General features: G+C 27.4%; 113 protein-coding genes (2 of these 113 only partly in view). 64 read left to right on the forward strand and 49 right to left on the reverse strand.

Going from position 1 to position 115,343, the window contains the following annotated elements; translation table 11 throughout:
- The 3 genes in view from BCB68_RS08825 to BCB68_RS08835 are tightly spaced (at most 26 nt apart) and all read left to right on the forward strand, a layout consistent with a single transcriptional unit that may run on beyond the window.
- A protein-coding gene (locus BCB68_RS08825; RefSeq protein ID WP_094080435.1) for a pyridoxal phosphate-dependent aminotransferase crosses the window boundary here: on the forward strand, nucleotides 1–326 show its 3' end. 889 nt of this gene lie to the left of the window's left edge; 326 of the gene's 1,215 nt are visible here — the last part of the coding sequence; its start codon lies off the left edge, out of view; its stop codon occupies nucleotides 324–326.
- A 26-nt stretch (nucleotides 327–352) separates the two neighbouring features.
- On the forward strand, nucleotides 353–1,552 hold the full coding sequence (locus tag BCB68_RS08830) for an ATP-grasp domain-containing protein (protein ID WP_094080436.1): 1,200 nt from the start codon (nucleotides 353–355) through the stop codon (nucleotides 1,550–1,552).
- Between the two features lie 9 nt (nucleotides 1,553–1,561).
- Complete coding sequence (locus tag BCB68_RS08835; protein WP_094080437.1) at nucleotides 1,562–2,296, forward strand: esterase family protein; 735 nt, start codon at nucleotides 1,562–1,564, stop codon at nucleotides 2,294–2,296.
- Nucleotides 2,297–2,366: 70 nt separating this feature from the next.
- Here BCB68_RS08835 and BCB68_RS08840 read toward each other — a convergent pair whose 3' ends face one another.
- Nucleotides 2,367–2,672, reverse strand: a complete 306-nt coding sequence (locus BCB68_RS08840) for a YciI family protein (protein WP_094080438.1) — start codon at nucleotides 2,670–2,672, stop codon at nucleotides 2,367–2,369.
- A 661-nt stretch (nucleotides 2,673–3,333) separates the two neighbouring features.
- Between BCB68_RS08840 and BCB68_RS08850 the strand changes: the two genes are divergently transcribed.
- Together BCB68_RS08850 and BCB68_RS08855 are read left to right on the forward strand one after the other, a co-directional pair.
- Entirely contained in the window at nucleotides 3,334–5,295 is a 1,962-nt protein-coding gene (locus BCB68_RS08850) for a tetratricopeptide repeat protein (RefSeq protein ID WP_094080440.1), read from the forward strand.
- A gap of 14 nt (nucleotides 5,296–5,309) precedes the next feature.
- Nucleotides 5,310–5,963, forward strand: coding sequence for a hypothetical protein (locus BCB68_RS08855; RefSeq protein ID WP_094080441.1), 654 nt, complete (start codon nucleotides 5,310–5,312; stop codon nucleotides 5,961–5,963).
- Between the two features lie 507 nt (nucleotides 5,964–6,470).
- Here BCB68_RS08855 and BCB68_RS08860 read toward each other — a convergent pair.
- The gene (locus tag BCB68_RS08860; protein WP_094080442.1) at nucleotides 6,471–7,823 is read right to left on the reverse strand and encodes an MATE family efflux transporter; all 1,353 of its coding nucleotides are present in this window, start codon (nucleotides 7,821–7,823) and stop codon (nucleotides 6,471–6,473) included.
- Between the two features lie 265 nt (nucleotides 7,824–8,088).
- Here BCB68_RS08860 and BCB68_RS08865 point away from each other — a divergent pair, with 265 nt between their 5' ends.
- From BCB68_RS08865 to BCB68_RS09050, 38 genes are all read left to right on the forward strand, one after another.
- Complete coding sequence (locus BCB68_RS08865) at nucleotides 8,089–8,742, forward strand: hypothetical protein (protein ID WP_237048617.1); 654 nt, start codon at nucleotides 8,089–8,091, stop codon at nucleotides 8,740–8,742.
- A 215-nt stretch (nucleotides 8,743–8,957) separates the two neighbouring features.
- A complete protein-coding gene (locus BCB68_RS08870; protein ID WP_094080444.1) occupies nucleotides 8,958–9,881 on the forward strand; it encodes a deoxyribonuclease IV in 924 nt (307 codons plus the stop codon).
- Nucleotides 9,882–10,080: 199 nt separating this feature from the next.
- The gene (locus BCB68_RS08875) at nucleotides 10,081–10,611 is read left to right on the forward strand and encodes an immunity protein YezG family protein (protein ID WP_094080445.1); all 531 of its coding nucleotides are present in this window, start codon (nucleotides 10,081–10,083) and stop codon (nucleotides 10,609–10,611) included.
- 38 nt (nucleotides 10,612–10,649) lie between these two features.
- Nucleotides 10,650–11,690, forward strand: coding sequence for a transposase (locus BCB68_RS08880; protein WP_237048618.1), 1,041 nt, complete (start codon nucleotides 10,650–10,652; stop codon nucleotides 11,688–11,690).
- A 157-nt stretch (nucleotides 11,691–11,847) separates the two neighbouring features.
- Nucleotides 11,848–12,522, forward strand: a complete 675-nt coding sequence (locus tag BCB68_RS08885; RefSeq protein WP_094080447.1) for an NAD(P)H-dependent oxidoreductase — start codon at nucleotides 11,848–11,850, stop codon at nucleotides 12,520–12,522.
- A 102-nt stretch (nucleotides 12,523–12,624) separates the two neighbouring features.
- On the forward strand, nucleotides 12,625–13,299 hold the full coding sequence (locus BCB68_RS08890) for an NAD(P)H-dependent oxidoreductase (RefSeq protein ID WP_094080448.1): 675 nt from the start codon (nucleotides 12,625–12,627) through the stop codon (nucleotides 13,297–13,299).
- A gap of 148 nt (nucleotides 13,300–13,447) precedes the next feature.
- Nucleotides 13,448–13,864 (forward strand): YjdF family protein, encoded by a 417-nt coding sequence (locus BCB68_RS08895; RefSeq protein WP_094080449.1) that lies wholly within the window; start codon nucleotides 13,448–13,450, stop codon nucleotides 13,862–13,864.
- A gap of 61 nt (nucleotides 13,865–13,925) precedes the next feature.
- On the forward strand, nucleotides 13,926–14,099 hold the full coding sequence (locus tag BCB68_RS08900; RefSeq protein WP_018498727.1) for a hypothetical protein: 174 nt from the start codon (nucleotides 13,926–13,928) through the stop codon (nucleotides 14,097–14,099).
- A complete protein-coding gene (locus tag BCB68_RS08905) occupies nucleotides 14,099–14,701 on the forward strand; it encodes a zeta toxin family protein (protein ID WP_094080450.1) in 603 nt (200 codons plus the stop codon). The genes BCB68_RS08900 and BCB68_RS08905 overlap by 1 nt, the downstream gene beginning before the upstream one ends.
- Nucleotides 14,698–14,988, forward strand: a complete 291-nt coding sequence (locus BCB68_RS08910) for a hypothetical protein (protein ID WP_094080451.1) — start codon at nucleotides 14,698–14,700, stop codon at nucleotides 14,986–14,988. Before BCB68_RS08905 ends, BCB68_RS08910 begins: the two co-directional genes overlap by 4 nt.
- 1 nt (nucleotide 14,989) lies before the next feature.
- Nucleotides 14,990–15,553: a hypothetical protein gene (locus tag BCB68_RS08915; RefSeq protein WP_094080452.1), complete on the forward strand. Its 564-nt coding sequence runs from the start codon at nucleotides 14,990–14,992 to the stop codon at nucleotides 15,551–15,553.
- A gap of 483 nt (nucleotides 15,554–16,036) precedes the next feature.
- Complete coding sequence (locus BCB68_RS08920; protein WP_094080453.1) at nucleotides 16,037–17,701, forward strand: AAA family ATPase; 1,665 nt, start codon at nucleotides 16,037–16,039, stop codon at nucleotides 17,699–17,701.
- 444 nt (nucleotides 17,702–18,145) lie between these two features.
- Complete coding sequence (locus BCB68_RS08925; protein ID WP_094080454.1) at nucleotides 18,146–18,583, forward strand: hypothetical protein; 438 nt, start codon at nucleotides 18,146–18,148, stop codon at nucleotides 18,581–18,583.
- A gap of 156 nt (nucleotides 18,584–18,739) precedes the next feature.
- The gene (locus BCB68_RS08930; protein ID WP_094080455.1) at nucleotides 18,740–19,723 is read left to right on the forward strand and encodes a hypothetical protein; all 984 of its coding nucleotides are present in this window, start codon (nucleotides 18,740–18,742) and stop codon (nucleotides 19,721–19,723) included.
- Between the two features lie 321 nt (nucleotides 19,724–20,044).
- The gene (locus tag BCB68_RS08935) at nucleotides 20,045–20,455 is read left to right on the forward strand and encodes a hypothetical protein (RefSeq protein ID WP_157697381.1); all 411 of its coding nucleotides are present in this window, start codon (nucleotides 20,045–20,047) and stop codon (nucleotides 20,453–20,455) included.
- Between the two features lie 282 nt (nucleotides 20,456–20,737).
- Nucleotides 20,738–22,258 carry a glutamate--tRNA ligase gene (gene gltX / locus BCB68_RS08940; RefSeq protein WP_094080457.1) on the forward strand — a complete coding sequence of 507 codons (1,521 nt, stop codon included), beginning with the start codon at nucleotides 20,738–20,740 and terminating at the stop codon, nucleotides 22,256–22,258.
- Between the two features lie 186 nt (nucleotides 22,259–22,444).
- On the forward strand, nucleotides 22,445–22,939 hold the full coding sequence (locus BCB68_RS08945; protein WP_094080458.1) for a hypothetical protein: 495 nt from the start codon (nucleotides 22,445–22,447) through the stop codon (nucleotides 22,937–22,939).
- Between the two features lie 147 nt (nucleotides 22,940–23,086).
- Entirely contained in the window at nucleotides 23,087–25,795 is a 2,709-nt protein-coding gene (locus BCB68_RS08950; RefSeq protein WP_094080459.1) for a PEP/pyruvate-binding domain-containing protein, read from the forward strand.
- A gap of 7 nt (nucleotides 25,796–25,802) precedes the next feature.
- Nucleotides 25,803–26,942 (forward strand): DUF3419 family protein, encoded by a 1,140-nt coding sequence (locus BCB68_RS08955; RefSeq protein WP_094080460.1) that lies wholly within the window; start codon nucleotides 25,803–25,805, stop codon nucleotides 26,940–26,942.
- Nucleotides 26,939–28,288, forward strand: coding sequence for a diacylglycerol/polyprenol kinase family protein (locus BCB68_RS08960; protein WP_237048619.1), 1,350 nt, complete (start codon nucleotides 26,939–26,941; stop codon nucleotides 28,286–28,288). The genes BCB68_RS08955 and BCB68_RS08960 overlap by 4 nt, the downstream gene beginning before the upstream one ends.
- A 37-nt stretch (nucleotides 28,289–28,325) precedes the next feature.
- Nucleotides 28,326–29,339 carry a GNAT family N-acetyltransferase gene (locus BCB68_RS08965; RefSeq protein WP_094080461.1) on the forward strand — a complete coding sequence of 338 codons (1,014 nt, stop codon included), beginning with the start codon at nucleotides 28,326–28,328 and terminating at the stop codon, nucleotides 29,337–29,339.
- A gap of 76 nt (nucleotides 29,340–29,415) precedes the next feature.
- The gene (locus tag BCB68_RS08970) at nucleotides 29,416–30,987 is read left to right on the forward strand and encodes an AMP-binding protein (RefSeq protein ID WP_237048620.1); all 1,572 of its coding nucleotides are present in this window, start codon (nucleotides 29,416–29,418) and stop codon (nucleotides 30,985–30,987) included.
- A gap of 70 nt (nucleotides 30,988–31,057) precedes the next feature.
- Nucleotides 31,058–32,062: a UbiA family prenyltransferase gene (locus BCB68_RS08975; protein WP_094080463.1), complete on the forward strand. Its 1,005-nt coding sequence runs from the start codon at nucleotides 31,058–31,060 to the stop codon at nucleotides 32,060–32,062.
- Between the two features lie 139 nt (nucleotides 32,063–32,201).
- Complete coding sequence (locus tag BCB68_RS08980; RefSeq protein ID WP_172826471.1) at nucleotides 32,202–33,056, forward strand: histidinol-phosphatase; 855 nt, start codon at nucleotides 32,202–32,204, stop codon at nucleotides 33,054–33,056.
- 129 nt (nucleotides 33,057–33,185) lie between these two features.
- On the forward strand, nucleotides 33,186–33,944 hold the full coding sequence (locus BCB68_RS08985; RefSeq protein ID WP_094080464.1) for an SDR family NAD(P)-dependent oxidoreductase: 759 nt from the start codon (nucleotides 33,186–33,188) through the stop codon (nucleotides 33,942–33,944).
- 109 nt (nucleotides 33,945–34,053) lie between these two features.
- Complete coding sequence (locus BCB68_RS08990) at nucleotides 34,054–35,586, forward strand: NAD(P)H-hydrate dehydratase (RefSeq protein WP_094080465.1); 1,533 nt, start codon at nucleotides 34,054–34,056, stop codon at nucleotides 35,584–35,586.
- 26 nt (nucleotides 35,587–35,612) lie between these two features.
- Nucleotides 35,613–36,464: a hypothetical protein gene (locus BCB68_RS08995; RefSeq protein WP_094080466.1), complete on the forward strand. Its 852-nt coding sequence runs from the start codon at nucleotides 35,613–35,615 to the stop codon at nucleotides 36,462–36,464.
- Between the two features lie 110 nt (nucleotides 36,465–36,574).
- A complete protein-coding gene (locus BCB68_RS09000; RefSeq protein WP_094080467.1) occupies nucleotides 36,575–37,600 on the forward strand; it encodes a bifunctional riboflavin kinase/FAD synthetase in 1,026 nt (341 codons plus the stop codon).
- 47 nt (nucleotides 37,601–37,647) lie between these two features.
- Nucleotides 37,648–38,358 carry a segregation and condensation protein A gene (locus BCB68_RS09005; RefSeq protein WP_172826472.1) on the forward strand — a complete coding sequence of 237 codons (711 nt, stop codon included), beginning with the start codon at nucleotides 37,648–37,650 and terminating at the stop codon, nucleotides 38,356–38,358.
- 98 nt (nucleotides 38,359–38,456) lie between these two features.
- Nucleotides 38,457–39,959, forward strand: a complete 1,503-nt coding sequence (murJ, locus tag BCB68_RS09010) for a murein biosynthesis integral membrane protein MurJ (RefSeq protein ID WP_094080468.1) — start codon at nucleotides 38,457–38,459, stop codon at nucleotides 39,957–39,959.
- Nucleotides 39,960–39,963: 4 nt separating this feature from the next.
- Nucleotides 39,964–40,332 carry a PBECR3 domain-containing polyvalent protein gene (locus tag BCB68_RS09015; RefSeq protein ID WP_094080469.1) on the forward strand — a complete coding sequence of 123 codons (369 nt, stop codon included), beginning with the start codon at nucleotides 39,964–39,966 and terminating at the stop codon, nucleotides 40,330–40,332.
- 78 nt (nucleotides 40,333–40,410) lie between these two features.
- Nucleotides 40,411–40,791: a large-conductance mechanosensitive channel protein MscL gene (gene mscL, locus BCB68_RS09020; RefSeq protein WP_172826473.1), complete on the forward strand. Its 381-nt coding sequence runs from the start codon at nucleotides 40,411–40,413 to the stop codon at nucleotides 40,789–40,791.
- A 54-nt stretch (nucleotides 40,792–40,845) separates the two neighbouring features.
- Nucleotides 40,846–41,055 (forward strand): DUF7336 domain-containing protein, encoded by a 210-nt coding sequence (locus tag BCB68_RS09025; RefSeq protein ID WP_094080471.1) that lies wholly within the window; start codon nucleotides 40,846–40,848, stop codon nucleotides 41,053–41,055.
- Nucleotides 41,056–41,410: 355 nt separating this feature from the next.
- Nucleotides 41,411–41,647: a hypothetical protein gene (locus BCB68_RS09030; protein WP_094080472.1), complete on the forward strand. Its 237-nt coding sequence runs from the start codon at nucleotides 41,411–41,413 to the stop codon at nucleotides 41,645–41,647.
- A 12-nt stretch (nucleotides 41,648–41,659) separates the two neighbouring features.
- Nucleotides 41,660–42,541 (forward strand): hypothetical protein, encoded by an 882-nt coding sequence (locus tag BCB68_RS09035; protein ID WP_094080473.1) that lies wholly within the window; start codon nucleotides 41,660–41,662, stop codon nucleotides 42,539–42,541.
- Nucleotides 42,542–42,757: 216 nt separating this feature from the next.
- Nucleotides 42,758–44,554 carry a translation elongation factor 4 gene (gene lepA / locus BCB68_RS09040; RefSeq protein ID WP_094080474.1) on the forward strand — a complete coding sequence of 599 codons (1,797 nt, stop codon included), beginning with the start codon at nucleotides 42,758–42,760 and terminating at the stop codon, nucleotides 44,552–44,554.
- A 63-nt stretch (nucleotides 44,555–44,617) separates the two neighbouring features.
- Nucleotides 44,618–45,235: a 3'-5' exonuclease gene (locus BCB68_RS09045; protein ID WP_094080475.1), complete on the forward strand. Its 618-nt coding sequence runs from the start codon at nucleotides 44,618–44,620 to the stop codon at nucleotides 45,233–45,235.
- A 28-nt stretch (nucleotides 45,236–45,263) separates the two neighbouring features.
- Nucleotides 45,264–48,341: a DUF3427 domain-containing protein gene (locus BCB68_RS09050; RefSeq protein ID WP_094080476.1), complete on the forward strand. Its 3,078-nt coding sequence runs from the start codon at nucleotides 45,264–45,266 to the stop codon at nucleotides 48,339–48,341.
- Between the two features lie 105 nt (nucleotides 48,342–48,446).
- Here BCB68_RS09050 and BCB68_RS09055 read toward each other — a convergent pair whose 3' ends face one another.
- Nucleotides 48,447–49,403 (reverse strand): hypothetical protein, encoded by a 957-nt coding sequence (locus tag BCB68_RS09055; RefSeq protein WP_237048621.1) that lies wholly within the window; start codon nucleotides 49,401–49,403, stop codon nucleotides 48,447–48,449.
- Between the two features lie 313 nt (nucleotides 49,404–49,716).
- Between BCB68_RS09055 and BCB68_RS09060 the strand changes: the two genes are divergently transcribed.
- The 7 genes from BCB68_RS09060 to BCB68_RS09090 all read left to right on the forward strand — a co-directional run bounded on the left by BCB68_RS09060 (nucleotide 49,717) and on the right by BCB68_RS09090 (nucleotide 57,267).
- Nucleotides 49,717–50,802 (forward strand): tyrosine-type recombinase/integrase, encoded by a 1,086-nt coding sequence (locus tag BCB68_RS09060; protein ID WP_094080477.1) that lies wholly within the window; start codon nucleotides 49,717–49,719, stop codon nucleotides 50,800–50,802.
- Between the two features lie 498 nt (nucleotides 50,803–51,300).
- Nucleotides 51,301–52,896: a phosphoenolpyruvate carboxykinase (ATP) gene (gene pckA / locus BCB68_RS09065; protein ID WP_094080478.1), complete on the forward strand. Its 1,596-nt coding sequence runs from the start codon at nucleotides 51,301–51,303 to the stop codon at nucleotides 52,894–52,896.
- A 131-nt stretch (nucleotides 52,897–53,027) separates the two neighbouring features.
- Nucleotides 53,028–54,422: an oxaloacetate decarboxylase subunit alpha gene (locus tag BCB68_RS09070; RefSeq protein ID WP_094080479.1), complete on the forward strand. Its 1,395-nt coding sequence runs from the start codon at nucleotides 53,028–53,030 to the stop codon at nucleotides 54,420–54,422.
- Between the two features lie 53 nt (nucleotides 54,423–54,475).
- Nucleotides 54,476–54,826, forward strand: coding sequence for an OadG family protein (locus BCB68_RS09075; RefSeq protein ID WP_094080480.1), 351 nt, complete (start codon nucleotides 54,476–54,478; stop codon nucleotides 54,824–54,826).
- 28 nt (nucleotides 54,827–54,854) lie between these two features.
- Nucleotides 54,855–55,235 (forward strand): biotin/lipoyl-containing protein, encoded by a 381-nt coding sequence (locus BCB68_RS09080; protein WP_094080481.1) that lies wholly within the window; start codon nucleotides 54,855–54,857, stop codon nucleotides 55,233–55,235.
- Between the two features lie 97 nt (nucleotides 55,236–55,332).
- Nucleotides 55,333–56,451: a sodium ion-translocating decarboxylase subunit beta gene (locus tag BCB68_RS09085; protein ID WP_094080482.1), complete on the forward strand. Its 1,119-nt coding sequence runs from the start codon at nucleotides 55,333–55,335 to the stop codon at nucleotides 56,449–56,451.
- 60 nt (nucleotides 56,452–56,511) lie between these two features.
- Entirely contained in the window at nucleotides 56,512–57,267 is a 756-nt protein-coding gene (locus BCB68_RS09090; RefSeq protein ID WP_237048622.1) for a biotin--[acetyl-CoA-carboxylase] ligase, read from the forward strand.
- A gap of 54 nt (nucleotides 57,268–57,321) precedes the next feature.
- Here BCB68_RS09090 and hisIE read toward each other — a convergent pair whose 3' ends face one another.
- From hisIE to hisB (BCB68_RS09140), 10 genes are all read right to left on the reverse strand, one after another.
- On the reverse strand, nucleotides 57,322–57,978 hold the full coding sequence (gene hisIE, locus BCB68_RS09095) for a bifunctional phosphoribosyl-AMP cyclohydrolase/phosphoribosyl-ATP diphosphatase HisIE (RefSeq protein ID WP_094080484.1): 657 nt from the start codon (nucleotides 57,976–57,978) through the stop codon (nucleotides 57,322–57,324).
- A 94-nt stretch (nucleotides 57,979–58,072) separates the two neighbouring features.
- Nucleotides 58,073–58,393: a nucleotidyltransferase family protein gene (locus BCB68_RS09100; protein WP_237048623.1), complete on the reverse strand. Its 321-nt coding sequence runs from the start codon at nucleotides 58,391–58,393 to the stop codon at nucleotides 58,073–58,075.
- 48 nt (nucleotides 58,394–58,441) lie between these two features.
- Nucleotides 58,442–59,197 (reverse strand): imidazole glycerol phosphate synthase subunit HisF, encoded by a 756-nt coding sequence (gene hisF, locus BCB68_RS09105; RefSeq protein ID WP_094080486.1) that lies wholly within the window; start codon nucleotides 59,195–59,197, stop codon nucleotides 58,442–58,444.
- Between the two features lie 72 nt (nucleotides 59,198–59,269).
- Nucleotides 59,270–59,986 (reverse strand): 1-(5-phosphoribosyl)-5-[(5-phosphoribosylamino)methylideneamino]imidazole-4-carboxamide isomerase, encoded by a 717-nt coding sequence (gene hisA / locus BCB68_RS09110; RefSeq protein ID WP_094080487.1) that lies wholly within the window; start codon nucleotides 59,984–59,986, stop codon nucleotides 59,270–59,272.
- Nucleotides 59,987–60,125: 139 nt separating this feature from the next.
- Nucleotides 60,126–60,980 (reverse strand): hypothetical protein, encoded by an 855-nt coding sequence (locus BCB68_RS09115; protein ID WP_094080488.1) that lies wholly within the window; start codon nucleotides 60,978–60,980, stop codon nucleotides 60,126–60,128.
- Nucleotides 60,981–61,054: 74 nt separating this feature from the next.
- On the reverse strand, nucleotides 61,055–61,690 hold the full coding sequence (gene hisH / locus BCB68_RS09120) for an imidazole glycerol phosphate synthase subunit HisH (protein ID WP_094080489.1): 636 nt from the start codon (nucleotides 61,688–61,690) through the stop codon (nucleotides 61,055–61,057).
- A gap of 304 nt (nucleotides 61,691–61,994) precedes the next feature.
- Nucleotides 61,995–63,644 (reverse strand): AAA family ATPase, encoded by a 1,650-nt coding sequence (locus BCB68_RS09125; protein ID WP_094080490.1) that lies wholly within the window; start codon nucleotides 63,642–63,644, stop codon nucleotides 61,995–61,997.
- A 67-nt stretch (nucleotides 63,645–63,711) separates the two neighbouring features.
- Nucleotides 63,712–66,036, reverse strand: coding sequence for a phospholipase D-like domain-containing protein (locus tag BCB68_RS09130; protein ID WP_094080491.1), 2,325 nt, complete (start codon nucleotides 66,034–66,036; stop codon nucleotides 63,712–63,714).
- Nucleotides 66,037–66,075: 39 nt separating this feature from the next.
- On the reverse strand, nucleotides 66,076–66,762 hold the full coding sequence (locus BCB68_RS09135; protein WP_094080492.1) for a DNA alkylation repair protein: 687 nt from the start codon (nucleotides 66,760–66,762) through the stop codon (nucleotides 66,076–66,078).
- A 368-nt stretch (nucleotides 66,763–67,130) separates the two neighbouring features.
- Nucleotides 67,131–67,721, reverse strand: a complete 591-nt coding sequence (hisB, locus tag BCB68_RS09140) for an imidazoleglycerol-phosphate dehydratase HisB (RefSeq protein WP_094080493.1) — start codon at nucleotides 67,719–67,721, stop codon at nucleotides 67,131–67,133.
- Nucleotides 67,722–67,883: 162 nt separating this feature from the next.
- On the opposite strand from hisB (BCB68_RS09140), the gene BCB68_RS09145 reads away from it, so the two are divergent.
- Nucleotides 67,884–68,279 carry a hypothetical protein gene (locus BCB68_RS09145; RefSeq protein ID WP_094080494.1) on the forward strand — a complete coding sequence of 132 codons (396 nt, stop codon included), beginning with the start codon at nucleotides 67,884–67,886 and terminating at the stop codon, nucleotides 68,277–68,279.
- Between the two features lie 165 nt (nucleotides 68,280–68,444).
- Here BCB68_RS09145 and hisC (BCB68_RS09150) read toward each other — a convergent pair whose 3' ends face one another.
- The 10 genes from hisC (BCB68_RS09150) to BCB68_RS09195 form a co-directional block, all read right to left on the reverse strand.
- Nucleotides 68,445–69,521, reverse strand: coding sequence for a histidinol-phosphate transaminase (hisC, locus tag BCB68_RS09150; protein WP_094080495.1), 1,077 nt, complete (start codon nucleotides 69,519–69,521; stop codon nucleotides 68,445–68,447).
- A 19-nt stretch (nucleotides 69,522–69,540) separates the two neighbouring features.
- Nucleotides 69,541–70,233, reverse strand: a complete 693-nt coding sequence (locus BCB68_RS09155; protein ID WP_094080496.1) for a hypothetical protein — start codon at nucleotides 70,231–70,233, stop codon at nucleotides 69,541–69,543.
- A gap of 242 nt (nucleotides 70,234–70,475) precedes the next feature.
- Nucleotides 70,476–71,066: an imidazoleglycerol-phosphate dehydratase HisB gene (gene hisB, locus BCB68_RS09160; protein WP_094080821.1), complete on the reverse strand. Its 591-nt coding sequence runs from the start codon at nucleotides 71,064–71,066 to the stop codon at nucleotides 70,476–70,478.
- Nucleotides 71,067–71,285: 219 nt separating this feature from the next.
- A complete protein-coding gene (locus tag BCB68_RS09165) occupies nucleotides 71,286–71,483 on the reverse strand; it encodes a hypothetical protein (RefSeq protein ID WP_094080497.1) in 198 nt (65 codons plus the stop codon).
- A 144-nt stretch (nucleotides 71,484–71,627) separates the two neighbouring features.
- Nucleotides 71,628–72,701, reverse strand: a complete 1,074-nt coding sequence (gene hisC / locus BCB68_RS09170; protein ID WP_094080498.1) for a histidinol-phosphate transaminase — start codon at nucleotides 72,699–72,701, stop codon at nucleotides 71,628–71,630.
- A gap of 64 nt (nucleotides 72,702–72,765) precedes the next feature.
- Nucleotides 72,766–73,494, reverse strand: a complete 729-nt coding sequence (locus BCB68_RS09175; RefSeq protein ID WP_094080499.1) for a hypothetical protein — start codon at nucleotides 73,492–73,494, stop codon at nucleotides 72,766–72,768.
- 169 nt (nucleotides 73,495–73,663) lie between these two features.
- Nucleotides 73,664–74,944 carry a histidinol dehydrogenase gene (hisD, locus tag BCB68_RS09180; RefSeq protein WP_094080500.1) on the reverse strand — a complete coding sequence of 427 codons (1,281 nt, stop codon included), beginning with the start codon at nucleotides 74,942–74,944 and terminating at the stop codon, nucleotides 73,664–73,666.
- A gap of 31 nt (nucleotides 74,945–74,975) precedes the next feature.
- The gene (gene hisG / locus BCB68_RS09185) at nucleotides 74,976–75,611 is read right to left on the reverse strand and encodes an ATP phosphoribosyltransferase (protein WP_094080501.1); all 636 of its coding nucleotides are present in this window, start codon (nucleotides 75,609–75,611) and stop codon (nucleotides 74,976–74,978) included.
- A 34-nt stretch (nucleotides 75,612–75,645) separates the two neighbouring features.
- The gene (locus BCB68_RS09190; RefSeq protein ID WP_094080502.1) at nucleotides 75,646–76,776 is read right to left on the reverse strand and encodes an ATP phosphoribosyltransferase regulatory subunit; all 1,131 of its coding nucleotides are present in this window, start codon (nucleotides 76,774–76,776) and stop codon (nucleotides 75,646–75,648) included.
- A 204-nt stretch (nucleotides 76,777–76,980) separates the two neighbouring features.
- Nucleotides 76,981–77,889, reverse strand: coding sequence for a cell division protein FtsZ (locus BCB68_RS09195; RefSeq protein ID WP_094080503.1), 909 nt, complete (start codon nucleotides 77,887–77,889; stop codon nucleotides 76,981–76,983).
- A 234-nt stretch (nucleotides 77,890–78,123) separates the two neighbouring features.
- Between BCB68_RS09195 and BCB68_RS09200 the strand changes: the two genes are divergently transcribed.
- The 5 genes from BCB68_RS09200 (at nucleotide 78,124) to BCB68_RS09220 (ending at nucleotide 81,568) form a co-directional block, all read left to right on the forward strand.
- Entirely contained in the window at nucleotides 78,124–78,903 is a 780-nt protein-coding gene (locus BCB68_RS09200; protein WP_094080504.1) for a hypothetical protein, read from the forward strand.
- Between the two features lie 80 nt (nucleotides 78,904–78,983).
- Nucleotides 78,984–79,895, forward strand: a complete 912-nt coding sequence (locus tag BCB68_RS09205; RefSeq protein WP_094080505.1) for a toxin-antitoxin system YwqK family antitoxin — start codon at nucleotides 78,984–78,986, stop codon at nucleotides 79,893–79,895.
- 103 nt (nucleotides 79,896–79,998) lie between these two features.
- Nucleotides 79,999–80,349 (forward strand): pheromone cAD1 o protein, encoded by a 351-nt coding sequence (locus BCB68_RS09210; RefSeq protein WP_094080506.1) that lies wholly within the window; start codon nucleotides 79,999–80,001, stop codon nucleotides 80,347–80,349.
- A gap of 34 nt (nucleotides 80,350–80,383) precedes the next feature.
- A complete protein-coding gene (locus tag BCB68_RS09215) occupies nucleotides 80,384–81,289 on the forward strand; it encodes a tRNA 2-thiocytidine biosynthesis TtcA family protein (RefSeq protein WP_094080507.1) in 906 nt (301 codons plus the stop codon).
- Between the two features lie 18 nt (nucleotides 81,290–81,307).
- Nucleotides 81,308–81,568 (forward strand): DUF4911 domain-containing protein, encoded by a 261-nt coding sequence (locus tag BCB68_RS09220; RefSeq protein WP_018449800.1) that lies wholly within the window; start codon nucleotides 81,308–81,310, stop codon nucleotides 81,566–81,568.
- Nucleotides 81,569–81,629: 61 nt separating this feature from the next.
- Here BCB68_RS09220 and BCB68_RS09225 read toward each other — a convergent pair whose 3' ends face one another.
- The 10 genes from BCB68_RS09225 to infC form a co-directional block, all read right to left on the reverse strand.
- Entirely contained in the window at nucleotides 81,630–81,833 is a 204-nt protein-coding gene (locus BCB68_RS09225; protein WP_060918677.1) for a twin-arginine translocase TatA/TatE family subunit, read from the reverse strand.
- A 2-nt stretch (nucleotides 81,834–81,835) separates the two neighbouring features.
- The gene (gene tatC, locus BCB68_RS09230) at nucleotides 81,836–82,549 is read right to left on the reverse strand and encodes a twin-arginine translocase subunit TatC (RefSeq protein WP_094080508.1); all 714 of its coding nucleotides are present in this window, start codon (nucleotides 82,547–82,549) and stop codon (nucleotides 81,836–81,838) included.
- 35 nt (nucleotides 82,550–82,584) lie between these two features.
- Nucleotides 82,585–84,285, reverse strand: a complete 1,701-nt coding sequence (locus tag BCB68_RS09235) for an FTR1 family iron permease (RefSeq protein WP_094080509.1) — start codon at nucleotides 84,283–84,285, stop codon at nucleotides 82,585–82,587.
- A complete protein-coding gene (efeB, locus tag BCB68_RS09240; RefSeq protein WP_094080510.1) occupies nucleotides 84,263–85,462 on the reverse strand; it encodes an iron uptake transporter deferrochelatase/peroxidase subunit in 1,200 nt (399 codons plus the stop codon). The genes BCB68_RS09235 and efeB overlap by 23 nt, the downstream gene beginning before the upstream one ends.
- Before the next feature lie 127 nt (nucleotides 85,463–85,589).
- Nucleotides 85,590–86,471 carry an iron uptake system protein EfeO gene (gene efeO, locus BCB68_RS09245; RefSeq protein WP_094080511.1) on the reverse strand — a complete coding sequence of 294 codons (882 nt, stop codon included), beginning with the start codon at nucleotides 86,469–86,471 and terminating at the stop codon, nucleotides 85,590–85,592.
- Between the two features lie 173 nt (nucleotides 86,472–86,644).
- Nucleotides 86,645–87,463, reverse strand: a complete 819-nt coding sequence (gene rsmA / locus BCB68_RS09250) for a 16S rRNA (adenine(1518)-N(6)/adenine(1519)-N(6))-dimethyltransferase RsmA (protein ID WP_094080512.1) — start codon at nucleotides 87,461–87,463, stop codon at nucleotides 86,645–86,647.
- A 15-nt stretch (nucleotides 87,464–87,478) separates the two neighbouring features.
- On the reverse strand, nucleotides 87,479–88,033 hold the full coding sequence (gene hpt, locus BCB68_RS09255; RefSeq protein ID WP_094080513.1) for a hypoxanthine phosphoribosyltransferase: 555 nt from the start codon (nucleotides 88,031–88,033) through the stop codon (nucleotides 87,479–87,481).
- A gap of 127 nt (nucleotides 88,034–88,160) precedes the next feature.
- Complete coding sequence (gene rplT, locus BCB68_RS09260) at nucleotides 88,161–88,505, reverse strand: 50S ribosomal protein L20 (RefSeq protein ID WP_094080514.1); 345 nt, start codon at nucleotides 88,503–88,505, stop codon at nucleotides 88,161–88,163.
- A 67-nt stretch (nucleotides 88,506–88,572) separates the two neighbouring features.
- A complete protein-coding gene (gene rpmI / locus BCB68_RS09265) occupies nucleotides 88,573–88,779 on the reverse strand; it encodes a 50S ribosomal protein L35 (RefSeq protein ID WP_094080515.1) in 207 nt (68 codons plus the stop codon).
- A 45-nt stretch (nucleotides 88,780–88,824) separates the two neighbouring features.
- Complete coding sequence (gene infC, locus BCB68_RS09270) at nucleotides 88,825–89,316, reverse strand: translation initiation factor IF-3 (RefSeq protein WP_157697382.1); 492 nt, start codon at nucleotides 89,314–89,316, stop codon at nucleotides 88,825–88,827.
- Nucleotides 89,317–89,745: 429 nt separating this feature from the next.
- Here infC and BCB68_RS09275 point away from each other — a divergent pair, with 429 nt between their 5' ends.
- The 3 genes from BCB68_RS09275 to htpX all read left to right on the forward strand — a co-directional run bounded on the left by BCB68_RS09275 (nucleotide 89,746) and on the right by htpX (nucleotide 92,416).
- Nucleotides 89,746–90,501, forward strand: a complete 756-nt coding sequence (locus BCB68_RS09275; RefSeq protein ID WP_094080517.1) for a tRNA threonylcarbamoyladenosine dehydratase — start codon at nucleotides 89,746–89,748, stop codon at nucleotides 90,499–90,501.
- Between the two features lie 29 nt (nucleotides 90,502–90,530).
- The gene (locus tag BCB68_RS09280; protein WP_237048624.1) at nucleotides 90,531–91,412 is read left to right on the forward strand and encodes a hypothetical protein; all 882 of its coding nucleotides are present in this window, start codon (nucleotides 90,531–90,533) and stop codon (nucleotides 91,410–91,412) included.
- Nucleotides 91,413–91,555: 143 nt separating this feature from the next.
- Nucleotides 91,556–92,416 carry a zinc metalloprotease HtpX gene (gene htpX / locus BCB68_RS09285; protein ID WP_094080519.1) on the forward strand — a complete coding sequence of 287 codons (861 nt, stop codon included), beginning with the start codon at nucleotides 91,556–91,558 and terminating at the stop codon, nucleotides 92,414–92,416.
- 493 nt (nucleotides 92,417–92,909) lie between these two features.
- On the opposite strand, the gene BCB68_RS09295 is transcribed toward htpX, so the two are convergent.
- From BCB68_RS09295 to BCB68_RS09310, 4 genes are all read right to left on the reverse strand, one after another.
- Nucleotides 92,910–93,128, reverse strand: coding sequence for a DUF1858 domain-containing protein (locus tag BCB68_RS09295; RefSeq protein WP_094080521.1), 219 nt, complete (start codon nucleotides 93,126–93,128; stop codon nucleotides 92,910–92,912).
- 208 nt (nucleotides 93,129–93,336) lie between these two features.
- Nucleotides 93,337–93,975, reverse strand: coding sequence for a superoxide dismutase (locus BCB68_RS09300; RefSeq protein ID WP_094080522.1), 639 nt, complete (start codon nucleotides 93,973–93,975; stop codon nucleotides 93,337–93,339).
- A gap of 128 nt (nucleotides 93,976–94,103) precedes the next feature.
- A complete protein-coding gene (locus BCB68_RS09305; RefSeq protein WP_094080523.1) occupies nucleotides 94,104–94,781 on the reverse strand; it encodes a response regulator transcription factor in 678 nt (225 codons plus the stop codon).
- A 40-nt stretch (nucleotides 94,782–94,821) separates the two neighbouring features.
- Complete coding sequence (locus tag BCB68_RS09310; protein WP_094080524.1) at nucleotides 94,822–95,622, reverse strand: Mrp/NBP35 family ATP-binding protein; 801 nt, start codon at nucleotides 95,620–95,622, stop codon at nucleotides 94,822–94,824.
- Between the two features lie 207 nt (nucleotides 95,623–95,829).
- Between BCB68_RS09310 and BCB68_RS09315 the strand changes: the two genes are divergently transcribed.
- Nucleotides 95,830–96,408, forward strand: coding sequence for a YiiX/YebB-like N1pC/P60 family cysteine hydrolase (locus BCB68_RS09315; protein WP_094080525.1), 579 nt, complete (start codon nucleotides 95,830–95,832; stop codon nucleotides 96,406–96,408).
- Between the two features lie 106 nt (nucleotides 96,409–96,514).
- Here BCB68_RS09315 and metA read toward each other — a convergent pair whose 3' ends face one another.
- The 11 genes from metA to lpxC all read right to left on the reverse strand — a co-directional run bounded on the left by metA (nucleotide 96,515) and on the right by lpxC (nucleotide 107,056).
- Nucleotides 96,515–97,438, reverse strand: a complete 924-nt coding sequence (gene metA, locus BCB68_RS09320) for a homoserine O-acetyltransferase MetA (RefSeq protein WP_094080526.1) — start codon at nucleotides 97,436–97,438, stop codon at nucleotides 96,515–96,517.
- Between the two features lie 46 nt (nucleotides 97,439–97,484).
- Nucleotides 97,485–98,612: a DNA polymerase III subunit beta gene (gene dnaN / locus BCB68_RS09325; RefSeq protein ID WP_094080527.1), complete on the reverse strand. Its 1,128-nt coding sequence runs from the start codon at nucleotides 98,610–98,612 to the stop codon at nucleotides 97,485–97,487.
- An 18-nt stretch (nucleotides 98,613–98,630) separates the two neighbouring features.
- Entirely contained in the window at nucleotides 98,631–99,455 is an 825-nt protein-coding gene (locus BCB68_RS09330; protein WP_094080528.1) for a sigma-70 family RNA polymerase sigma factor, read from the reverse strand.
- Between the two features lie 30 nt (nucleotides 99,456–99,485).
- Entirely contained in the window at nucleotides 99,486–100,520 is a 1,035-nt protein-coding gene (locus BCB68_RS09335) for an NAD(P)H-dependent glycerol-3-phosphate dehydrogenase (protein WP_094080529.1), read from the reverse strand.
- A gap of 9 nt (nucleotides 100,521–100,529) precedes the next feature.
- Nucleotides 100,530–101,162 (reverse strand): glycerol-3-phosphate 1-O-acyltransferase PlsY, encoded by a 633-nt coding sequence (plsY, locus tag BCB68_RS09340; protein ID WP_094080530.1) that lies wholly within the window; start codon nucleotides 101,160–101,162, stop codon nucleotides 100,530–100,532.
- A 19-nt stretch (nucleotides 101,163–101,181) separates the two neighbouring features.
- Nucleotides 101,182–102,618: an MATE family efflux transporter gene (locus BCB68_RS09345; protein ID WP_094080531.1), complete on the reverse strand. Its 1,437-nt coding sequence runs from the start codon at nucleotides 102,616–102,618 to the stop codon at nucleotides 101,182–101,184.
- Nucleotides 102,619–102,669: 51 nt separating this feature from the next.
- A complete protein-coding gene (gene lpxB / locus BCB68_RS09350; RefSeq protein ID WP_094080532.1) occupies nucleotides 102,670–103,806 on the reverse strand; it encodes a lipid-A-disaccharide synthase in 1,137 nt (378 codons plus the stop codon).
- A gap of 63 nt (nucleotides 103,807–103,869) precedes the next feature.
- Complete coding sequence (locus BCB68_RS09355) at nucleotides 103,870–104,673, reverse strand: LpxI family protein (protein WP_094080533.1); 804 nt, start codon at nucleotides 104,671–104,673, stop codon at nucleotides 103,870–103,872.
- A 188-nt stretch (nucleotides 104,674–104,861) separates the two neighbouring features.
- A complete protein-coding gene (gene lpxA / locus BCB68_RS09360) occupies nucleotides 104,862–105,641 on the reverse strand; it encodes an acyl-ACP--UDP-N-acetylglucosamine O-acyltransferase (protein WP_094080534.1) in 780 nt (259 codons plus the stop codon).
- A gap of 29 nt (nucleotides 105,642–105,670) precedes the next feature.
- Nucleotides 105,671–106,096: a 3-hydroxyacyl-ACP dehydratase FabZ gene (gene fabZ / locus BCB68_RS09365; RefSeq protein ID WP_094080535.1), complete on the reverse strand. Its 426-nt coding sequence runs from the start codon at nucleotides 106,094–106,096 to the stop codon at nucleotides 105,671–105,673.
- A gap of 114 nt (nucleotides 106,097–106,210) precedes the next feature.
- Nucleotides 106,211–107,056, reverse strand: a complete 846-nt coding sequence (gene lpxC / locus BCB68_RS09370) for a UDP-3-O-acyl-N-acetylglucosamine deacetylase (RefSeq protein WP_094080536.1) — start codon at nucleotides 107,054–107,056, stop codon at nucleotides 106,211–106,213.
- Nucleotides 107,057–107,313: 257 nt separating this feature from the next.
- On the opposite strand from lpxC, the gene BCB68_RS09375 reads away from it, so the two are divergent.
- From BCB68_RS09375 to BCB68_RS09390, 4 genes are all read left to right on the forward strand, one after another.
- Nucleotides 107,314–108,654: an FAD-dependent oxidoreductase gene (locus tag BCB68_RS09375; protein WP_094080537.1), complete on the forward strand. Its 1,341-nt coding sequence runs from the start codon at nucleotides 107,314–107,316 to the stop codon at nucleotides 108,652–108,654.
- 302 nt (nucleotides 108,655–108,956) lie between these two features.
- Entirely contained in the window at nucleotides 108,957–110,336 is a 1,380-nt protein-coding gene (gene argH, locus BCB68_RS09380; RefSeq protein WP_094080538.1) for an argininosuccinate lyase, read from the forward strand.
- A 140-nt stretch (nucleotides 110,337–110,476) separates the two neighbouring features.
- Nucleotides 110,477–111,859 (forward strand): hemolysin family protein, encoded by a 1,383-nt coding sequence (locus BCB68_RS09385; protein ID WP_094080539.1) that lies wholly within the window; start codon nucleotides 110,477–110,479, stop codon nucleotides 111,857–111,859.
- A complete protein-coding gene (locus tag BCB68_RS09390) occupies nucleotides 111,852–113,240 on the forward strand; it encodes an NCS2 family permease (RefSeq protein ID WP_094080540.1) in 1,389 nt (462 codons plus the stop codon). The genes BCB68_RS09385 and BCB68_RS09390 overlap by 8 nt, the downstream gene beginning before the upstream one ends.
- A 61-nt stretch (nucleotides 113,241–113,301) precedes the next feature.
- Here BCB68_RS09390 and BCB68_RS09395 read toward each other — a convergent pair whose 3' ends face one another.
- Nucleotides 113,302–115,343, reverse strand: partial view of a transglycosylase domain-containing protein gene (locus BCB68_RS09395; RefSeq protein WP_094080541.1) — the 3' portion only. 10 nt of this gene lie beyond the right edge of the window; only the last 2,042 of its 2,052 coding nucleotides appear in the window; its start codon lies beyond the right edge, outside the window; it ends in the stop codon at nucleotides 113,302–113,304.

Consider the following 115,343-nt stretch of genomic DNA (forward strand, 5'->3'; position numbering starts at 1 on the left):
TGGAATATAAAGTTAGAAGAGATATGATTTTTAAAAATATAACAAAAATTCCAGGAGTTATTACCTATAAGCCTAGCAGTGCCCTGTATTTGGTTGCGGAATTACCTGTGGATGATATTGAAAAATTTGTAATTTGGCTGCTTACAGAATTTAGATATAAAAATCAGACATTGTCATTTGCACCAGGGCCTGGATTTTATACGACACCTGGAAAAGGGACTAAAGAAGCTAGATTTTCATTTTGTACACATAACTTGATTGAAATTGAAAATGGAATGAAAGTTTTAAAACATGCCTTGGAAGAATATAATAAAAACAATAAATAAATTATTTTTAAGGAGATGAGTAAAATATGAATTTTGTTTATATTTCACCACAATTTCCAAAGACAAACTGGGAATTTTGTGACAGATTAAAAAAAAATGGAGTAACTGTTTTAGGAATAGCAGATGCCGAATATGATAGTTTAGATGTCAAATTAAAAGATGCTCTGACTGAGTATTACAAAGTGTCGTCTTTAGAAAATTATGATGAAGTTTTAAAAGCTGTGGGATTTTTTACACATAAATATGGGAAAATAGACTGGATTGAATCAAATAATGAATATTGGTTAGTTAATGATTCAAGACTTCGTACAGATTTTAATGTTACGACAGGAATCCAATTTAATAAAATTTCAGGAATAAAAGAAAAATCAAAAATGAAAAAGTCTTATAAAAAAGCTGGAATTCCAACAGCAGATTATTCAATGGTAACAACTTTGGCAAAAGCTAAAAAATTTATTGAAAAAGTAGGTTATCCTGTTATTGTAAAACCTGACAACGGTGTTGGAGCAAGTGACACTCATAAAATTTCAAATGAAGAAGAATTAAAAACTTTTTTTAAAACATTAAATAAAGACGTAAAATATATAATGGAAGAATATATTGATGGAGATTTGGTTTCCTATGATGCGATTATAAATTCAAAAGGAGAGCCACTTTTTGAAACAGGGATTTTTGAACCAACAATTATGGATGTGGTAAATGAAGGATTAGACGTTTATTATTATGTTGAAAAAGAAATGCCACAAAAGCTTCTTGAAATTGGAAGAGTTGCAGTAAAAGGATTTGGAGTAAAAAGTAGATTTATTCACTTGGAATTTTTCAAATTGAGAAAAGATAAAGAAGGGTTGGGTAAAAAAGGTGATTATATCGGACTTGAAACAAATATGCGTCCTGCAGGTGGATATACACCAGATATGTACAATTATGCAAACAATACGGATGTCTATCAAATTTGGGCTGATATGGTAGCTTTTGATGAAATAAGAAATGCCAATTTAAACGAAAATCTTGAAAAAAATTATTGTTTTTATGCAAGTAGAAGAGATAACAACGAATATGTTTACTCACATGAACAAATAAAAGAAAAATATGCAAATGAAATTATGATGGATGAAAGAATGCCGGATATTTTCGCTGGAGCGATGGGAAATTATATGTATACCGCAAAATTTAAAACGGAAGAAGAAATGAACGAATTCAAAAAAATGGTTCACGAGAAAAAATAAGGAGAGAATATGCAAATAGAATATATAAGAGAGTATAGTCCCATACTTGATAGAGAAGTGGAGTTTAAAAGATATGGTTATTCTGGAAAGCCAGTGTTGGTATTTCCTTCACAAGATGGAAATTGCAATCAATATGAAGAATTTGGAATGATTGATGTTTTGTCGGATTTTATTGAACAGGGGAAGATTCAAGTTTTTTGTGTGGGAAGTGTTGATCTTGAAAGCTGGTCAGATTTAAATGGAAATCCTAGATATAGAATCGAAATGCAGGAGAGATGGTTTGAGCACATTTGCTATGAAATGGTTCCTAGAATCCAATATATTTCTTGGAGAAGCGATATAATTGTTACAGGATGCAGTATGGGTGGATCTCACGCTGGAATTTTATTTTTCCGTAGACCAGACTTGTTTGATACATTAATTTCTTTAAGTGGACAATTTGATGCGAGAATGTTTTTTGGTAACTATATGGATGACTTGGTTTACAACAATTCGGTGGTTGACTTTTTAAAAGATATGCCTTGGAATCACCCTTATTTGGATTTGTATAGACAAAAGAATATAATTATTTGTATTGGACAAGGGGCATGGGAAGGAGAACTTCTTCCAAGTAATAGAGAACTTGATAGAATTTTATGTGAAAAACAAGTTCCTGCTTGGTTTGATTACTGGGGATTTGATGTCGCTCACGACTGGCCTTGGTGGCGAATCCAGATAAGATATTTTATGGAACATATTTTATAAATTAATAAAAAAACATATATTATTAAATTAGTTTAACTAATAAAATTTTATATGTTTTTTTTAAAAATTTTTATTTTTTTAATTTTTCCAAAATATCTTTTAGTCCATTTGCAAAAGACGCTGGATTAAATTCAGTTATCGCATATTCTGCCAAGCCATTCATATAATATGGATCGTTCTCAAAAATTTCTTCCAATTCTTTTTTTGTAACATTATGAGCAATAATAACAGCTCCGTCAATAGGATTTTTTCTTCCTACAACTAAAAATTTTCCAGAAAGAATAAAATTTTTAACATATGCCAAGTGTTCCTCTCTTTTTTTGTCAACTTCGTCTAGATTCTTTTTGTAAGTTGAAATAATCGCAAACATACTCATTTTTAATAAGATTCCTTTCTTTTTTGTATATTTTAGCATAAATTTTAAATTAATAAAAGATAAAAAATAAAAAATAAAGTTTTTTAATTAATTATAAAGATGTTATAAAATTTATTATTTCATATATATATGAATGAAATCAAATATATTTAAACTAAATTTTATCCTATTAGTTCTTTTCGGCTTCTTAAATTTTTTCTTAATATAATTTCGTCTATTATTACGAAGATGAAAGAGAAACTTGTGATACAAAATTATCTTTTGGAAAGCAGTATAAATATAAAATTTTTAAAAAGTGAAGAAAAAAATTTGTGGATATAAAATTGATAATGGGTATGCTGAAGATGGCTATTTCCAAAGCAGGAACACTGAATTTGAGCCTTAGATTATTTCCAAGAAAGAAATTATTGGAATTGAAGGTCAGAAGATTAAAAAAAATTGTTATTCAAAATTTTCAAACATATGATAGCAAAAGATTTCTTTTTATGGTATACTGTTATATGAAGTGCTAAGTGTTCATTTGGAAAACAAAATAAAAGTAAATTTGCTTAAATTTTTTAATAAAATAAATGGAAATTTTAAACCACCTATTATAATAGTTGACTATAAATAATTGTCAATTGTAAAATTTTAGAAGTTCGAAGTTAGGAGGAAAAAATGTATGGGAATTTTTGATTTTTTTAATAAACCTGAGGAAAAAAAACATAATTCCGAAGAGAAAAAAAAAGAAACCGAAACTAATAAAAAAAAATTTGTTGATGAATTCAAAATAGTCAAAGATGCTAGTGAATTAGAAGAAGTTTCCTGTTATGACAATTTTGGAAAAGAAATAAAAATGAAAAAAAAAGAATGGATACAAAAAAAATTAGAGCCTGCAATAAAGAAGAACTGGAATAATGTAGAAAATTTACATCCAGTAATTATAGATGCTTTCTCAAAAAATTTATACAACGAAGTCAAAGAAGCTGTTTTCAGGTTCTATGCCAAAGACCATAATTTTGAGAGAAAATTAAATTTGCTGGGAACGTTTTATATTAAGACAGGTACTCCAGAACAAGCAACAGAACTTTATGAGAGAAATTTAAACAGCGAAAATATGACGGAGTCACTTTGTATTTCTTATGCAGAAGCGTTGGAAATGGAAGAAAAGTATTCAGAAGCTGAAAAAAAGTATTTGGATGCATTAGAAAAAAATCCAAATTCTTCAGTAGCATTTAAAAGATATTTTGATATTGTGAAAAAGAGAAGCAATTTGGAATATGAAAGTAAATTGGAAAAATTATCTTCAATAAAGGGAAATTGGCGTGCAAAAGTTATGGAAGCTGTAGTTTTTTTTAAGCATGGAAATAGGGAAATGGGCAATTTTTATTTGATGTCGGCATTAAAAGAATCTAGTTATAATTCTGAAGTAATGAGTCTTACTTCGAGTATCTATATTTTAAATCAGATGTATGAGGAATTTGAGAAATATGTCTTGCCATATTATACTCCTGAAAAACACGGAGTTCAGACGACTTTAAATGTATTGGAATACTATTATTCAAAAAGAAAATATAACGAAGGACTGGAACTTTGTAAGTTTGTGTCAAAATATCCTTGGATTGAATATTATAGGAAATTTATGAAATTGGAAGAAAAATTTTTAAAGTTGAAAATAAAAAAGACAGAGAGTAGAAATAAAAATGAAAAAAATAAGTTGCTTCCAAAAAATAAATTTTTTTCAACAAATAAACCAATTTGGTACTATGAGTTTAATAAACCAGAATTTTTGTTAAATCAAACTAAAAGAGTGAAACCTAATATTTTGATTTTACCATTGACTTCGATTGGAGAAAAATCTGAAGTTGCAGAGAACTTGGCGATTTCTTTGCCACTTTATTTAAATGAAAATTTGCACTATAAAACAAATCTAAATTATCAGGTAGCAATTGTTTATCGAGGTGAAAATTTATTTGTTCCAAAATCAAAATATAGTGTTGATTATATGAAAAAAATAAGGGAATCAAATACAAATTTAAATTATATCTTGTCGGGAAATATTTTAAAAACTAAAAATGTTGAAAGATATGAAATAGAAATTTATCTGTATGATGTTTTTAATGAGCAAAAATTAATGCTTGTAAGTAGAGCATATGATGAACAAAATCTTTTTCAGGTACAAAATGATTTGCTGAAAAAAATAAATAATTTTTTTGATAGAAATATTGCGATAAAATATGAGAAAGATATGGGGAATTTAGTTTTATTTTCTCAGAAATTAAAATTTTTATTGGAGCCGAAAGAGTACAAGAAACATCATTCCTGGCGATATAAGAAACTTCTTTCAGACCAGATTGATGTAGTTTTGGAAGATAGAAAAAATGACTTGAAAAAAATAAATTTACTAGCTTTGCTGTATGAAGTTAAAAGAACAAACAGTCAATTATTAAAAGAACAAAAACCTTTGATTTACAGTATGAATATTGAAGGAATATTTGAAACTCAGACATTAAAAGTTTTAGCACCGATTATTTTTAATATTTTTGATGATGAAGAGAATTTTTTAGCCAATTTAGAAGCGCTAAATATTACAGATTCAACTTATGTTGAATGGGTAAAAAGATTTATTGAAAATGAAAGTTAGTTTGGGAGAATTTTATGAAAACTAAAAAAATAGAAGAAAAAATAATAAAAAAATTTAACAAAAATCCGTCAGAAATAAGAAAATTTGTAAATTTATTTAGAAATTTAGTGGGAATACTTATATCTTTTCGTTTTATAACTTTAAATTTAGATTTTTATAGCACTATTTTTAAAGAATTTTCCAATAATAGAATTCATTATATAACCAGTCATTTGGTTTCTACAAGTTTTCTTTTTTGGATTTTTCTTTTTTGGACAATTTTTTTTGTTTACAAAAAAGGAAATAAAGAAAATTTAAGTTTTAATATCACATTTTTAATTTTTATTGCAATTTCAATGTCTGTAGATATTTCAAGAGTTTTTTTGGAAAGTTCGCCATATTTCAATGATTTGGTAACTTCCTCACAAGAGTTGGCAATGCGGATAGGATTAATAAGAGTAGCGTATATATTTTTTTCAATTTCTTTAATCTTTTGCATGTGTAATACAAAAAATTTTTTTTTAATAGCAATTTCAATATTAACTTTTGCAAATTCAGTAATGATTTGGTTGGATTTTGATACAAATATCACAGCAATTTTAAGAGTGATAGTAGGAATTATGTGCATTTTATTTTATGTATATGAAATAGTGACTTCAAATTTTATGAAAAAAGAATCTAATAATTAAAGATTAAAATAAAGTAATTTTTAAACTCCAGTAATTATTTATAGTAAAAATTAAACTATAAATAGTTATTAGAGTTTTTTTTATTTATTCAAATTTTTTAGTTTTAATAATAAAATATCTCTATTCAAAAAATATTATCGGACGTTATTCATTATAAAAAAATATTAAACACTTTATTCATATAATCCAAATAGTCAATAGTCGATAATAAAAAAAGAGACTAATGTCTCTTTTAAAATTTAAAACTATAAGATAATTTGACGCTTCTAACTTATTTTTACTATCGTTTCAAAGTAGAGCAGCATAGCCATTCAAAATTGTATTCTTTCGTTATCATACATTTCTGTTATGTCTTTTTTTATCGTAGGATTTTTTCTATGTGTTCTTTTGCCATTTATATTTAATATTCTTTTTTACTATTTTAAATATGGTTTCCTCATATATATCTTTGATTTTTTTTATTTCTATAGTAAATTTAGAAGCAAATAAACATTTTATAAATTTAATCTAAACATTTTTATTTGACCAATTTATTTTTAAAACTAAAATAAAAAATAAAATGCCAGCACACATATTTGAAAATAAATTTCCCCAAAAAACAGAGTAAACTCCTAAAAATGACTTTGTAAAAAGAATGAATAAATATCTAAAGAACCAAATTCTTAATACAGACATAAACATTGGAACCTTTGTTCGACCAAGAGCAATGAAAACTCCTTGACAAACGCAGAAAATTCCGAAACTTATCACGGAATAAGTATAAATATTTAAAGCTTTGTTCGCAATTTCCAAAACAGCTTTTTCCCTTGTAAAAGATAAAGTTAATACTTCATCTAAAGGAAGAATTAAAGCAATTATTAAAATTGCTATAACTATGCTTGTTGCTATTCCGCAGTAAAAAATCTTTTTAGACTTTTTAATATTTCCGATTCCCATGTTCATACTTACCATACTTGTAACGGTTATTCCAATGGAAGCTGGTAAAATGAAACAAATTGAATTTATATTTGATGCGATCCCTTGAGCATTTAAGGATATTGCGCCATATTTTTCCACTTCTGTATTTATTAAGAAAAAGCCTAATTGAATTAACATATAACTTATCATTGATGGAAAACCTATTCGGAGTAATTTTTTCACGATAGGAGGAATAAATTTATATTTTTTTATTTCTAGACGCATATCATCTTTTTTTATAAACAAATCATGATACATCCAAATTGTTACGACAACATATGAGCAAAATGTTGCAATTACTGCTCCAAATATTTTTAATTTAAAAAAATATAAAAAAACTGTATTGAAAATAATTTTTAAAATAAGCAGGATAAAAATTCTTATTAATGGAACTTCTGGTCGTCCAATGGAATTTTTTGCCGCATTATAAATCGAAGCTAGAAAATTGAATGGAATGACCAATGAATAAAGCGAGATATAAATAAATACATTATTTTTTATCTCTGGGGTTGTATATTCAGCTATAAAAAAAGCTAAAATTACGCAGACTGGGATTAATCCTAAACCGATAAAAAAGCTAAATACAAAAATTTGTAAAGTTGTTTCTTTTACAGCACGAATAATTCCACGACCATAGAGTTTTCCAATCATTGCCATTGCAGCGGCACCAAGTCCCTGCGAGAGAGCTATCATTGTGTTTAAAATTGGTTGACTAAATGAAACTGAACTTGCGACAAGTACACCACCTAAATTATTTAAGAAAAGTCCGTCTGAAAGCGGGATTAACGCTTGAATTATTCCAACCATGAGAGTTGGGACGGATAAAAATAAAAGTGTTGTTAAAATATTTCCATTTAAAATCATTTCACGGCGTTCTTCTGCCGATTGCTTTGAAAATAACATATAAATCTCTCCTTTTCTATAAAATAAATTTTTTTATATTTTTAAAATAATATTTTTCAGGTTGCTAAACTATATGATAACATTTAAAAGAAAAAAAATCAAATATTTATTTTTATGATTTTTATGTTACAAAATAGCAGAACAAAATTATTTTTTTAATAAAATAAATATGTTTGCATATCTTAAAATCGTTTGATATAATATTAATATAAATATTTAAAAAATTTTTAAAAACTAATTATATGTTAGAAACAAAGAAAGGAATTTGAAGAGATTGAAAAATTTTACATTTGATAATACAAAAAAATTAACAAAAAATAAAAAATATACTCAAGCTGAATTATTTAAAATGGTTTCAGAAAATGAAGATTTGAGAGAAAAAACAGAAACATTATTTGCATTGGACTTTAAAGATTTAACATTGGTAAAGGATGAATATCCAGATTATGAATTTAATATTGATGGAAAAGTTTTTGCCGAAGATGGTGGAGCTGGAGTTTATATTTTGCTGGAAGATGGCAGCATTGGCTATGTCTGTTTTGATTTTCCGCTTGAATGCGGGAGAATTGCTGAAAATTTGGCGGAATGGTTTGAACTACTTTTAAATTGTGCTAATTTTTGGTGGAATTATGCGAATAGGGAATATTTGGAAAATTTTGAAATGCTGGAAAAGAAAGTGGAAAAAACTGAATCAGAAAGGCGAGAAAATTTTGAAGATACTTATGGGGACGATATGCCATCTTATCTTGAATTGCAAAAGGAATTGTCAGAAAAACTGGATATAAAAATATATGATAATATTGCAAAAGATGTTTTACAAAGATTTTTTAAAATGGCGGAAAGAAAGCCTAAATTTATAACAAAGTATGTTCCAGATGATGAAATTGCGAAAGACTTAATAAAAGAATTAGGAAGATAATCTATAAGAATTAAATAGATTTAGAAAAAAATATAATTATAATATGGAAAAATATTTAGAAAAAAATAAATAGTCGAAAAATTTTTGGAATTAAGAAAAAAGAGAACTATTTGAATTATTAATTTTGTAAAATTATAAACAATATGATTGATAAGATAGTTATAAATTGTAACTAACTAGAATAAATATAAAGCATAGAGAGGGAAAAATAAAAAATGTTAAAAAAAGAAATTTTTAAAATAGGTTCGCATGTGGGAATGAGTGGGAAAAATATGTTTCTGGGTTCTGTGAAAGAAGCTATTTCTTATGGCTCAAATACATTTATGATTTATACTGGAGCTCCACAAAATACCCGAAGAAAGCCAATTGAAGAATTGAATATTGAGGCTGGGCTTAAACTCATGGGAGAAAATGGGATTGATATAGATGACATCGTTGTTCACGCTCCGTATATTATAAATCTTGGGAATGCTGTAAAGCCTGAAACTTTTGAGATTGCTGTGCAGTTTTTGAGAACGGAGATTGAAAGGACAGATGCGATTGGAGCAAAGAGAATTGTGCTTCATCCTGGAGCTCATGTTGGGGAAAGTGCGTCGACAGGGATTGATAAGATTATTGAAGGATTAAATGAAGTTTTGACAAAAGAACAGAAAACGACTGTGGCACTTGAGACGATGGCTGGAAAAGGTACGGAAATTGGGAGAAGTTTTGAAGAAATTGCAAAAATCATTGATGGTGTAAAATTAAAGGATAAACTGACAGTTTGTTTTGATACTTGCCATGTTCACGATGCTGGATATGATATTGTGAATGATTTTGAAGGAGTTATTGAACAGTTTGACAAAATTGTTGGAATTGACAGAATTTCAGTTATTCACTTGAATGATAGTAAAAATGTGTGTGGTGCACATAAAGATAGACACGAAAATTTGGGATTTGGAAACATTGGCTTTGAAGTGTTAAATAAAATTGCACATTTTGAAAAATTTTCTCATTTACCTAAGATTTTGGAAACACCTTATGTGGCTTTGAGCGATGATAAAAAGGCTAAAAAAGTTCCGCCGTATAAATTTGAGATTGAGATGTTGAGAAACGGGAAGTTTGATGAAGACGTGATGGAGAAAATAAAAAATCAGTAAAATCTTTTTTAGATAGTTGTGTAGGCAAAATTTTTAAAAATCAAGCAGGAATAGAATTTACGGTAGCAAGGAATTAAGACTTTCACTAGAAAATGTAAAATAAAGTAAGAAAATTAAATGTAAAAAATGCTCTGTTTATTAGAATTTTTATACCTTTGGAAATAACTATACGATAAAAAATAAGGAGATTTGTGGAACATTGAAAAAATTACAAGAAGATTTTTTTAAAAAATTAAATAGTATAATAAAAGATATGGCATATCAACTAGAATATGGAATATCAGATGAATGGGAAAAAATGTACTTTCGTGCAGATATGGATGATAATTTTGGTGGAAAAGTAAATTTTTACTTTAATACGACTGAAAACAAAGAATATAAGTGTTGTACAGAGATTCCTAAAATGTATAATGTACCCGAAAAAGAATATTATGAATATTTTGGAAAGGTGTATGAATCATTAATATTCTTGAAAGAGTTATTTTTAGAATATAAACGGACAACTTGGAAGGCGATAACTATAATTGTAGATAAAAAAATGACAATAAAAACAGATTATGATTATACGGATTGGTTAAGCAGCCCTTATGATTCAGATTTATTGCTAGAATATTTTTTTAAGTATAAATATTTGGGGGAAATGCCTAAAACTGAAAATCGGGAAAAGTTGTTTAAAAAAATTGAAAAATATCAGAAACGAGTAGTTACATGCGTTTCGAATAAAAAATAGTATATTTAACAAAAAGACAGCAAGAAGTCCAGGAATTATTGATAAACAAGACTTTTGGATGTGTCCGTTTTGTTTACAATACAATTTTGTACACTGCGAATAAAATTTATGAAGAAACTGGAAAAAATAAAATAATTACACCTGCCAGTTTGAAGAATGAAAATCAATTTTTGAAAGAAGTAGACAGCTTGGCACTTGCAAATGCTCAATTGAATGTAAAACGATCGTTTACAAATTTTTTTCAGAAGAGAGCGAAGTTTCCAAAGTTCAAATCTAAAAAGACTAGTGTTAAAAGTTATACGACAAATTGTGTGAACAATTCGATACGAATTGAAGAAAATAAATATTTGATTTTGCCAAAACTGAAAAAAGTAAAATTGAAATATCATAGAGAAATACCAAAGAATTATAGAATAAAGTCGGTAACATTGACAAACAGTAATGGAAATTACTATGTTTCTGTTTTGACGGAATTTGAAAAAGAAATTCAAAAGGTAGCTAGTAAAGATAAAGTGATTGGACTTGATTTTTCAATGTCTGAATTATTTGTCAGTTCTGAAAACCAAAGGGCTGATTATCCAAGATATTTTAGGATGTTGGAGAAAAAATTGAAAGAATTACAAAAATCATTATCGAGAAAAGTGAAATTTTCTAAAAATTGGTATAAACAAAAAATGAAAATATCAAAATTACATGAGTATATCAAGAATTGTCGAAGAGATTTTTTACATAAATTATCGAAAAAATTGTCTGAAATATATAATGCTGTGGTTGTTGAGGATTTGAATATGAAAGGGATGATCCGGTCATTAAATTTTGGTAAAAGTATAGGAGATAATGGATGGGGAATGTTTTTGAGAATGCTTGAGTATAAACTGATGTTTTTAGGGAAACAATTTTTGAAGATAGATAAATGGTTTCCATCGTCGAAAACTTGTAGTAGATGTGGAAATGTTAAAGAGGAACTGAAATTATCAGAAAGAAGTTATAAATGTGAGTGCTGTGGAATTGAGATTGATAGAGATTATAATGCGGCACTGAATATAAGAGATATTGGAAAAGAAATGTTGAAATATTAGGAAATAAAGAAACAGGGCAGGGACTGCCTGAAGAGCTTGGTAAATATATTTGGCTAACAAAAGCAGATACTTCCCAAGAAGCTCCCGCTTCTAAAGGCGGGAGTAGTTCACTAAAGCAAGATGAAACTACAAAAAATAATAGAAAGAAGTGATAAAAATGACAAAAAATAAAGAATTGACAAAAAAGGAAATGCTTGAAATATTTAACAGAAGATATGCGTGCAAAAAATACGATAAGACAAAAGTTGTTTCAGACGAAGATTTTATGGCAATTATTGAGGCAGGGAGACTTTCTCCTAGTTCTTTTGGGCTTGAGCCTTGGAAATTTATTCTTGTGAAAAATGAGGAAATGCTGAATGACATGAGAGAGTTTGCTTGGGGAGCAATTAACAGCTTGAATGGGGCGAGCCATATTGTTATGGTGCTGGCTAGAAAAGGTGTTACTGGTGATAGCGATTATTTTGAAAGAATTGGGAAGGAAATAAAAAATATTTCTGATGAAAATTTGAAGATCAGAAAAGAATTTTTTATAAAATTTCAAAAAGAGCATTTTAAGTTGCTGGAAAGTGAAAGAGCATTATTTGACTGGGCTTCAAAACAGACTTACATTGCAATGGTAAATATGATGAATATGGCTGCGGCTCTTGGGATTGACAGCTGTACGATTGAAGGATTTAATAAAGAAATCGCTGAAAAATACTTCTCTGAAAAAGGTGTCTTTGATTTGAAGGAATATGGAATTTCATATTTTGTAAGTTTTGGATATAGGGATGAAGATATTACTCCAAAAACTAGAAGAAAACTTTCGGAAGTTTATGAGGTTGTTGAGTAATAATTTATAAATTTTTTAGAGAAGAAATATTAAAAATAATGTAAATCTGAAATTTTGAGATATATTTTAACAATTAGATATAAAAAGAAAGAAGTGGTAAAAATGTCAAAAGATACAGAATTAAAAAGAAAAGAAATTATAGAAGTATTTAATAGAAGATATGCATGTAAAAAGTTTAGTACAAAAAAGAGAGTGTCCGATGAAGATTTGAAAACAATTTTAGAAAGTGCAAGATTATCACCAAGTTCGTTTGGGCTTGAACCTTGGAAATTTTTATTGTTAAGAAATGAAAAGATGAGAGAAGATTTTAAGGAGTTCTCAACTGGAGCTATAAATAGCTTGAATGGAGCAACAGAAATTGTGATAATTTTGGCTAAAAAGGGAATTACTGCGGATAGTGAATTTTTCAGACATAGCTATAAAGATGTAAAAAAATTGCCAGATGATGTTTTTGAAATTAAGAAAAATAGTTTTTCAATGTTGCAGGAAAAAAATATGAAATTATTGGAAAACGAAAGAACTCTTTTCGACTGGGCTTCAAAGCAAACTTACATTGCACTTGGAAATATGATGACTGTTGCAGCTTATTTGGGAATTGACAGCTGTGCAATTGAAGGATTTAATAAAGAAAAAGTCGAAAAATATTTGTCAGATATGGAACTTCTTGACTTAAGTGAATACGGAGTTTCTGTGATGGTAAGTTTTGGGTACAGGGATGAAGAACAGCCTGAAAAGATAAGACGAGAGTTAAAAGATGTTCTAGAAATAATTGAATAAAAATTATAAAAAATATTAAAAAATGAATAAATATAAATAAAGATAAAAACACAGTTCTGGTTGGTAGTCCAGACGCAGTAATGTAAGTAACCTGCCTCCTTAGGTTGTCCATTCTTTATTATAAATTTTTTTAGGGAGGCTGAAATTTATGAAAAAGATTTCAGGAAAATTGACAGTTTTTTTTGAAAATCCGTTTTGGGTAGGAATTTTTGAAAATTTTGAAAATAATAATTTGTCAGTTTGTAAAGTAACTTTTGGTTCAGAACCTAAAGAATATGAAATTTATGATTTTATATTAAAAAAGTTCTATAATCTTCGATTTAGTAATGAAATGAAGTCAAATTTTGGGGAGAAAGCAAAAAATCCAAAACGGAGACAACGAGAAATAAAAAAAGAACTCCAAAGTAAAAAATTTTTGAAAAAATCAGAAGAAATTCTAAAATTACAATACGAAGAGAAAAAAAAGGAACGAAAAGTAAAAACAAAACAAGAAAAAGAATTTGAAAAACAGAGAAAATTTTTATTGAAACAGGAGAAAAAGAAACAGAAACATAAAGGAAAATAAAAAATTATTATTTAATTAGTCAAAAATATTGAGAATAATAAAAAAATATTGGGAGGAAAAAGTGGATTTAAAAAAAGAGAATTTAAAAGAATTTATATTGAAATTGAATCAAAAAGATATTAATGAATTAATGGCAAATTCTGAAAAAGAAGAAGATATAATTTTTTATAATAAATTGTTTAATTTGATTTTGGAAACAAAGCAAGACGAATTGATAAAAAAAGGTGTGTTTTAATGAAAAAAGTTTTATATATTTTTGCGGGAGTAAATGGAGCAGGAAAATCAACTCTGTATAATTCTGAAAATTTAGACAATAATATAAAATACAGTACAAGAATTAATACAGATGAAATTGTTAGAAAAATCGGAGATTGGAAGAATAATTCTGATCAAATAAAAGCAGCAAAAATGGCGATAAATATAAGAAATGACTGCTTAAAACATGGAAAATCATTTAATGAGGAAACAACTTTAACTGGGAAAACTATTTTAAAAACTATTGACAAGGCAAAAAAATTAGGTTATGAGTTACAATTATTCTATGTTGGAGTTAATAGTCCTGAAATAGCAAAAAAAAGAATAAAAAATAGAGTTGAAAAAGGTGGTCATAATATAGCTGATGAAATAGTTGAAAAAAGATATTATGAGTCTTTAGAAAATTTAAAACAAGTGATTTTAAAATTTGATGAAATCTATTTTTATGATAATTCTGAAAAATATAAAAATATTTTTTCAGTTATGAATAATAAGATTTTTTATAAGGATAAAAACTTTAATTGGTCAAAAGAAGCTATAGAAATGATTGAAAATAGAGAGAAAAATATGAAAATGCTTTGAGAGAACAAAAAAGATTAATTGATCAAAGAAAGGAAAATGTAAAGGATATGCTTATGAATGTTCCAAGAGTAAATCCAGATTATGGAAAAGATATGGATAAGGATTTGTTTAATGCAAGGGATAATGCCTTAACAGAACAGTTGAACAAAGATTTTCCAAGAAATAATCCATATAGGAATATCAATCCTGATGAAGGTTTAAATATGCCAAAACCTCAAATAAATAGAGAAAAATCTCAAAATATAAATGAACAGTTAAAGAAATTGAGAGAAAGAGTAGGTAATTAAGATGAAAATATTAAGATTGTTGATATTATGTTTATTAAGTATTTTCTGTTTAAATTCCTGTCTTGCAACAGCTGCAATCATAGGTTCAATGCAGGGGGATGGTTTATTACCTCCTCCTAAACCTGAAAGTCCTTATTATTATGGTAATAATAAGAAATTAAATACCTTGCTTCTTACTGAAAATAAAAAAAAGATAGAGATTGGAAATAGTAATGTACAAATTTCTATACCTAAAGGATTATGGTTAAAGAACAGTGATAGCAGTCTTATTAATGAAACATTGAGTAAAAAAAAATCATTTGAATTATCTGGTTATTATCTAGGAAAATCAATTATATTGCCAATCAATATTTATAATGAAAATTTTGAAGAATTTGCAAAAAAAGAGAATTTAGTTAAAATAAATGAAAATACATACTCTAACAAATTTGAAGACAAGAGTAAGAAAATTAAATTGTATCAAATTATAAAAAAAATTGATGATAATGCTTTTGCCGTTATAAATTTTGATGACGTGAATGATAAATCTAAAAATTTCTTTTTAGAGTTGATGAAAGATTGGTAAAAAGTTTTAGATAAAAAATTGAAATAAAAAAATTATTATTAGGAATAATGATTACAATGTGTTGCTTAAATGTAATTGTTAAAAATAATGAAGTAATTAAGTTAAAAAGACAGGGATTATTTTTTTGTATCACATATAATTTGGATATTTAAAACAACTTTTCACCCAATAAATTTTATAAGTAAAAAAAGATGAAACAATATTGATAAGAGTGTCCAGAATTTTGTATAAACACAAAATATAATATATGGTAGAGTGTGTAAAAATTTTTGTACAAATTCAGAATCGAAGTCAAGGCAGTCTCTTTTAGATTTCCATCAATACTCTCCAGTCCATACTCCCAAATTAATTCTCAAAATATTTCAAATCCTCAAATTTAAAAAGAAAGCGTCACAGTGAGTTCAAACGACTTTATTTTAAATATCAAGTTATGGTATAATTAATATATTGAAATTCAAAGAAAATAAAAGAGGGAGTGATTTTATGAGAAAAAAAGCTGTTCCTGTGGGGATTGAAGATTTTAAAGAGTTGATACAAGATGAATATTATTATGCAGATAAAACTTTATTAATAGACGAAATGTTAATGAATAAATCGAAAGTTACATTATTTACAAGACCACGAAGATTTGGAAAAACATTGAATATGTCGATGTTAAGATATTTTTTTGATGTAAAAGATAAAGAAGAAAATAAAAAGCTTTTTGAAAATTTAAAAATATATGATAGTGAATACATGGTTGAACAAGGGAAATATCCTGTAATTTTCATTTCAATGAAAGATTTGAAAGGAAATAGCTGGGAAGAAAATTTTATATTGATAAAAAAACATATAAAAAACTTATACATGGAATTTTATGATTTAAAGGATAAATTGAATCCTATTTTTAAAAATGATTTTGAAAAGATAGTTATGGAAAAAGAAGATGCTGACTGGATTTATTCTCTTAAAAACTTATCAAATTATTTGTATGAATATTATGGAAAAAGTGTAATAATTTTAATAGATGAATACGATGCTCCAATAATAAATGCTTTTGATAAAGGATATTACAATGAAGCAATAAATTTTTTTCAAACATTTTACAGCTCAGCGTTAAAGACTAATAATTCCTTGAAATATGGTGTTTTAACAGGGATAACAAGGATTATAAAGGAAGGAATATTCTCTGGTTTAAATAATTTAAAAGTAGATACAATATTGAATAAAAAATATTCAGAATATTTTGGACTTCTTGAAGGTGAGGTAATTGAAATGCTTGATTACTTTGGAATGAAATACAAAATTGAAGAAGTTAAAGAATGGTATAATGGATATTTATTTGGAGAAAGTGAAGTGTACAATCCGTGGTCTATTGTAAATTATATTGACAATGGAGAAATCAAGGCATATTGGGCAAATGTTTCGGGGAATACGCTTCTAGAGAATATGCTTGATCATGCTGGGGAAAGTGTTTATGATGACTTAAAACGGTTTACTGATGGAGAAAGTATTGAAAAATATATTTCGGATGGAACTACGATAAATAGTCTTTTAAGTAACGACGATGAGATATGGCAATTACTCTTATATAGTGGGTACTTAACAAAAGATGAAAAGCAGAAGGAAATAGATGTAACTTCAGAATATACAGATGTTTACAACTTGAGAATTCCAAATAAGGAAATACGGAAATATTTTGGGAATATGTTCTTGAACAGATTTTTTGGAACAGAAGTGAAAACAAATATTTTGATAAAAGCGCTTGAAAATGGAGATATTAAGAAATTTGAAAAGACATTGGGAGAAATAATGATAAATATGCTGAGTCATTTTGACTTGGACAAGGAAATGGAAAAGATTTATCAGGTGTTTATGATAGGGCTTGTTGGATTTTTAATGGGGAAATATGAGATTATTTCAAATGATGAAAGCGTATATGGAAGATATGACCTTGCGATGATTCCAATAAAAAGTAATGAGAAGGCGTATCTTATGGAATTTAAAATATCGAAGACAAAAAAGGGGATGGAAGAGAGGGCACAGAAGGCGTTGAAGCAGATTGATGAGAAGAAATATGATACTAAACTAAAGGCAAGAGGGATAAAGAATATTTTGAAGATTGGGATTGCGTTTTATGGGAAAGAAGTGAAGGTTGTCTATAAATAGAGGTTTAAAGCAAGGACAACGATGAAACCGTCAAATGATAATGCAATAATGACTTGCAACAATGTGAACAATGTTACTTATCAAGGAACACAGGCTCAAGGTGGAACAATGTTGCCAATATTCAAAAAGAAGCCGTAGAACTAAAAAACAGTTATAGTTCTAAAAATTCTAGTCTTGGAATGAAATTAAGTGCTGGAATAGGTTCAAAAGGTAGTGTAAAATCAAACGGAATAAGTGGAAATGTCTCTCAGAGCAACGGAAATCTTAATACAGAAAACACTAACTATCAAAATGGAAATTTTTATGAAGTACATACATGACAATACAGGTTCGATGACGCTTACTGGATTTAATCAGGAAGGCAGAAAAGTAACTGGAAACATCGAAAAATTAGTTGTAGAAAGTAAGCGAAGAATTTAAATTATACAATGAGGAAAGTCAATAATGAATAAAAGTTATATAGGAACATATGGAGTATTAAAAAATAACTCTCCTTCTCCAGACAAGACTATACATTCTAATGATATTTTTAAATATGAAAATTTTAATAAAAATTTTGGTTATCCACTGTCAATTTTATGGGGAACGATATTAGAATGTAAAACTGAAGAAATAGATTATGTAGGTATAAAAATGCTTGGAAGTAAAAATCAAGAAGTAATTAGAATAAGAAAGGAATTTTATGAAATAATAAAATGTCCACGATTTAATATAGGTGACAAAGTTAAATTAATTAAATATCCTGATAAAAAAGCAACTGTTAAAAAAATTTGTTGGCATAATAAAGATAAAAGAATTTATTATCTTCTTAATGTCAAAAATGATAAGAGAAAAAGTACAAGCAGATATTACGAGGATGAAAATAAGTTTGAAAAAATATAAGTAAAATAAGGGATAGTCCAAAATTTTGTGTAAACTAATAGAAAATCTAGTAAATTCAGCACTTCGCTATTCTATTTACACAAAAATTTTTATACTCTCAATATGAAAAAATGGAATCTTCTTATAAATAGAGGTTTAAGTAAAGGTGGAAAATAAATGGAGATAAAAAAAATAAAAGAAAATTTTTTTGAAAATTTAAAAATGAATAAATATGATTTGTTAGTAAATGTAATTAATGAAATAGGTAATTTTCCATATATAATGTCAGATATATATTTGAATAATGAAAAAATAAGAAGTGGAGAATATCAAGGATTAGGTATAAATATCGGGTGGAATGATGAAGATGAGACAGCATTGTATATTTTTGAATATGAAAATGAAATAGAAGATATAGAAAGGATATATTATACTTATGAAGAGATGTTATGTTATCTTTTAATGTATCACTTGCAACATATGAATGAATATTCTGATATGATAGCTTTTGTAGAACAGGAGTTTTTAAATTATATTAATCATGTAGATGAATCAAAAAAATATAAAATAAATATGGATTTAAATAGTATATTTGAAAGAGACAGGTTAAGAAATTTTTTAATCAATTATACTAAAAAAGAAAATCAATATAATATTGGAGTTATAAATTTCTATGAGAAATATATAAAATATTCAGACATAAACATATTAAAGAGATTTCTATCATATTTACTAGGAAAAGATATATTAAAAGAGTTTTTGTCTAATCCCCAAAAAAAATTTGGAATAAATCTAAAAAATTATTTTATTGATGACGGTTATAATGAAATTTATAAATTGATTATAGATAAATTAAGTATAAGTATTGAATATTACTGTAGAGGAATGGAATCTAATGGTAATTTGTTAGTTGGAGAACATGGAATATTTTATGGAGATAGAAAAAGTTCTGATAAGTATATCAGTGATTTCATAACAAAGGAAGAAGCAGAAATATTAATTTCAAAAAAATATAAAAATGAAAGAGAAAAGGAAAATATAGAAATAATTTCTAAAAAAGACTTTTTGAAAGAACTCGAGATTATTGTTAATGCTTATAAAAATATTTATAATGATAACGAAGTTCAAGAAATGTTTGAAAACTTTAAAGAAAATTTTTAAATGAGAGAACGTTCATAATAAGGAAAAAAATAAAAGAAGTAGAAAAAACAATGCATTTATACTAAGATGAATTAATGGAAGAACTGTCAGAAAAAGTTTAAAATTCAAATAGAAGGAGAAATTGAGATGTGTAAGAAAAAAATATTACTTTGTATTTTAATAATAATCTTTATAGTATTCTATATAAAATTTAAATTTTTTCCTTTTTTTATCGCTATTTTTATAATATATATAATGAATGATGGTTTTTATTTGAAAAATTTAGATTTCAAAATAATTAATTTAAAAGAAATATTTCTTTTAAAAAATTTAGAAAAAATAATGATTCTTATATTTTATTTATTTATTGGGATATATTTTCTTTATTATACTTCAGTAGTGTTATCATACTATAAAGAAGTTTCTATTTTTAGGAATAAAATAAAAAATTCAAAAATTTATTACTCAGAAAATGGCAAGAAAATTGTATATTCTAAAGATTTAAAAAATATTTTCCTAAAGGAGTTAAATTTTTCAAATATTTTTAAAAAAACCTATCCTTATGATATTTCTTTTGATGAAAAATATTATTTTTACAATGATAAAAATGAAAAAATTGTATTCTATAATAATAATTGTGAAAGCTGGGATACAATTTTTAAGTTTCGTGGTTATCAAGATCATGTAAATATTAAAGTAAGAGATCATAATATATGTCAAAAAATTATTAAAGAAATAAGTGATAGTAAATGAGATATCCATAGACTGTATTTTTTTCTTCTAAATTAAATTGCTTTTCAAATTCAAAGTATCGTTTTTTAAAGTTAGTTCTTCTAAAAAATTAATTATTGGATAGAACTTATTTTTATATATTCTATAAAGATAAGATTAATGATTAAATTTTTTAGATTTTAAATTACTTTATACATAAAAACCCAATAAATTTGGAATTTACACAATAGTTGTTGCACAATAACTTATTTTATTATATAATATAAAAAGAATAACAAAATAGATAGGAGAAAAAAGAAAAAAATGTCAAATAGTGATAACAAAAGAGTGAGAGTTAGGATAGCACCGTCTCCGACTGGAGATCCACATGTGGGAACTGCTTACATTGGGCTTTTTAATTATGTATTTGCAAAACATAATGGTGGAGATTTTTTATTGAGAATTGAAGATACGGATAGAACAAGATTTTCTGAAGATTCGGAACAACAAATTTTTGATGCGATGAAGTGGCTTGGGCTTAATTATGATGAAGGTCCAGATGTTGGTGGGGATAGAGGTCCTTATAGACAATCAGAAAGATTTGAAATATATAAAGAATATGCTGAAAAATTGGTGGAAAAAGGTGAAGCGTATTACTGTTTCTGTACACCAGATAGATTGCAAAAATTGAGAGAAAGACAAGTGGCGATGAAACAAGCACCTGGATATGACGGTCATTGTAGAAACTTGTCGAAAGAAGAAGTTGAAGCAAAATTAGCGGCTGGTGAACCTTATGTTATTAGACTTAAAATGCCTTATGAAGGAGAAACTATTGTAAATGATGGTTTAAGAGGAGAAATTAGATTTGAGAATAGTAAAATTGATGACCAAGTATTGTTAAAATCTGATGGATTCCCTACTTATCATTTGGCAAATATTGTGGATGACCATTTGATGGGAATTACACATGTTATAAGAGCAGAAGAATGGATTTCATCTACGCCTAAACATATTCAATTGTACAAAGCGTTTGGTTGGGATGAGCCAAAATGGTATCACATGCCACTTTTGAGAAATGCGGATAAAACTAAAATTTCTAAAAGAAAAAATCCAGTTTCATTGAACTATTACAGAGAAGAAGGTTATTTGAAGGAAGGACTTTTAAATTTCTTGGCTTTAATGGGATGGAGCTTTGGAGAAAATAAAGAAATTTTTACAATTGAAGAAATGATTGAAAACTTTTCATTTGATAAAATCTCGCTTGGAGGGCCTGTGTTTGACTTGGTTAAATTAGGTTGGGTAAATAATCATCATATGAGATTGAAAGATTTAGATGAATTGACCAAATTAGCAATTCCGTATTTTGTGAAAGCTGGATATTATGCTGATGAAAACTTATCAGACGAAGATTATAAAAAACTGAGAAGAATCGTGGAAATTACGAGAGAAGGTTCACATACATTAAAAGAGTTGCCAATGAATTCTTCAATTTATTTTGAAGATGAATTCGAGCTTCCAGTTATTGAAGAAGGAATGAATAGTAAAGCTAGAAAATCGGTAAAAAAATTGAGAGATTCACTAGAAACTGAAACTGGGAAAAAAGCAATTAATTTGTTTATTGAAAAAATTGATGCTTTAAATGAAGAAATTTCAGAAGATGAAGCAAAACAAGTTTTACATGAATTACAAGATGAAATTGGAGAAGGACCTGGAGCTGTGTTAATGCCGCTTAGAGCAGTTGTTACGGGAAAAGCTAGAGGGGCTGATTTATATACAGTAATTGCAGCAATTGGGAAAGAGAGAACTTTGAAGAGAGTGCAAAATACTTTAGAAAAAATTAAATAGTTTTTTGGAAAATTATTAAAATTAGAAAAATTTAGAATATAAAAAAAGGAATTTGAGATATTGGTCTTGGATTTCTTTTTTTATTTTAGAACAATTGAAAAGATTATGTTTTATTTGGATTTTTACTTTTTATGCGGTATACTTATGTTGAATTAATTTTAAAAATTATTTATTAGGAGTGATAAAATGAAAAAATTCTTATTATTTATGATGATGTTATTTTCAGTGACTGTATTTGCAGAAAGTGTTAATGCAAAAGTTACAAATAAAATCAATTTTGGGATTTCTCCAAAAGAATTGAAAAATATTATAAAAAGTGAGCCGTTGTCAGATTCGCACGATGATGGAAATTATGCTGTCTACTATTATGAAAATATAGAAGATTCATTAGGCATAAAAAGGCAATTAAATAGCTTTGCTTTTTCTGAAAATAAATTATTTTCAGCAGTTTTTGATTCGGTTACGACGGATGAGGAACATATGAAAATAATCGAAGATTATAAAAAGAATGCGAGTAAAGTTTTAAAAGAGAAATTGAATGTAAAAGAGTACAAAGGAGCATTAATATTGTATAATTCAAAAAAAATAATTGAGATATATAGAATGTTAGATCATACTTTTATAAGTGTTTATCTCTACGCTCCTGAAAACTTAAAAGATATTTTGAAGAATTATGAATAAATTTTTTCAAGTTTGTTATAAAATAAAAAACTGTATTTGAATTAATTTTCATTTACAGTTTTTTTATGCAAATTTTAGAATTAAAATAGTTTTTTTTAATTTTGTATGATATAATAATAATAAAATAAATTTAGAAAGGAAGTTAAGATGTCATATATTTATGATGTTTTTCAAAATTATAATAGTGAAAATTTGAAAATAGGGAAAAAGGCTGAAAATTTAGTGAAATTGACAAAGAATGGCTTTAATGTTCCATATTTTTTGGTTATAACGAATGAATATTTTAAAAAAGTAATTTTAAAAGAAATAAGAAAAAAAATTGATGTAGAAAATTGGAATGATATTTTTGAAAGTAATGAAACTCAAAATATAGAAATTATAAGGAATATTATAGAAAATCATACAATTCAAAATAATTTTATCGAAGAATTACAAAAATTTTTAAAAGATGATAAATATTACGCAGTTCGTTCATCATCAATTGAGGAAGATAGTGAGAATTTTTCATTTGCAGGTCAATTTGAAACATTTTTATACATAAAAAAAGAAGAAATGCTGAATAAAATAAAGAAAGTTTGGATTTCTTCATTTTCAAATCATGTAATGAAATATAGAAAAGAAGGTAATATTAATAATGAAATAAATGTTCCAGCAGTAATTATTCAGGAAATGGTAAATTCTGAAAAATCTGGCGTAGCTTTTAGTGCAAATCCAATTAATAATAATAAAAATGAAGTTGTGTTATCTTGTGTTTTCGGATTGGGGACCAGCATCGTTGACGGTGATGAAGATGGAGATTTGTATATTGTGAATAAAAACCTTGAGTTAGTGAGTAAAGAGATTAAAATAAAAACATTGAAGCAAAGTTTAGATTTTGAGAAAAAAAGTATAAAGAGAGAAAAAATTCATGAGGAAAAAGAAGTTTTGAATGAAAAGGAGATACGAGAACTTGTTCAAAATATTATAAATATTGAAAAAGTGTATGGTGTTCCACAAGATATAGAGTGGGCTTTTGAAAATAAAAAATTGTATATTTTACAAGCAAGACCGATTACAACTTTTGAGAACAGAACTGAAAAGAAAAAGAATAGTGAAAAACTAATTGAAGAAAATATTATTATTTGGGATAATAGCAATATTGTGGAAAGTTATCCCGAAATTACTTTACCCTTGACTTTTAGTTTTATAAAAAATGCGTATGCAGGAGTATATAAGCAATTTTCCAAAGTTGTCGGAATTTCAAAAAAGATAATGGATAGCTATGAGCCGATTTATGCAAATATGTTAGGAATTTTAAATGGAAGAGTTTATTATAACCTTATAAATTGGTATAAACTTTTACTTTTATTGCCTAATTCCAAAAGAAATAGCGGTTTTATGGAGCAGATGATGGGAGTAAAACAAAAGCTTTCTGGAATAAATTTAGAAGAAAATTTTTTGGAAGCAACTAAAAATATGAATTTTTTTGAAAAAAAAGTCATAGGATTAAAAAAGGCGAGAGCTGGATTCTCAATTTTTTTTAATATGTTTTCCATCGAGAAAAAAGCGAAGAGATTTTGTCAGATTATAGATCAAACATTGAGTTCAAAAGAATATAATCTATCTAGGATGGATATTACTGAATTACAAAAATACTATATTTTGCTTGAAAATAAATTTTTGAAAAATTGGAAAACACCTTTAATAAATGATTTTTTGGTCATGATATGGTTTGGTATTTCAAAAAAAATAATAAAAAAATTTATAAAAAATGATGCTGAAGAAATTCACAATATACTTATTGCACAAAAAGGTGAAAATATGATAAGTGTTGAACCATCTAAATACATGGAAAAATTAAGCGAAATCATTAAAAAAGATACTTCATTACAAGAAGAAATAAAAAATATTATAAAAAATAAAACTGATATTATTACAAGTAACTTGGAATTTAATAAATTGCTGAATGAATATTTGGAAAAATTTGGAGATAGAACAGTTCATGAATTAAAACTGGAATCTCTGACTTTGCGAGAAAATCCAATATATTTATTTAGAATGTTATATTCTCTTGCGTTAAAAAAAGAAAAAAATACACATGAAAAAAGAGATATTTCTTTGGAGCAAAAAAAAATTTATGAAAATCTTAAAATTGGGATAGTAAAAAAAATGATATTGAAAAAATCAATTTCAAATGCTAAAAAATTTATTAAAATAAGAGAAAATTTGAGATATGAAAGAACGAAAGCTTACGGAATTATAAGAAAAGTATTCAGGCAAATAGGAATTCATATGAAAGACAGCAATATTATTGAAAATGAGAGAGATATATTTTATTTAACTATAAACGAAATTTTTGGATTGATTGATGCGTCTGCTATTGATACGAATTTAAAAGAAATAGTAAAAATTAGAAAGAGAAAATATGAGCATTATAAAATAATCCCTGCACTTCCTGACAGATTTTTGACTAAAGGGTTTATTTCTGAAGAATTTTATTATGAGAATTTGATAACGGAAACAAATAAAAATAAAAATTTTAATGAACTAACGGGAACTGCTTGTAGCAAAGGAATTGTTAAAGGAATTGTTAAAGTGGTTTTAAATCCTATGGAAACTGAAGTTGAAGAAGGAGATATAGTGATAACAAAATCTACTGATCCAAGCTGGGTAATGGTATTTCCTTTATTAAAGGGACTTATTGTGGAAAAGGGAAGCTTACTTTCCCACAGTGCAATTATTTCAAGGGAAATGAATATACCCGCCATCGTTGGAGTTCAAAATGCAACAACTATTTTAAAAACAGGAGATTATGTAGAATTTGATGGTAGTACAGGAATTATAAAAAAAATTGATTCGAAATTGGAAAAGGAGTAATTTTTTTATGAAAAGTGAAGTTAAAGAGAATAAGGTTGATTTTTCAATAATAAGATATTCACAATGTTGGGAAGATACTGAAATATTATTGGAAGCGCTGGATATAAATGAAAATGATATTTGTCTTGGAATTGCTTCCGCTGGAGATAATATATTTTCAATGCTTTCCAAAAATCCTAAAAAAGTGATTGCGATTGATTTAAGTCTTCCACAATTATATCTTTTGGAATTAAAAAGAGAGATAATAAGAAAATTTGATTATCAAGAAATGATTTTGTTTTTTGGAGTTATATCAAAAGATAACAATAAAAATACAAAAAAAATTAGAAAAGAAATGTATGAAGAAATAAGAAAAAATCTTCAAGAAAAAACTAAAGAGTATTGGGACTATAATATTGAAATTATTGGAAGAGGAATTAATCATACAGGGAAATTAGAGAAGTTTTTTAGAATTTTTAATCATAAAATTCTGCCATTCATTCATAGTAAAAAAACAATAAATAAGTTTTTTGAAAAAAAGTCATTGGAAGAAAGAAAAAAATTTTATGATAAAAAATGGGAAAATTTTAGATGGAAATTAACTTTTAGAATATTTTTTTCAAATTTAGTTATTGGAAAACTTGGAAGAGATAAAGAGTTTTTTAAATATGTGGAAAAGGATATTGCAACAACAATGTTATCACAAATAAAATATGCTTCTACTGAATTGGATCCACACGAAAATCCGTACATAAATTATTTTTTAACTCAAAATTATCGTTTAGATTCATTACCATATTTTTTAACTGAAGAAAATTTTGGAAAAATAAAATCAAATTTGAATAAATTGGAAATAGTTTGTGATACACTTGAAGAATATTTAGAAAAAATTGATTTTAAAATAGATAAATTTAATTTGAGCGATATTTTTGAATATATGTCTGTTGAAAACTATGCGAAATTAATGGAAATAATTTATAAAAACTGTTCAGATAATGCCTTATTAGCATATTGGAATTTAGTTGTGAAGAGAAATTCTGAAATGGAGGAGTTGAAAAATCAATTTTCAAAGAGATTCAAGAGATTGAAAGAAATAGATCAAGAACTTCATAAAAGAGATAAAACATTTTTTTATACAGATTTTGTTATTGAAAGGGTGATAAAATGAAAATAATGCCTTATGAAATATTTCTAATTATGGCAATTATAGTAATGTTTCTCGTTTTCTTTTTTGTTTTAAACAAACTTGAGAAAGCAAAAAAATTTGATTCAGAATTAAATAGAAAGATTTTACATATAGGAACAGGAATTTGCGGAGTTTCACTTCCCTTTTTATTTAAAACTAAAATTTCTGTAATAATTTTAGTGCTATGTTTTTTTGCTATTATAGCAATAGTGAGAAATCTTAAAAACACAGGAGCAAAAGATGTCCTTGAAACAAAAAGCAGAAAAACATGGGGAGATGTTTATTTCGTATCAACTCTCGCTTTTTTGTGGATATTTTCTAGTGATGATAAAATAATGTATTGTTTACCAATTGTAATTTTAATGTTTTCGGATGCTTTTGCAGCGCTGATAGGTAAATTTTATGGAAAGTATAAATATGATACAGGTTTTGGAACAAAATCTTTAGAAGGGTCAATAATCTTTTTTCTATCAACATATATTTTATGCAGCAATTTTTTTCTTCTTTTTAGTGACATAAAAAATATGAATATTGTATTAATTTCGCTGCTTATTAGTACTTTAACGATGATTATAGAAGCAATTTCATGGAACGGCTTAGATAACTTTTTTATTCCGCTGTATGTCTACCTTTTTTTGAGATTAAACCTTCAGAAAGATACAGTTGATTTGGTAAATCGCTTAATTTTAATATTAGGATTGTTAACAATAGTTTACCTTAACAGAAAAAAAACTACACTGACAAATGTCGCTCAAGTTGGAAGTCTCTTTTTTATGTATGTCGTTACTGTATTAGGAGGATTTTCTTTTCTTTTACCACCTTTAATGTTATATGTAAGTTATTACCATTACACCCCAAAAGTTAAAAGACAGGAAAAAGATTCTTTAAAAGGTCTTCTCACTATTGGATTCCTGGCATTTTTTTGGATTATTGTTGGAATTCTCTTAGAGAGAAAATCAATTTTGAATATTTATATTTATATTTTTTCATTATATTTTGGAATTATAAATATAATAAGATACAATGCTTCACATTTGACGGAATTAACTGGAAATAAATTAAATAAAAAGCTTATTTTTATCAGTATAATAAAGGCATTGCTATTTTTTATAATAAATTATGCGATTTTATTAAAATCTATAGATTTAAAAATAATTTTAGAAAATATTGTATTTTTAATTGCAGGAATATTATTGTATACAATTTTTATTGATAAAATACCAAAAAATTTTTTTAAAAATAGTCATGGTGGAGAAAAAAAAGTATTTTTTACAACAATAATAGTTTTTATTTGCAGTCTATTACTCTTGATAATAGAATATATTTAGATCAATAAAGTAATTTTTATAAAAAGGAGTGATAATTTTGAAAATAGAAAGATATAATTTCTTAAAAAAGAATGAAATACTTAAAATTATCGAAAACAATGAATTTTTAGAATCAGAAAAAGAAAAAATATTGATGGAAAGACCTTCTGAAATTGTCAGATTCTATGATGAAAACAAAAATATTATTTCAAGTATGTACCTTTGGAATGATGTGCCAGATTATAAAAGCAAAAAAACCTTATATATTGGAAATATAAAAACTTTTCAATTACAAAAAAATTTGAATAAGATAGACATTCTTTTTAAAAAATTATTTGAAATTTTAAAAGGAGAAGGATTTCAGATAATAATAGGCCCTTTAAATGGCACTACTTGGAATAGATATAGATATGTTGTAGAAAAAGGAGATAGAGAACCTTTTTTTATGGAACCGTGGAATGAAGATGAAGAAGTAAAATTCATAGAATATATAGGATTTTCTCCATTTAAATATTATTTTTCTTCAATTATGGAAAATACTGAAAATAGAAAAACTTTGAAGGAAAAAATAGAGAAAATAAAAAAATTTCCATTTTATAAAAAAATTTCTATAAAAAATGCAGATACTAAAAACTTTGAAAAACTCTTTAGTAAAATATATGATATTTCCATAGAATCATTTAAAAATAATTTTTTATACACAAAACTCGAAAAAAATATTTTTATGAAAATGTATTCAAAATATAAAAAAAAATTTTTATCAAATTTTTTCAAACTTCTATATTTTGAAAAAAGATTAATTGGTTTTGCATTCGCCTTTCCTGATTATTTAGAGATAGAAAGAGCAGGTAAAACTGAAACTATAATTTTTAAAACAGGAGGAGTCATACCAGAATTTAATGGAAAAGGATTGGGATATATATTATTAGATGCGATAATTGATGAAGTTGAAAAGTCAAAATACAATAAACTTATTTTAGCTTTGACCTTTAAATCAAATGTTTCCAAAAATATGGCAGAACATGTAGCAAAGCCTTTTAGGAAATACGCATTATTTATAAAGGAATTATAAATAAAAATTAAGAAAGGAGCTGTATAGAAAAATTATATAAATCTATATAATTTTTATACAAAATAGACAAAATAGTATGAAGATAGATAATATGACAATTATTGACAAAATAAGGGAAGTTAAAAGTAAATTTCCCAATAAAACAGCAATAATTGACTTAAAAAATAACACAGAAGCAACTTTCTCACAAATTGACACTCAGTCGGAAGCTGTCTATAATTATTTAAAAAAAAATAATTTTTCTAAAGGAGATAAAGTTGTTCTTTTTGTTCCGATTAGCTTAAAATTTTATATAATTTTAATTGGAATATTAAAAATGGGAATGCAAGTTGTATTTATTGACCCTTATGCAAAAATAAACCATATAAATAAATGTTGTGAAATGATTTCTCCAAATGCGATAATAGGTTCAAAAAAAGTATTATTTTTAGGAAATTTTTTAAAAGAAATTAGAAAAATTCCAATTAAGATTGATTACAAAAATATTTTAAAAGATTCTAAATATCACGAAATTTCAGATGATTACGAAATCTCAAAAGATACACCAGCATTAATCAGTTTTACAAGCGGAAGTACAGGATTTCCCAAAATAATAATGAGAACACACGGATTTTTGCTAGGTCAGCACAATGTTCTGGATAAAAATATTCAGTTTTCAGAAAATACACAGGCGTATTCTTCATTTCCTATGTTTTTATTATCGCATATATGTACAGGAACTACCACTTTGATACCAGATATAAATTTTGGGAAGCCAATAAAAACTGATGTTAAAAGTGTTGTTAAACAGATAGAATCTAAAAATATTGAGAACATAATTTTACCGCCATCAATTTTAGAAAATATTGTAAGATTTTCTAAAAAGAATAATATTAAACTTGATTGCGTTCAAAGAGTTTTTACTGGAGGAGCACCTGTTTTTCCAAAGCTGATGTATAATTTATTAGAAATTTTTCCAAAAAGTAAAGTTCGTGCATTATACGGAGCCTCAGAAGTAGAACCAATCTCAATATTTAATTTTGAAACTATTACAAAAAAACAAATAGAGTCTATGAAAAATGGAGCTGGGCTATTTGTCGGAAAAAAAGTTGATCAAATTGATTTGAAAATAGAAAGATTAGAATTGGAAGAGAATTTAAAACTAAATGAAAAAAATTTAAAGAAATATTCCAAAAGTGATTTTGAAAAAATACAGCAAATATTGAAAAAATCAGCAGGAGAAATACTTGTCAAAGGAGAAAATGTCTTAAAAAACTATCTTAATGTGAAAAGTGATCCAAATAAAGAATGGCACGAAACAGGGGATATGGGATATATTAATGAAAATAATGAATTATTTCTTTTAGGCAGAGCAAAGGGAAGAGTGAAGATAAAAAATAGCATTTATTATCCACTTTCGATTGAAACAGCTTTTTCTTTTTGCAAAGAAGTAAAAAAATGTGCTTTAATATCTAAAAATGAAGAGCTGTATATGATTATAGAAAAAGAAGATGATTACACGAGAACTATCTTGGAAAATAAAGAAATAAAAAAATTGTGCGAAAAATTTAATATTTCTCAAGTGATTGAAAAGAAAATTCCTTTAGATAAAAGGCACAATAGTAAAATAGACTACAATAAATTAGAAAAGCTAATAGAAAAATTATAAATTTTTTAAGCTAAAAAATTATGAGTTTAATTTTAAAAATATCTATGAAAGGTAAAAACTGGTGAAAATTATGGATAAAAAACTACCAAGAAAATCCAAAAGTAAAATTAAAAATTTTAAAATATATCTAGATGAAAGATTTCCATTAGTGAAAAACGGAATTTTTATTTTAGTTTTTACATTATCAGCATTCTTTTTCAGTAGAGTTTCAAATAAAGATTTTAAAATGTTTATTTTCAGTAGCGCTGAAATTTTTAATAATGTAATTCTGCTTTTTATTATAATGTTTTGCTTTTTTTTTCAGTTAAGAATATTAGACGAATTTAAAGATTTTGAGGAAGATTCAAAATATCGTTCATATAGACCAGTTCCAAGAGGAATCATAAGTTTAGAAGAGCTAAAAAAGATAGGAATAGGGACGGTGATAATACAAGTATTACTGATTTTACTTATTGATGTGAGATTAATCTTTTTTGCGCTATTAATTTGGGGATATATGTTTTTGATGACAAAAGAATTTTTTGTAAAAGAATGGATTACAAAAAAAATTTTTCTATATGCGTTATCGCACATTGTTGTAATGCTCTTATTTGTATTATTCGTTATTTCTACTGAAAAATATTCTTTTTCTGTTCAAAGGCAAGCACATTCGTCAGCGATTTTTTCACTATTTTTCGTGAGCTATATAAATGGAATTATTTTAGAAATAGGGAGAAAAACTAGAAAATCATCAGAAGAAGAATATGGAGTCGAAACTTACAGTAAAATATTAGGAAGAGAGAGGGCGGTTCTAACATTAATAATTTTATTCGCAATAGAAATTATATTTATTTATTTAGGATTACATGAGAATTATTATGCGGGATTAAATAATGCTTTTGGAAAAAAATATTTTTTTACAGGAATAATTTTATTATTGTTAATATTTTGTGTATCAATTTTTCAATTAAGGAAATTTATAAAAGAAGATTTAACAGGAAAAATTGTAGAAAACATATCGGGAATATGGATTATGTTTTCATACCTTTGCATGGGATTCCTGCAATACATTATATTTTTTAATTTTTTGAAATAAAAGTAATTGTAAAACTTTGTAAAAGAACAATAAAAAATTTTTAAATAGAGAAATTTATTTTTATTTTGAACGACTACTTTTAGTATGATATAATAAAAATAAAATATAATAAAGTTTTGAAAGAAAGGATTTGATAGCGATGAAAAATCAAAAAAAAATATCATTTCCATCAAACTTGCACGGGCACACAACTTATTGTGATGGGAAGAATAGAGCTGAAGAATATATTTTGGCGGCGATTGAGAAAAATTTTGTGAGTGTTGGATTATCAGGACATTCTTATGTTTATTTTGATAAAGAGCCGAATATGTCTTTGGAAGGAACTCTTAAATATATTGAAGAACTGAAAATTTTGAAAGAGAAATATAAAGATAAAATTCAAGTTTATATTGGAATTGAAGCAGATTTTTATTCTGGATTTAATCCAAAACTGGATAAAAATTTAGGACTTGATTATAGAATAGGTTCAGTTCACTATGTAAAAGATAAAGTAAAAGATAAATATTACTGCGTTGATAATACTCCAGAAATTTTGGCTTATGCGATTGAAAATTATGACAATGGCGATGAAAAATCTTTAATTTGTGCTTATTATGACAATATAATCGAAATGATTCATACTCAAAAGCCAGATATTTTGGGGCATCTGGATTTGGTGAGAAAATTTAATGGTGACGGAAAATACTTTGATGAAAATTCAGAATGGTATAATAAAAAAGTTGACGAAGTGTTAGGTGAAATTTCAAAAACTGATGCAATTGTGGAAATAAATACGGGAGGAATTTCAAGAGGATGGACAAAAACTCCGTATCCAAGTGCTTTCATATTAAAGAAGATTTTATCAAAAAATATTCCGATTACGCTTTCTTCAGATGCACATTCTGTGGAAAATATTGATTATTATTTTAAAGAGAGCGTGGAACTTGTAAAAGAAATTGGATTTAAAAGTCTTAAGATTATGAAAAACGCGAAATTTGAAGATTTTGAAATTTAGATTTAGTTTCTAAATAAAAATTAGATATTTGAAAATAATTTTTATAAAAATCAATTGAATTTTTTTTACTATAAAATATACAAAAATTTTTATAAATAATAAAAAAATTTAATTTAGAAGGAGAAAAAAATGTCAAGAAATGTATTTATAACAGGAGCGTCAAGCGGAATTGGGAAGGCGATTGCTTATGCATTTGGGAAAAATGGCGATGATTTGATTTTGTGTGCGAGAAGAATTGGAAAGTTGGAAGAAATTAAAGCTGATATTGAAAGAAGATTTGGAGTAAATGTCTATATCTTTGAGTTAGATGTGACGAAATATGAAAAAGTTTCAAAAACGGTAAAAAATATTTTGAGAAAAGTTTCTAAAATAGATATTTTGATAAATAATGCGGGATTAGCTTTGGGACTTGAAAAATTTCAAGAGTATAGCATTATGGATATGGAAATAATGATAGATACTAATGTAAAAGGTCTTCTGTACGTGAGTCGTGAAATTATACCGAACATGGTTGAAAATAATGAAGGGCATATAATTAATATGGGGTCGACAGCTGGAATTTATGCTTATGCAGGAGCAGCAGTTTATTGTGCAACAAAAGCGGCGGTAAAATTTTTAAGCGATGGAATTAGAATTGATACAATTGACAAAAATATTAAAGTTAGTACATTGCAGCCAGGAATTGTGGAAACTGATTTTAGTGAAGTTAGATTTCATGGGGATAAGGAACGGGCAAAAGATGTTTATTCAGGAATTGAAGCATTAAAACCTGAAGATATTGCAAATATGGCATTATATGTCGCAAATCAGCCAAAACATGTTCAAATTTCAGATGTGACAATAATGGCAACACAACAAGCTACGGGATTTATGGTTCATAAAAAATAATTTTTGAATATGATTTTTATATTTAAAAGAAATTGTATAAAAAATTTTTTTTAATTAAAAACTAAAAAAAAGAAAAAAAATAAAGAAAAGAAAGGAACAAAATATTAAAATGTTAATTGGAAATAATGAAACAACTAAATTAATCGATTGTTACGCAATAGATAATTTAAAAATTCCAAGTATTGTTTTAATGGAAAATGCGGCAATTGATTTTGTCAATGAAATTGATGAAAAACTTGATAACTTTTTGATTGTCTGTGGAAAAGGAAATAACGGTGGCGATGGATATGCGATTGCACGGCAGCTTTGGTCAAAAGGTAAAAAAGTGAAAATATTTGGAATTTCTTTTGAAAATTTAAGTTGCGACTGCAAAATTAATTATGATATTTGTAAAAATATTGAAATTGAGATGTCAGACAATATAGAAAAATTAAAAACTTGGATTTTACAAAGTGAGTGCATTATCGAAGGGATTTTTGGAACAGGGCTTAATTCAGAAGTTAAAGGAGTTTACAAAAAAATTATAGAAATTGTAAATGAGCATTCAAATCAAAAAGAAGTTTATTCCATCGACATTCCTTCAGGCATAAGCGGAAATGACGGCGAGATTATGGGGACTTGCATAAAAGCAGATAAAACAATTTCATTTGTAACTTATAAAAAGGCTTTTTTGAACACAAAAAATTCAAAATATTTTGGAAAAATTGTAATAAAAAATATTGGATTAAATCAAAACTTTTTTAAAAATCTTGTAAATGAATATTACTTGACAAAATCAGATATAAAAAATTTGCATAAAGTTCGAAATGTAAATTCTCATAAGGGGGATTTCGGAAAAGTATTAATTTATGCAGGAAGCAAAGAATTTTCTGGTGCAAGTGTCCTAGCTTCAAATTCTTGCGTTCGAGCGGGAGCTGGGCTTGTGACTCTTTTGACATCGGAAAATATTTTAAAAAATAATATTTTATCTGAAGTTATGCTTTTAAATATAAATAATTCAAGAACAATTCCTAAAAGTGATTTTAAAAATGAATTACAAAAAATAGAAAATAATATTTTAAATTCAGATGTGATTGCAATAGGCCCTGGAATTGGCAAAAATGAAAAGTCATTAACAATTTTAGAAAAGTTATTAAATTATGAAAAAAATAATAAAAATAAAACGATAAATTTGGTGCTGGATGCGGATGCGCTAAATTTAATTTCAGAAAATCCTAAATTATTTAAAAAAATAGAAAATCGTGCGATTCTAACTCCACATATTGTAGAATTTTCAAGACTTTCAAGATTATTGCCAGAAGACATTCTTTTAGATAAATTTACAAAAGCAAAAGAATTTGCAAAAAAATATAAAGTAATTTTACTTCTAAAAGGAAAAAATACGATAATCACCGATGGAAACAAACTTTTTGTAAATAGCACAGGAAATTCGCACATGGCAAATGGCGGAATGGGAGATTGTCTTACTGGAATTATAACTTCACTTGTCGCACAAAATTATAATTTAATTGAAAGTGCTTGTATTGGAGCTTTTTTGCACGGATATATTGGAGATGAGCTTACAAAAAAACAATATATTGTAAATGCAAGTCATGTTACTGAAAATATTTCCAAATATATGAAAGAAATTTTTGAAATGTGATTTTATATTTGGGGGAGAAAAATTTGATGATTAAAAATGATATTTACAATATTATTGATTTTGAGAATAGTAGAAAACGAGAATGTGAGAGTGATTATTTTAATTCTAAATTTTTTAAAATGTTTCCAACTAAATATGAAAAACTATTGCGAGAATATGAAGTTATTTTGTTTAAAGACAATGTAAAAATTTCATTTTTGAGTATGGATTTTTCTGATGATTTTCTTTATGATGGAGAATACAGTTTTGTTGAAAGAATTTTTTTAACTTTGTTTGGAATTATTCGTTTAAAAGATTCAGAGAAAAGTTTTGATAATTTTATTGATTTTGAAAAAATAAAAAAATTTAAAGAGATATTTGATAAAATGTATAGAGAAATATTTAATGAAAAAATTGATAAAGGGGATAAAAAAGTTATAGATTTTATGAATAGATTAAAACTAGAGATTTCTCAAATTTTAAAAACTTTTTCTTTGAAAGAAGTTGAAGAATATCGTGAAATTATTAAAGAGTATGCTGGGACAACTTGGAAAAAAATGAAAAAGTTAAAAAAGAAATCTGAAAATTTATTTCACAAAAAAATTTTATTATATAAACTTATTAGTTTGGAAAATTTATTGAATGTTCAATATGAAAGACATTTTTTACAAAATTATGTTTGTTTTTGGAATGATTTATATTTGGATAATGATTATGATGATAACGGCTCTTTTTCAAATTTATTTTTTCTTAATAAAATTGATAAAGGTATCTATTTTGCAGATGATATTGTACTTTTTTCATTTGAATTGACAAAAGTTGCAAATAGTTTTGATGAATTTATGGATAATATTGAAAATTTTAATTTGGCTAATTATAGCCGATTTTTTAAAAAATAAAAACAATGCTTGAAAAGTAATTTAAAATAATGTAAAATTATAAAGTCCAATGAATATTTATATAAAAAAGTTATTGGCTTAATTTTATTGCAGAAAGTTGAAAATAAAAAATGAGTATAAAAATAATTACTGAAAATCGGGACAACGTAATTGGATTTTTAGAATTTAAGAAAAGTGAAAATATTAGTTGTTTTAGTTTAAAAGATAATTTGAATGAATTAAAAAAAACTGGAGCAGTTGTAATTTTGGGAAACTTTGACGGAGTTCACAAGGCTCATAGGAAAATTTTGCAAAAAGGTGTAAAAAAAGCACAAGAAAATGGTTACAAAACGGTGGTTTACACTTTCAACGAATATCCAGATAAAAGGCATACGAGAATAACAAATCAATCTGAAAAGGCTTTTATTATGGATAAAGAAAAAATTGACTACTTATATTTTGAGGAATTTGAAAAAGTTAGAAATTTTTCACCAGAAAATTTTGTGAAAAAGATTTTGATTGAAAAATTGAATGCAAAAAAAGTTCTTTGTGGCTTCAATTTTACTTTTGGAAAAGGTAAATCTGGAAATCCAAAGATTTTAAAAGAGATTTTGGAAAAAAACAGAATTGAGCTTGAAGTTCAAGAAGCGGTTTTTGATGATAATTTGGAAGTCATAAGTAGCACGAATATACGAAAGCATATAAAAGAAACAAATTTGGAGAAAGTGAAAAAATTGCTTGGACACAATCTTATAATTTTGGGAAAAGTCATTCATGGAAAGCAGCTTGGTCGGACGATTGGATTTCCCACGGCAAATTTAAAATTTGAAAACAGAGTTTATCCAAGTTTTGGGGTTTATGGAGTAAAAATTTATTTTTATGAAAAGGGTATTTGTAAAACTTATACTGGGGTTATGAATATTGGGAGAAATCCTACTGTTGACAAAGATAATTTGAGCGTTGAAACGCATATTTTTGATTTTGACAAAGATATTTATGGAAAATATATTTTGATTGAAATTTTTAAAAATATTAGAAAAGAAATAAAATTTAATTCAATTGATGAATTAAAAAATCAAATTGATAAAGATAGCAAATATTGGAAAAATGAAGTTAAAAAAATAAAAGAACAGGATAGAGAAAATAAAATAAGATGAAGATAAGAAATAAAATGAAGAAATAAATAAAGGGAAATGAAAAATTTATGATAAAAAATACAATTAATGTAAAAATCGACAATTTTGAAGGGCCTTTAGATCTTCTCATTCACTTGATTGAAAAAAAGAAAATGGATATTCACAAAATTAATATTTCTCAAATAATTGATGATTACTTAGAATATATTCACAGCCAAAAGGAAAAAAATTTGCGAATAAAAGTGGAATTTCTTGCGATGGCTACAGATTTAGTGGAAATAAAGGCTTATTCGGTTTTGAATGAAAATAAAAAAACTGAAAAAGCTGAAAATTTGGAAAAAAAGATTTTGGAATATAAATTATTTAAAGAAATTGCACAGTTATTTGCAGAAAAGGAAAATGAATATAATATTAGTCATCTAAGAATGGGAAATCAAAATTTTGGAGATAAAATTGTGGAATATGATATTTCCAGTTTAACTTTAGAAAATTTGATTGCGAGTTTTCAAAATATTTTAAATCCCAAGGATATGAAAAAATATGTGCAGGAAAATATGAAATTAAATTTGGAAGAAGAATATACGGCAGAAGAGGCACATCTTGAAATTACAGAAAATATAAAAAATAAAAGAAAAGTGACGTTTAGCCACTTACTAAAAAATAAATTTTCTAAAATACGGATTGTGACGATGTTTCTATGTATTTTAGATATGTTTAAAAATGGCGAAATTGATATAATTATCGATCAAAATAGTTTTTTTGTAACAAAAATTATGTAAAAATTTTTATAAATTATAAATAAAATAAAAATAAACAAATAAAAGGATTATGCGTTATCCATAAAAATGCAAATTTATATTTTATTAAAGGAAATTAAATGTTTAAATCTAGTTTTATAGTAATGATAATAAATATGTTAAGCCGAATTTTAGGACTTATAAGAGAAATGATTATCGGAAGCGTTTTTGGAGCGACTGGAATGACGGATGCCTATGTCAGTGCCACCAAAATTCCAAACTTTTTTACGACATTATTTGGAGAAGGTTCGCTTGGAACAGTATTTATTCCAATTTATAACCGTGGAATAGAAGAAGAGGGAAAAGAGAGAACAGATGACTTTGTATTTTCGCTTTTGAATTTAATAGTTGCATTTACATCGACACTTTCTGTAATTATGATATTCTTTTCCAAACAAATTTTAAAGGTGACAACAGGTTTTAACGATCCAAAAAGATTTGATGCAGCAAATAACTTATTAAAAATCGTAGCTTTTTACTTTTTATTTATCGCACTATCTGGAGTTGTGTCGTCATTACTAAATAATTACAAAAAATTCGCAGTTTCAGCATCAATGGGAATCGTATTTAACTTGACAATCATAATTGGAACTTTGCTATTAAAAAATAAAATGGGGATTTACGGGCTTGGTGTGGCTTATTTACTTTCTGGAGTTTTTCAATTAGTGATAATGCTTCCGCAATTTTTTCAAATTATGAAAAAATATAAATTTATTTTAAACTTAAAAGATGAATATGTGAAAGAAATGTTTGTTTTAATGGTTCCAACATTAGTCGGAATTTTTGGCTATCAAATAAATGAAATTGTTGACAACAGATTTGCAACTTCACTTCCAGCAGGAACAGCAAGTGCATTAAACTATGCAAGTAGATTATATTTGCTTCCGATAGGAGTTTTTGCAATTTCGCTAGCCGTTGTGATTTTCCCAACATTGTCAAAAGCTGTTGTAAAAAATGACAGCAGAACAGTAAAGCGAGTTGTTCATCAAGGATTATATATGCTTTCTTTCCTAATTGTTCCATCAAGTGTGATTTTATTTGGATATGCAAAAGAGATAGTGAGATTAGTTTATGAAAGAGGAAAATTTAATGCAGCCGCTGTAAAAGTTACTTCAGAAACACTACAATTTTATGCTTTAGGACTTCTATTTTTCTCAACAATACATCTTCTTACAAGAAGCCATTATGTCTATAAAGATAGAAAAACACCTGTTATTTCATCGTTTACTGCAATATTTACAAATATAGTTTTAGATGCACTTTTATATAAGCAGTATAGACATGTAGGCTTAACTTTTGCAACTTCATTTTCTGCAATGGTGAATTTTATAATTTTGTATATTTCGCTAAACAAAAAATATGTAAAATTAAGAAACCTAAAATATATTGCAATTTTAGGAGTGACGTTTGCAAGTTCGATGATTTCATATTGGGCTTCAAGCATGATAAAATTTCAAAATAAATATGGAATTGTTGTTAATTTAATAATATTTGCAATAATATATTTAATTATTTGGTTTGTTTTAATATACACTTTTAGAAGAGATTTGATAAGAAAAGTTTTAAGAAATAGAAAATGGTAAAATTATGATAAAAGAAAAATTGAGATATACGAAAACAGGAAAAAGAATAGAAACTTACGAATTTGACGCAAAACTACATCAAAAAGTCGTGATGGACAAGTCTCAATTTGAAAATCATATTTTGGTAAAACATCCTGAAATGACGATTGAGATAATAAAAGAAGTGCTTAAAAATCCTGATGTTGTGACAAAGCAGTCAAAATCCAAAAAAGAACATTTTTATCAAAAAAAAATAAATAATCTTAATTATTTTGTCGTAATTTCCCAAAATCCAAGTATAAGAAAATTGCGATTTGTTGTAACGGCTTTCATGACGAAAGATGCAAATTTCTTAAAAGAAAAGAATAAATATGTAAGATATAAAATTAAATAAAATATTGCATTTCTCGAAAAAATTAGTTATAATAAAATGTTATTAAATAATAAATACAAGAAAGAGAGGAAATTCATTTTGTTTAAAGAATTTAAAGAATTCATTTCAAAAGGGAATGTACTAGATTTAGCAGTTGGTGTCATTGTTGGAGGAGCTTTTGGAAAAATTGTAACATCACTAGTAGATGACATAATTATGCCAATTATTGGACTTATAATAGGAGGAATTGATTTTTCAGGATTAAGTCTTAAAATAGGAGAGGCAACTGTAAAATATGGAATGTTCATTCAAAATATTGTAAACTTTTTAATCATCACATTTTCTATATTTTTAGTGGTAAAAGCGGTAAATAAAATGAGAAGAATTAAGCCAGAAAAAGAAGAAGCGCCAGTTGAACCCAAAAAATCTAACGAAGAAATTTTGTTAACTGAAATAAGGGATTTATTGAAAAATAAATAAAAATGAAAGAATTATCAACACAAGAATACAATGAATTGTATAAGAGGTAAATATATGAATATATGGGTTTTATCACATCAATATGATTATGGAAATTTGTGTGATAAATACAAATGGAATGAGGAAGGTAGAATATTAGGAGTTTATTATACAAGAGAAGTAGCTTTAAGATCATTAACTGAATATCAAAAAATAAAAGGATTTTCTTCACATATTTCTAATTTTTATATAGAAGAATACATTTTGGATGAAATAAAAAACTAAATAATAATTTTCTCTAGGTTCTAAGTTCTAAATAATTAATACAAAAAATTTTGATGTCAAAATATTTAAAAAAACTGGAGAAGTTTGGATACTTGATAGTAAACAGATTGCAAAATCAGGAAATATGAGAGTTTCAAATAAAGGTGTAGATGGAACGAGACAGATGTCTCCTGACTGGGTAAAAATGTATCAAGTAAACTAGACAAAAATAATCCAGTAAAAAAAGCAGTTGATGAAGCAATAGATAATGGGAAAATAAATACTGGTTTAGTTGGTGTGGATAAAAAAACAGGAGAGTTAATTTTTATTCCAACAAGAATTACTAATATAAAAAAATAATTAAGAAAGGGAAATAATGAAAAAATATTTTGTTTTATTTATAGTATTTTGGGGAATAGTTTTTTGTAGCAAGGAAAATAATGAATATTATTTATTAAAGAAAAAATATTTAAAAGGAGATAATCTATCATTAGATAATTTTTATAATAATTATAAAAAAGATGAGTTTAATCAAATGAGAACTGATTTAACAAAATTTTTTAAAGAAAGAAAAGATGAAGAAGCAAGAACTTATATTTTAAAAAATATATAAATGGGGGCAATTATGTACTATTTTGCAAATTTTTATGAATGTGAAGATAAAGATTGTTCATCTAGATTATTAAAAAATTATCAATCATTATATAATTTTACAAAAGATATAGAAAGTTACTCTACGATTTTATCTTTCAAAAAAATTTTAGGAAAAAACAAATATAATGAATTAGAGAATTTTTTTATAAAAAATAATTCTTTATATGCAATCAATAAAAGAAAAATTGATAGCAATTACATAGAGAATGAATTTAAAAATCCTAAAATAATAGTCAATAAGAAAAAATATACAGTTTTACAACAAAAAAAGATAAATAATAGGTATATTTATATATTAAGTAATCTTTCAGATGAAAATGTAAAATCATATTTATATTATAAAGGAAATAAAAATTATTTGATTGAACTTGAAACACATACAGTTGGTTATCCATATAGTATTTCTTTTTTAGATATTAATAATGATAATCAAAAAGAAATTATTATTGAAAATTTAAATGAAGTATCAAATTTTAATAATCTATTTATTTTTAAAATTAATGAAAATGAGATAAAAAAAGTATTTGATGCACAACAAAATATAAAATTAAAAAATTATTTTAATTATAATAACATGTTAACAAAACTGGATGTTAAAATAAATGATGATTTTAATTTAAAAAAACATATAAAATATGAACTTCCTAATATAATAGAAACCAAGATAATAGATTCAGATTTTCCTGAAATAATTTTTGGAATTATAAAAAATAAGATTATTTTTAGAATAAAAGGTTTCCAAAATTTTGAAATTATTTTCGATAAAAATTTTGATTACAAATTAAAAGCGACAAGTAAATTTTCAGTTAATTATGGGATTGAAGATGGAATAATTGTAAATAATTTTTTATAAATTTAAAAATTATAATTCTTTAATTTTTTGAAGAATTTTAAAATAATCGTTGTTGTAAAAAACAACGGTTATTTTGTTCTTACATTAGTGAATTTTTGCAAAAGACGAATTGCAGATTTATAAATACACAGTTGTTTTTGAAAAGTAAGTATGATAAAATAATACGAAGAAGATAAAAAATACATTAGATAAAAGATTTAATTAATTGGAGGGAAAATGTTAAATCAAAAAAACAAAAGAAATTTTTCTATAATCGCACATATTGATCACGGTAAATCAACAATTGCTGACAGATTATTAGAATTTACTGGAACGGTAACAAAAAGAGAAATGGTTGACCAAGTGTTAGATAGCATGGATTTAGAGCGTGAAAAAGGTATAACGATAAAGGCCCAAGCTGTTACACTTAATTATAAAGCTAAAAATGGTGAAATTTATGAATTAAATTTAATCGATACTCCTGGACATGTGGATTTTATTTACGAAGTTTCCCGTTCGCTTGCAGCTTGTGATGGAGCGCTTTTAGTAGTCGATGCGGCTCAAGGGATAGAAGCACAGACTTTGGCAAATGTCTACTTAGCTTTAGAAAACGACTTGGAAATTCTTCCTGTAATCAATAAAATTGATTTGCCGTCAGCTGATCCTGACAAAGTAAAAATAGAAATTGAAGATGTTATAGGACTTCCAGCTGATGAAGCAGTTCTTGTTTCTGGAAAAACGGGAATCGGAATTGAAGATTTGTTAGAAGCAATAATTAAATATATTCCTGCGCCAAAAAGTGACGTAAATAAACCTTTAAAAGCGTTGATATTTGATTCTCACTATGATGATTTTAGGGGAGTTATTACATATATTAGAATTGTTGACGGAAAAATTTCTAAAGGAGATAGAATTAAAATTATGTCAACTGATAAAGAGTTTGATGTCCTTGAAGTTGGAATTTTTTCACCAAAGATGAAAGAAACGAAAGAATTGACAGTCGGTTCAGTTGGATATATCATCACAGGAATAAAATCAATTAAAGATACACAAGTAGGAGATACGATTACTCACATTGATAATCCTACAGATTCGGCCCTGGAAGGATATAGACCAGCATTAAGTATGGTTTTTGCTGGAATTTATCCGGTTTCTACTGATGACTATGAAGACTTGAGAGAAGCTCTTGAAAAATTACAGTTAAATGACGCTTCATTGTCTTATGCTCCTGAAACTTCTCTTGCGTTAGGATTTGGTTTCAGATGTGGATTTTTAGGTCTGCTTCATATGGAAATCGTTGTAGAAAGACTTCGTCGAGAATTTAACATCGACTTAATTTCCACAGCTCCGTCAGTTAAATATCATGTGACATTGGAACAACAGCAAATGCAAGTTATAGATAATCCCGCTGAATTTCCTGAAGGGAAAAAATATATTGAAGAGCCTTATGTAAAAGGTACAATTATTGTTCCAAAAGATTATGTTGGAAATGTGATGGAACTTTGTCAGGAAAAAAGAGGAACATTTATCAATATGAATTATCTTGATGAAACAAGAACTATGATTAGTTACGATTTACCACTTGCAGAAATTGTAATTGATTTTTACGACAAGTTAAAATCTCGAACAAAAGGTTATGCTTCTTTTGAATATGAAATGATTGGCTACAAAGAATCAGATTTAGTAAAAGTTGATATTTTAGTCAGCGGAAATCCTGTGGATGCTTTTTCATTTATCGCACATAAGGATAATGCTTACTATAGAGGACGTGCGATAGTTGAAAAATTAAAAGATGTAATTCCAAGACAGCAATTTGAAATACCACTTCAAGCAGCACTTGGAACAAAAATAATCGCAAGAGAAACAATAAAGGCGCTTCGTAAAAATGTCCTTGCAAAATGTTACGGTGGAGATATTACCCGTAAGAAAAAATTATTAGAAAAACAAAAAGAAGGAAAAAAACGGATGAAAGCGATTGGAAATGTTGAAATTCCACAAGAAGCATTTTTATCAGTTTTAAAATTAAATGACTAATTTTTGAATAAATATTTGAATAAGATAAGATAAAATAGAAGAAAAAAGAGAAAGAGAAAAAAAGTGAATAAAGATAAAGATTTAAATAAAAATATTATATTTTTTGATGTAGAGACAAATGGATTTCAGGGAAGTTCTGTTTTATCTATGTCAGCAATAAAAGTAAATTATAATTTTGGAAAAAGTGAATGGTTAAAAGTTTCAGAATTTAACCGCTTTTATTTTAGAGAAGAAGATGAAGAAATGAATGAAGGGGCAATTAATGTAAATGGACTAACTGACGAAGTAATTGCACTTGAACGAAAAAAACTTAAAGATAAAATAGGAGATTATCCTTTGACTTTTAAAAAAGATATGGACAATTTTTTTCTGTTTTGCCAGGATACTGACCATTTTGTAGCTCATAATATAAAGTTTGACAGAAGTTTTGTGGATTTTTCACTAAAAAATCAGTTTGATACAATGAAAGAAAATATTGATATTTTAAAAATTGAAAATAATTGTGGAAATTACAAATGGCCAAAACTTATTGAATGTGCTAAATATTATAAAGTTCCATTTGAAGAAAATCAGTTTCACGGAAGTTACTACGACGTTTTAATAATGTTTAGAATTTTTTATAAAATGACTAAAAATGAAATTTCTAAAAACCGAATATTTGATTTTTTGGAAAAAGAATGATTAATATAAATAGGGGATTCGTTTTAAAATGAGTATACTTTTGCAAAAAGATGATCTGAATTTAAAAAATGAAAGTCAAAAAATTGTAGAAATTAAAGATTATGAAGAAAAATTAAAATTTGAGTTAATTGAGTATTTCTCAAAAGAAATTTCTTTTTTAATAAAAGATGGCAGCTATCAAGATGCTATAGATTTTGTTCAAAATAGACTAAATACTCGTTTTGAAATTCCGTTAAAACAAAAAGAAAAAGATATAACAGGAAATTTAAACGAGCTTATTTTAAATGAAAAAACAAAATTTAAAAATTTTTTTATATATTTAAAAAATGAATTATTAAATTGCAAAAAGTTTTATTTTATCGTGAGTTTTATAAGATATTCAGGACTTCAAATACTTTTGAGCACATTGGACGAACTTGAAAAAAAAGGAATCAAAGGTGAAATTATAACTTCTGTTTATTTAAATATAACAGATTCAAAATCATTAAAAAAACTTCTCAGTTATAAAAATATAAAAGTAAAAATTTATAATAATTCAAGCGAGAGTTTTCATACAAAAGCGTATTTATTTAAAAAAAATAAATATCATACTTGCATAATAGGTTCTTCAAATATAAGCCAAAGCGCTTTGTATTCTGCAGAAGAATGGAATGTTAAACTTACAGAAAGTAATTTTTTTGAAATTTATAAAAAATCAATTTCACAATTTAAAAATCTTTGGAATAGCGACAAAGCCATTGAACTCAGTGAAGATTTTATTTTTGAGTATGAAAATTATAAAAATAATTTGAAACTTCAAAAAACTTTTGATTATATAAAAATAAAAAATAATAAAAATCATTTTGAACCGAATAGTATGCAAAAAGAAATTTTGGAAAAGCTAAAAAATACTAGAAAATCAGGGAATAAAAAAGGACTTGTGGTTGCTGCGACTGGAACTGGGAAAACGTATCTTGCAGCGATGGATATAAAAATTTTTTTTGAAAAGAAGGAAAAGAAGTTTTTGTTTTTAGCACATAGAGAAGAACTTTTGGAAAATGCGATTTTAGTTTGTAAAAAGATTATGAAAATTGGAGAAAATAAGATTGGAAGAATTTTTGGAGGGAGAAAAGAAACTGAGAAAAAAATTATTTTTGCAACTGTGCAATCACTTCAAAATAATTATCTTGAATTTTCTAAAGATTATTTTGACTATATTGTAATTGATGAATTTCATCACTCAAGTGCCAAAAGTTACACCAAAATTCTAAACTATTTTAATCCAAAATTTCTTCTGGGCCTTACTGCAACACCTGAAAGAATGGACGGAAAAGATATTTTAGAACTTTGTGATTATAATTTAGTTGGCGAAATGGGTTTGAAACGAGCAATGGAACAGGATTTGATTGCACCTTTTCACTATTTTGGAATAAATGACGAAACATTTGATTATGAGAAAATTCCTTATAAAAACGGAAAATATCAGAAAGATATTTTAGTTAAAAATCTGTCAAATAATAAAAGAGTCGATTATATAATTGAGAGCATTAAAAAAATCGGATTTGATGGCGAAAAGATGAGCTGTATTGCTTTTTGTGAAAATATCAATCATGCTAGTTTTATGAATGAAAATTTTAATAAAAACGGATATATCTCGAAAGTATTGACTTCAAAAACTTCAAAATTTGAAAGAGAAAAGATTTTAGAAGATTTTAAAAATAAAAAATCTGAAATTTTGTGTGTTGTAGATATTTTAAACGAAGGAATTGATATTCCAAATATAAATTTGCTTTTATTTTTAAGACCAACTTTTTCTTCCACAATTTTTACGCAACAAATTGGACGAGGACTTAGAAAATGTGAAAATAAAGATTTTGTGACAATTATAGATTTTATTGGAAATCACAAAAAAGACTATATCATTGCAAAATTTTTTTACGAAGAAATGTTAAACAATAAAAATATTTTGTACAGCAAAAAAGAGAAATTGATAAAAGAAATAAAAACTAATTTTGAAAATATACCAATGGCATCATATGTCGAACTGGATAGAATTTGTCAAGAACGAATAATTAATAAAATAGAAAAAATCAATTTTAATTCCAAAATAATGTTAAAGGAAGCATATGACAGCTTTAAAAATGAAATTGGAAAAAATGATGATGAAATTTTAGAAATTTTAGATTTTGATAGAAATATTGAATTATTTATCGAGTTAAGTTCAAAATACGGTTCTTTTTACATAGCACAAAAAAACTTAGAAAGTAATTCAATTGATGAATTAAATTTTTCAAATATCGAATTTTTATCATATTTAGAAAAAAAATTAACTTTAGTTGAGCCGTTTACTTATTTAATTATGGATTTATTTTTAGATAAAGATAAAAAAATTAAAAATATTACGGAAAACGATATTTTGAAAAAATATAAAAATTATTTTAATATTTTGGAATTTAAAAATACTTATTTAATAAAGCGAATTTTAAAAGAATTACTAGAAGATGAAATTTTGGATTTTGAATCAAATTCTGAATTTAAAAATAATAAAAACTATAAAATTTCTAAAAAATATAAAAATAATTTTTTTAAAGATAAAAATTTTTTGAAAAGATTAAAACAGCTCATAATTTTAGGTTTGTCGGAATTTAAAAATAATGATATTAGTCAATTTAATGAAAATATATTAATAAATTACAAGGAATATAAACGAATTGAGTTACAGATTTTGTTGGACTCAAAAGTTCCAAAAGGAAGCTGGAGAGCTGGATATGCAAATACTGAAAAAGATATTTGCCTTTTTGTAACTTACGACAAATCTCATATTTTACAAGAAAATTTAAAATATGATAATTCGCTGCATTCAGATGACATAATTCAATGGATAAGCCAACCCAAAACTTACCACACCTCAAGTGTCGGCCAAATGTTTATAAAACACAGGGAAAAAGGTATAAAAGTTCATATTTTTGTAAGAAAATTTGCATTTTTGGACAATAAAAAGACAAACCCATTTATTTATCTAGGAAACGCGAATTATTACAAAAGTTATGGCGACAAGCCAATGACAATACTTTGGAAACTAAAAAATAAAATTCCTTTTGAAATAATTAAAGATGTGGTCATATAAAAATTATAAATAAAAATAAAATTGAAATATTTAAACTTTATTAAATATTTCAATTTTATTTTTTTATTTTGCTTTATTTTTTATATTTTTTAAAATTTTGTTGTACTAATTTTTTACAAGAGTTGCATTAATTACAGCATACAAATTTTTTGCATCTTTTTCAAATTTTACACTGTATTTATAACCTTTTTCAGTTTTTTCTATGTTTTCAGGCAGTTTACTCAATTCAAGTCCATTTTCTGCATTAATTAGAGCAATTTTTAAATTTCGTATATTTTTTGAAGGTTTATTTTGAAAAATTACATTTATATCAAGATTAATCGCTTTATTTTTTTCAGCCAGTATTTTTTCTTTTTCAGTTTCAGATATATCTGTAATTTTTGAAGAAATTTTTACAACTTCAGGCTTTTCTGGAGCTGCTCCTTCGCTGTTTGTAAGTATCAATATTTTGTCATTTTGTCTATTTGCATTAGATATTTCAAATACAATTTTTTCAAAATTTTTAACATCTTTCACTTTCACATTTTTTGCCTTTAAATCCAGTGTGTTTCCAGTTATCACATCAATAGGTGCAGGTTTATTATCCTTCACATTTATATTACGGCTTCCTCTTCCTCCAAACAGTATACTTTCTTTTCCAAACAGTACAGAATTTCCTTCTATTACAATTTTATTGTTTATAACAGAACCTCTATGGCTATAACCACCATAAACATTACCACCAATTTTTGAGTTACCTTTTATTATTATTTCATTGTCACTAACTACTGAATTTTGTCCAGCACCACCATAAACACTTCCGCCTCTTACTGTTTTTACTCCATCTCTTTCCCAAAACCCATTTGTTGCAAGAACTCCACCATTAATAATTACCTTATTATTTTTTATTTCAGGAAATTTGTTGTTGTTGTCTTCCACTGCTCCAAAAACACGTTCAAGAGGCTTTCCACCTGAATTAATATAAACAGTGTTTCCTTTAGCACTTGAAGAAATACCAAATGAATTTTCCAGTTTTTCAAATCCTAACGCTTGAGCAGCTTTATTATCTTTTGGATACGTCACTATTTCCTTTGCAAGAAGACTCGTATACTCAGCATTGCAATCCCCGCTAAAACAATTAATCCTTTTTTTAACTGACTTCTCATTTTCATAATATCCTCCTAAAAAAGTATTTTTCCCAAATTAAATTTTAAACACAAAAAATTTAATCTTAGATAAGTTTAGATATATTTTACTCCTAATTAGTTTGAATGTCAATTATTAAGTTAATAAAAATATATTATAATTTATTTTTTTATAAAAAATTATTCTTTTTATTACAAAAAAAATATGATATAATAAAATTGAAAAATATTAAAATAAGGAGAATCTTAAAATGCCAGTTTATTACAATGCGGATAAAAAGACTTGGTATACTACGTTTTATGCCAAAGATTATAAAGGTATAAACAAAAAATATAAAAAAACTGGATTTAAAAAGAAAAAAGATGCACAGCAATATGAATATGAATTTAAGTTAAAAATTTCAAAGTCAATGAATATGACTCTTAATTCTTTATACGAAATATATTTTGATGACTATAAAAAAAGATATAAGCCAACTACGGTAAATACAACACAGACTCTTTTTAATACGCATATTTTGCCTTTTTTTGGAGAAATGGAACTTTGCAAAGTTACTCCTTTTGTAATTCGGGAATGGCAAAACGAAATACTTGAAAAAACAAATAACAATAAAAAACTTAGTGAAAACACAAAATCAAGTTTATTTTCTGCACTAAAAAGTTTATTTAGCTGGGCTGTGAAATATCAGGGACTAAATGAAAATCCATGCAAAAATTTAGGTTCATTCGGAGCAAAAAAAAATCAAAATGAAATGAATATTTGGTCATTTGAAGAATTTGATACATTTATAAACAAATTAAGTGAATTCGGTAAAAAATATTTTGCGGAAGCGATGGCTTTTAAAACATTATTTTGGACTGGAATGAGAGTTGGCGAACTTATGGCTTTAACATTTGGAGATATAGATTTTGAAAGTAAGACAATAAATATCAATAAGACGTTTTCAAAGGTTAAAGGAAAAGTTTATATTACTTCTCCAAAAACTTTAGGTTCAAAGAGAAAAATTTTAATTCCGGAAATTTTATTAAATGATTTAAAATACTATTTTGAGAATTTTGATATTGTATCTACAAAACGAATTTTTGAAATAAAAACTGCAAGACTCCGATATGTTTTGACAAAGTTTACAAATGTGATAGGCTTAAAAAGAATAAGGATTCATGACTTTAGACATTCCCACGCTTCATATTTACTTTTTTTAAAAGCTGACATTACAGCCATAAGCAAACGATTGGGTCACGATAATTTGCAAACTACGATAAACACATATTCGCATCTGTATAAAGATGCAAATGCTCAATTAATTGATAAAATAAACAATATAAAAATAAAATAATTAAAAAAATAGAACTTTTATAGAACTCTGTAAAATTTTGAAACGAAACTTAGTTATCATTTTTAAGAGTTTAATTAGATTTTTTTGATTTATCTTTACAATAAATAGAATTTAGTTTTGAAAAATTAGTGGCTGTATTTGAAGATATAACACTAATTTTTTTTACATTGTTTTAAATTTTTTTGACCTTCATATATCAATTTTAAGAGCGAATTTTCAACTTATTCGATATTTTATTCTAAATTTTTATTTTTCTTCTTAAAACGGCTTTATTTTGAAAATTTAGAATTTTTGATATTTTTTTATAATAATTTTGTTTTTTTTATTATAAAAACTGAAAAAAATTCAAAAAATTAAATTTTATACGATATTGACTTTTCTTAAAAATGTGCGATAATATTATTGTTAGGAAAAATTAAGATGGATATATAAAATTATTAAATTATGATTATCTAATAGTTTTTTCAAAATGGAAAGAAAGTTTATGGAGGAAGTATTATGAAAAAATTGACAAAAGATTTAGAAAAACTGGGGATAGTAAATGTATCAAAAATTTACAGAAATTTGAAACCTGCTGAACTTGTTGAACATGCGTTAAGGAGAAAAGAAGGAACTTTGTCTGAAACTGGCGCTTTGGTTGTGCGAACTGGAAAATACACAGGACGCTCGCCTAAGGACAAATATATAGTTGATACTTCACAAATTCACGATAAAATTGCTTGGGGAGATGTGAATAAACCTATTGAAAAGCAAAAATTTGAATCTATTTATAATAAGTTAATTGCGTATTTACAAAACAGGGAAATATTTGTATTTGATGGGATGGCCGGAGCTGATCCAGCTTGCAGAAAAAAATTTAGAATTATAAATGAACGAGCAAGTCAAAATTTATTTATTCATCAATTGTTAATCCGTCCAACTGAAGAGGAATTGAACGATTATGGACATGCTGATTTCACAATAATTGCAGCTCCTGGATTTAAATGCAATGCTAAAATTGATGGAATAAATTCATCAGCTGCAATAATTATTGACTATGAAGCAAAAGTTGGAATTATTTGTGGAACTGAGTATTCAGGAGAAATAAAAAAAAGTGTATTTTCAATAATGAATTTTATAATGCCTGAAATCGATGTCTTACCTATGCACTGCTCTGCCAATATGGATCCTAAAACAGGAGAAACTGCAATATTTTTTGGACTTTCGGGAACTGGAAAAACTACACTTTCCGCAGATCCCAACCGCAGATTAATTGGTGATGATGAACATGGTTGGTCGGATCACAGCATTTTTAACTTTGAAGGTGGATGTTATGCAAAGTGTATAAATCTTGATCCAAAACATGAACCAGATATTTTTAATGCTATAAAATTTGGAAGTTTAGTGGAAAATGTCGTGATGAATCCTAAAACTCGCGAATTTGATTTTTATGATAAAAGTTTAACTGAAAATACAAGAGTTGGTTATCCAATTGATCATATAAGAAATGCTCAAATTCCAGGAATTGGAGGAATTCCTAATGTTATAATATTTTTGACAGCGGATGCTTTTGGTGTTTTACCACCTATTTCTAGGCTTTCAAGAGATGCTGCTATTTATCATTTTGTAACAGGATTCACTTCTAAATTAGCTGGAACTGAACGTGGAATTACAGAACCACAACCTACGTTTTCAACTTGTTTTGGAGAACCGTTTATGCCACTTGATCCATTTGTTTATGCTGAAATGTTAGGAAAAAAAATAGAATTGCATAATACAAAAGTATTTCTGATAAATACAGGATGGTCTGGAGGTCCATATGGTGTGGGTAGCCGTATAAATTTGAAATATACAAGAGCGATGGTTACTGCAGCATTAAGTGGGGAATTGGATGAAGTGGAATATAGACATGATGATATTTTTAATGTAGAAATTCCACAATATTGTCCAAATGTTCCAAGCGAGTTATTAAATCCTGTAGACACTTGGGCAAATAAAGAAGCATACGGGGCTGCTGCAAAAAAATTGGCAAAAATGTTTAGAGAAAATTTTGCAACAAAATATCCGCATATGCCAGAGCATATTGTAAACGCTGGACCAGCATTTTTTGAATAAATATAAAAAGACAGTTTAGTAAAATTCAAGCTACTTTTGTATAAATATATAATTTTTTAATTTAAAAAGTTTGAGTGTGCTATAACTGTCTGTTTTAAAAATTTGTTTACTAAACTAAAAGGAGGATTTTTATGAAAGTAAAAATAACAGAAACATCACTACGAGATGGACACCAATCGCTTATGGCAACCAGAATGACAACTGCCGAAATGCTTCCAATCATAGAAACTATGGACAAAGTTGGATATTATGCAATGGAAGTTTGGGGTGGTGCCACTTATGATGCAGAAATTAGGTTTTTGCATGAAGATCCTTGGGAAAGACTCAGAGAAATTAGAAAAAGAGCAAAAAATACTAAATTGCAAATGCTTTTAAGAGGGCAAAATTTATTAGGATATAGACATTATGCTGACGATGTTGTTGAAAAATTTGTAAAATTTTCAATAAAAAATGGTATTGATATTATTCGTACTTTTGACGCATTAAATGATACAAGAAATATCAGAAAAGTTGTGGAAAGTACCAAAAAATATGGTGGAGATAGTCAACTTGCAATTTGTTATACAATAAGTCCTGTTCACACAATAGAATATTACAAAAAATTGGCACTTGAAATGCAAAATATGGGAGCAGATTCCATTGCAATAAAAGATATGTCAGGAATTTTGCTGCCAGACGTTGCTTATAAACTTGTAAGTGAACTAAAAAGTATTTTAAAAATTCCACTTGAGTTACATACTCACGAAACAGCTGGAATGGCTGAAATGAGTGTTTTGAAAGCTATTGAAGCTGGCGTAGATATTGTAGATACTGCAATTTCACCTTTTGGTGGAGGAACATCGCAGCCACCTACAGAATCACTTGTAAGAGCACTGCAAAAAACAAAATACGATACAGAATTAAATCTTGAATTTTTAAAAGAAGTGGCAGAATATTTTAAGCCAATAAGAAAAAAATATATTGACAATGGATTTTTAAATCCAAAAGCTTTGGAAATAGAACCTAATATCGTGGAATATCAATTGCCTGGCGGGATGCTCTCAAATTTGTTGTCCCAGCTAAAATCACAAAATGCTCAGGATAAATATGAGGAAGTTCTCAGGGAAATTCCTAAAGTTCGTAAAGATTTAGGTTATCCACCATTGGTTACTCCTATGAGTCAAATGGTTGGAACTCAAGCTGTATTTAATGTTTTAACTGGAAAAAGATACCAAATGGTTCCAAGAGAAATTAAAGATTATGTAAGAGGAATGTATGGGAAACCTCCTGTTCCAATTTCTGATGAAATAAAAAAAATCATAATTGGAAATGAAAAAATATTTACAGGAAGACCTGCTGATCTGTTAAAAAATGAATATGACACAATGAAAAAGGAAATTGGAAATTTAGCAAAATCTGATGAAGATGTTTTAACTTATGCATGTTTTCCACAAATTGCAAGAGACTATTTAGAAAAAAAATATTCAGAAGAAAAAACTCAAAATAAAGAAAAAATTGAAATTCATAATATTAATGTAATTTTTTAAAAAATATTCAAATATAATTTGGATAAAGTTTTTTGAAAGGGATAATTTGAAAAATGAAAAGTATTTTATTTGGAAATTCGGCTGTGTCATTTGGAGATGCAATTTATATTACTGTTGTAAGTATGTTAATTGTTTTTTTTATATTGCTGTTAATTTCGTTTGTATTATCATTTTTTAAATATTTTTCAAATGAAAAAGATCAAAACACCATAAATGAAAAAATAAACGATATTAACACTTTAAAAAATTTAGAATCTGAAAATTTAAATACAAACGAAAAATTCAGTATTGAAAAAATAAAAGATGAAACAATGCTGGTAGCTTTATTGACAGCTCTTGTCGACGCATCTGAAAATAATAAAGATTGTGAAATAAAAGTAAAGAATATAAAAGAAATTAAATAAAATTGAAATTCAAAGGGGTATGACAAGTATGATTAAATTATATAAAATCAAAATTGGAGAAAAGGTTTATGAAGTGGAAGTGGAAACTGTTACTGAAAAAAAAGGTTCTATTTCAACTAATTCAAACTATGATCAAAAAATACAGGGAAAAAATGATTTTACACAAAATAAAATTAATAATTCTGTTGAAATCGGGGAACCGATAAAAGCCCCTATGCAAGGGCTTATTGTCGATATAAAAGTTGAAGCTGGACAAAAGGTAAAAACTGGAGATGAAATTGTAATTCTAGAAGCTATGAAAATGGAAAATCCTATCGTAGCTCCTAAAGATGGAACTATTAGCGCAATTAAAGTATCTAAGGGAGATAATGTAAATTCTGATGATATTTTGGCAATATTATCTGAATAAATTATTGCTTGAAATTTTATAAAATATTCTAATTTTATTAATTATAGCAATAATTTATTTTATAGAAAAATCTTTAAGGAAAGGAGTGGTTTTTAATATGGAATTACTAAAAATTCTTTATGGAACTACAGGACTGTCAATGATAACTGTAAAACAGATTATTATGATAATAATTTCTTTAATTTTATTATATTTGGCAATAAAAAAACAATATGAACCTTATTTATTGCTTCCAATTTCTTTTGGAATGCTACTTGCAAATTTACCCGCTGTGGCAAATGAAGGACTTATGGAAAAAGGAGGACTTTTATATTATTTGTACCAAGGGGTTAAACTTGGAATTTATCCGCCACTAATATTTTTGGCGATAGGTGCAAGTACTGATTTTGGACCTCTTATTGCAAATCCAAAAAGTTTGTTATTGGGCGCTGCAGCACAATTTGGTATTTTTATAGCATTTATTGGAGCAATTTTGCTTGGACTAACTGGAAAAGAAGCCGCTTCAATTGGAATTATTGGGGGAGCTGATGGACCAACTGCCATTTATTTGACGACAAAACTTGCACCTCATTTATTGGGATCAATTGCTATTGCAGCTTATTCCTATATGGCTTTGGTACCAGTTATTCAGCCACCAATTATAAAACTGCTTACAACAAAAAAAGAAAGAATGGTTGAAATGACTCAACTTAGATTTGTAAGCCAAAAAGAAAAAATAATTTTTCCAATTGCAGTCACAATTATCGTAATTCTTTTAGTTCCATCATCGGCTCCATTAATCGGAATGTTAATGTTAGGAAATCTTATAAAAGAAGTTGGAATAGTTTCAAATTTAGTTGAGCATGTGAAAGGAGCGCTATTATACTGTATTACAATAGTTTTGGGAATGACAGTTGGAGCAACTGCTAATGCAGAAAATTTTTTAAGTCTTACAACAATAAAAATTATTATTTTAGGATTAATTGCGTTTTCTTTTGGAACAGTTGGAGGTGTACTCTTTGGAAAGATAATGTATAAATTTACAAAAGGAAAAGTAAATCCGATGATTGGTGCGGCAGGAGTTTCAGCAGTTCCTATGGCAGCAAGAGTTGTTCAAAAGATAGGACAAGAAGAAAATCCACGAAATTTTTTATTGATGCACGCAATGGGACCGAATATTGCTGGTGTAATTGGTTCAGCTGTTGCTGCAGGAGTTCTTTTAATTATATTTAAATAATAAAATTTTGAATAAACAAAAAAAATAATGATGAATAAAGAGAAGGAAGCAAAGATAATTATGAAAGAAAATAGAAAAAATGTAAAAATATATAAATTTGATGTAATTGATTCGACAAACGATTATTTGAGAAGAGAACATAATAACCACGAGGAATTTGACGTTATTTCTGCTGGTATTCAAACACATAGTAAAGCTCGTAGAAATAACGATTGGGTTTCACTTGAAGGGATGGCTATGTTTAGTTTCTTTTTAAATGAAAGAAAAGAGATAAAAATGGAAGATTATTTTAAATTGCCATTACTTGCTGGACTTGCTGTAATAAAAGGATTAAAAAAAATTGAGGACTTGGATTACAAATTTAAATGGACAAATGATGTTTATTTGGAAAATAAAAAATTATGTGGAATTTTGATGGAAAAGGCGGATGATGTCTATATTGTAGGAATTGGTTTAAATGTAAATAATGTCTTGCCAGAATTTTTGGAAAGTAAGGCTATTTCATTGACTCAGACAAAAAACAAAAAATATGAAATTGATGAGATTATAACAAATATTATTTATGAATTTAAAATATTATTTGAAAATTTAAAAAATGGATTTTGGGAAGAAATTTTAGAGCAAATTAACGAAATAAATTATTTGAAAGATAAAAATATTGAATTAAAATTTGGAAATGAGATTGTTTCGGGAATTGCACAAAATATTAACAAAGATGGAGAAATTGAAATTTCAATTCCTCAAAATGAAAAACAAAAAAGTGTAATTAAAAGTTTTTCAGTTGGAGAAGTTTTTGAAAAAATTAAGATATTTTAAAAACATTAACAAGGGGACCTTATGCCCCCTTGTTATTCAATAAACTAAAATTTATTATTTAGATTCTCCGCCCATTTTCTCCTGTTTAACTTTATGATCAACAACATGTCTTTTAGCTAGTTCATCTTTCACATCTTGAATAGTAAGCCCTTGTTCAATCATTAAAACTAAAGTGTGATAATACAAATCTGCAATTTCATATCTCAATTCATCATTGTCATTATTTTTAGCCCCAATTATAACTTCTGTACATTCTTCTCCAACTTTTTTTAAAATTTTATCAAGCCCTTTTTCAAACAAATAAGTCGTATAAGATTTTTCATTTGGATTAACTTTTCTATCTTTTATCAATTCATAAAGTTTTTCAGGCGTAAAACTGCTATAATCTTCTGCTTCAAACAACGAGTTAAAAAAGCAGCTCTCAGCACCAGTATGGCAAGCAGGCCCATCTTTTTTTACTTCCACAAGCAAAGCATCCGCATCACAATCATATTTTACTGAAACAACATGCTGATAATTCCCTGAAGTTTCCCCTTTTAGCCAAAGTTCTTGTCTACTTCTGCTAAAAAAGCAAGTTTTCTTATCTCTTAAAGTTATTTCAAGACTTTCTTTATTCATATATGCAAGTGTCAATACTTCTTTTGTATAATAATCCTGTATTATCGCAGGAACAAGCCCTTTTTCATCAAATTTTATTTGCTCTATATTCATTTTTACCTCTTTTCTAAAATTATTTATTTTAATATTTTAATTTTTCTCTCAATAAGTAAATATATTTTAAAATAAATCTTCCATTATCTTCCTTTTACACATAAATTACACTCCGTAAAATTTCTTCTTTTATTTCATCTTTATATTTCTGAACTTTTGGATTTTTAAATTTATACTCAAACATACTTTCATCAACTAAATCCACTTTTTTTTGAAAAATTTCTTCAAGTCTTTTGTGTAAATTACAAAAATTTTGATACATTCCCTTTTTAAATTCCATTTTTACAAGAATATCGATATCACTATTAGGAGTATCACTATTTTTAGAAAAACTACCAAAAAGTCCTAATTTTAAAATTGAATATTTCTTTTTATTAATCTCTTTTAATTTTTTTAAAATTTCTTCTTTTTTCATAATAATTTCCTCTTAGTTCATTTTCAAAATTTTTCTTATTAAAAAATATCAAATTCTCATCTCAACACCATTACTCTTCAAATACTTTTTCAACTCCATAATTTCCACTTCTTTAAAATGAAAAATCGAAGCTGCAAGTCCTGCATCAATTCCCGGAATTTTAAATAAATCTCTAAAATGCTCCATATTCCCAGCTCCACCTGATGCAACTATTGGAATTGACAATTTTTTTGATAAAATTTCAAGTAATTCTAAGTCAAATCCATTTTTAACTCCGTCTGTGTCAATACTGTTTACAACAACTTCTCCAGCACCATTTTCCTGACCATTTACAAACCACTCTATTGCATCAATCCCAGTATTTTCTCTTCCACCTTTTGCAAAAACTTTAAATTTTCCATCAACTCGTTTTACATCGACTGACAAAACCACACATTGATCTCCATATTTTTTTGCAGCTCCTTCAATTAAGTTTGGATTTCTTATTGCTCCTGAATTGACACTCACTTTATCTGCCCCCGCTTTTAAAACTCTATCAAAATCATCCAGCGTATTTATCCCGCCACCAACAGTAAGCGGAATAAAAATTTGACTTGCCACTTCTTTCAAAATATCTGTAAACAAGCCTCTTTCCTCAAACGAAGCCGTAATATCATAAAAAACAAGCTCATCAGCCCCAGATTGATTGTAAAATTTAGCAAGCTCAACTGGACTGTCAACTTCCTTTATCCCAGTAAAGTTCACACCTTTTACCACTTTCCCATTTCTCACATCAAGACATGGAATTATTCTTTTTGCAAGCATTCTTATACCTACTTTCTTTGTTAAATTTATTTATTTAGTTTATCATAAATTTTCATACATAACTAAAAAATATTATTTACTAATTTCTAAAACTTCCTCCAAATCAAGATTTCCCGAATAAATCGCCTTTCCCACAATTGCTCCATAAATATGATTTTTGTTAAGCTCTTTAATCTCATCTAAAAATGTAATTCCGCCTGAAGTAATAATATCTGAATTAACTACTTTCGACAATTTTTTATAAATTTTAAGATTTGTACCATTTAACATTCCATCTTTTGAAATATCGGTATAAATTATTGTTTTCACACCTATATCCGATAATTTTTTGCAAAATTCAATTGAGTTCAATTCTACAGTTTCAGTCCATCCTTTAACCGCAACTTTCTCATCTTTCGCATCTACAGAAACTGCAATTTTATCGCCATATTTTTTTACCATTTCCTTCAAAAATTCTTGATTTTCAACGGCAATCGTTCCTAAAATAACACGGTTTACTCCCAATTCAATATATTTTTTTATTCTTTCTTCATCACGGATTCCACCACCAACTTGAACAAAAAAATCACTTTTTTCAACCAATTCTTTTATAACCTCATAATTTTTTGTATTCCCGTCTTTCGCTCCATCCAAATCCACAATATGAAGATTTTTTGAATTATTTTTATTAAAAAAGTCCAAAACTTCAACAGGATTTTTGAAAAATACTTCCACTTGGTTGTAATCTCCTTGTTTTAATCTAACCGCCTGTCCGTTATGTAAATCTATCGCTGGAAAAATTTCTATCATAGTTATTTTCTCCTTTTATTTTTAAAATTTTTTATCATTTATTAAAATTTGAAATTTTTAACAATAATATTTAAGATAAAAATTCTTTTATTGAATTTTTATGTTGTTACTTTTACAATGATTATTCATTTTTAAAATATCAATCAAACATATTTATTTTTTTTAAATTTTCTTCAAACAATTTTTTATTATTATAGAAATCATTTTTATTTGCCCTTGCCAACTCTGATTTTATAAACCAATTCTGATACTTACTATAATCTAATATTTCTTTATCAGGCTTATTTTTTCCTTCAAAATTTTTATAATAAAAATCAATTGCATCCTGTGTACGATTCTCATTTAAATAGAAACTTATTGCAAACCATCCCATTGTTAATTTATACGCCCAAGCCTGTTCATCAGAAATATGTGATTCTTCCGTTTTTTTCTTATCATCACACATTTTCATAATAGAATTTAAGCTTGCAAGTGCTGCTTTTTCATCTGTTTGCATAACATTCCAAATTGCATCCTCTCCTATTGTATATGTTACAGCAATTCTAGTAATCAAATAATCTGGATATTTTTCTTTAAGTATTTCATAATTTTTATTGTAAGAATCAAAATCTCCCTTATTGGAATAATACATATTTGAAAAAAACAATTTCGACACTTCATAAGGATTATATTTTTCATATCGTTTTAAATTATTTAATTTCTCTGCATCACTTTTTCCAAGTGCATTATAAATATTTATCAAGTTTTCTGACAGAACAAAATTCTTCTCATTCTTTTTCAACAATTCTTCAATCTTTAATGCCAATTTTTTTACTTTTTCTCTGTCAGGTTCACTCACTACATTAGGCATTTCCTTATCCAGTTCTATTGTTTTTAATATTATTTCTTGAGAAACTCCTAATTTTGATAAATCCTGACTTATCATCTCGCTTCGACTTTTCGCATTCAAATTCACTATTGCAAAAATACTCATCAATAATATTATCTTCTTCATAAATACCTCTTTCACAATTAATCAAAATCAACCAAAAAATGAATAAATTAAGTAAAATAATTACAATTTCACTTTTATTTCATCAATTCACCCCAATTTTTCAATAATTTCAATCCAGTATCTCCAGATTTTTCAGGATGAAACTGCATTCCATAAACATTTTTATTTTTTACAATTCCAGGAATTTTTGTTCCATATTCTGAATATGCAACAATATTTTTCATATCCGTTTTTGCAAAATATGAATGTACATAATACACGTACTCTTCATTTTCAACATTCACATTTTTCAAAATTTTATCATTTCTAAATTCATCATTTATTTTCAAGTTGTTCCATCCCATATGAGGTATTTTCAAATCAGAATTTTCTGGAATATATTTTTTTATTTCCTCAACACTTCCATTTATAAGTCCAAGTCCTTCAAATTCACCGTATTCATAACTTTTCTCAAAAAGCATTTGCATTCCAAGACAAATTCCTAAAAACGGTTTCCCATTTTTCGCTTCATCTATCAAAATATCTTTTAATCCATATTTTTCAAGATTAGAAATAGCATCTCTAAAAGCCCCCACTCCTGGCAAAATTATCCCTTTCGCACTTTTAATCTCTTCAACATCATTAGTCAATTTTGTATCAAGTCCAACATAATTTAATGAAGATAGCAAAGAGAAAAGATTACCCACTCCATAATCAATAACTGCAATCATACTTAAAAATCCTTTCTTTTTCTTTACGTTTTTACTTTATTTTTTGATAAACTTATATAATTTTTTTTTACTTATTTTTGATTCGTTATTTTTTTCAAATTTTCAGTAACTTTATGAAATTTATTAAATCTTTTTATTTTTTTTACTTACTTAAATTATATCAAAAAAAATATATTGTTGCAATTAAGAAAAAATTTTTCATAAATAAAAAGGTCCCATTTTTTTATGAGACCTTTTTTGCTCCCCTGCCAAGGAACACAATTTTACATTATTTTTTATACAATGTCAACTATTCAAAAAAATTTTAGTTTTTCACAACTTTATATTTCACTTTAACTCTTTTTCCAAAAAATGCCATTCCAATATATACAATTTCTTTTACTCCACATTCCCTTAATAAAACAGGATATTTTTTATTTTCAATTTGACTCAATGCTTCTTCTGCTCTTTCTTCAAGTTCTTCTTCAGTTTTAGCCACTTTAAATTCAAATATATATTCAACATCTCTTTTATTTATCGGATTTAAAGCTAAATCATTTCTACCATAGCCAGTTTCATTATTTGATAAAACTGTGTACTCATTATCAAGATACAACATCATTCCTAAAATAAAAGTATGATATGGTTTTTCTGTTTTAGAAGTATCGTGATAACTCATTGACACTAAAAATATTTCATTTAAAAGTTCTTCAAATCTGTCAAAATCGAATTTTTTAAATGCTTTTATCATTTCTCTAAATCTGCTAAAACCTCCTAAATTTTGAACAAACATATCTTTAAAAAATGTTTTAACTTCGTAATTTGGCAATTTCAAAGCATATTCATTCATAGCGATTTTTTCTTCAACAGTCAAATACCCTCCAAAAAGTAATAACTGCCATACTTCTTGCGGATCTTTCAATCTATCCATATTCGATGAAGCCATTATCATTTGCTCTGTTGTCCCATTGTTGAATAAATTTTTTAATTCGTCAAATAAATCTTTATCAGCATTGTCTATTGCTGTATGGATAAGTCTGTTATCTGATGTATTTATCCAGTAAACATTTATTTCTTTTTCATCGAGATAGTTAATTATACTCCACGGATTATAAATTTGAATATTCCCAAACTTATAGCCGTTATACCATTTTCTCACTTTTTCAATATTTTGCTCTAATCCATAATATTCCAAAGCATTTTTCACTTCTGTTTCAATCAATCCAAAACTTTCCGCATATTTATTATTCAAAACTGTATAAGTTTTCAAATTATTCAAGCCAGAAAAAATCCCTTCCTTTGCTACCCTGAGTATTCCAGTCACAACAGCAAACTGTAAATATTCATTATCTTTCAATGTATTTGAATAAAAACTTTTAAAAAATCTTCGTGACTTTTCATAATATCCTTCGTTCCAAGCACTTGTCATTGGAGTGTCATACTCATCTATTAAAATTATGACTTTTTTCCCGTAATATTCATATAAATATCTTGATAAAGTCTTTAATGAATTTTCCCAATCTGCATTATCCTTATCTTTAACAATGCTTAAAAAATCTTCCAAATCAAATTCATCCAATTTCTCTTTAATATATTGAAATTGTTTATACAATGATTTTACAAGATTCTTAGTATTAAAAAAACTATTCTCCCAATTTTCTGCCTCGGCATTTCTCAGGCTTATAAGAATCACAGGATTTTGTCCTTGATTTTCCATATACTCACTTTTTGAAATATACAAATTTTCAAATAATTTTCTATTTTCCTCTGCATTTTTCACATCAAAAAAATATTTTAACATCGACAAATTTAGAGTTTTTCCAAATCTTCTGGGCCTTGTAAAAAGTTTAACTTTTGATAAGTCTTCCAGCAAATCTTCTATGAACTTTGTTTTATCGACATAATATCCGTTTTCTTGTATAATCTCCTTAAAATCAGAATTTCCAATTGCTAGTCCTTTTTTCTTTTTTTTCATAATTAATCCCTACTTTCCCTTTATTTACTTAAATTATATCAAAAAAAATTTGACATTACAATGAAAATCACTTTTCGCTTTTCTTTTTCTTAAAAAAATCCAGAATTGTCTTCTTATGTTTCAATCCCTTCGGCAAGGGCACTCCTATCCAATCATGAAATTCCTTTATCTTAATTTCAATAATATCCGAAGAATTATTATCATTTTTACATTTTTGTGATAATGCATTCAGATATTTTGTAGATGGAAGAATTTTTGTACCAAATCTGTTGCTTTGTCCTTCTTCACTATCTAAACTTTTTAATTTGAATAAATACACACCTTTTTCTTTTTGTACTTTAAAATCTTGATGATTATATTCGTATAATTTTCTCCATAAAGATTGATTATTTTCTACAGTGTCATCATATCTAGTTTCAGGAAACCAAGCAGGCATTTCGATTTGAGCAATTTCAAAATATTCCTTAAAAATTTCACGAGACCAATAAAGGAAATCTATCAATCCTGTAGAAGAATGTAGGGAATAATTTTTCCAGCTTAAATTATCATCTGTCAACTTTTCTGCAAATCGAATAACAAAATCTTGAAAAAGAGTATCATTAATAATTTCAAACACTTCTGTATAAGCTTTTACAGATTTTTTCTTAAGTTCTGTGTCAAAAACTTTATCATTTTTCACATAGTATGATCTTCTTTGTGCCCGTTGTGGCAACGAATATTCCAAAGCATTTGTTGTTCCAATAAAACAAGGCGTAAAATCAAAATTTGATGTAGAAAGATTTGAAACATTTACAATCAAGTTATTTCCTCTATCTTTGTTTGAAAAAAATTCTTCGTCAATTTCATCAATTAAAATTGGAGCTACATTATTTTCATTCATCCATAGTTGAATTTGTGTTATCGTATCAGCTTTTTTTGTTCTTCCAGTCGGAATAATGTTATTGTACAAAATAGGCTTTGATTTAGAAAGGCCCAGCATTTTTTGTAAAATCTGCAATAAGTTACTTTTTCCTGAACCAGCAGTTCCTCCAATAAATAGAAATTGCGGAACATCTAATTTTTCCGAATCAGATTCCAGTTTGAACCTAATATCCTGAAGAAAAGGCGAAGTGAACGCATACAAAATTATCTCAACAATTCTTGAACCATAATTATCGTTATAGTCAATTACATACTTTCTATAGTTCTCAATCAATTTTACAATACTTTCAATAGAATTTTTTATCTCTTCTTTCCCAGCTTTCTGCCCAAACGGTTTCGTGTTTCCATTTTCTTCAATATATAATCCCGAACGCCCGAATCCACGGTCGGTATCTTTTGAAAATAATAATTCTCTTTCAGGAGTTGACTGATTCAATTTTATAGCAATTTTAACCTCTAATTTAGGTTTTATCTTTTTCGCAAATGTTTCAGGTGTCACAACCATACTCTCTTTCTTTTTAGCCTGTCGTGAAATCGTATTAATCGACAATTCATAAGCAAATTTTTCAACTTCAAGTTCCTCTTTTTTCTCATTCTCAATTATTTTCTGTTTCTCATCAATCGTTTTAATTTCCTCAATTATCGGCAAAGCAACACTATCTTCTTCTTTAACAATCACATCATTAAATTCTTTAACAATATCTTTCGAAATATCTATTTGCAATTTGGCATTTTCATCTTGTGTAAATCTCACAGAAAATTTCTCTTCCTGTTTTTCATCATTATTTTCATCTAAAACTTTAATTTTACTTTTCGCCTTTTTCCTTATAGCTTTCGTAATAAAATCAGTACAAGTTAAAGTAATTTCGTTAAAATATTCTTCAAACTGGTTAAATAATGGGGAATTATCAAAAATGACAATGTTTTCAAATTGGTTCCTTTTGTTTGAAAAAGCCTGAAATGAAAGATTAGCAGATCCAAAAATCAATCTCGTCTCTGAATCATTTTTCAAAAGATAAAATTTACTATGAATTGTCGAACTTATTGGCACTCTTAATTTCCACTTTTCTTCCACAATACTTTCTTGATTCTCTCTTGAAAGATTCTCAAAAAAACGGATTTGTTTCTTTTTAATAATCGCCTTTTGACTCTCAATCAAATTCTTGGTTTCATTTTCCAAAGCCTTTAACCCTCTAACTTGGACATCTACATCTTGTATCCCAATAACCAAATCAACACTTCTAAACGGAGTCAGGTATTTATTCAAAAAACTTTCATCAGCTGAAAAAGTGACAGCCTTTATCTCATAAAACCTGTTGCTATCGAAAATCTCTTCAATTTCTAAATCAACTCTCTCACCATTTAAAATAGTAAAAAGTGTATTTTTAACTTTTATAGTTTCAGTTTTTTCAATATTTTCATTTTCCTTTTCAAATAAAGTTAAAGATTCAGATTCTAATTCTTTTTCCATTTTATCTCCTTTCTATTTATGTAATTAGTATTCGTAAAATTAATTTTCTTTCCCTCTCTTCAATTTTTTCAAATACTCCTTCTTCTCCAACGAAATTCTCAAACTTTCTCGGGCCTTCTGTATCGTCTTATTATGCATCCAAACATCCAATCTGTTATCTTCTAAATAAATCACCGCATAATCCCACTGTTTTGCAAGTGCCGTCGCAAAAAACCAAGCAACTACCATTTTCACATAATACTCCTCAGAATGAATATCCGCTACCATTTCCAAATATTCCTTTTTAAAGTCTTCATCCAAAAAATGTGTCATCAACATTTCTACACCGAACCTGCAAGTATAAGTTTTATCTGATTGAGACCACTCCTTTATTTTTTCAATCAATTCTTTTTTATACTTTTTAAAAATTTTTGGAGAAATCGTATCACAAACCGCCCAATTATCAACAAATGGCAAAAAATTATCAAGCAATTTAATACATTTCTCAAAATTTTTGCTCTCTGAAATAATTGCTCCATGCAACAAATTCTCATCATAATATTTATGTGGCAATTCCTTCAAAAAATCTTCATGTTCATTATTCTTTACCAATTTTTTAGCCAATTTTCTTATTTCAGGAATTCTTACTCCAATAATTGTATTCTCTGATACATTTGGCGTTAATTTACTTAAAAATTTCATGTATTCTTTGTCTTGAAGTGAAAATAATTCTTTTTGTATTTTCATTTAAATCTCATCCCTTTAAAATTTTTATTTAGTATCAAAAAATTCTCATTTTTCTAAATATTTTAATTAATTTTTATAATTTACAACATCAAATACCTCTCCTAAATTATCAAAAACTTCATTAATATTGGCGTTTTTCAATTCTAATTGCCATTTTCCATTAACTTTATTTACTTTTGCATCATTTTCTCCAGAAAAAGAAATTGATTTTATAATTTTAATTATAAATAGTATAATCTATTTTTCTATTGTTTTCAAGATTTTTAACTATTCAAATTATATCCGAAAGAAATAAAAAATTAAGTGCCATATGTGACACTTAAAAAAATATTTTGAATAGATAAAAAATTAGTTGTTAATAAATTTGATTAAACCAAAACTCCCTTAGTCGAAGGAATTTCATCCTTATACTTTTCATCAATACTCACAGCCTCTGCCAAAGCTCTAGCAACTCCTTTAAAAATCGACTCAATTATATGATGCGAATTTGTCCCAGCCATATTCTTTATATGCAATGTCGCATTCAAATGCCGTGTAAAGCCAATGAAAAACTCTTCCACTAATTCTGTATCAAAAATCCCAACTTTCTCAGTCGGAATATTCACATCAAAATTCAAAAAATATCTTCCGCTTAAATCAACTGCAACCAATGTCAGAGCCTCATCCATCGGCAAAAGAAAGCTTCCGTATCTTTTAACGCCTTTTAAATCTCCCAGAGCCTCATAAAAACATTTCCCAAGTGCAATTCCAATATCTTCCGTACTGTGATGATCATCAACTTGTGTATCTCCATCACAATAAACCTTCAAGTCAAATCTTCCATGTTTTGCAAACAAGTCAAGCATGTGATCTAAAAATCCAACTCCCGTATTATTCTCATATTTTCCAGTTCCATCAATATTTAATTCAACTTTTGTTTTTGTTTCAAATGTATTTCTTTCAATTTTAGATTTTCTCATAACTTTATCCTTTCGTTATACCTTTAATTATAAATAGTATAATCTATTTTTTTCTCTTTTTCAAGATTAAACAAAAAACAAGAAATTTATTTTGACATATTAAAAATTGTGGTATAATTTACTGGATAATTTAACGTATTTTAAAATATAGGAGGTGAAAATATGCTTAGTTCTGATGAAAGAGCAGAAAATTTTTTAAAAAGATTCGGTTTTGATTTTGATAAAATTGACAAAAATGAAATCATTTCTTTAATAAATGAAGAATTTGAAAGAGCAGTTGAAGAAAGAAAGAGATGTTTTTATGATAGTTCCGAATGTCTACGTGTATTGTGTGGATATTTATTTTGCTTAGGCGATATTTCTGATGTTCCGTTATTAAAAAAAGTAAAATATAAAATTGATATGGACATGGGAGTTGCAATTGATGGCATATGGATTATTAGTTTAGAAAACAATGGTATAGAGATGAAAGAATACGACATTCCATCAAAAAAAGAACTTATAAAAGATTTTGTAGATTTTTATAAAAATTATTATAGTTTATCAAATATTAAATAAATTTTCTTATCAATTAAATAATATAAAAATTCCATTAAATAATATATTGAACTTTTTCAAAATTTACATTTAATGGAATTTGCAATTTAGATTTTTATTTTTACTAATTAAGCAAGGAGTTGGAACTTCTTAAAGACAATTTATGTTTTTTGAGAGGGATATAGTCTAGAAAATAATTTCTTCCAATTTCTCAATAAAAATCCCCATTTCCTCATCCGTCCCAATCGTAACCCTCAAATAATTATCAATTCTATCTTTTGCAAAATATCTTACTAAAACTCCATTTTCTTTTAGCTGTTTATACAAATCGCCTGCGAAAACTTTGTTATGAGAAATAAAAATAAAGTTAGCACTCGAATTTAACACTTTAAATTCTAATTTTTTCAATTTTTCAACCGTTTTTTCTCTAGTCTGAATAATTTTAGCATTAGTTTTTTCAAAATACTCATCATCTTTAAACGACTCAATTCCAGCTTCAATTGAAATTCTGTCAATCGTGTATGAGTTAAATGAAAATTTTAACCTATTCAATCCTTCAATTATACTTTCACAACCAAGTGCATATCCAAGCCGTATTCCCGCCGTTGAACGTGATTTTGAAAATGTCTGAACAACAAGAACGTTATCGTATTTATTTATTAATTTTACAGCACTTTCTGCACCAAAGTCAACATATGCCTCATCAACGATAATTAACTGATTTGGATTATTTTTTACTATTTCTTCAATTTCATCCAATTTTAAAGCAATCGAAGTTGGTGCATTCGGATTTGCGATAATTATATGTCCATCCAAGCCAAAATATTTTTGAATTTCAATTTCAAAACTATCATTTAAAGGAATTTTGACTTCCTTTACATTAAATAAATCGGCATAAACTGGATAAAAACTGTATGTAATATCTGGATAATACACTTTATCTCCTGCATTGAAAAATGCCATAAAAATAAATGCCAGAACTTCATCAGATCCATTTCCAATAAACACCTGTTTATGTGTAACTTTATCGTTTATTTTATTAGAAAAATATTCAGCGATAACTTTTCTAAGCTCCGTTACATCTGGATCTGGATACAATTTCAAATCTTCCAAATTCATAGATTTTATTTTTTCTATGACTTTTGATGATGGCGGATAAGGATTTTCATTTGTATTAAGTTTAATATATTTTTTGTCTTTTGGTTGTTCACCTGGTGTATAAGGCTCTATTTCCTTTATTTTATCATTCCAAAATTTCCCCATTAATTTCTCCTTCCATTTTTTAGTTATCAATATCGTTAAAACCACTAGTCATTTCATTCATAAAAGTATTGAAATCATGCTCTAATTTCCATTTTCCATTAATTTTTTTTACTTCTATTTCTGAATAATTTTCATCATAATCAAAATTGTTTAACTTTTCTTTAATTTCTTCATCAAGATATTTATAAAATTTATCAAATTTTATTTTATTAATTTTTTCTATATTTTCAAGTTCTTTGTATGAAATATTAGCTTTTTCAATTGCTTCATCAATAATTTTATCAGTATCAATATTATCTATATCTTTAAATTTCGATACTATTTTAACTTTTGCTTTATTTTTTTCTGAAAATGAAATTTCATTAACAAAAATTTTTAAATTATCAATTTCACCTAAAAAATTTTTTCCCATAACTTCATGTATTTTATTAAAATACTCTTTTGCAGCCTGTTTTTGTTTTTTAGGAACATTTTCCACCAATTCATCAATTGATTTATTCATATATTCACGATAAAGTCCTTTTATAGTTTTTTTACCTTCTGTATTATATCTTTCAATTATTTCTTTATTTACAAGATTCTCAATTTCTTTACTATCCCTATCAACTTCACTTTGTGAAATATTTACTCCGTTTTTTATGTAAACTTCATAATGGTTTTGTGCCATTCCCAATGTTCCTAAAATAAATAATCCTAATAATATCTTTTTCATTTTTTCTCTTCCCTCTTCTTTCTATTTATTTTTATTTTATTTTTTAATTTTTTGCTTTTCTTAATAACTTTAATTATAATAGTATAATTTATTTTTTTCAAGATTTTTAACTATTCAAACTAATCAGATTCTATTTTATATTTTATTTATAAAGAAATAAAAAAAGTTGAGTGCCACACATGACACTCAAAAAAATATTTTGACTAGATAAAAAAATTATTTTGAGCTGTTAATAAATTTGATTAAACTAATACCCCTTTAGTGGATGGAATCTCATCTTTATATTTTTCATCAATACTCACAGCCTCCGCCAAGGCTCTGGCAACTCCTTTAAAAATCGACTCAATAATATGATGTGAATTCGTTCCAGTCATATTCTTTATATGCAGTGTCGCATTTAAATGTCGTGTAAATCCAATAAAAAACTCTTCCACCAATTCTGTATCAAAAGTTCCAACTTTCTCAGTCGGAATATTCACATCAAAATTCAAAAAATATCTTCCGCTTAAATCAACTGCAACCAATGTCAGAGCCTCATCCATCGGCAAAAGAAAGTTTCCGTATCTTTTAACCCCTTTTAAATCTCCCAAAGCCTCATAAAAACATTTCCCAAGAGCAATCCCAATATCTTCTGTACTGTGATGATCATCAACTTGCGTATCCCCGTCGCAACAAACTTTCAAATCAAATCTCCCATGCTTTGCAAATAAATCAAGCATGTGATCTAAAAATCCAACTCCCGTATTATTCTCATATTTTCCAGTCCCATCAATATTCAATTCAATTTTTATTTTTGTTTCAAATGTGTTCCTTTCAATGTTAGATTTTCTCATTTTTTCAATCCTTTCAGATAATTTTTTTCTGTTTTTTATAATTCTTATCATATTTTTTAGACTTACATTTATAAATAGTATAACAAATAGTATAATCTTTTTTTATTTTTTTCAAAATTTTTTGAGCACCTAAATAACTTGTATACTTATAAAAAAAGGAGAAATAATCTCCTTCCAAAATATCTTATCAATTTTTTTATTCCTAAATTAAAAACAAAACTATTTATTTTGTTTACACCAACTTGTTTTTCCATAATCAACTATACATGTAATATTTTCTTTTCCCATTTTTTCCATTTCTTCTTTTGTTTTATAACCTTGTTGTTTAAAAGATGAAATTGAATGGGTACTAGCACATCCTTGCATCATACCAAGAACTCCTAAAATTAAAATTGAATTTAAAGCTATTTTTTTCATATAAATCACTCCTATTTTATTATTAATTTATTATAACATATTTAATCAAAAATTATATTAAAATACCTTTAAAAAATAATAAATTTTAATTATAATTTTTTAATTTACTAAATTATCTCTTGCTTTATACCTTATGTTTATATTTTACAACAATTTATTTAATTTTTCAATAAAAATTTCCATATCTTCATCGGTTCCAATGGTAACTCTCAAGTAATTATCAATTCTATCTTTTGCAAAATATCTAACTAAAACCCCATTATCTTTTAGATTTTTATATAAATCTCCTGCAAAAACTTTATTATGTGAAATAAAAATAAAATTAGCACTTGAATTTAGCACTTTAAATCCCAATTCTTTCAATTTTTTTACAGTTTTTTCCCGTGTTTCAATAATTTTAGCATTAGTTTTTACAAAATATTCATCATCTTTAAATGATTCAATCCCAGCTTCAATCGAAATTCTGTCAATTGTATACGAATTAAATGAAAATTTTAGTCTGTTAAGCCCTTCTATTATATTTTCTGAGCCAATTGCATATCCCAAACGCATTCCCGCAAATGAACGAGATTTTGAAAATGTCTGCACAACAAGAACATTGTCATATTTATTCACCAATTTAACAGAACTTTCTGCCCCAAAATCGACATAAGCCTCATCAATAACAACCAACTGAGTTGGATTATTTTTTACTATTTTTTCTATTTCATTTAATTTCAAAGCAATCGAAGTCGGTGCATTCGGATTTGTAATAATTATATGCCCATCAAGTCCAAAATATTTATCAATTTCAATTTCAAAATTTTTGTTTAACGGGATTTTTACTTCTTTTAAATCAAATAAATCCGCATAAACTGGATAAAAGCTGTAAGTTATGTCAGGATAATAAACTTTATCACCCTTGTTAAAAAATGTCATAAAAATAAGTGCTAACACTTCATCCGAACCATTTCCCACAAAAATTTGCTCTTTTGTAATTCTTTCATCAATTTTTTGCGAAAAATATTCAGCAATTACTTTTCTAAGTTCTGAAACATCTGGATCTGGATAAAGTTTCAAATCTTTTAAATTCATAGATTTTATTTTTTCTATAACTTTTTTTGACGGTGAATAAGGATTTTCATTTGTATTAAGTTTAATATATTTCTTGTCTTTCGGCTGCTCTCCAGGAACATAAGGCTCTATTTCCTTTATTTTATCATTCCAAAATTTGCTCATTTTACAATTTCTCCCTCTTTATTTTTTTCTTTACTTTATCTATTATTTCAGATAAATTTCCTTATTAATCGTCAATGTCATTTTTCATACTTTCAAAACTATCTTCCAAATTTTTTAATGTCTCATTTATCAAATCATTATAATCAAAATCTACTTGCCATTTTCCATTGACTTTTTCAATTTCCATTTCTGTAATATCTTCATTATAATCAATTTTTTTTATTTCTTCTTTTACTCTATCTTCAAAATATTTATAAAATTTATCAAGTTTTACTTTACTAATTTTTTCAAAATGTTCAGTATCTTTATCTGTAATTCCAGATTTTTTAAATGCTTCATCAATAATTTTGTCAGAGTCAAGATCATCCATGTCTTTATATTTAGCCAATATGCTAATTTTAGCTTTATTTTTACTCAAAAATGAAATTTCCTTGATAGAAATATCCATTTTATCAAGTTCACCAAAAACATTTTGTTTCATAATTTCACTAAGTCTTCTTAAAAATTCTTTAAATGACTGTTGTTGATTTTTTGGAGCGTTTTTTACCATGTTATCCATTAAACCATCCATATATTCATCATAAAGCTTTTTTGACTTTTCCATTAAAACCTTTTTTCCTTCGTTGTTATATCTTGAAATAATCTTATCATTAATAATTTTATCAATCTCTTTGCTATCTCTATCTGCTTCACTTTGAGAAATTTTAACCCCATTTTTTATATAAACTTCATAATTTTGCTGAGCCATTCCAAGTGTTCCTAAAATAAACAGTCCCAAAAATATTTTTTTCATTTTTTAAATTTTTCCTTTCTAATTTTTAATTTATTTAATTTATCTAATCTAATCTGGTACAATCTAATTCAAGATAATTTATTTTATTTTTATCACCAATATCTTTTATCTTTATTTAAATTAAATTTAGATAATAAATTATATAATTATTTATTTTTTATAATTAATTTTATTTCTCAAATCTTTTAGAAACTGAACGAGCATGAGCTGTAAGTCCTTCACTTTCAGCAAATTTTATAACTTTATCTTTCACTTCTTCAAGACCTTCTTTTGAATAATAAATAAATGAAGATTTTTTTATAAAGTCATCAACTGATAATGGTGATGAAAATTTAGCTGTTCCACTTGTCGGAAGTGTGTGATTAGGTCCTGCCAAATAATCTCCCAATGGCTCAGGTGTATTATGTCCCATAAATATTGAACCTGCATTTTTTACTCTTGTCAAAAGTTCAAAAGGATTAGAAACCGCTAGTTCCAAATGTTCTGGAGCAATTTCGTTACTTATTTTTATCGCTTCATCAATTGTTTTTGTAATAATAATTCTACCTTGAGTTTCAATCGAAACTCTTGCAATCTCTTCCCTTTCCAACTCTTTCAGCTGAATTTCCAATTGCTCTGCAACATTTTTAGCAAGTTCCTTTGAATTTGTAACTAAAATACTAGCTGCCAGTTTGTCGTGTTCCGCTTGAGAAAGTAGATCTGCTGCTACATGAACTGGATTTGCACTATCATCGGCAATAATTAAAACTTCACTTGGTCCTGCTATCATATCAATTGAAACTTCTCCGTAAACCATCTTTTTAGCCATTGCAACATAAATATTTCCAGGTCCTACAATTTTATATACTTTTGGAATGCTTTCTGTTCCATAACTAAGTGCAGCAATTGATTGTGCTCCTCCAACTTTAAAAATTCTGTCAACTCCAGCGATTTTCGCAGCAACTAAAAGCGATGGTAAAATTATTCCGTCTGAAGTTGGCGGTGTGACCATTATAATTTCCTTGCAACCTGCAATTTTTGCTGGAACGGCATTCATCAAAACAGTTGATGGATAAGCGGCAGTTCCTCCAGGTACATATAGCCCAACTTTTTCAATTGGATTAATAATTTGACCTAAACTTATTCCATTTTCTTTTTTTACAATAAAATTATTTCTAACTTGTTTTTCGTGAAATAATTTAATATTATCATGCGAATATTTAATAACTTCCAAAAGTTCTTTATCAATTGTATCAAACGCTTTTTGAATTTCTTCTTCGGAAACTTCCAATGTTTTTAGATCCACTTTATCAAATTTTTTTGTATACTCAAAAAGGGCCTTGTCACCTCGTTTTTTTACATCTTTTAAAATATTTTCCACAGTTTCATTTACATCGTCATAAGAAAACTGGCTTCTAGCAAGTTCTTTTTCCAAATTCAAATTTTCTGAATATTCAATTGTCTTTATCATTTTTATCACTCCATCAAAATTTATTTTTTATTTATTTTTTGTCTGTTTTGTCTATTTTATCTTTTATTTTTCTCACAATATTTTCTATTTTATCATGATTAAATCTATAACTCGATTTATTTGCAATAAGTCTCGCACTTATATCTCCAATAAAATTCAACACTTTCAAATGATTTTCCCTCAAAGTTGTCCCAGTTTCTACAATATCGACAATCACATCAGAAAGTTCCAAAATCGGTGCAATTTCAATTGAACCATTTAATTTGATTAATTCTACATCTCTATTTATCGAGTCAAAATATTTTTTTGACACATTAAAATATTTCGTTGCAACAACCAAAGGTCTATCAAAATTTTCTTTAAAATTAACAGGTCCCGCAATTCCAAATTTACATTTTCCAAATCCTAAATCCAAAAGTTCATACACATCTGGATTATCTTCCAGCAAAATGTCCTTCCCAACAACTCCAATATCAGCGCTCCCCTTTTCCACATAAACCGCCACATCCGACGGCTTTACCAAAAGAAATCTGATTTTTTTGTCAGGATTTTCAAAAATCAATTTTCTGTTGTCACTTTTTATTTCATCACAATCATACCCAATGCTCTCAAACAATTCATAAACTTTATTTCCAAGTCTTCCTTTAGGAAGTGCTATATTTAACATATTTTCACCTTTCCATCAAATTTCCATCAAAAATTCATATTTCAATTTTCAATTCTCCATTCTCAAAAATATATTTTTTATCATAATTAAAAATTTCAAAATCATAATTTTTATAAATAATATTTTGGGTTCTCACTCTGTTGCCATCTTTTACCAACTTATCAACAATCTCAGCCAATTTTCCGAAATCACTTTCATCATACAAAAGCAAAATATCAAAATCCTTCTGATTTTCATTTTTATAAAATTCATTAAGATTATCAGTAACAACAGCAAATCCAATTGCTCCAGTATCAACTCCAAATTTTTCAAACAATTTATCATATCTTCCGCCACTTAGCACAGCATTTGGAATTTTATCAATAAACCCTTGCATAATAATCCCATTATAATATTTCAAATTTTTAATAATCGAAAAATCAAAAATAATTTTTTTTCTGCTATGAAATTTAATAATCAAATTATACAAATCTTTAAGCCCAGATAATATCTTTATAATTTTAGGATTTAATTCATATTTAGATAATTTCTTTTCAATTTCTTCTATATTTCCTGATAAATTTGGTAATTCATAAATAAGATTTTTTAATTCGTCTGAAATGTTTTTATTATTTTTTAAAATTATTTTTATATCATGAACATTTTTATTGTTAATGTACTCAAAAATTTTTTCTTTTATTTCATATTCAAGTTCTAGGTTTTCAAAAATTGAAAAAATAAATCCAGCATGAGATAATACAAGCATATTTTTTTTGCTCATAATTTCCAAACTTTTTAGTGCAAGACTCACAATTTCAAAATTTAAAAATAACGTTTCTTTCCCAATCAGTTCAACTCCCAATTGTTCTTTTTCACTATAGCCTATATATTTAGAAGTCGTATAGATATTTTCCTGATAATAAACTTTATCATATTTTAATGTTTTTTCTTTTGAAATTTTTTTTGCAACTGAAAGAGTAATATCTGGTCTAAGCGCTAATAAATTCCCGCTTGGATTCATAATTGTAAGTATATTTCCTAAAATAAAATCTTTATTTTCATTATACAAATCATATTCTTCAAAATTCGGAAGAGAAATTTTTTTATAGCCATAAGAATCGTACAATTTTCGCAAGTTCAATAAGACTATATTTTTTTTGCTCATATTGTTAATATATTTTTTCACTTTTCTTCGTATGATAATATTACTATCACACACTCCTTTCTTAATTGATGTGACAACCTTTATTTTCAAAGTCTATTCAAAATTTATTTATAACTTATTTTATCACAAAAATTTACTTAAAACAAGAAAAACAAAAAAATCAAGAATAAAAATAAAAAACTTCCAAAATAACAACATTCAGAAGTTTGTAAATTTATACATTTTTCACTGTTCACTTGAAATCATAACAGTTTTTATTTTTCTATTAAATTCGTAGCTTGAATTTATTATAATCCCCCAAATAAGTTTGAAATTTTTATCTTTTATAATATTGGTAATTCCTTGAATGATTTTCTGTATATCTAACAATGGAACGTCATTTCCCGTTGTAAAACTTATCAAAACTCTTTTTGCATCTTGAATTTGTCCTTCAAATAAATTTTTCTTTTTTATCTGTGCTAAAATATTTTCTCCCGCTGTTTCACCAAATCCTTCTCCTACACGAATAATCGTATCTCGTGAGCGGTCTAGCACTGCTCTAATATCCAATAAATCAATATTCATAAATCCAACTTCAGTCAAAATACTTACAACACTTTCAATTCCTTCTTTAATAAGCATATTAGCTTGCCAGTAAGCTGAATTTAGTGGTTCTCTTTTGTCAATATAATTATAAAGCTTTTCATTTGGAATGATGATAAGGCTATCTGTCAACTTTTCAATCTTTCTCATTCCATCATTTGCAATTTTCATCACATCAAATCCTTCTAGAAAAAAAGGTCTAGCTATAATTGTTATTGTAAATATCTTGAGTTTCTTAGCCACTTCTAAAATAATCGGCGTTATTCCACTCCCAGTCGCTCCGCCAACTCCAGAAATTAAAAATAGAATATTTGTATCTTTTAAAAGTTCATAAAATTGTCCATAACATTGAAATGCAATTTTTTCCACCTGTTCTCTGCTACATTTAGCAATTCCAGTATCTAAAAAGATTTTTTGATTAGCTAAGCTTGATTCAGAGTTTTTTAGATTAGTGTCTATTGTTATATATTCAACTTTTTTAATTTTTTCTTTAATCATATAATTGATAAAGTTAATTCCCATTCCTCCAACTCCGATAATTTTTGTTATCATAGTATTTTTTCATTTTCCTCCTTTCTTTATTTTTATTAAATTGATATTTTTTGATTTTTGACTATTTTATTTTATCAGAAAAATGTAGTATTTGTCTATTGTTTTTTTAATAATGTCCGATAATATTTTTTAATATCTATTATTTAAATTTTGATGTCTATGTCTAGTAATTATTTGTAAAAATATGGTATAATACTAAAAAAGTCAAATATGATATGAAAGGAGATAATTAAAATGGATTTTGAAAATTTGAAAAATAAATTAGATAAGGGATATTTCAAACTAAGCGATTATTTTAACGATTCTTTTGATATTTTTAAACATCTTTTAAAAAAAGAAAAAAAATTTATTGCATTCTTTTTTGTCTCTTATTTAGTCTTACAAATTATTTTACTTTGTATTGAAAATATGAAACTAGAAATCAATGATTTTACACTTATATTTTTATTATTTTTACAAATAATTATAAATTCAGCTGGCATTCAAAAAGTTGGAAATCTTATAGAAATTAATAACCAAAAAATTTTGTTTTTTAGAACAATTAAGAAAAGTTTTTTAATTTTCTTTTATATAATGGTAATCAGCATTATTTTAGCTTTTGTAAATATTCCTATGATTGATATTTTAATTATTTTATTTTTATTTTTCAATTTCTTATTTTTTGTACATTTACTTTATTTAAGGGATTTAGATTTTGTTCAGACTATAAAATATAGTTTTTATTTGTGCAAAGGGAATCGAATTAGATTACTTGTGCCAATTATAATTTTAATTTTATTTTTTTATTTTATATTTCTACCAATAAAATTCATTTTTGGAATAATTCCTAATACTTCTATTTTAGGATTTATTTTTAAAATTTTTTTAACTATATTCTCTAGTTCATTTAACCTGCTTCTACTTACTATGGCAACATTAATTTTCTTGAATGTGCTTTACATGGATTTAAAAAATATAAAAAAAGAAAACTCTGTTTCTGAAATTAAAAATAAAAATGACACAGATTTTCAGTAATAACTAAGTTTTAGTGAAAAAATCTAAGTTAATTATAATTTTTTCTTGTTATAATATATTATAAGATAAAAGGAGGAAAAATGTTAAAATTTAAAAAATCAATATTAGTTTTATTTTCATTTTTAGTGCTTGGAAGTTTTTCATTTGCCGCTTACAACACTAATGCCAGAGCTAAAAGAACCAGCGAATATTCAAGCGGTTCTGCAAGAGCTATGTCTTCATACTATGGAACAATTTCAAATGTAAATGTTTCTGGAAATACTGCCACAATAAGGGAAACGGGACAGCCTTTCACAGGAAATTACATTGAATACAGTGAAATTGGCGCAGTGAGAACTATAAGACCTTATAAAAATGGAATTTTAGATGGTGTAATGTACTTGTATTATGATAATGGAAATTTGTTAAAAGTTACAAATTACACAAATGGAAATAAAGATGGAGAAGAAATCGAGTTTTATGGAAATGGATATTCAAAATCAATAAAGATTTATAGAAACGGTGTCCTAAATGGCATTGCTTACGATTTTGATGAGTTTGGAAGACCTGCAGGCTCAGTAGAATATGTAAACAACTTAAAAAACGGAAAAGAAGTAAAAATTTCAAACGGTGTTGTAATTGCTGAGAGTATTTATCAATATGGAAGATTAAATGGACCTGTAACTTTATACTACACAAATGGAACAGTTCGAATGACAGGAAATTACACTTCAAATTTAAGAAATGGTCAATGGACTTGGAACTATGAAAATGGTTCAAAAAGATTGATCGAAAGCTATAACAATGGAATAATTTACCAAGTTGCTGGATACAATAGGGACGGTTCAAAAGAACGTGAAATAAAATTATCTAATGGAAGTGGAGAATTTACCCAATATTATAGCAATGGAAAAGTAAAAGCAAAAGGAACTTTGAGAAATTATAAGCCTTATGGAAACTGGAATTTTTATAATAGTCAAGGTTATGTAACTGATACACAAGGGTTTTATTAAAAAAATTTCATCAAAATAAATTTTTTGTCCTTTTTTTTAAAATATGCTATAATATATTTAAATATAATTAAAATTATTTTATATTTTAAAGGAGGATTTTAGAATGAAAAAATTAATATTCTTTATTTTACTTTTTACAAGTGTTCTAACATTTTCAGAGTTAAAAGATGGAACTTATTCAGTTGAAAAAAAATATGATGCTAATTATGCAACTTTTGTAAAATTGATAGTAAAAAACAATAAAGTCATCGGAGCTCAATATGATAAAAAAAATTCTCAAGGAAAATTATACTCAATGGACAATCCGACATTTAGAGATCAGTCACTTGCCATTTCAAGAAAATTTGTAAGTACACAAAGTGTCAATGACATAAGTGATTCAAACTTTAGAGAACTTGTAAAGTTTTTATTGGAAAAAGCAAATAACGGTCAAACAGGCGATTTTAAAAAATAGCAAATTTTAAAACTTTAAAGCAAGGAGGTATTTAATGAATTTAACAAATGAAGACGAATCTACTGGTTTTGCAAGTACTGTTGCAACTACAAAACTTGGTAGTGCAGTCTGCAAAACAGTTTTACCAAATGTTCCTCTTCAATCGCTTGATATTATTGAGAGAAGCATTCAAAAAAAATATCGCTCAGAACTTTGGTCGCCATTTATTCGTGGACTAAAAGAATTTGAGCTGGTAAAAGACGGCGATAAGATTGCTGTGGCAGTTTCTGGTGGAAAAGACAGCCTTTTACTCTCAAAATTATTTCAAGAATTAAAAAGAGCTAGTAAAACAAATTTTGAAGTCGTGTTTATTTCATTGAACCCTGGTTTTAACGAAATAAATTTGCAAAATTTTAAAAAAAATCTAAAACATTTAAATATCCCTTGTGAAATTTATGATGACAATATCTTTGAAATTGCAGAAAAAATCGCAAAAGACTATCCCTGCTATATGTGTGCTAAAATGCGGCGTGGCAGCCTTTATACAAAAGCAACTTCACTTGGCTGCAATAAACTTGCGCTTGGACATCATTTTGACGACGTTATTGAAACAACTCTTATGAGCATGTTTTATATGGGAAAATTTGAAACTATGCTACCAAAATTAAAGTCCGATAATTTTAATATAGAATTGATCCGTCCTCTATTTTATGTTGAAGAAAAGGCAATCATAAAATGGGTAAGAAATAACGGAATCCTTCCGATGAACTGCGGCTGTACAGTCGCTGCCGAAAAAACTTCAAGCAAACGCCGTGAAACAAAGGAATTAATTGCACAGCTTGTAAAAAATAATCCAGACATAAAAAAACGAATAATTCAATCAACACAGAATGTGAATTTGGAAAAAATATTAGGCTGGAAAGATTCAAACGGAAAATACTCGTATTTGGACAAATTTTAAGGAGAAAGGCTGAAAAATATGGAAAATAATGAAAAAGAAATGAAAAGCTGGGAATACATCATTCAAACAAAAAAAGAACATATTGACTTTATTAATAAAATCATAGAAGCATACGATGGCTTAGGAAATGTGAGAACTCTTGATAACCAGAACGGTTTAATAAAGATTCTTACAAATTCATATCTTTTAGATGATATGGATAAAGCGATTGAAACGTTAAAACAAAAAAATATCGAAATGGAAGTACTAGAAAAAAGAGAATGGCTTGGAGTGTTATAATTCCAAGCCTTTTATAATTCAAATATAATAATCAAAAAATAGCTTATAAACTAAGATTAATTTATTTACACTTTTTTTCTTTTTTATCTTCTACATTTTTATCATCAGCCTCTGAGTCAATTCCAGAAACTGACTTTTTAAATTCCCGAATCATTTTTCCTATAGCCTCTCCCAGTTCAGGCAGTCTTTTAGGTCCAAAAATAAGCAATGCACCAAGTATTAGAACTATAAGTCCCGGTGCTCCTATATCTTGAAAAATTCCCATTTTTAATCATCCCTCCTTCTTTTGTAGACATATTTACAAACAGAAATACTCACTTCATAAAGTAAAATTAATGGTGCCGCCATCGTTAAATCGCTTATAAAGTCAGCTGGCGTCAAAACGACTGCAATTACCAGTAAAATAAAGTAGCCATATCGCCTGTTTTTTATTAAATATTGCGGTGTCAAGATATGCAGCGATGTTAGAAATGCCACAACAACAGGCAATTCAAATATTACAGCAAGCGGTAATGATGTATGTAATACAAATATTAAATAATTATTTGCTGTAAGCTGAATATTAAACAAATCTTTACCAAAAGATAGTAAAACATTTAGTAATGCAGGTGTTACTATAAAAAATCCAAAAGAAAGTCCTGTAACAAATAATATAAAAGTTGCAGGCACATAAGATAAAATTGCCTTAGCTTCCTTTTCCTTAAGAGCAGGACGAATAAAAGCCCATATTTGATAACTTGTAAAAGGCAATGTCAAACTAAAAGCACATATTCCAGCCAACATTAAATAAATGCTCAAAATATCATTAGGCCCAAGAACTATGAGCTTCTGCTTAAATGAAGCCGTCAGTAATTTGTAAATATCGGAACAAAATAGCAAACTTACTAAAAAAGCTGCAATAAAAAATATAATTGTAATAATGAGTCTTTTCCTAAATTCGCTCAAATGTTCCACAAGCGTCTGTTCATCAATTTTAGCCATTCTATTCCTTTCCGATATTTTATCTTTTAAAATTTTTATTTATCTTTTCTCTTTTTTATCAATGCAGCAATCACGATAATCACAATTAAAATTAATTGACTAATAAATACTTCCATATTTGCATAAATTCCCAAAATTTCTATTGTAGGTATAAAATGAACTACATGTAACGGTAAAATCCCCACAACTTGCAACATGTGAATACTTGTTCCAAGCATTTTAAATGCAAGGAAATAAATTGTCCACGTAAGTACAAAAAACACTTGATGTATTTTTATTTTTGAAGAAGCGTATATTAAAACAAGTGCAATTACAATTAATATCAATACCGCACTTATAATACCGATAATCAAATTCTGCAATGAAATTAATGGTAAAATTCCTACATAAAACAATATTGTTTCTGCTCCTTCTCTAAATACCGCAAGAAAACTAAGTACAAACATTGACACAAAACTTCCTGTACTTAATACAATATCCATTTTTCTGTCAATATAATCTTTCCAAGATTTTAAGGATGATTTACTATGCAGCCAAAATCCAATCCCAATCATCATTATAACCGCAAAAATTCCTACAAATCCTTCCAGAATTTCACGATTTGTTCCTGAAGATACCCCAGGAAATAAAGCCTGAAGAGCAAATGCTATTACCACACTTGCCAAAATTCCAGCAGCAGCTCCTGCGTACACCCAACGTAATCCTTTTTTCTGATTTGCAGCTTTCAGGCTGCTTACCAATGCCAGAACGATAAGAAGTGCCTCCACACCTTCACGAAGAAGTATAAACATTGCATCAATAAACGTATATTGTGCTTTTGTATCAATTTGTGATAATTCTGTAATTAATCCTTGTAATTGTTCCTGATACTCTTTTTCGCTACCTTTTACCATGATTATTGGAGTCTGTGTTTCCACTTTTGTATATAAAGCTGAATTTCTCGTACTTACATCGCCTTCAACCGTAGGCCATACCTGAATAAACTCTTTCACTTTTGACTGACCTTTAGATTTATTTCCATTTTTAAAGGCTTCCAACGCATCTTTCAGCATATCTACAGCTTCTTTTAGTGTAATTGTGCTTGAAATATTATTTTCTATCTTTTTGCCATCTAAATAGTCTTGTATTGTTGATTTCAAGTCATTAAAAGAATTTATTGTGTTGTCATAATCAAATGGTTCCACTTCCATCGAACTTCTCAAAAACGACATCGCAGTTTCTACTTTCCCATAGTAAGGAATACTTCTGCTTCTGATAAAACTTTCATTTCTTGTCCAGACACCATTAAATTTCAAATATTCTTTTTTCATAAGTTCCACATCTTTAGATTGAATTGCTTTTTCCAGCATATCTAAAGCAGGATTCATTCTTGACTGGAATTTTTTCTTTTCTGCATTATCGTCAACAGGATTCTGCTCCTTTTCAAAAGCTAGTAATGCTATTGTAACTTCTCTCAGGTCATCTTCTGACAATACAGCTTTTTCTTTATTTAAAAGTTCCTGTACCTTTTTCCCTTGCGTAGAATCAGCATTTTTAACCTTTTTAAATTCATCTCTTACTTCAGAAAAAAGTTTTTTTGCTTCATTTTGGTTATTATTTTTTATTGCCGTTGTTGTGTCTGTAATTTTTATGTAAAGTCCGCTATAGCTTTCTTCTGCAATAATATTCACGAAGAATAGCATAAAGCACAAAAATAGCATTGTACTTATTTTTTTATTCAAATAATTTCTGCCCAATGTACTCTCCCTTCTTTATCCCTCCAAAACAAGCAAAAATTCCTGTTCCAACATGAGTAATGTATTCATTCAACTTATCATCGTTTCCTAGGCTATTCTGAATCTTTATAAATTGATCAGGATGTTTTTGGAAACATATAAATAGCAGTCCCGCGTCAAACTGTCCGCTCACTTCATCTATTCCATTAGAATAAGAAAAGGCACGGCGTGCTATTTTAACGTCAGCTTTTTTGGCAAGATAAACATGTGAATCAATTGGTAGAACTGGTTTTCCGTCTGGTCCTTTTTTATTTATGTCAATCGTTGCAAATTCGTCTGTTTCTCCAAAAGGAGCCCCGCTTTCCTTATACCTTCCAAACGTATTTTCCTGCTCCTGTAAATTAGTTCTATCCCACGTTTCAAGATGCATTTGAATACGTCTTACAATAAGAAAAGTCCCATTTTTCAGCCAATTATTCTTATCATACCAGACAACATTTTTAAAATCATTATTATTTTTTGGATTTTCTGTTCCATTTCCAATAGGCAAAAAGCCAGCTTGAGTCCATTTTAAAGTAATTAAGGCACGTCCTTTACGAACAAGATTTCTCACAGCGTGAAATGCTACCTGTGCATCATCCGCACAAGCCTGAATGCAAATATCACCGCCTTTATACTTGTCCTTTATCTGGTCTCTCGGAAAATGTGGCAAATCCTTAAATTCTTCCATTTTCTTATTATCCAGCTTCAATTTATCCAGAAAAGATGGACTTATTCCAAAAGTTATTGTCAAACGGTACGGATTTAATCCCACTGTTTCTCCTGTATCTATCGGAGGGACTAGATGATTTGCAAGTTCTGGTGCTACAAGTTCACCCTTCATAAGTTTTTCAGAATAATCTGTCCAGTCCTTAAACATCTGCTTTATTTCTTCCTTGTCCGTAGAATGTAAATCTAATACCGCAAAATAAACATTTTTCTGAACAGGAGTAGCAATTCCTGACTGATGTTCTCCATAAAATGAGATTTCTTCATTTCCAACAACCTGATTTGCTTTACCGCTAAACATATTTGCAAAAATTGCACCCGCTCCGCTCGCTCCAATTGCAGCACCTGCTCCAACCATTCCTGCTTTTTTCAAAAAATCACGACGTGATATTTTTTTATCAAACCATTTTTTATCATTTTCATCACTCATTATTTTACCTCTTTTTATACTGTAAGTTTTATTTAGATGTGTTCAATAATCTAAATGTTAATTTTAACAAAGGGAATTACTTCCCTATTCAATAATACTTAAACATATTAGTTACCGAATAAGTATATTATTTTTTAGGAGTTGCATCTATTACAATTCCCATTTGCGACAAAGGTTCTCCAAGTTTAGTAACTGCTTCAGCTAGAGCTTTTGTATCTTCTGGCTTCAATTCTGTGTACAATTTATAATTTTTGTCATCTGTCATATATTTATCAAGAAGTGCATTTACAGCTTTAAATTCAGTATCTAAAGTTGTTACGAGCTTAGCATCTTTTTGTTCTAATTTAGGTCTAAATAGTTCAAAAATTTTCTGAGCTCCTTCGATGTTTGCTCTAAAGTCGTATAAATCAGTATGTGAGAACACTTCTTCTTCTCCAGTAATTTTTTGAGTCGAAACTTCATTTAACAGGTCAATCGCTCCTGTAACCATTAAATCAGGCGTTACTTCAATTGTAGCAATTTTTGCCTTTAGTTCCTTAATGTCGTTTACAAGATCTTCTGCGTATTTTTCAGTTCCTTTTGTAGTGTTTTGTTCCCACAATATTTTTTCAATTCTATGAAAACCTTTCCAGCCTTCCTCATTTTTAAATTCTTCCTTGAAGTCTACAAGACGGTAATCTATCTTAATATCCGATTCTCCAAAGCTTTCAGCGATAGGCTCAGATCTTTCATAAGCCATACGGATTAGCGGATAAACTTTTTTAGCTTCGTCTAATTTCCCAGTCTTTAATAATTGTGCAAAATTTTCTGTATCCTTTAAAAGCATATCAATCTGACCTTCAACATACTTTTTATATTCAGCAGTTTCCTTGCTTAAATCAGTTTTCCCTTGTTCAGCTGTCTTTCCAGCTGTTGTACCAGCCTTTCCACCTTCCTTTGCTCCGGTATCTTTGCCACAGCTTATCGCCATTAATGCTCCAATAAGCAATAAAATTCCCATTTTTTTCATAAAAAAATTCCTCCCAATTTATATTTGCTATATTATACTCATTATTTTATTATTTGTAAAGTAAAAATATTTGATTTTCAAAATTTTTTGCTAAAAAAAATTATTACGTAACTAAAAAAGTCCTACACAATCTAGAGAACTTTTTATTTTTTATTCAATAAAATATAGACAGTTTAACCTTCCAAAATCCTAATAAAATCAATAAATCCTTGCACAGAAAATTCTTCTGCTCTAGCCAATTCTGTTTTGCCAACTTTTTTCAAGCATTCTTTTACAAAATCTTTTGAAAATCCTAAATTCGATAAATTATTAGAAATACTTTTTCTCTTATTTGAAAACGCTTCTCTCAAATATTTAAAATATTTTTCTTCCGAAATTTGACTTTCATACTTTTTATTTTTCAAAATTTTTATTCCTAAAAATGCTGAATCAACTTTTGGAACAGGATCAAATTTTTCTTTTGGAACAGTAAATAAATATTCTGTTTCAGCGTAAAACTGTACTGCGTGAGTAAGCAGGCTCATATTTTTGCTGTGTGGCTTTGAGACAATCCGCTCTGCCACTTCCTTTTGCACCATCAAATAGATTTCATCAATATTTTCACGGTATTCAAGCAATTTATTAATAATTGGCGAAGTTATATAATAAGGAATATTTGCAACCACTTTCACATCTTTTTTATTTTCCAAAAATTCGGATAAGTCAACTTCCAAAAAATCTCTATGAACCAAATCAAAATTTTCATATTTCCCAAATTTTTTCTTCAAAATTGGAATCAAATCGTCGTCTATTTCAAACGAAGTCAAGAATTTAGAATTGGTTATCAATTTTTTTGTCAAAAACCCAAGTCCCGAACCTATTTCCAAGACTTCTACATTTTTATTAATACTTGCCACATCCAAAATTTTATCAGATAATGAACTGTCATTTAAAAAGTTTTGACCGTATTTTTTTTTGGTGGCATAATTTTTATTATGATTTATTTTTTTCAAAATTTCTCCTTTAAACTATTCAAAAACTGATGGTTCTGCAATTCCAATATATTCAAGATTTCTATATTTTTCGTCAAAATCCAGACCATATCCAACAACAAATTCATTTGGAATTTGAAATCCAACATACTGAACTTCCACTTCCACTTCTCTTCTTTCGGGTTTGTCCAAAAGTGTACAAAGTGATACTTTTTTAGGATTTCTGCTACCTAAAATTTGTAAAATTTTCTTCAATGTAAATCCTGAATCAATTATGTCTTCCACAACTAACACATTTTTCCCGCTTATCGTACTTCTCAAATCTTTTAAAATTTTAACTTCTCTAGTAGTGTGAGTTCCTTCGCCATAACTAGATGCTTCAATAAAGTCAATTTCAAGCGGCAGTTTTATCTCCCTAATCAAATCAGCCATAAATACCACCGACCCTTTTAACAGCCCAATTACTATTAGCGGAGCATCTTCGTCTTTAAAGTCACAAGTTATTTTTTCTCCCAGTTCTTTTACTTTTTTTGAAAGTTCTTCCCTAGTTATCAACTGTTTTTTTATTCCAAATTCAAAATTATTACTCATTTTTCTCCTTAATTTTATTTTTTTGTTATTATTTTTTTAATTAATTAATTAATTTTAAGTCTTTAAATATAAAAAATTAAATATAGAAAAAGGAGCAAACTATGCCCCTTATTTTAAATTAAAACTATTATTTAACTTTTTCTACCAATTTTGCAAATTCTGCAGGATTGTTTAATGCTAAATCAGCTAAAACTTTTCTATCTAATTCAATACCAGCTTTTTTAAGCCCATTCATGAATCTTGAATATGAAACTCCGTTTAATCTGGTAGCGGCATTGATTCTAATAATCCATAATTCACGCATTTTTCTTTTTTTCTGTTTTCTATGTTCAGTTGCGTAAGCCATTGCTTTTTTAACTGCTTCATTAGCTTTTCTATAATTTGATTTTGTTGATCCTCTATAACCTTTTGCTTCTTTTAAAACTTTTTTATGTCTTTTTCTTCTAATTATTCCTGTTTTTACTCTTGGCATTTTCTTTCCTCCTTGATTTCTTAAATTCAGCCTATTTTTAATCTCTTATTTATTATTTTTTAACTGATTATCTTCCTTCTTGTCCAGCTAAAACTTTTTTAATTTTTCTTTCTGCACCTTTAGGAACAATCGCATCTTGTCCTAATCTTTTCTTTCTTTTGTGAGATTTTTTAGTTAAGATATGACTTTTTCCTGAATGTTTAATAGAAATTTTTCCACTTCCTGTAACTTTTACTCTTTTTTTTGTTCCTTTATGTGTTTTCATTTTTGGCATTTTTTTTCCTCCTTAAAAATTAAATTGCTCTTTTATTTAATTTTATTATTTTTTTGGTGATAATAAAATAAATTTTTGCACTTGTTCTTTTCCATATTTTTTTTCTATAACAGCAAGTTCCTCAAAATGACTTGCAAATTCATCCAACACTTTGATTGCAGAATCTGCGTGTAATCTTTCTCTACCTGTAAGTCTTAAACTAACTTTTACTTTATGGTCTTTTTCTATAAATTTTTTAATTTGAGAAATTTTTGTTGCTTTGTCGTGTTCATCAATATGAGGTTTTATTCTAATTTCTTTCACGACAATATTTTTTTGCTTTTTCTTATTTTCTTTGTCTTTTTTTGTTTTCTCATATTTGAATTTTCCATAATCCATAATTTTGCAGACAGGCGGTGTTGCATTCGGTGAAATTTCAACTAAATCCAATTCTCTTTCTGCCGCAATTGCCAAAGCCTCACGAACAGATAAAACTCCAAATTGTTCTCCGTCATCACCAATTACTCTTATTTCCCTTGCTCTGATTCTTTCGTTCATTCTAGGTTCATCAAATTTATTAGTCCCTCTTATAAAGAACACCTCCTAAATTTATTAAATTTCTTAAAATTAGAATTTAATCAAATAAAAAACAAGATATAAGAAACATCTTGCTCAAAATAGTTATTAAAATTCATATATCAAAAAATCTGATACTAAAATATATATTTAAAAAATAACTATAAACCTAACTCATCTCAAAACTTTTTTAAATACACGATGGAAAGGTGAGAAACAATATTTCTACTTCTAATTTAATATTACTTAATAATTTTATCATACTTTTTATATTTTTGCAAGTATTTTTTTTATATTTTGTTTTACAACTCTCAATTTTATTTTTTTATATTTAATTTTTTAGTTCTTTACATTTAAAAATTTTGTGATATAATAAAGAAAAATTCAAAAGAAAAAAAGGAAGGTGGTCAAATGAATCAAGTATTTGCAAGATTTTCGATGTTAGTTGGAGAAGATAATATAAAGAAATTACAATATTCAAAAATTATTATATTTGGAGTTGGAGGTGTTGGCTCTTACACAGTTGAAGCTCTTGCGAGAAGTGGAGTTGGTCATATTACGATGGTCGACTTTGATGAAATTTCAGAATCTAACATAAATAGACAGCTTCATTCACTTCACAGTACAATCGGAAAATCTAAAACAGAAGTGATGAAGGCTAGAATATTTGATATAAATCCTGAATGTGAAGTAAAGCTAATAAAACAATTAATTTACACTTATGAAGATGTAGAAAAAATATTCGAGAATCAAAAATATGATTTTGTCGTCGACGCAATTGATGTTGTTACAAGCAAAATAAATTTAATTGAGTTTTGTATAAAAAATAAAATAAAAATTATTTCTTCTATGGGATTTGGAAATAAAATGCATCCAGAGATGATTGAGATAGCAAAAATAAAAAATACTTCAGTTTGTCCAATGGCTAGAACGATTAGAGGGATTTTGAAAAAGAAAAGAATTACAGATGTTCCTGTTGTTTTTTCAAAAGAAATTCCACTTATTCCAAATAAATCTGAATTATTTAAAGAGGAGTTGCCGACAGAATTCAGAAAAAATAACAAAATGCCAAGAAAATCGACTCCAGGAAGCAACGCATTTGTGCCAGGAACTGCTGGACTTGTTCTTGCATCTTATGTCGTGAGAAAAATTTTAGAGCTAAAATAAAACATAATAAATATTGAGGTGATATAAAATTGGAAATAAATAATAAAAAATTTAGTAAAAAAGATTTAACTATAATAATTTTAGTTGTTTTAGGAATACTTTTATGTATTTTCGGATTGATGGATAAAATTTTTGAACACACAATTTTTAATTTTTTTAAAAATCTGACTCGACCTTATTTAGATAAAACTTATAAAGAGTCGCAAAGATTGTTTTTAACTCTTTCGCTTTTAAAAGGAGCGGCAGATGTCATCGAAGGAAGTACTGTCAATGTGAATATGATTTTAGGAATGCAAATTGAAGTTGGAGATATAATTCAGCCTGTTTACGATATGATAAATATCATTTGGAAAATTTCTCTGGCAAGCGTCGTAGTTTTAAAAATTCAAACTATTTATCAAGAAATTTTTCGAGTAAAATTGGCTACAATACTTATATTTATTTCACTAGTTTCTTATTTGCCGTACACTGTTTTTAAAAATAGCATTACAGAAATATTTAAAAAAATCTCAAAATATTCTTTTTTTGTTTTAATTTATATTTATACAGTAATTCCTGGAACAATTTTTGTAAATTCTATGATTTCAAATTATTTTGAAAAAGAATATAAAACTCCAGCAATTGTCCAGTTAAATCAAAATTTAAATAGACTTAACAATGTAAAAGACAGTATGCTCTCTTTAGACCAAAACAAAAGTATTTTTAACATTCCTGGTCAAATAGACACTGCAAAACAAAAGATTAATAATTTTTCAACAGAAATTAATAATGTTTCTCACAGCATAATGGAAAACGCACCTATTATAATTGGAATAATTCTACTTACAAGCATTGTCTTTCCATTACTTTTGATGATTTTACTCTATAAGCTGACAAAATCTATTATTTTTGAGAAAATCCTAAAATCTTAAATTTAAAAAAATATGCTTTTGAATTTTTTATTAAAGGCGTATTTTTTATTATTTGAATTGAAAAAAAAATAAATATATATTATAATAAGATGTAATAAAAAATAGAAAGAAAGGATAAATAAAACAGAAAGGAAAGATTTAATATGTTCATAAACACTTTAAAGACAGGTTTTTTGATGTTTACATTAGTCTTTTTATTTACATTTATTGGTGGACTTTTGGGAAATCGGCAAGGTGCTTTAATCGGTCTTTTGATTGCCGCTGCAATGAGCTTTTACAGTTACTGGTTCAGCGATAAAATGGTTATAAAAGCATATCGTGGTCAACCAGTTACAAGCGCCTCTAATCCAAGATTATATAAAATTGTTCAAAGATTAGCGCAAAATGCAGAATTGCCTATGCCTAAAATATACATTATCCCTGAAAGACAGCCAAATGCATTTGCAACTGGAAGAAATCCCCAAAATGCAGCAGTCGCCTGTACACAAGGACTTTTGGAAATAATGGATGACAACGAACTTGCAGGGGTTTTAGGACACGAACTTGGTCATATAAAACATCGTGATATTTTAATCAGTACGATAGCTTCGACTTTTGCAGGTGCCATTGCTAATATTACAAGATTTTTACCTTATTTTTCAAATTCTGGCGACAACAGAAGAAAAAATAACAATATAGGTTTAATTATGCTCGTTTCAATACTTGCGCCAATAGCTGCAATGATTATTCAAATGTCAATTTCAAGAAAAAGAGAATTTATGGCTGATGAAGCTGGAGCAGAATTTTCTGGAAATCCATTATATTTAAGAAATGCACTTATAAAATTGGAAAATTACAGTCAAGCCATTCCAATGGAAAATCAGAACCCTGCAACGGCAAACATGTTTATAATAAACCCACTTGCAAACCTTGGAAAATTTCAAGATCTTTTTAGAACTCACCCTGCAACTGAAGATAGAATAAGAGAACTTGAAAAGATGGCAAGACAAAAAAATTTATTATAAAATTATTTAAAATAATTAAAACAAAAATATAAAATGGAGATTTAGTTTATGATTAGTACATTTGCTTTTTTATCGTTACTTTTAATATTTGTGCGAGTTTATTCTATTTTATCATTACTATTTTTAGGTCAAAATAGAACGAGATTTGCAGAAAGAGTGACAATTTTAACATTGCTTTTTGAAGTTTTAGTAATTTTTTTATATACTTTTTTTAGCAATTCATTCAAATTTTTGCTTCCTCCAGTTTTTATGCTTATAAAAACTTCGAAGTTTTTTATATTTAAAAATTTTTCTTTATTGTTTTTAATATATTCAATAATAAATATAATTTTGATATTAACATTTAATTCTCAAAGTATATTTAAATTTATAAACAGATTTTTTGTTGGAGTTATTTTACTTACAAATATCATTTATGGATTTTTATTAATAATGTAAAAAAAATTGTCCTAAAAGTTAAACTTTTAAGACAATTTTTTTATAAAATAATTTTTTACATATTTTCCTGTTTTTCCAAAATTGCATTTACTTCTTCAACAATAATATCAGGATTTAATCCATGAGCTGCAATTCCTTCCCCAAGAGTTTCAGCGCTTGAAATTATGCAACCCACACATCCAAGACCATATCTCATAAGAACTTGAGCAATAATCGGATAATTTTCTACCGCTTCCATAATATTCATATCTGTTGTTACTTTTGGTGTTGCCATTTTTTTCATCTCCTTAAATAAATTATAATTTGAATTTCAAATATTTTTAAAATTATTACTTTTTTATAGTATATCAAATAAAAATTATTAAGTCAAATAATTTTTGCATAAAATAAAAATAGAAATTAAAAAGGATTGAACGAAAATCAATTCAATCCCACATAAATTTATTTATATTTTTTTGCTATTTTACTAACTATCTAATTATTTATTTAATTGCATCTTCATATCTTTTAGCAACTTTATCCCAATTAATTACATTAAAAAATGCAGAAATATAATCAGGTCTTCTATTTTGATAATTTAAATAATATGCATGTTCCCAAACATCAATTGCCAAAATAGGTGTTCCTTGTGAGCAGCTGCAAGGCGTAATATTAGACATAAGTGGACAATCTTGGTTTGCTGTTGAAGTAACTTTTAATTTACCTTCTCCATTTACTACTAACCAAGCCCATCCTGAACCAAATCTTGTAGCTGCAGCTTTTGAAAATTCATCTTTAAAATTTTCAAAACTTCCAAATGTTTCTTTAATTTCTTCTAATAATTTTCCTGTTGGCTTACCATCCGCATCAGGTCCCATTATATCAAAATATAAATTGTGGTTATAAAACCCTCCTCCATTATTTCTAACAGCTATTCTGATTTCCTCTGGCAACGCATCCAAATTTTTTAAAATTTCTTCAATCGGCTTTTCTAAAAACTCAGGCGCATTATTTTTTAGAGTTTCATTTAAATTGTTTGTATATGTTGCATGGTGTTTCCCATAATGTATTTCCATTGTCTTTGCATCTATGTTTGGTTCCAATGCGTTAAAATCATATGCTAATTCTATTTGCTTAAACATAATTATCACTTCCTTTTTTTATATCTAACATATTTTAACATATTATTTTTATAAAATCAATGAAAATTTACATTTTTTATTATTTTGTTATTATTACAGTTTTAAAACAACGAAATATTAACCATTTTCTATTCTTTTACAATATAACCTACACTTCTTACAGTTCTTATGATTTTTTCATCATATCCTTTGTCAATTTTTGTTCTTAAAAAGTTCACATACACATCTACTATATTACTTTCAGAAACAAAATCAATATCCCATATTTTTTCTGAAATCATTGTTCTTGTAAGCACTCTATTTTTATTTCTCAAAAAATATTCAAGCAGTAAAAATTCTTTATTTGTTAACTCAATTTCATTTCCAGCTCTTTTTACTTCTCTATTTGCAGGATTTAGTGTCAAGTCATATGCTGTCAAAATTCCCATTTCGTCTTCTGTTAATTTTTTATTTAAAATTCTAACAATTGACTTGAATTTTGCAGAAATTTCTTCTAATCTAAAATCATTATAAACATAATCATCTATTCCATTTAATAATGCTTCTGTTTTTGAATATCTGTCATCTTGTTCTATTGATAAAATTATATAGCTTTGTCTTTTATATTTTAACACACTGTCGATTGAATGCTGAAAATCTTCAAATGAATTTGTGTCTAAAAATGTTATGTCCAATGCTTCATTTTTCATAGAATCCAACAATTGTTCTTCTGTTTCTGCCAATATTACATTGAAACTTAGTTCTTTTAATAGCTGTCCAACAACCATTCTTGTTTTCTCATTTTTGTTAAATACTAGTACTTTCATTTTTTCCTCTCGCTTTCTTTATGTTATTTGAAATTCTTTGTTAGCTTGTTATTTTTTTTATAATTTTTTCAATAATATCATTCATTTTTCTTGAGGCTAATGAATCACTTGAAATAAATGGCAATCCATTATCACCTGATTCAACAATATTGGCATCTAGTGGCACAGAACCTAAGAATTCAGTTTTTGTTTCTTTTGCAACTTTTTCTATTCCACCTTTTTTAAATATATGTACTTCTTTACTACAATCAGGACACACAAATCCACTCATATTTTCAATCATTCCTAAAACTTTTAAATTAATTAATTTTGCAAATTTCAGAGCTCTTTTTGAATCCAAAATCGAAACATTTTGTGGCGTTGAAACTATCAAAGCATTTGCACCATTTATATTTTGTGCGATTGCTAATGTTTCATCTCCAGTTCCAGGTGGTAAATCAACAATTAAAAAATCTAACTCTTTCCATTCTATACCTTCCAATAGCTCCATTATGGCAGTTATTTTTTGGGGACCTTTCCAAATTACAGGATTATCATCGGGAATGAAAAAACTTAATGAAGAAATACACAAATTATCTGAAATTTTTAATGGTTCAGAAACCTTGGAAAGTTTTTTTCCTTCCACTCCAAACATAATTGGGACATTTGGACCGTGTAAATCAGCATCTAAAACACCAACTTTATATCCTTTTACTGATAACCCATAAGCTAAATTTATCGCCGTAGTTGTTTTTCCAACACCACCTTTTCCACTCATCACAACTATCTTGTGTTTAATTTTATCCATCTTGGCATCTATTTTTTTCTTTCTTTCCAGCAAAATAGCATTTTTGTCTATCATAGTTTTTCCTCCTCTCTTTTCAATTTTATTATTAAAATCTCCTCTACTTTAATTAAACCATAAACTTAATAAAAACTCAAGTTATTTTTTCTAAAATTTGTATTTTTTTTTAATGTTTCTTTTTTTTAATTTTATAAAATAATGCTGGACTATTTTATTAGTTTTTTATATAATATTTATATAAATTTTGGAAAGGATTTTTTATTTATGAAAAATAAAATTTTTAGAAATTATAATAAAAAAATTTTACTCTTTTTTCTTTATTTTGTGTTTTCTTTAGCTTTATCAGCTCAGTCATCAGCTTCAAAATATAAGTGGTACTCCCCAAAAGAAATTATTCAGAATATGGATAAACTACAGTCTGGAGATATTCTTGTACTATCTAAAGGTTCTAGTTTTCGTACTATGTGGGGACATGCCGCCATATTGAATGAACATAAAAAAATTGTAGAATTTCCAACATATTCAATCGGATATAGCGAAAGTCCGATTTATACTTGGCAAAATTTAAAAAGGGAAGTGGCTGTATTTAGATTAAAGAACATAGACGACAACTTTAAAAAGGCTCTTTTTCACGAAATAGACGAGACTACCACAAAACCTTACGGAATAACCTTTGATAAAAATTTCGACAAAAGGTTGTACTGCTCACAATTTGTCTACATCGTATTTAAAAAAGCTGGACTAAAAGTCGGAAAAAATATCAATCTCGATTCAAATGGTGGCGGAATGGTTATGCCATATGATATTATGAATTCACAGCTTCTTGAAAATGTAATTTTTTAAAAAGTATTATTTTTTCACAAAGAAGCTATAAAAATAATATTATAACTAAAATTTCCAATAAAAAAACTGGCTTAAAATCTTAATTTTAGGTCAGTTTTATTTTTTATTAAAGATTTTTCAATTCTCTCAAATCATACGGAGTATTTTGGTACACATGATGATTAACCCAATTTGAAAAAAGTAAATTTGCATGTCCTCGCCAAACAAATGGTGGAATTTTTGTAGGATCATCATTTGGATAATAATTAAACGGCACTTCTATTTTTTTACCCAATTTAACATCTCTTTCGTACTCTTTTGCCAAAGTCATTCTATCATATTCCAAATGTCCCATAATAAAGACATCTCTTTTATCTTTAGTTCTTACAATGCTCACTCCAGATTCTTTTGAATTTTCCAATATTTCCAACTCTATCACTTTTTCGATGTCTTCAGCTCTTACTTCTGTATGTCTTGACTGCGGCATATTAAAAATTTCATCAAAACCCCTTAAAAGCATAGTGTGACAAATTTTTATTTTTAGTGGATAGATTCCAAAAAGTTTCTTTTTTAATTTATATTTTTTAATTCCATAGTGATAGTATAAAGAGGCTTGTGCTCCCCAGCAAATTGAAATCGTTGAGTAAACATGCTTTTTGCTCCATTTCATAATTTTTGTAAGTTCATTCCAGTAAATTACTTCTTCAAATTCTAAATTTTCCACAGGAGCTCCTGTTATAATCAAACCATCAAAATAGTCATTTTTAATGTCGTCAAATGTTTTATAAAAATTTGCCATATGTTCTTTTGAAGTATTTTTTGAAACATATGATGCCATTTTTAAAAATGTAACTTCAATTTGAAGCGGTGTGTTGCTAAGAAGTCTTAAAAGCTGAGTTTCTGTTTCAATCTTAGTCGGCATTAAATTTACTATCACAAATTTTAAAGGTCGAATATCTTGCGACAATGCTCTACTTTCTTTCATTACAAAGATATTCTCTTTTGCTAAAATCTCTACTGCCGGTAAATTATTAGGTATTTTTATAGGCATTGTGTATTATTCCCCTTTCTGATTAATATTTACTAAAAATTTAAAATTAACTTTCTCTAAGTGCTAGTGGCATAGTAAAATAAAGTGAATTTGGATTATTTTCATCTTTTATAATAACCGAACTTTTTTCATTCAGTAATTCTAAAACTGTCACTTTTCCTTGTATTGTAGAAATATAATCAATTAAAAATTTCACATTTAATGAAATTTTTAAATTTTCTCCTTCTTGAATAATTATTATTTTTTCTTTTATTCTAGCGTTGTCATTTGTCCCTGTAAGAGTCAATTTATTATTTTCAAATTTAAAAACTGCTCCATTTCTGAATTCTTTATTTTCCTTTACAAAAATGGATGCTCTTTTTAAGACGGATAAAAAGTCTTTTGTATTTAAAAGTACTTTTTTATCGTGTTTTGAGCTATTTAAAATTGATTTATAATCTGGAAATTGCAAATCTATCGTTCTTGTCAGAATTTCTACATTAGAAAATTTAAAATAAACTTTTGAACCATCTGATTTTAACATTATTTCACTTTCTTCCACTAATTTCATAATTTTTATAAGTCCATCAATTGTTTTTAGCGGAATACTCACAATTAAGTTTTCTTTATTTCTTTGACTTTCTTCCAAATCTTCTTCAATGTAAGTAAGTCTATATGTATCCGATGAAATTAACTTTAATTTGTTTTCTTCTATTTCTAAACGGATACAGTTTACCGCTAAGTTTTCTACATCTGTCGCAGCTGAAATTTTTACATTTTCAATATAATTTAATAATTTTTCTTTTAAAAACACATATTCAACTCCATTCTCAAGTTTCGATTGAATTGGATAATTTTCCGCTGAATAAAGTGAAAAATTTGCATCAGTTGCGCTAGTTTTTATCACTAACATTCCGTCTTCTTCTGCAAGTACAATTTTTTCATCAGAAATCTGTTTCAAAAATTCTTCTATTAATTCATGTTTTATTACAATTTTCCCATGTTCTTCTATCTGAGCTTCGATTTCAGTATTTATCGACAGTTCCAGGTCAGTTCCTCTCAAAACCGCTCTATTGTCAAAAGTTTCAATGTAAATCCCAGATAAAACTTCCCTAATTTTATTTTCTGTTACAGCTTTTTCGACAATATTAATCGCTTTCAACAACGCTTTTCTATCAACCGTCATATTTAACATAATTCCACCTCTTTAATTTTATAATATATCTTTATATTTCTTCAAATGTTCTTTCAATTTTGTTATCGCTTTTTTTTCTATTTGCCGCACTCGTTCCCGGGTAATTCCCATCATTTCGCCAATTTCCTTCAAAGTATAAATTTTATTGTTGTAAAGTCCATATCTGTACTCCAATATTTTCTTTTCTCTTTCTGTTAAAACATTATTTAGTAATTCTCGCATTTCCAGTAATTGATCTTCTTTTATAATTTTTTCTTCGACATCATCATTTTTACCAATAACATCTTCTAAAAAAATATTATCTCCTACTACTTCATTCAACGAAATCATATCTTGAAATTCATTCATAAGTAAAACTACTTTATTTTCTTTTAAGTCAATTTTTTGGGCAATGTAGCTAGTTGATGGCATTTCGCCGTGAGTTGCCATATAATCTTTCATAACTTTGTTTACTTTGGACAGCTGTTCATATTTATACGATGGTATTCTAATGTCCCGACCGATATTTATGATTGCCTTTTTAATGGATTGTTTTATCCACCAAACCGCATATGTACTAAATCGGTGACCTTTTTCATAATCAAATTTATTTATTGCTTTTATTAATCCTATATTTCCTTCACTTATTAAATCTATTAATGGAAGTCCATTTCCCAGAGATTTTTTGGCAGTACTTATTACTAATCTTAAATTTGATAATATTAATAACTGTCTTGCCTGTTCATCATTTTCTTCTTTTATCCGTCTTAATAAATCGTACTCCTCTTCTTTTGAAAGCAAGTTAAACTTTTGAATATCACTTAAATATAACGACATCAAATTTAAATTGTTATTTTCTTCCATTTCACACTCCCACTTTTTTCTTTAAAATTTTTAATTTGAAAATTCTGATTTTAAATCTCTACTCATAAATGTCTTCTCCAAATCGGTTACTGGTTTTCCTTTGTAAATAACTTCGTAAAGTGCTGTAAAAATAGGTGCATTTAAATTATTTTCCTTTATAATTTTGTAAAGCGCTTTAATTGTCTCAGCTCCTTCGGACACCATTTGCATATTTTTTATTATATCTTCTATTTTCTCACCTTTTCCTAATTTTTCTCCTACGTATCTATTTCGGCTATGACGGCTTGTACAAGTTACGATAATATCTCCCAGTCCAGATAATCCCATAAATGTCTTTTGATTTGCATTATAATATTTCGCAATTTCAAACATTTCGTTTATTCCACGAGTAATAAGCGCAGCTTTTGTATTATCTCCATAACCTAGACCGTCGGCGATTCCAGCTGCTATTGCAAGGCAGTTTTTTAATGCCCCCGCAAGTTCTGCTCCCATTAGGTCCGTCCCTGTATAAACTCTGAAATAACTATTACTAAATGTCTTCTGTACAATTTTTGCTGAGTTTTCATCTTTTGAAACTGAAAGTATTGCTGATGGTAATCTTTGCGCTACTTCTTCTGCGTGAGTAGGCCCAGCTAATAAAACATAATTATAATTTTTATTTTCTAATTCTTCATCAACTATTTCAGAAATTCTTTTTTTAGTAGAAATTTCCAATCCCTTTGCAACATTTACTAGTATTATATTATAATTTAAGAAATTTTTCAATCTTTTTAAAACACCTCTTAAAAATTGCGTTGGTGTCGCAAGTAATACAATATCTATTTTTCCATATTTTTTTTCATCAGTTAAAACCTTTCCATAATCGTCTATGATATTTAATTCATCTGGCAATTTTATTCCCTTCAAAAAATTTGGATTTGTTTTTGTAGTTTTCATAACATCTCTAACCTCTTCGTTATACTCCCACAAATAGACATTATGACCATTTTCAACTAATAATTTTGAAAGGCAGCTTCCCCAGCTCCCACCACCTATTACTAAAATATTTTTTTTGTTTCCTGACATTGCTTTTACCTACTTTCCTTTTTTATTTTTTAAGCTAAATTTCGATTCAGTCCCATTTTTTAATCTCTCAATATTGCTCTTGTGTTTTAAAATTATTAATATCGCTATTAAAATTCCCAAAAATGTGTAAATTAAAATATCTCTATACATTAAAAATATAAATATTGGAAGTAATATTGCTGCACAGATTGAAGAAAGCGACACATATCTAAAAATTGCAAAAACTATAAAAAATATAATTGCTGAAAATAATATAGCTTTTGGTACAAGTATCACAAATACTCCCAGCGTTGTAGCAACGGCTTTTCCACCTTTAAATTTCAAAAATATGGAAAAAATATGTCCCAATATAGCACAAATTCCAACTAATACAAAATCTATATTTTTAATATTTGTCAGATTTTGAAAAAAGTCCATTTTCAAGCTAACTGCAATTAGTGTTGGAACAAATCCTTTTAAAATATCCAAAATCAACGTCAAAAGCCCCCATTTTGGTCCTAAAACACGAGCTGCATTTGTAGAGCCAGTATTTTTACTTCCATGTTCCCGCACGTCTATTCCACAAAAAGCTTTCCCAATCCATAGTGCATTTGGAATACTTCCCAGCAAATAGGAAATCACCATAAGTATTATTACTCTCATAATTTTTACCTCTTTTTTATTAATTTTCTCTTTTTTCTCTAATTGCTATTTTTTCATTTTCTCTTGCAGCAGTTAAATCTTTCATCTTTTTATTTTCCTTATACCAAAGCACAGCAAGTATTATAAAAAATACAAAATCTGTAAATGGCTGTGCATACCAGACACCATTTAACTTAAATACGTTTGAAAAAATTATAACGACTATTAAAAAGATGATAACTTGTCTCAATAAATTTAAAATTACAGAATATTTAGAACGTCCTGTTGCTTGAAAGTAATTCGGTATAATGATTCCAAAAGACGACAAAATCACAAGAGAAAAATAAATTCTCATAGCCTTTTCCCCTTCCTTCAAAGCAGAAATCGTACTTTTTTCATTAAAAAATAAAACCATTTCTTTTGGAAAAATCATTACAACTGCCCAAAATATTGCAGATAATCCAACACCAGCATACACTGCTGTAAGTAGCGATTCTCTAACTCTTTCATAATATTTTGCTCCATAATTAAACCCCACAATTGGCTGAATTGCCTGTGAAACCGAATAGACACTCATCGTCATCAGCGGCAAATATGAATTTATAATAGTCATAATTGCAACTCCATAAGTTCCGCCATTTATATCTACAATTTTATTTGTAATCACTCCCACAAGAGAACTTGCGGCTTGTAGTAAAAATGGCGACATTCCAATTGATAAAACGTCCATTATAATTTTTTTATCCAACTTTAATTTATTAAATTGCAAAACCAATTTACTTTTTTCTTCTAGCTTAAACCCAAATAAATTAACTTTAAAAGGAAATTTTCCAGCTGTTAAAAAATATAAAACAAATACTGCTGACAGCACATTTCCTATCAATGTTGCATAAGCTGTACCTTCAATTCCAGTGTGTAAAATTATAACTGCCACATAATCTAAAATAATATTGACAACTGCACCGATTAACATTGAAAACATTGCAACGTTAGGTGCTCCTACTGAATTTAAGACATTAGTCAGTCCATAAGAGTAAAAAAGCGGTAATATTGCAAACATAATTATTTGTAAATATGCTTTTGCATATGGCAAAGTTTCACTATTTGCTCCCGAATATGTTAAAATAGTGTTTATATTCAATATTAGCACGAGATATAAAAAAATACCAAAAACTGCAAACATTGTAATTGTATTTCCTAAAACTTTTTTTGCCGCACCTTTTTTACCTTGCCCTAACCTAAGCGAAATAATTGTCCCCGCTCCAACTCCAATTAACATTGAAAAAGCAATTATAAGCATAACTATATAAAACGCTATTCCAGCACCTGCAAGTGCTTTTTCACTAATTTTTCCAACAAAAAACCTGTCTACGATATTGTACAAAACAACCACAGCTGAACCTATAAGTGTTGGAATAAAATATTTTACAAATAATTTAAATATCGAATTATTTGACAATTCATCTTGTTTTCCCATATTTTTTCCTCTATTTTTTCCTCTTTTTTCAAAATTATACTATAAATCATACTATTGAATTTTAGAAATTAAATATTCCGAAATTTTTTCCAAAACTCCAAAATTTCCAAATTTTTCTTTTTCCAGTTTCAAACTTTGTACAATCTTTTCTTTATTTTTTTCCATTTTTTCCATTTCATCCAAAATCTTTTGAGATGAAAAATCTTCTTGCAGCAACTCTTTAAAAATTTCTTTTTCAGCGTTTAAGTTAGTTAAAGTAATATATTTTATTTTAACGATTTTTCTCGCTATAAAAGCATTTATTTTAGAAGTTTTGTAAACTACTATGACAGGCAGCCCCATAAGAGCCATTTCAAATGTGACCGTACCAGAAGTCGCAATTGCAAACTTACATTCATCTCTAATTCTTTCAACTTTTTCAAATGAAATTTCCAGATTTTTTAAGCTTTTAAAATTCATATTAAACTTTTTATTTATTTTATCAATATATTTAATATGTGATTTATCCGCAAGCTTCATTATAAATTTTTCATTTTTAACTTTTGGACTTGTCAAAACTTCATAAATCACAGGCAAATATTTTTCAATTTCCTGCTCACGGCTTCCTGGCAAAAGTAAAATTTTTTCTCCTAAATATTCACTAAACTTATATTTATCAACAAATGGATTCCCAAAATAATGAACTTTCAAACTTCTTTTTGAATCACTTCCAAATTTTTCAAGTGTCTTGTCAAAATATTTTTTTTCAAAAGGAAAAATCGCAACGACATCATCAAAGTTTTTCAATTTTTTAATCCTACTTTTCCCCCAGGCCCAGACTTTTGGCGGAATGTAATAAATTGTTCTTATATTGGGAATTTCTTTTTTTACCAAATCAAAAAACTTCAAATTAAAGCCACCAAAATCAACAAAAATTACTGTTTTTATTTTTTCTTTTTTTATAAATTCAATATATTCTTTCGCTTTTTTCTTAAAATACCGATATTTTTTCACAGCTTCTACAAATCCCATCACATCATTATTTTTTATATGATTAACTACATTCACTCCAGCTGCGATGGATTTATCACCGACAACTCCGTAAAACTCAATTTTTTCTTTTTTTTTCATCTCTTCTACAATATAGGAAGCATGTAAATCTCCCGACATTTCACCACAAGAAATAAATACTTTTTTAGTTTTTTCCATAATTTTACCTATTTTCTTTTTCTTTATAAAAGTAAATTTAAAATAAATTCCATAAAAATATTTCTAAAATTTAATTCCCACTATAAATATTTTATTTTTATTTGCAAAATCAATCACTTCTTCTTTATCAATAAACATCATTTTGTCTGCTTCAATAACTATTCCACGCCCATTTATCTGCACCACTTTTTTCACAGTTTCAAGACCAATTGTCGGAATGTCAATTCTATAATCTTGATCATTTCTAGCCATTTTCACAACGATACATTTTTTTCCAGCAAGTTTTCCTCCTCGCAAAATAGTCTTATCCGTCCCTTCAATTCCTTCAAGCGCAATGACAGACTGATTTTTTACGACGACAGTTTGTCCAGCATCAATACTTGTCAGCATTTTTGCTGCTTCTATTCCGATTTCTATCGTTTTTTTCTCATTTTTATCAGGACTTGCTTTTGTATAAACTTCTTCACTTGCCATAAATTCATCAAGAAGATAATTTTGCGGTAAAACTGTTATATTTTCACTTTCAATATAATCTATTATTGCTTTTAATATATTTTTATCCTTTTTATTTTTAGTTGAAAGCAAAATTTTAGTAGCCGTCAAGTCAAATTTCAAATTGGAAAAAATGAGATTTTTTTCAACTTTTCCCAGCATTATCAGATGAGAAACATTATTTTTTTTAAAATAAGAAATAATTTTACCAACTTGTGCTACGCTATATTTTACCGAATTTTTATAATTTTTCACACTCTCTTCAACACTCTCAAACAAATAGACGCAAAATATCTCAATCCCCTTTTTTTGACAAGCATTTAAAAATAATTCTGGCAACTTGCCATTTCCGGCAATTAATCCCACTTTTTCCATATTTTTTCCTCTATCTTTTTTTGTAAATACAAATTTATAAAAAAATTAACCCAAAATAAATACACCTAGTTAATTTTCTAAATCATTTATTTTGAGAAAATTTATATTAATTTGATTCAATAAATTTTTTTATTTATAGAAATTCGAGATTTCTCACTAAATTTCGTTAATTTTTATTTCACTAATTTTTATCTTGTAATTCCTCTTTTGCTCTTTCTGATAAATTCGACTAATTTTACCACGTCTTCATTATCTTTATAATCTTTTTCCAAAATTTGCAGCGCTTTTTCCAATTTCAATTTTTTCTTAAAGATAATTTTATAAACTTCTCTTAAAGTTTTTATCTGCTCTTCAGAAAATCCTCTTCTCTTAAGCCCTACAATATTGATATAAACGGCTCTCGCTTTATTTCCTTCAGAAAGCATATAAGGAACTACATCCTGATTCACAGCTGAACATCCACCAATCATTGCATGTCTTCCAACTCTCGTAAACTGATGTATCGCCGTAAGTCCACCGACAACCGCCCAATCTTCAACTTCCACATGTCCCGCAAAAGTAGCTGCATTTGCTAGAACACAGTGATCTCCAATAATACAGTCGTGGGCAATGTGAACATATGCCATAACAAGAGTGTCATTTCCAATTCTTGTTTCATACTTATCAGTTGTTCCTCTATGAATTGTAACAAATTCTCTAATTTTATTATTATTTCCAATTATAACTCTAGTTTTTTCGCCGTTAAATTTTAAATCTTGTGGTACTTTTCCGATTGACACAAAGGAAAAAATATAATTATTTTCTCCAATTATAGTTTCACCCTCAATTACAACATGAGATTCTATGACTGTTCCATTTCCTATTGAAACTTCAGGACCTACTACCGAATATGGACCTATTTTTACATTTTCCCCTATTTTAGCATTTGGATCAACAATTGCCGTTGGATGTATATTATTTAAACTCATAAATTAATACCTCTCGTTTTCATTCGTCTTTACATATCTGTTACTGCAAATTTTAATTCTCCTTCGCTCACTACGGCTCCATCAACCAAACATTTTCCTTTAGCAACGATAATATTTCTTCTCACGCTCAATTTTTCCACTTCAAGTCTTAATTGATCCCCAGGTACAACAGGCTTTCTAAATTTACATTTGTCAATTGACATAAATAAAGGTATCTTTCCAGGTTCTAGCATAAGTAGCCCAACTGCCTGTGCAAGTGCTTCCATTTGCAATACCCCCGGCATAACAGGTTTTCCTGGGAAATGTCCTTGAAAAAATTCTTCATTCATTGTCAAATTTTTAATGGCGACCAAACTATCTGTCCCATTTTTTTCTATCACTCTATCTACCAATAAAAATGGGTATCTATGTGGCAATATTTTCATAATATCTTCTATATTCATAACTGTTTCCATCTTAAAATTCCCTCCTAATTATTTTTTTATTTAAATTATCTATATTATATTTTATTTTTTTATAAATTACAAGTTTTTTTAATAAAAATTTTTATTTTAAAAATATAAATTTTTTTATATTTCAAATTTTTTTGCAATCATTTCAGTTAATTTTGCATTTATAAAATGTCCAGCTTTTATTGCAATTATATGTGCTTTAATTGGAGTTCCCAAAACATACAAATCTCCGATTATGTCCAAAATTTTATGTCGCACAAATTCATTCTCATACCGAAGCCCTTCAGGATTTAATGGTCCATCTTTGCCAATCACAATAGCATTGTCCAAACTTCCTCCAAGAGCAAGATTATTTTTTTTCAAAAAGTCTATTTCGTAGTCAAATGCAAAAGTTCTGCAACTTGCAATTTCTTTTTCATAATTTTCTAAATTTACTTCAAATTCAAAATATTCTGATTTTAGAAATGTATGATTAAAATCTATTGTGTAAGAAATTTTAAACCCGTCATATGGCAACGCCAAAACATATTTTCCATTTTTTTCATCAGAAAAAATAACAGGCTCAGTTATAATCAAAGGTTCTATTTCTTCTTCCAGTTCCAAAACTCCAGCACTTTTAATTTTTTCCACAAACTTAATTGAACTTCCGTCCAAAATTGGCATTTCATTTCCTTCAATTTCCACAAAAACATCAGTAATCCCACAAACTGAAAGTGTCGACATAAAATGCTCAATTGTGTGAAGTTTTACTCCATCTTCATTTTGAATATTCGTTCCTCTCTCTAAATCAAACAAATTTTTGTAATTCACTTTTATGATATTATTCTTATCACAGACATCCACCCTTTCAAAAACAATTCCAGTTTTTTTGCTCGCAGGCTTTAAAACCATTTTTATCTGTTTTCCTTTGTGAAGTCCAATTCCATTTATCTCAACTTGATTTTTTATAGTTTTTCTTTTCATAATTATTAAAAATCTCCATTATTTTATTTTTCTGTTTTTTATAAATTATAAATTTTATAAAAGCAAAATTATTACAAATTAATCTTAACATTATTTGAAAATTTTTTCAATTATATTTTTTTATATTTTTAATTGTTGTTTTTTTTAAATTTTGTAGTATAATTATAATAACTACAAATTAATAAAAAAAATATTTTTATAAATATTATAATTTATTAATCGAAAAAATAATATTAATTATAAAGGAGAGGTTTTTCATGAAAGTAGTCGTTATTGGATGTACTCACGCTGGAACCGCAGCTATAAAAAACTTAAAAAAATTGAATCCAAATACTAAAATTACGGTATTTGAAAGAAATGACAACATTTCTTTTTTATCTTGCGGAATCGCACTATATATTGGTGGAGTTGTCAAATATCCAAAAGGGCTTTTTTATTCTTCGCCTGAAGAATTATTTGAGCTTGGAGTTGACACTCGGATGAAGCACGATGTCACAGATGTTGACGTAAAAAATAAAAAATTAAAAGTTAGAAATTTGGAAAATAACGAAGAATTTGAAGAAACTTATGATAAATTAATCGTTACATCAGGTTCTTGGCCAATTATTCCAAAAATTGATGGAATTGGGTTAAAAAATATTTTACTTTGTAAAAATTATAATCATGCCAATAAAATTATTGAAAAAAGTAAGTCGTCAAAAAAAGTTGTCGTTGTCGGTGCAGGTTATATCGGTGTTGAATTGGTCGAAGCATTTAAAGAAAATGGAAAAGAAGTTGTTTTGGTTGACGCTGAAAAAAGAATTTTGAGTAAATATTTTGACAAAGAATTTACAGATGTGGCAGAAAATACATTGAAAAATAATGGAGTTACAATTGCAACGAACGAAAAAGTGCTAAAATTTATTGGAGATAATGACAATAGCAGAATTGTAACAAAAGTTATCACTGACAAAAATGAATATGAAGCAGATTTAGTGATTATGTGTGTAGGTTTTGTTCCAAATACAAAACTTTTTGAAAATCAATTAGAAATGCTTCCAAACGGCGCTATAAAAGTTGATAGATTTATGAGAACCAGCAATAAAGATGTGATGGCTGCTGGAGACTGCTGCTCAGTTTTTTATAATCCGCTTCAAAAGGAAATGTATATTCCACTTGCGACAAATGCAGTTAGAATGGGAACTCTAGCTGGACTAAATATTTCTGAAAATAAATTTGAACATCCAGGAACACAAGGAACTTCAGGAATTAAAATTTATGAAAATAACATGGCTGCAACTGGACTTACTGAAGAAAGTGCAAGATCATTTGGATTGGATGTAGAAAGCGCAATTGCAGTCGATAATTACAGACCTGAATTTATGCCAACTTATGAGTCTGTTACACTAAAAGTAATTTTTGACAAAAAAACAAGACAGATATTAGGAGCTCAGCTAAACTCAAAATTCGATTTAACGCAATCAATAAACACGCTGTCTGTTTGCATTCAAAACAAAATGACAATCGACGATTTAGCATTTTTAGACTTTTTCTTTCAGCCACATTACAACAAGCCTTGGAATTTTATAAATCTCGCTGGAATTAATAGCTTGAAATAAGTCTACGTTATAATTTTTTTTGAAAAGTTATGAAATAATATTGTTAATTATAGGAAGGGATTCTGTTTCCCTTTTTTATTTTAATTTTTTAAGAAAAAAGATTTTAAACTTGTCGTTTAAGATATATTGTTAATTATTTATGCAAATTTTATTTAATTTATTTGATTTATAAATTTACTATAAAAATAACGTCCGATAATATATTCTGAATTAATACAACTTTTTGAACTTTTAAATATCTCTTTTTTTTGTTATAATAATAGCAAAAATAATACTTTTTATAAGAAAGGAAAAATAAAATTATGAAAAAAATGTGGGAAGGCCGTTTTAACAAAGAAACTGACAAATTACTAGAAAAATTTAATGCATCTATTACTTTTGACAAAAGAATGTATGAAGAAGATATAAAAGGAAGTATCGCTCACAGCAGAATGCTTGGTAAACAAGGGATTATCTCTTCTGAAGAACAAAAAGAAATTGAAAATGGACTGCTTCAAATAAAAAACGAAATTGAAAATGGAACTTTTGAGTTCAAAATTGAAGACGAAGATATTCATATGTCAATTGAAAAAAGATTGACTGAAATTATTGGCGCTGTCGCTGGAAAACTTCACACAGCTCGGAGCCGAAATGACCAAGTGGCACTTGATGTGAGAATGTATGTGAGAAAAGAAGCTAAAAAAATTAAAAAACTTCTTGTAAATTTTGAAAATGTTATTTTGAACCTATCGGAAAAATATGAAGATATAATAATTCCAGGTTATACGCACTTGCAAAGAGCACAGCCTATCTTGTTTTCTCATCACTTAATGGCTTATTTTCAAATGTTTAAAAGAGACATCACAAGAATTGATGACTTTTTAAAAAGAAGTGATGAAATGCCGCTTGGAGCTGGAGCACTTGCCGGAACAACTTTTGACTTAGATAGACATTTTGTTGCACAAGAACTTGGATTTTCTAAACCGACTGAAAATAGCTTAGATTCTGTGAGCGACAGGGATTTTATAATTGAATTGGGTATGATTATTTCGGTAATTTCTATGCATCTGTCCAGATTTTCTGAAGAAATAATTATCTGGTGCACATCTGAATTTTCATTTATAAATTTGGACGACGCTTTTGCAACTGGATCTTCGATTATGCCACAGAAAAAAAATCCCGACATAGCGGAACTTGTGCGTGGGAAAACTGGAAGAATTTACGGAAATTTGATGGCAATTTTGACTACAATGAAAGCTCTTCCACTTGCTTATAATAAAGATATGCAGGAAGACAAGGAAGGAATTTTTGACTCAATTGACAACATCAAGCTTTGCATCGAAATTTTTTATTCAATGTTAAATACTGTTACAGTAAACAAAGAAAAAATCTTTGACTCAATGAAATACGGATTTTTAAATGCGACTGATGTGGCTGATTATTTGGCAAAACACGGCGTTCCATTTAGACAGGCACACAAAATTGTTGGAGAAATCGTTTCTTACTGTGAGAATAAAAAGATTGCAATTGAAGACATGACACTTTCTGAATTTCAAAATTTTTCTGAAATATTCAGAGAAGACATTCAAAATGAAATTACGATTGAAAACTGTGTCAATAAAAGAAACTCCTTCGGTGGAACTTCGATTCAAAATGTCAAAATGCAAATCAAAAATGCAAAATCATTTTTAGAAACAATTTAAACTAGAAAAATAGGGAGAAATTCAATTTCTCCCTTAAATATAAATCTTTACTTCTCCAATTTATCTTGTCATTTCCTTTTTTTATTTAAAAAAATATGTTATAATATCGTTAATCAAAAAAATTTAGGAGGAAATTAAAAATGTCCGAGGGCAATTTATTATTACAAATAGTAATAATAATTATTTTAACTGGAATTAATGCTTTTTTTTCTGCAGCGGAGATGTCCATTGTTTCAGTCAATAAAAACAAGATAAAAATTTTAATTGAAGAAGGAAATAAAAAAGCAATTTTATTAAATAATTTACTTAGTGAACCAAGTAAATTTTTATCAACAATTCAAGTTGGAATAACTCTTGCAAGTTTTTTTGCATCTGCATCGGCTGCGACTGGTTTATCGCACTATTTTTCTGATTTTTTTCAAAAATTTAAAATTCCTTATGCAAGTCAGTTTTCTATGATTTTAATGACTTTCCTGCTTTCATATATAACTCTTGTTTTTGGAGAACTTATTCCAAAAAGGATCGCACTTAGGGACTCTGAAACAATTGCACTTCGTACTATCGATGTTATTGTTTTCGTCTCAAAAATATTTTCACCGTTTGTAAAATTTTTGACACTTTCGACAAATTTAATTTTGACTATTTTGAAAATGAAAGAAGACAATATTGAAGAAAAAGTTTCTAAAGAAGAACTTCGTTCGCTTGTAGAAGTTGGTCAAGAACATGGTGTAATTAATGAAGCTGAAAAAGAAATGATAGAAAATATAATTGTATTTGACGAAAAAATTGCACGGGAAATTATGATTCCGAGAACGAAAGTTTTCTTGGTTAATAAAAATATTTCGGTCAAAGAATTGTTTGAAGCAAAGGAAATCGAGCGATATTCTAGAATCCCAGTTTATGAAGAAGAAGCGGATAATATAATCGGAGTTTTAATGACAAAAGATTTGATGATCGAAGCTTATAAAAAGGGATTTGAAAATGTAAATATTGAAAGTTTGGTACAAGAAGCCTACTTTGTGCCAGAAACTAAAAATGTGAATGAACTGTTTAGTGAAATGCAGATGGAAAAAAAACATATTGCTATTTTAATTGATGAGTACGGTGGTTTTTCAGGAATTGTCACTTTAGAGGATTTAATCGAAGAAGTTATGGGAAATATATCAGATGAATTTGACGACGAAGATTTAATGATAACAAAATTGCCATTTTCAAAAAATAAATATTTAGTAAATGGTGAAATTTCTTTAAATGACTTAAATGACAATTTTCATTTTAATTTGGATTCTAAATATTATGACACGCTAAGTGGATTTTTAATCGAAAAACTTGGATATATTCCAGAAGATTCTGAAAATATAGAGCCAATACAAATTGGAAAAGTTATTTTTAAACCGCAGATGGTAAAAAATAAAAAAATTGAAAAAATTATTATGACTTTGAATAACGCAGAAAATAACGAAAACAGCGAAAAAAGTAAAAAAATTGAAAAAAATAAAGGAGATAAAAAAGAAAATGAATAATTCAAACGATATAAAATTGGAAAATCTATCAGGTCTTAAAAGGCTTTTTCCACTTTTGGCAAATAAAAATATTGACATGAAAAAAGAAATTGGTGCAGGACTTACAACTTTTCTTACAATGGCTTACATCATTGCAGTAAATCCTGATATTTTGTCCAAAACTGGTATGAATGCAGGAGCTCTTGTTACAGCAACTTGTCTTTCAGCGGCACTTGGTTGCTTTATAATGGGACTTATCGCAAACTTACCTTTTGCTTTAGCGTCTGGAATGGGATTAAATGCTTTTTTTGCATTTACTGTCGTCCTAAAGGGTGGAGCAACTTGGCAAATGGCTTTAACTGCAGTATTTATTGAAGGTATCATATTTATTTTACTGACAATGTTTAAAATTAGGGAAGCTGTTGTAAATTCGATTCCTGAAAACATGAAACATGCTGTTACAGGTGGAATTGGAGTTTTTATTGCATTTGTGGGATTTTCTGGAAGTGGACTTGTAGTTGCAAATGAGTCGACTAAAGTCAGCATGGGACACTTTTCACCAGCGGTGATAATTTCATTTATTGGTCTTTTCGTAATCGCCATTTTAGATAAAAAACGAGTTAAAGGTTCTATTCTTTATGGAATCGTAGTAAGTTCAATACTAGCTTGGCTATTTGCGATAATAAATCCAAAAGAAGCAGCTGAACTAAAAATCTTTTTGCCAAAAGGAATTTTTGAATTCAAGTCAATGACGCCGATTATAGGAAAATTAGATTTTTCATTTTTTAAAGACTTGAGATCATTTAGCAACTTTTTTGTCATAATTTGCACATTTTTATTTGTAGACTTTTTTGACACAGTAGGAACTCTTATTGGAGTTTGTTCAAAAGCAAATATGCTAGATGAGAATGGAAATGTACCAAATGTTGGTCGTGCCCTTATGGCTGATGCGATTGCAACAACTTTGGGAGCAACACTTGGTGTATCGACAGTTACAACTTATGTGGAAAGTTCGACAGGCGTTCTAGCTGGAGGAAGAACTGGATGGACAGCAATTACAACAGGAGTTTTATTTTTATTTTCAATGTTTTTCTCACCAATATTTATAGCAATTCCTGCATGTGCAACTGCTCCTGCTTTAATTTATGTAGGATATTTGATGTTGAGCTCAGTTAAGCAAATTGATTTGCACGATGTTTTAGAAGGTGTTCCAGCTTTTATCACAATCACTACGATGGCACTTACATACAGCATTGGAGATGGATTGACATTAGGAATTTTATCATATGTTTTAATAAATTTACTTTATAATTTATTTGCAAAAAAAGAAGATAAAAGACCTGTTTCAACAGTTATGGTTATTTTAGCGATTTTATTCATAATAAAATTATTATTTATTTAGTTTTAAAATTAAAAAAAATTACTCACTTATTTTATTATTTATTAAGTGAGTAATTTTTATTTTAAAATCTTATTCCACCTCTAAATTTATTGTCATATTCTATCGGCTCTGTTCCAGCTTTAAATAACATCGTTCTCTTATTTACGCCGTCCGTATCAAGCAGTCCATTTTCCAAGTCAATATCTCTCGTTGTCAAATCTTTTCTCTTGATGTAATCGTCAATAAACTCAAATACTCCGACATTATAATTTGGCAAATCCACAACCGACTGCATATAGTTTTTCCAAATTGGTGCTGCAGCTGATCCTCCTGTCATTCCAGTTCCCATTGACTTGTTGTCATCATTTCCAACATACACGACTGTCGCAAGAGTTGGTGTATAGCCTGTAAACCAAGCTGACACATAATCTGAAGTCGTTCCAGTTTTTCCAGCCATTGGAATTAACTGACCATTTTTAAATACTTTTGCCGATTGACCAGTTCCGTAATTTACAGCATTTTCTAGCATATATGTAAGAACTGCCACATCTTTTGAATCGTAAACTTTTTTCATTTTAGGTTTCGCTTCATAAATGACTTCACCATATTTATTTTCAACTTTGTAAATATATTGTGGCTCAACTTGATAACCTCCATTTGCAAGTGCTGCATAAAACATCGCCATATCTGAAGGTTTTGTAGAAATTGACCCTAGCGCCAATGTAAAGTTCTTAGGAAAATCTCCTCCAACCACTCCAGCATCTCGCCAGACTTTCTCAGCTTTGGAAATTCCCACATACTGCAATAATTTTACAGGAATTATGTTGTTTGAAATTTCTATTGCCTTGTCTAAAGTCATACTGTCTCTATAACTTCCATCAAAGTTTTTAGGCGACCAATTGTTGATTTTTATTGGTGAATCTTCCATCACACTTGCCATCGTCATTTTTTTCTGCAACGCTGCTAAATACACTATTGGCTTAAATGATGAACCTGGTTGCCGCAGCGAACTCACAGCACGGTTAAAGTTTCCTTTTTTATAATCCTTCCCGCCAACCATCGCTTTTACAAACCCATTGCTCGGATCTATCGAATACAGCGCTCCGTTTAACTCAGCTTTGGTTTTTAGATTGTAATTGCTGTTAAAAGCTTTGTATGCCGCTCTTTGCAAATCTAAATCAACAGTTGCGTAAACTTTATAACCGTCAAATAAAAATTTCTGATCTTCTTCCGATATTTTCAAAATTTTTCTCAATTCACTTAACACAATTGTTGTAAACTCTGGCGCAACGTTTGAAGTTGAAATTTGCTCTTCTTCATTTCGGCTCTTTATATCCCCATTTTTAAAGACAATTTTTTCATTAATTGCATCATTATACTGTTCATCATTTATAAATCCATATTCTCTCATTTGATGCAAGACTATTTTTTGTCTTTCAAGCGCATATTTCAATTTTGAATATTTTGTTGGAGACTTTGGAAGACTTGCTAAAATTGCTGCTTGTGCAATTGTTAAATTTTTAGGTTCTCTGTTAAAATATTTGATTGCCGCATTTTTTATTCCATAGGCACCTTGTCCAAAATAAATTGTATTTAAATAATTTTCCAAAATTTCATCTTTTGTATATTTTCTTTCAATTTCTATCGCCAAAATCGCTTCTTTTAATTTTCTTGACACAGTTTGTTCTGGTGATAAAAACGCATTTTTTGCAAGTTGCTGTGTTATTGTACTTCCACCTTCACGGCGTTTTCCTGTAACCGTCAAAAATATCGCTCTAGCCGTACGAATAAAATCTATTCCGTGATGACTTCTAAATTTTCTGTCCTCTATCGCTAAAAAAGCATTTTGTACATCTTCTGGAATATCTCCAATCCCAATTGGTGCACGATTTTGAACCATTATCGTATCAATTTGATTTCCATTCATATCATAAATAACCGATGGTGAAACTGGCGCATATCCATCTATTAAATCAACTGGCGTTTCTCTTTGCACAGTATAAACTAAATATGCTCCCGCTCCTATCCCAATTACACAAAAAAATAAAAAAACTTTTAAAAGAAAAGTACGAAGTTTAAATTTCTTTTTTGGTTTTTTTACTTTTTCTTTTTTTTCTGAATTCT

The sequence above is a fragment of the Leptotrichia sp. oral taxon 498 genome (genome assembly GCF_002240055.1).
GTDB lineage: Bacteria > Fusobacteriota > Fusobacteriia > Fusobacteriales > Leptotrichiaceae > Leptotrichia > Leptotrichia rugosa.

Excerpts from the sequence above, each read along its gene's own strand:
- BCB68_RS08905 (WP_094080450.1), top strand. The coding sequence starts at position 14,099 with ATGAAAAAAGTTTTATATATTTTTGCGGGAGTAAATGGAGCAGGAAAA.
- BCB68_RS09345 (WP_094080531.1), bottom strand. The coding sequence starts at position 102,618 with ATGGGAAAACAAGATGAATTGTCAAATAATTCGATATTTAAATTATTT.
- efeB (WP_094080510.1), bottom strand. The coding sequence starts at position 85,462 with ATGAGTGATGAAAATGATAAAAAATGGTTTGATAAAAAAATATCACGT.
- BCB68_RS09175 (WP_094080499.1), bottom strand. The coding sequence starts at position 73,494 with ATGAAAAAAATATTTTTGGGACTGTTTATTTTAGGAACACTTGGAATG.
- BCB68_RS09295 (WP_094080521.1), bottom strand. The coding sequence starts at position 93,128 with ATGGCAACACCAAAAGTAACAACAGATATGAATATTATGGAAGCGGTA.
- hisC (WP_094080495.1), bottom strand. The coding sequence starts at position 69,521 with ATGGGGAAATTTTGGAATGATAAAATAAAGGAAATAGAGCCTTATACA.
- rplT (WP_094080514.1), bottom strand. The coding sequence starts at position 88,505 with ATGCCAAGAGTAAAAACAGGAATAATTAGAAGAAAAAGACATAAAAAA.
- hisIE (WP_094080484.1), bottom strand. The coding sequence starts at position 57,978 with ATGAATATAGAGCAAATAAAATTTGATGAAAAAGGGCTTGTTCCTGCG.
- BCB68_RS09085 (WP_094080482.1), top strand. The coding sequence starts at position 55,333 with ATGGAATTACTAAAAATTCTTTATGGAACTACAGGACTGTCAATGATA.
- BCB68_RS08835 (WP_094080437.1), top strand. The coding sequence starts at position 1,562 with ATGCAAATAGAATATATAAGAGAGTATAGTCCCATACTTGATAGAGAA.
- BCB68_RS08995 (WP_094080466.1), top strand. The coding sequence starts at position 35,613 with ATGATTAAAAATGATATTTACAATATTATTGATTTTGAGAATAGTAGA.
- hisF (WP_094080486.1), bottom strand. The coding sequence starts at position 59,197 with ATGCTTGCAAAAAGAATAATTCCATGTCTTGATGTGAGAAATGGGAAA.
- BCB68_RS09100 (WP_237048623.1), bottom strand. The coding sequence starts at position 58,393 with ATGAAAAAAGAAGAAATTTTAAAAAAATTAAAAGAGATTAATAAAAAG.
- BCB68_RS09015 (WP_094080469.1), top strand. The coding sequence starts at position 39,964 with ATGATAAAAGAAAAATTGAGATATACGAAAACAGGAAAAAGAATAGAA.
- BCB68_RS09165 (WP_094080497.1), bottom strand. The coding sequence starts at position 71,483 with ATGAAAAAAATAGCTTTAAATTCAATTTTAATTTTAGGAGTTCTTGGT.
- BCB68_RS09225 (WP_060918677.1), bottom strand. The coding sequence starts at position 81,833 with ATGGGAATTTTTCAAGATATAGGAGCACCGGGACTTATAGTTCTAATA.
- BCB68_RS09130 (WP_094080491.1), bottom strand. The coding sequence starts at position 66,036 with ATGGAAAAAGAATTAGAATCTGAATCTTTAACTTTATTTGAAAAGGAA.
- BCB68_RS08945 (WP_094080458.1), top strand. The coding sequence starts at position 22,445 with ATGAAAAAATTCTTATTATTTATGATGATGTTATTTTCAGTGACTGTA.
- BCB68_RS08915 (WP_094080452.1), top strand. The coding sequence starts at position 14,990 with ATGAAAATATTAAGATTGTTGATATTATGTTTATTAAGTATTTTCTGT.
- BCB68_RS09080 (WP_094080481.1), top strand. The coding sequence starts at position 54,855 with ATGATTAAATTATATAAAATCAAAATTGGAGAAAAGGTTTATGAAGTG.
- BCB68_RS09210 (WP_094080506.1), top strand. The coding sequence starts at position 79,999 with ATGAAAAAATTAATATTCTTTATTTTACTTTTTACAAGTGTTCTAACA.
- BCB68_RS09355 (WP_094080533.1), bottom strand. The coding sequence starts at position 104,673 with ATGGAAAAAGTGGGATTAATTGCCGGAAATGGCAAGTTGCCAGAATTA.
- BCB68_RS08930 (WP_094080455.1), top strand. The coding sequence starts at position 18,740 with ATGGAGATAAAAAAAATAAAAGAAAATTTTTTTGAAAATTTAAAAATG.
- BCB68_RS08830 (WP_094080436.1), top strand. The coding sequence starts at position 353 with ATGAATTTTGTTTATATTTCACCACAATTTCCAAAGACAAACTGGGAA.
- BCB68_RS09070 (WP_094080479.1), top strand. The coding sequence starts at position 53,028 with ATGAAAGTAAAAATAACAGAAACATCACTACGAGATGGACACCAATCG.
- argH (WP_094080538.1), top strand. The coding sequence starts at position 108,957 with ATGAAAAAAATGTGGGAAGGCCGTTTTAACAAAGAAACTGACAAATTA.
- BCB68_RS09330 (WP_094080528.1), bottom strand. The coding sequence starts at position 99,455 with ATGGAAGAAAATAACAATTTAAATTTGATGTCGTTATATTTAAGTGAT.
- BCB68_RS09305 (WP_094080523.1), bottom strand. The coding sequence starts at position 94,781 with ATGAAAGTACTAGTATTTAACAAAAATGAGAAAACAAGAATGGTTGTT.
- BCB68_RS09385 (WP_094080539.1), top strand. The coding sequence starts at position 110,477 with ATGTCCGAGGGCAATTTATTATTACAAATAGTAATAATAATTATTTTA.
- hpt (WP_094080513.1), bottom strand. The coding sequence starts at position 88,033 with ATGAGTAATAATTTTGAATTTGGAATAAAAAAACAGTTGATAACTAGG.
- BCB68_RS09060 (WP_094080477.1), top strand. The coding sequence starts at position 49,717 with ATGCCAGTTTATTACAATGCGGATAAAAAGACTTGGTATACTACGTTT.
- rpmI (WP_094080515.1), bottom strand. The coding sequence starts at position 88,779 with ATGCCAAAAATGAAAACACATAAAGGAACAAAAAAAAGAGTAAAAGTT.
- lepA (WP_094080474.1), top strand. The coding sequence starts at position 42,758 with ATGTTAAATCAAAAAAACAAAAGAAATTTTTCTATAATCGCACATATT.
- BCB68_RS09125 (WP_094080490.1), bottom strand. The coding sequence starts at position 63,644 with ATGAAAAAAAAGAAAAAAGGACTAGCAATTGGAAATTCTGATTTTAAG.
- lpxA (WP_094080534.1), bottom strand. The coding sequence starts at position 105,641 with ATGAGTTTAAATAATATACATCCAACGGCAATTGTTGATCCAAATGCT.
- BCB68_RS09195 (WP_094080503.1), bottom strand. The coding sequence starts at position 77,889 with ATGATAACAAAAATTATCGGAGTTGGAGGAATGGGAATTAACTTTATC.
- BCB68_RS08920 (WP_094080453.1), top strand. The coding sequence starts at position 16,037 with ATGAGAAAAAAAGCTGTTCCTGTGGGGATTGAAGATTTTAAAGAGTTG.
- BCB68_RS09275 (WP_094080517.1), top strand. The coding sequence starts at position 89,746 with ATGAATCAAGTATTTGCAAGATTTTCGATGTTAGTTGGAGAAGATAAT.
- BCB68_RS09215 (WP_094080507.1), top strand. The coding sequence starts at position 80,384 with ATGAATTTAACAAATGAAGACGAATCTACTGGTTTTGCAAGTACTGTT.
- BCB68_RS08985 (WP_094080464.1), top strand. The coding sequence starts at position 33,186 with ATGTCAAGAAATGTATTTATAACAGGAGCGTCAAGCGGAATTGGGAAG.
- BCB68_RS09035 (WP_094080473.1), top strand. The coding sequence starts at position 41,660 with ATGTACTATTTTGCAAATTTTTATGAATGTGAAGATAAAGATTGTTCA.
- BCB68_RS08885 (WP_094080447.1), top strand. The coding sequence starts at position 11,848 with ATGACAAAAAATAAAGAATTGACAAAAAAGGAAATGCTTGAAATATTT.
- hisG (WP_094080501.1), bottom strand. The coding sequence starts at position 75,611 with ATGTTAAATATAGCACTTCCTAAAGGAAGACTTGGAAATAAAGTTTAT.
- BCB68_RS08870 (WP_094080444.1), top strand. The coding sequence starts at position 8,958 with ATGTTAAAAAAAGAAATTTTTAAAATAGGTTCGCATGTGGGAATGAGT.
- tatC (WP_094080508.1), bottom strand. The coding sequence starts at position 82,549 with ATGGCTAAAATTGATGAACAGACGCTTGTGGAACATTTGAGCGAATTT.
- hisD (WP_094080500.1), bottom strand. The coding sequence starts at position 74,944 with ATGATAAAGACAATTGAATATTCAGAAAATTTGAATTTGGAAAAAGAA.
- BCB68_RS09205 (WP_094080505.1), top strand. The coding sequence starts at position 78,984 with ATGTTAAAATTTAAAAAATCAATATTAGTTTTATTTTCATTTTTAGTG.
- BCB68_RS09135 (WP_094080492.1), bottom strand. The coding sequence starts at position 66,762 with ATGAAAATACAAAAAGAATTATTTTCACTTCAAGACAAAGAATACATG.
- BCB68_RS08850 (WP_094080440.1), top strand. The coding sequence starts at position 3,334 with ATGGGAATTTTTGATTTTTTTAATAAACCTGAGGAAAAAAAACATAAT.
- metA (WP_094080526.1), bottom strand. The coding sequence starts at position 97,438 with ATGCCTATAAAAATACCTAATAATTTACCGGCAGTAGAGATTTTAGCA.
- BCB68_RS08960 (WP_237048619.1), top strand. The coding sequence starts at position 26,939 with ATGAAAATAATGCCTTATGAAATATTTCTAATTATGGCAATTATAGTA.
- BCB68_RS08925 (WP_094080454.1), top strand. The coding sequence starts at position 18,146 with ATGAATAAAAGTTATATAGGAACATATGGAGTATTAAAAAATAACTCT.
- BCB68_RS09220 (WP_018449800.1), top strand. The coding sequence starts at position 81,308 with ATGGAAAATAATGAAAAAGAAATGAAAAGCTGGGAATACATCATTCAA.
- hisB (WP_094080821.1), bottom strand. The coding sequence starts at position 71,066 with ATGAGAAAATCTAACATTGAAAGGAACACATTTGAAACAAAAATAAAA.
- BCB68_RS09090 (WP_237048622.1), top strand. The coding sequence starts at position 56,512 with ATGAAAGAAAATAGAAAAAATGTAAAAATATATAAATTTGATGTAATT.
- efeO (WP_094080511.1), bottom strand. The coding sequence starts at position 86,471 with ATGAAAAAAATGGGAATTTTATTGCTTATTGGAGCATTAATGGCGATA.
- BCB68_RS09000 (WP_094080467.1), top strand. The coding sequence starts at position 36,575 with ATGAGTATAAAAATAATTACTGAAAATCGGGACAACGTAATTGGATTT.
- BCB68_RS09315 (WP_094080525.1), top strand. The coding sequence starts at position 95,830 with ATGAAAAATAAAATTTTTAGAAATTATAATAAAAAAATTTTACTCTTT.
- BCB68_RS08955 (WP_094080460.1), top strand. The coding sequence starts at position 25,803 with ATGAAAAGTGAAGTTAAAGAGAATAAGGTTGATTTTTCAATAATAAGA.
- lpxB (WP_094080532.1), bottom strand. The coding sequence starts at position 103,806 with ATGGAAAAAACTAAAAAAGTATTTATTTCTTGTGGTGAAATGTCGGGA.
- BCB68_RS08935 (WP_157697381.1), top strand. The coding sequence starts at position 20,045 with ATGATTCTTATATTTTATTTATTTATTGGGATATATTTTCTTTATTAT.
- BCB68_RS09375 (WP_094080537.1), top strand. The coding sequence starts at position 107,314 with ATGAAAGTAGTCGTTATTGGATGTACTCACGCTGGAACCGCAGCTATA.
- BCB68_RS08860 (WP_094080442.1), bottom strand. The coding sequence starts at position 7,823 with ATGTTATTTTCAAAGCAATCGGCAGAAGAACGCCGTGAAATGATTTTA.
- BCB68_RS09200 (WP_094080504.1), top strand. The coding sequence starts at position 78,124 with ATGGATTTTGAAAATTTGAAAAATAAATTAGATAAGGGATATTTCAAA.
- hisB (WP_094080493.1), bottom strand. The coding sequence starts at position 67,721 with ATGAGAAAATCTAAAATTGAAAGAAATACATTTGAAACAAAAACAAAA.
- BCB68_RS09145 (WP_094080494.1), top strand. The coding sequence starts at position 67,884 with ATGCTTAGTTCTGATGAAAGAGCAGAAAATTTTTTAAAAAGATTCGGT.
- BCB68_RS09025 (WP_094080471.1), top strand. The coding sequence starts at position 40,846 with ATGAATATATGGGTTTTATCACATCAATATGATTATGGAAATTTGTGT.
- BCB68_RS08895 (WP_094080449.1), top strand. The coding sequence starts at position 13,448 with ATGAAAAAGATTTCAGGAAAATTGACAGTTTTTTTTGAAAATCCGTTT.
- murJ (WP_094080468.1), top strand. The coding sequence starts at position 38,457 with ATGTTTAAATCTAGTTTTATAGTAATGATAATAAATATGTTAAGCCGA.
- BCB68_RS08950 (WP_094080459.1), top strand. The coding sequence starts at position 23,087 with ATGTCATATATTTATGATGTTTTTCAAAATTATAATAGTGAAAATTTG.
- BCB68_RS08890 (WP_094080448.1), top strand. The coding sequence starts at position 12,625 with ATGTCAAAAGATACAGAATTAAAAAGAAAAGAAATTATAGAAGTATTT.
- fabZ (WP_094080535.1), bottom strand. The coding sequence starts at position 106,096 with ATGGAAACAGTTATGAATATAGAAGATATTATGAAAATATTGCCACAT.
- BCB68_RS09390 (WP_094080540.1), top strand. The coding sequence starts at position 111,852 with ATGAATAATTCAAACGATATAAAATTGGAAAATCTATCAGGTCTTAAA.
- BCB68_RS09310 (WP_094080524.1), bottom strand. The coding sequence starts at position 95,622 with ATGATAGACAAAAATGCTATTTTGCTGGAAAGAAAGAAAAAAATAGAT.
- lpxC (WP_094080536.1), bottom strand. The coding sequence starts at position 107,056 with ATGAAAAGAAAAACTATAAAAAATCAAGTTGAGATAAATGGAATTGGA.
- dnaN (WP_094080527.1), bottom strand. The coding sequence starts at position 98,612 with ATGTTAAATATGACGGTTGATAGAAAAGCGTTGTTGAAAGCGATTAAT.
- infC (WP_157697382.1), bottom strand. The coding sequence starts at position 89,316 with ATGAACGAAAGAATCAGAGCAAGGGAAATAAGAGTAATTGGTGATGAC.
- BCB68_RS08990 (WP_094080465.1), top strand. The coding sequence starts at position 34,054 with ATGTTAATTGGAAATAATGAAACAACTAAATTAATCGATTGTTACGCA.
- BCB68_RS09300 (WP_094080522.1), bottom strand. The coding sequence starts at position 93,975 with ATGTTTAAGCAAATAGAATTAGCATATGATTTTAACGCATTGGAACCA.
- BCB68_RS08970 (WP_237048620.1), top strand. The coding sequence starts at position 29,416 with ATGAAGATAGATAATATGACAATTATTGACAAAATAAGGGAAGTTAAA.
- BCB68_RS08975 (WP_094080463.1), top strand. The coding sequence starts at position 31,058 with ATGGATAAAAAACTACCAAGAAAATCCAAAAGTAAAATTAAAAATTTT.
- BCB68_RS08980 (WP_172826471.1), top strand. The coding sequence starts at position 32,202 with ATGAAAAATCAAAAAAAAATATCATTTCCATCAAACTTGCACGGGCAC.
- BCB68_RS09155 (WP_094080496.1), bottom strand. The coding sequence starts at position 70,233 with ATGAAAAAGATATTATTAGGATTATTTATTTTAGGAACATTGGGAATG.
- hisA (WP_094080487.1), bottom strand. The coding sequence starts at position 59,986 with ATGATAGAAATTTTTCCAGCGATAGATTTACATAACGGACAGGCGGTT.
- BCB68_RS09050 (WP_094080476.1), top strand. The coding sequence starts at position 45,264 with ATGAGTATACTTTTGCAAAAAGATGATCTGAATTTAAAAAATGAAAGT.
- plsY (WP_094080530.1), bottom strand. The coding sequence starts at position 101,162 with ATGAGAGTAATAATACTTATGGTGATTTCCTATTTGCTGGGAAGTATT.
- BCB68_RS09115 (WP_094080488.1), bottom strand. The coding sequence starts at position 60,980 with ATGAAGAAGATAATATTATTGATGAGTATTTTTGCAATAGTGAATTTG.
- gltX (WP_094080457.1), top strand. The coding sequence starts at position 20,738 with ATGTCAAATAGTGATAACAAAAGAGTGAGAGTTAGGATAGCACCGTCT.
- BCB68_RS08840 (WP_094080438.1), bottom strand. The coding sequence starts at position 2,672 with ATGAGTATGTTTGCGATTATTTCAACTTACAAAAAGAATCTAGACGAA.
- BCB68_RS09030 (WP_094080472.1), top strand. The coding sequence starts at position 41,411 with ATGAAAAAATATTTTGTTTTATTTATAGTATTTTGGGGAATAGTTTTT.
- htpX (WP_094080519.1), top strand. The coding sequence starts at position 91,556 with ATGTTCATAAACACTTTAAAGACAGGTTTTTTGATGTTTACATTAGTC.
- BCB68_RS09005 (WP_172826472.1), top strand. The coding sequence starts at position 37,648 with ATGATAAAAAATACAATTAATGTAAAAATCGACAATTTTGAAGGGCCT.
- pckA (WP_094080478.1), top strand. The coding sequence starts at position 51,301 with ATGAAAAAATTGACAAAAGATTTAGAAAAACTGGGGATAGTAAATGTA.
- BCB68_RS08855 (WP_094080441.1), top strand. The coding sequence starts at position 5,310 with ATGAAAACTAAAAAAATAGAAGAAAAAATAATAAAAAAATTTAACAAA.
- BCB68_RS09075 (WP_094080480.1), top strand. The coding sequence starts at position 54,476 with ATGAAAAGTATTTTATTTGGAAATTCGGCTGTGTCATTTGGAGATGCA.
- hisH (WP_094080489.1), bottom strand. The coding sequence starts at position 61,690 with ATGATTGCAGTTATTGATTATGGAGTGGGTAATCTTTTCTCTTTGCTA.
- hisC (WP_094080498.1), bottom strand. The coding sequence starts at position 72,701 with ATGAGCAAATTTTGGAATGATAAAATAAAGGAAATAGAGCCTTATGTT.
- BCB68_RS09335 (WP_094080529.1), bottom strand. The coding sequence starts at position 100,520 with ATGTCAGGAAACAAAAAAAATATTTTAGTAATAGGTGGTGGGAGCTGG.